Below are 115,343 nucleotides of genomic sequence, written 5' to 3' on the forward strand. Positions count from 1 at the left end.
GGTCTTTGAAAGAAAAAGGCGGCGGTGATCGCCTCACCGCCGCCCCATGGCTCATGCGGCCATCGCGAGTTGCTTGGTGTCCTTTGTGGTGGGCACAAAGGGCAGATAGGAGACGCGCATCCGCACGGCGAAAGTGATGGCATGGTTGCCCGCAGGCAATCCGCCGTTCAGCGCGATGATCCGCGCCTTTTCGCCGAAATTCCAGCGGTTGTCATAGACCGTTTCCATTTTGTCGAGCGTATAGGTCCGGCCGCGCACGCAGAAACGGATCGCCTCACGCGGGATGGCCTCGCCATCGACCGAGACGATGATGTCCTCGATCATGGAAAGGCCGAGGCCGCGATAATAGGGCAGGCGGCCAAGGAAGGAAAAGCCGCCATCTTCGCGCTGAAGGCTGCCTTCGACGATCATTTTGTTGTCCATCATGGGCTTGGGTTCCTTTCAGGCCGCGACAGTGGTGTTGAGGGAAGGCTCGACGCTCTCGCCCAGCAGGCGGGCCAGCATCACCTGCTGGCGGCGCACCTGTTCGACCGAATCCGGCTCCTGCGCATCCTCGATCCAGCGGTTGCCCTCATATTCAGAGCAGATATAGCCCTGATAATTGCCCTGTTTCAGCACACGCACGATCTCGTCATAGGGGATCGAGGGTTCGACATAATCCTCGTCCATCTGATAGAACTTGCCGTGGATATTGTGGATGCGCGGCATGTAATCGAGCATCCGTTTCGGCTCAAACGCGGCATTGTGGCGCAGCGTTTCGGCCATCGCGATGGCAGGGCCGGTACCGCCCATCTGCGCAACGTTCAGGATCACATATTCGGACAGCACGCGGTCCTCATAGGCTTTCTCGATATAGTCCGCGATCGCCTTGGGCACGCCGATCCGCATGAACTTCTCCTTCCACACGGGCGGAAACTTGAAGAGGAACATGCCCATGTCGGGCAGGAAGCCCAGCGCGTCCGAGCCCGATTTTTCAAAGGCTTCGGCGTGGCGGATGATCCAGGGATGGTCGAAATGCAGCGGTGCATGGACCTCGATCAGGATCTTGATGCCCTTTTCCTGCGCATAATCCGCAGCGGCCACCAGCACCGCCGGATCAATCGACACCAGCGCGCGGATGAATTTCATGCCCAGACGCGCGCCAAAGTCGATGTCGTTCTTCACGCTGGCGACCTGCTCGTCAAAGGGCATTTCGCGGCCCTTGTAACGCTTGTAATCCAGCATGAAATCATGGCTGACCGGGGTGCAGTCATATTTGGCGATCAGCCGGTGCCAATTGTCGACATCCTCCTGCGCCACGCCGCATTCGGGCCAGCCCCAGAAGGTCTGCTCGCCGATGATCTCGATGCCCTTTGCGCCCAGCGCCGCGCTGGTGCGGATACAGTCCTCAAGGCTCATTTTGCCCTGAAAGGTCTCGTTCTGATAGGAATAGAGGCTGACGCCCCTTAGAATTGCGCTGCTCACAGCAACCTCCGTCTGTTCCATCGTTTCGTTGGAGCGGGTAGGCTGAAGCGATGCGATCATGGCCGGCGGGCGGTCATGACGGCATTCTCTCTCCCCTGGGGCTTTTGCGCCCTATTTAGAATCATTATTCCTATATTCGCCGGGGGCCGTCAAGCCCATTATCGATGCGCCCGCCAGCGCCATCCCGAGATGGCGTTTCATGCTTCCTTCTCCCTTGCGCCCATCGGCCAGAACAGCGTGACGATGGTTTGCAGGCCCAGCAGCGCCACCGCTCCGCCGTAATAGGCATAGCGGATCGCAGCCTGCGCCTCGGCGCTGACCGCGCCGGGCTGGTAATGCACATGGCCCAGCAAATAGGCGAAGGCCGCCGTGCCGATCGCCATGCCCACCTTGGTCGACAGGCTGATGCCTGAGGCCAGCAGCCCTTCGCGCCGGACCCCGAAATGCGCCTGATGATGGTCCACCGTTTCGGCAATCATCGTGAAGGCCGCCGTGATCGTGATCGAGGTGGCAAGGCAGGCGAGCATATAGAGCGCCAGAAAAGCCCCCACATGCGCCTCGGCCAGAGGCAGCAGGGCAAACAGCACCATCGCGGCGGCCAATACGGCCGCGCTGCCCGCCCGCAGGCCCGTGCGCGCCAGAATGGGCGGCGCGACAAAGGAGGAAAGCAGCAGCATCCCCGACACGGCGGGCAGCATCACCGAAATCATCCATGGGCGGTGCAGCACATCGATGGCAAAATAGGCCGTGGCCGACATCATCATGCCAAAGCGCACGAAATAGAGCAGGCAAAAGCCGAAACAGACCAGCCACGCCCGGTTGCGCAGCATCTGGCCAATCGCGGGCAGGATGGCGAAGGAGGGGCTGGCGTGATCCTCATGCCGTTCGCGGCAATTGCGGAACAGGGCGATGGTGGCGACAAGCCCGATCCCGGCAAACAGCATCGCCACCGCCTGAAACCCGCGCGCCTCGTCGCCCCCGCCGAAAATCCCGACCAGCGGCATGGTCGCCGCCGTGCCCAGCACCACCGAGATCGAGGTCCCCACCGAACGCATCCCGCTCAGCTTGAGCCTTTGGGCGGTGTCGCGCGTCATCATCGGCATCAGCGCGGTATAGGGGATCGCCTGTAGCGACATCAGGATGCCCAGCGCCTTGAAGGTGACGAAGGCATAGATGACCTGCGCGTTTTGCGAGCCGGAGGGCACATGAAACAGCAGCACCGCGACAATCGCATAGGGCAGGGCGGCAAACAGGAACCAGGGCCGCGTGCGCCCCCACCGGCTGCGCGTCCTGTCCACGCCCAGCCCGACGGCCATGTCGATCACCGCATCCAGCATCCGCGCGATCAGAAACACCGTGCCCACCGATGTGGCGGGCAGGTGGACGACATTGGTGTAATAATAGAGCAGAAACCCGCTCGCCATATTATAGACGAGGCTGGTTCCCATATCGCCCATGCCGTAGCTGATCCGCTCGGTCATGGTTGGTTGGTCTGTGATATTGGCCACCGGCACCTCTCCCCTGGTTTCGGTGATGGGGGATCAGACCCCCAGAGCTTCCCGGCTTTTTGCCAGTGAAGCCTCGATGGGCATTGTCGGCCGGTATTCCAGCCCGATATCGCCCTGATAGCCCAGCCGTTTGAGCGTCGCGATCACTTCGGTCCAGTCGATCGTGCCGGTGCCCGGCTCGTTGCGGCCCGGATAATCGGCCACCTGCACATGATGGACCAGATGCATCCGCCCCTTCAGCACTTCTGCCATATCCTCGCCCATCACGCGCGAATGATAGACGTCATAGAGCAGGCGCAGGTTGGGGCTGCCGACCGCCTCGATCAGATCAAGGCCGAGCGTGGTGCTGACCAGATACATGCCGGGGTGGTCGATCCGGTCATTGAGCGGTTCGAGCAGCAGGATGACGCCCGCATCCTGCGCCATGGCGGCGATGGTTTTGAGCGCCGTGACGGCCTGTTCGAAATGCTCCTGCGCGCTGACGCCTTCGCGGATGAAGCCCGAGGCGACAATCATCGGGGGCGAGCCGATGACTTTGCAGCCCTCGATGCTTTCGCGCACGGCGGCGAAGAGTTCCTCATGCTGGGCCGGATCGACGATGCTGCGGCGCGGATCGACGCAGATGCCGGTCAGGCTCACGCCGGTTTCGGCCAGTGCCGCGCCGATCTCGGTCATTGGCTTGTCGCGCCAGAGATGGAATTCGGCTCTGGCGAATCCGGCCTTGGCGGCGGCGCGAAGGCGGTCGGCCAGATCCTCGGAATCGGAAAAATGCCATTCGATACATGGGGATAGGTTCATGGTTCTCTCCACTGTGCGGGGCCGCTTGAATGCGGTTTATAATTAGAATGATGATTATTGTTATAGAGGTTGCGCTACCATTGCAACCGGCTTTGACGTCCGGCCCTGGCCATTCACGGCATTTATGAAAATGCATCCAGAGAAATTAGAATTATTATTCTTGACAGCCCGCCGGGATGGATCATAACCATAATTCTAATTTAGTGATTCATCGGACAGGCCGCCCATCCGGCCTCCGGCATCAAGAAATCACAGATTACAAAAGAGGGAGGATTGCCAATGACCTACAGGAATATTGTGCCCATTCTGCTGGCGGGCGGGGCTTTGATGAGCGTGACCCCGGCCCTTGCACAAAACCAAAACGCCCAGGCCCGGAAATCCGCCGAACCCGACGCCCGCGAAATCATCGTCACCGCGCAAAACCGCAAGGAAAACGTCCAGAACGTTCCCATCGCCATCTCGGTCGTCACCGGCGCCGCGTTGGCCGCGCAGGGCGTGACCGATTTCACCTCGGTCCAGAAGGTCTCGCCCGCGCTCAACATCACCAATGACACCAACAACACCCGCGTCACCGTGCGCGGCGTCGGCTCGCTGACCAACAATGAGGCGCAGGATCAGTCGATTGCCGTCAATATCGACGGCGAATATCTGAACCGCCCGACCATTCTGAACGCCGCCATTTTCGACATTGACCGTGTCGAAGTGCTGCGCGGCCCGCAGGGGACGCTCTATGGCCGCAATTCCACCGGCGGCGCGGTCAATTTCATCACCCGCAAGCCGGGTGACCACACCGGTTTCAACGGCTCGGTCTCCTATGGCAATTTCAATTCGGTGCTGGTCGACGGCGGCGCGGATCTCGTGCTGGGCGAAGGCGCGGCGGTGCGCGTGGCGGGCTTCTATCGCAGCCATGACGGGTATAATTATCACCCCAACACGCCCTTCAGCCCGACCTCGGCCTTCACCCCTTCGACAGCCAATCGTTCGGACACTGACAATACCGGCGGCGGCCGCATCAGCCTGCGTCTGAAGCCGGTCAACGGCCTGACGATGGACGGCGCGGTCGAGCATGTCGAACAGAACGTCATCCCGGCCGCCCAGATGTGGACCGACATGACCGCGGCGGGCAACAATCCGGGTACCAGCACCACCTCCTGCGGCAATGGCTGGACCGTGGCGGCGGCGCGTACGGGCGGGGTCTCGTGCGTTCCGGCCAATATCAACGTTCTGGCCGGCAAGGACCGCTCGACCTACAATTCGCCGCTGATCGGCGTGGGCAGCCTGCACCAGATTTCGACCGCCGTGCGCGGGCGGCTGGCCTATGACATGGGCTTTGCCACGCTGACCTATACAGGCGGCTATCGCACCACCAAGAACACCGGGGGCAATTCGCTCTCGCCCGCTTTCTATTTCACCAATTTCGGCGGGACGGTGAAAACGAACAGCCACGAACTGCGCCTCAACGGCCTGACCCATGGCGTGCAATGGCAGGGCGGCGTGTTCTATTTCTATGAACAGTTGGGCACCAATGGCGGGCTCTATTCCCCCTTCATCGGCGCGACCGGTTCCTATGTGAACTATTTCCGCCACCCCACCAACACCAAGAGCGTTTCGGCCTTTGGCCAGGCCGAAGTGCCCTTGACCGATACGCTGACCGCCGTGGTGGGGGGGCGCTATACGCAGGATGACCGCGACGCGGCTTTCACCAATTACGCCTTCGCCTTTGGCAGCGGGCCCATCGAACTGACCAACCAGCCCTCGAGCACCACGCCGCTCAAATATTCGGGCAGCAAGTTCACCTGGCTGGCGGGGCTGAATTACAAGCCCAATGCCGCCACGCTGATCTATGGCAAGGTTTCGACCGGCTATAAGGCGGGCGGCTTTGACGGCGCGGGCACGGCCTTCCGCCCGGAAACCAACACGGCCTACGAAGGCGGCGCCAAGCTGAGGCTGGGCCGCCATATCCTGAATTTTGCCGGATTCTATTATGATTACAAGGATCTGCAAAATGACGTGCTGATCAATCCGGCCATCGGCGCCCAGACGTTCAACGCGGGCAAGGCGCAGATCTATGGGTTGGAAGTGGAAACCACGCTGCGCCTGAGCGATGATGACACGATCACCGGCTCGGCCAATCTGATGCATGCCAAATACACCGATTTCACCGCCAGTGTGGCCTCCTATGATATTGGTGCAAGTTCTGCCACGCCGCTGACCACCAATCTCAAGGGCAATCGCCTGCCGCAATCGCCCAATGTGGTGATTACGCTGGGCTATGACCACATCTTCCGTCTGGGGGCGGCGGGCACGCTGACCTTCTCGGCCTTCAGCCGGTACAAGGGCGACTATTACCTCGATTTCTACAACTATGCCTCCTCGCGTCAGGATGCGCGCACCCAGACCGACCTGAGCCTGGAATATAAACCGCAAAGCAAGCGGTTCAGCGTTCAGGCCTTCGTCCGCAATCTCGAGGATTACCGTTCGCTGGCCTATGCCGGCAACACGGTGGTGCCGGGCGTGGCCAATATCTACAATTTCCAATTCACCCCGCCGCGCACCTATGGCGTCCGGTTTGGCGTGGATTTCTGATCTGAAACATAGGCTTATGGCCTGAATTCTTGGGGTGGCTCCATCGCATGGGGCCACCTCTATTGTTCTAATCCGGAGCATCCCCCTTATGCCCAAGATCGAAAGCCCGATGGCGCGCCGGGAATTCATGGCCGGAATGGCGCTGCTGATGGCGGTGGCGCCGGTGGCCGCCGCTGGCGCGAAACTGGTGCCCAATCCCTATCAGCCTTTGCTGCGCGAAGTGGCGCAACTGGTGATCCCGCGCAGCACGACGCCGGGCGCGGGCGAGGTGGGCGTGGGGGCCTTTGTCCTGCTGGCGCTGGACCATGGGCTGGAGGGGACCAAGGGGTTGGACCATGCGGCATGGCTGAAATCGACGCTGGGCGCGGGTTTTCTGGCGCAACCTTTGGCCAAGCGTCAGGCCGCACTGGCCGCGCTCGATGCGCGCGCCTTTGCCGGGGATGCGGCGGCCAAGCCGTGGCTGGCGATCAAGCGCCTCATTCTGCTGGGCTATTACACGTCCGAAACCGGCGGTTCGAAAGAACTGCAATATGTTCATGTGCCGGGTCGCTGGGACCCGGACCTGCCGCTCAAGCCCGGTGACCGCGCCTTTTCCAGCGACTGGTCGGCGGTGGATTTCGGTTAAGGAGGGCGAGGCGATGGATTTCGATGCAATCGTGGTGGGCTCGGGCATCACCGGGGGCTGGGCGGCCAAGGAATTGACCGAGGCGGGCCTTAAAGTGCTGATGATCGAGCGCGGGCGCGAGATCCGGCATCAGCAGGATTACACCACCGAAATGAAGATGCCATGGGACATGCCGTTCCGGGGGCATGGCGACAGCGACCTGTATGACCGCGACTATGCGGTCCAGCGTCTGAACCGCCATTTCACCGAATTTACCCAACCCCATTTCGTCAATGACGCGCAAAACCCCTATCAGACCGGCGAAGACACGCGCTTCACCTGGTTCCGTTCCTATCAACTGGGCGGGCGGTCGCTGGCCTGGGGGCGGCAATGCTATCGCTGGTCGGACTATGACTTTGGCGCCAATGCGCGCGATGGCCATGGCACCGACTGGCCGATCCGCTATGCCGATGTCGCGCTATGGTATGACAAGGTGGAGAGCTTCATCGGCGTGTCGGGCGCCAAAGAGGGCCTGAAGCAATTGCCCGATGGCCAGTTTCAGCCGCCGATGGGATTGAACGCGGTGGAAACCCATGTCCGCGCGGAAATTGCCAAGCGCTGGCCCGAACGCTGCCTGACCGTGGGGCGCACGGCGAATATGACCGAGGGCAAGCCGGATGAAGGGCGCGCTCCTTGCCAATATCGCTCGCTCTGCGCGCGAGGCTGTTCCTATGGCGCCTATTTCTCGACGCAATCCTCCACCCTGCCCGCAGCGATGAAGACCGGCAATCTGACTGTCATCACCGATGCCGTGGTCGAGGCGCTGGACTATGATCCGGCGACCAAGCGGGTGACCGGCGTGCGATACATCGACGCCCAAAAACAGTGCCAGACCGCCCGCGCACGGATCGTGTTCCTGAACGCGGGCGCGTTCAATTCGGTCCACATCCTGCTTAATTCCGCGCCCGGCGGGCTGGCCAATTCCAGCGGCACCTTGGGCACCCATATTATGGACCATGCCAACACGCTCTCGGCCGCCGCGCTGATGCCCGGCTTTGAAACCCACACCAGTTTCGGCAACCGTCCCACCGGGGTCGTTATCCCGCGCTATCGCAACATGGATCAGATGGACGGCATCGGCCACACGCGCGGCTTTTCCTTTCAGGGCGGCGCGCTGCAAAGCACATGGACCCAGGGCAACCGCATGGCGGGCATCGGCGCGGACTATAAGGAAAAGCTGCGCCACCCCGGCCCGTGGCGGATGGTGCTGGTGGGCTTTGCCGATTGCGTGCCGCGCGCGACCAATCGCCTGACGCTGGATCGGAACAAAACCGACGCCAACGGCCTGCCGCAACTCAAGGTCGACTTCGCCTTTGGCAAAGAAGAACATGCCGCTCTGGCGCAGGCCAAGGCCGAGGCGGCCGAAATGCTGACGGCGGCGGGCGGCAAGGTCATCATGGGCTTTGACCAGCCGGGGCCGGGGGGCACCGCGATCCACGAAATGGGCGGCGCACGCATGGGGTATGATCCCAAGACCAGCGTGCTGAACCAATGGAGCCAGTCGCATGACATCGCCAATCTCTTCGTCACCGACGGCGCGCAGATGTCGTCGAGCGCGTGTCAAAATCCCTCGCTCACCTATATGGCGCTGACCGCGCGGGCGGCCCATGCGGCGGTGGGCATGCTGCGCGAGGGGCGGATTTGAGATGCGCAATCCGGCCGACCTTTCGCCCCGGCAAAAAACGCTGGCGCTGATTACGCTGGTTATCGCGCTGGTGCTGGAGATCGTCGATATGACGATTGTCAACACCGCGCTGCCCTCGATCAAGGCCAGCCTTGGCGCCGATGCGCGGGCCTCGCAATGGATCGTGGCGGGCTATTCGCTGGCCTTTGCGCTCCTGCTGATGGCAGGGGGGAGGCTGGGCGATTCCTATGGCTATCGGCGGATGTTCGTGGTGGGAGTGATCGGCTTCACGCTTTCCTCGGCGGCCTGCGGCATGGCGACGACCGGCACGGGTCTTGTCGCCGCCCGGCTGATGCAGGGGGCGACCGGCGCGATCATGGCGCCGCAATCCATGGCGATGGTGCAGGTGCTGTTCAGCCCGCTCGAACGCGTGTCGCGCATGGCGATGTTTGGCATCATCGGCGGGCTGGCGGCAATTGCGGGGCCGATTTTGGGCGGGATGCTGATCGAGGCCAATCTGTTTGACCTTGGCTGGCGGGCGGTGTTTCTTATCAATCTGCCGGTGGGGATCGGGGCGGTCATCGCCGGGCTGATGCTGTTGCCGGAAGCGCGTTCGGGGCGGCCTGCGGGTTATGATTTTGTCGGCATGGGCCTGTTCGCTCTGGCGATGGCGGCTTTGTTCTGGCCGCTGATCGGCGCGGGAGAGGCGGGGCGCGGGGCGCTGCATTTCCTGACCCTGCTGGCGGCTGCTCCGCTGGGCTGGGCGGCGTGGCGCCATGTCGCGCGGCGCGTCCGGGCGGGGGATTCGGCCCTGTTCGATCCTGCGCTTTTCACCATTCCAACCTTTCGCAAAGGGCTGGCCTTGTCGGTGGTTTTTGCCGCGGCGGGGGCGGGTTTTCTGCTGGTCTTTGCCTTCGCGCTTCAGGCCGAGCGGGGGCAGAGCCCGCTCTTCACCGGGCTTTTGCATATGCCCTATGGCTTTGGCGCGATGTTCGGCATCGGGGTGATGAGCCGCAATTTCCTGCCCCGGCTTGGCCGCTGGGTGCTGGTGATCGGGGCGGGGCTGATGCTGCCGGCCTGCACGGCGGTGCTTTATGGCGCGACCTTGGCGCAGTGGCCGTGGGCGGTGATCGGCGCGCTGCTGGTGCTGTCGGGCGCGGGCATGGGCATGACCAGCGGCTGCATCGGCCCCATCGTCGTCTCGCGGGTTGAGCGCGACCATGCGGGGGCGGCCAGCGCCTTGCTGAAAACCAGCCAGCAATTGGGCAGCGCGCTGGGCGTGGCGCTGGTGGGCAGCCTTTATTTCGCATGGGGTCATGCGTTTCCCGCGCTCGCGGCGGCGGGGGTCATTGATGGGATGCTGGCGATCTGTGTGGTTCTGGCGCTGCGGCTTCCTGCGCGCCTGTTCTGATATTGGAAAGGTTTTTCTATGGCTTACGAAATCTCCGTCAATCTTGAATATATGTTCCACGAAGCGGGCGACCGGCTGGAGGATCGCATTGCCGCCGCCTCCGCCGCCGGTTTTGCCAAGGCCGAGATGTTCACCACCGCCGGGCGCGATCTGGCCTCGCTGGGGCGGGCGCTGAGCGATCATGGGGTGGCGCTGATCTCGGTGCTGGCCGATCCGCGCACACGGTTGATCGAGCGCGATACCCATGCCGCTTTCCGCGACCTGTTCCGCCGCGCCGCAGAGGACGCGCTGGCGCTGGGCTGCAACCGCGTGGTGGTGGGTTCCGGGCCGGGCGTGCCCTATATGAAGCGGGCGATGCAATTGGACATCGTGGCCGAGGCGGTCGCGGGCATCGTGCCCATCGCGCAGGAACTGGGCGTGACCGCGATGCTGGAGCCGGTCAACACCCGCGTCGATCATCCCGGCGTGCTGTTCAGCCAGACGATTGACGCGGTGAACGTCATCAAGGCGGTCAATTCGCCCCATGTGCGTCTGCTCTATGATCTCTATCACTCGGTGGTCGAGGGCGAGAATCCCGCCGAACAAGTGGCGCAGCACATCGGCCTGATTGAACACGTCCAGATTGCCGACGCGCCGGGGCGCGGCGAGCCGGGGTCGGGCGCGATTGACTGGACCGCGATGCTGGGCCTGCTGCGCGCGGCCGGTTATGCGGGCGCGATCGGCGTGGAATGCCATCCCACCATGCCCTCCACGGCGGGGGCGCTGGAATATATCCGGGAACTAGCGGCCGCGATCTGATTTGTAGATCAAGGACGGGGAGAGGCGCTCATCGGGCGGGCATTCGTCCGCGATGGGCGCCTCTTTTCATGTCCGGGCGGTTTGCAGCGATATACGTAAAATACACTTTGTCTTTTTCATGTATACGCTTTGGCAAATTGCGATACATTGCGCACACCCAATGCGACTCTTGCCAAAGGTCCGTCCATGACAGTCCCTATCTCGTCTGCCCATGATCGCGCCCGCCCCGCGAAAGACCTGCTCGAAACGCTGTTTCGCCGCCTGCGCAAACTGGCGCGGACCACGGGGCAACCCTCGGCCGCGCCATCCGACCCCGATGCGCTGATCGCCCAATGCCAGGCGCTGCTTGACGAGCGGAGCCAATCCTCGGGCGTCCATCTGGCGGGCGAGATCCTCGCCGCCTATGCCGCGCTGGAGGAGGCGGACAAGCACCGTTTCCTGAGCGCTCTGGCGCAGGGTTTCGCGCCCGATGCCGATGCCATTCGGGGCGCAATGGCCGCCTATGACGCGGACCCTTCGCCGCTGCATATGGCGGCCATCTCCCGCGCGGCCGAGGCCCCGCGTCAGGAAGTGCTGCGCCGCCTCAATCAGGCGCCGATGGCCACAGGCGCGCTGGTCAACATGCGCGCCGATCTGTTGCGCTTTCTGAAGACTGATCCCGCCTTGCGCGTGCTGGATCAGGATCTGGCCCATCTGCTGCGCTCATGGTTCAACCGGGGCTTTCTGGTGATGCGGCGGATCGACTGGTCGAGTCCCGCCGATCTGCTCGAACGGATCATCCGCTATGAGGCGGTGCATTCCATCGCCACATGGGACGAATTGCGCGCGCGGCTGCTGCCTTCGGACCGGCGCTGTTATGGCTTTTTCCATCCGGCGTTGGGCGATGAACCGCTGATATTTGTCGAAGTGGCGCTGTGTGAGGAAGTGCCGTCCTCGATCCAGTCGCTGCTGGCGCAGGGGCGCGACGAGCTTGACCCGGTGCGGGCCAAGGTGGCGGTCTTCTATTCGATCTCCAATTGTCAGGCGGGCCTTGCGGGCATTTCCTTCGGCCAGTTCCTGATCAAGCAGGTGGTCGAGGATCTGGGCGCGGAATATCCGGGGCTGGAAACCTATGTCACGCTCTCGCCCATTCCCGGCTTTGCCCGCTGGCTGAAAAAGGCGGCCGAGCAGGGCGACGAGGCCGCACAGGCGGCGCTGGAGGTTGCGCCGATGCGCGAATGGCATGTGCATGATACGCGCCGCGCGGATCTGATGCGGCTGGGCGCGCGCTATCTGGTGGGCGAACGCGATGGGGAAGGGCGCCTGCTCGACCCGGTGGCGCGGTTTCATGTCGGCAATGGCGCGCGGGTGGAACGCCTGTGTTGGATGGCAGACACCAGCGCGCGCGGCATGGCGCAATCGCACGCGCTGATGGTCAATTATCTGTATGATCTCAAAACGGTGGAGAGCAACCACAACGCCTATGCCCGCCATCGCGTGGTCAATGCGGGCGCGGCGATCAACGGGCTGTTGGCCCCGCCGCGCAAATTATGGCGCGCGGCCGGGCCAAAGGTCATGGCCGGATAAGGCCTACTTGGCGAACAGGTCGGCGTAGGTTTCGCGCAGGGCCTTCTTCTGGATCTTGCCCATCGTGTTGCGCGGCAGTTCGGGCAGGAAGATCACCCGGCGCGGTTGCTTGAACCGCGCCAGATCGCCCGCGATGGCACCCAGCACGGCGGCCTCGTCCAGCGCGCCGTCGCGCGCCTGCACCACGGCCACCACGCCTTCGCCCATATCCTTGTGCGGGATGCCGATGACGGCGCTTTCGGCGATGCCGGGGATCGCGTCTATCAGCGCTTCGACCTCGGCCGGATAGACGTTGAAACCGCCGCAGATGATGAGATCCTTGGCCCGGCCCACGATCGAGACATAGCCGCGATCATCAATCACGCCCAGATCGCCGGTGATGAAAAAGCCGTTTTCGCGCAGTTCCTCGGCGGTCTTTTCCGGCAATTGCCAATAGCCCTTGAACACGTTGGGCCCGCGCACCTCGATCACGCCCACTTCGCCCTGGGGCAGGCTCTCGCCGGTTTCGGGATCGGCGATGCGCAGTTCGACGCCCGGCAGGGGGAAGCCCACGCTGCCCGGCACCCGGTCGCCCTCATAGGGGTTCGAGGTGTTCATATTGGTCTCGGTCATGCCATAGCGTTCGAGGATGGCATGGCCGGTGCGGGCGGAAAATTCCTTGTGCGTTTCGGCCGAAAGCGGGGCCGAACCCGACACGAACAGGCGCATATGGGCCACCAGTTCGCGGGTGAAATCCGCCTCGTTCAGCAGGCGCGAATAGAAGGTGGGCACGCCCATCAGCACGGTGGCCTGTGGCATCAGGCGGATCAGTTCGCGCACATCGAATTTGGGGCAAAGGATGATCGCACTGCCCGCCGTGATCGTGATATTGGTGGCGACAAACAGGCCATGCGTGTGGAAAATCGGCAAGGCGTGAAGCAGCACATCGCTTTCGGTAAAGCGCCAGTAATCCTTGAGCGTGGCCGAATTGGAGGCCAGATTGCCCTGTGTCAGCATCGCGCCCTTGGATCGGCCCGTGGTGCCGGATGTGTAAAGGATCGCGGCCAGGTCATCCATCGCCACCGGGTGGATCTCGGCCTGCGCGCTCTGAGCATCGGCGCCGGCGGGCAGGCTGCCTTCGCCCGATTGGTCCAGCGTGAGGCGCGCGCCAATGCCAAGGTCGGCGCAGAGGGCGGCCATCGCAGCCTCATCCTCGGGGCGATGGATGAACAGGGCGGGCGTGGCGTCCGAGAGGAAGAAGCGGACCTCGGCAGCGGTATAGGCGGTGTTGAGCGGCAGATAGACGGCCCCGATCCGCAAGGATGCCAGATAGGTCAGCAGCGCATCGGCGCTTTTTTCCACCTGAACCGCGATACGGTCGCCCGGTTTGACGCCGGAGGCGCGGAACAGGTTGGCCATCTGGCCGCTGCGCGCAACGGCTTGGGCATAGGAGATCGTGCCGCCATCGGGCAGGATCAGAAAGGGCGCATCGGGCGCGGCGATGCTGCGGTTGAGGAAGATCGAGAAGAGGTCTTGCGCCATGATGTGTCCCTTGAACCGATTTTGGGAATCCGTGAACGCACGCCCATACAACATGGTTGATTGCGGTTCTAGTGTATGCAAGAAGCGGATATGAGAAAAATATCGCATACACGCGACGCGAGTGGGATTGGGATGGATCATGTCTGAGGAAACGCCCAATCTGCTGCTTTCCGAACGCATCCGCATCGCGCTGGCCGATGAGATCACCACCGGGCAACTGGCGCCGGGCAGCGCGCTGGACGAACAGCAGATCGGGGACCGCTTCGGCGCATCCCGCACGCCGGTGCGTGAGGCCATCCGGCAATTGTCCGCCGTGGGCCTGGTCGAAATGCGGCCCCGGCGCGGCGCGGTCGTCTCGGGCGTCAGCACCCAGCGCATCATCGACATGTTCGAAATGAGCGCCGAGATCGAGGCCATGTGCGTGCGTCTGGCCACCTATCGCATGAACCCGGTGGAGCGCAGCCATCTGGCCCAGCTCCACGAGGATTCCGAGGCGATGGTCGCGGCGGGCGATATTGACGCCTATGACCGGATGAACTGGGATTTCCACCAGACGATCTATGAAGGCACCCATAATGCCTTCATCGCCGAACAGGCGCTGGGCCTGCGCGATCGTATGGCGGCCTTTCGGCGCACGCAATTGCGCGGGGGCGGCCGCCCGGCCAAATCGCGGACCGAGCACGGCGAATTGCTGGCCGCGATCATGCGCGGCGATGGCGAGGAGGCGGCGCGCTGCATGCGCTCGCATATGTTCAACGCCTCGCTGGCTCTGGAACGATTTACCGCCGGACGCTGAAAACAGCCGGGGAGAGGGACGCAAATGGCAATCTATGGAACTGCGCTGCTCGCGCTCTGCACGTTGATCGGCGTGGCGCTGGGCGAGGCTTTGGGCATGGCGCTGCATGTAAAGGCCAATGTCGGCGGGGTGGGCATTGCGATGATGCTGTTGATCGCGGCGAGGCTTTGGCTGGCGCGGACGGGGCGGCTGACGCCGGGGCTGAAGCTGGGGGTCGAGTTCTGGGCGCTGATGTATATTCCCATCGTTGTCGCCATGGCCGCGCAGCAAAATGTGCTGGCCGCGCTGGAAGGCGGACCGATGGCGGTGCTGACGGGCGTGGTCGTGGTGGCGATCTGCTTTGGTCTTGTGGCCGTCCTCAGCCGCGCCACCGGAGCCCATCATGATTGAGATCGCCCACAAGGTCATTGCCGATCAGTCGCTGGTGCTCGCCTTTGCGGCGGTGGGCGCGCTGATGTGGATCAGCGCGATGCTCTCGCGCCTGCTGTTTGCCGGTCGCATCCATGCCAGCGCGATTGCCATCATGGCGGCGCTGGCGCTGGCCTGGTATGGCGGGATCATCACCGGGGGCAAGAAGGGGCTGGCCGATGTGCCCGCCTTTGCCGGACTGCTGCTGATGGGCGGGGCGATGCTGCGCGACTTTGCCATTGTCGCCACCGCCTTTGAGGTCGACCCCATCGAGGCGCGCAAGGCGGGCCTGCTGGGGGCCTTTGCGCTGCTGCTCGGCACGGTGGTGCCTTTTGCCGTGGGGGCGGGCATCGCGTGGAGCTTTGGCTATCGCGACGCCGTTTCGCTGGCCACGCTGGGGGCGGGGGCCGTCACCTATATCGTCGGCCCGGTGACGGGGGCGGCGCTGGGCGCGTCCTCGCCGGTGATGGCACTCTCCATCGCCACGGGCGTGCTCAAAGCGGTGCTGGTGATGGCCACGACGCCCATGGCCGCGCGCTTCATGGGCCTTAACAATCCGCGCAGCGCGATGATCTTCGGCGGCCTTGCCGGAACTGTCAGCGGCGTGGCGGGCGGGCTTGCCGCCACTGACGAGAAGCTGGTGCCCTATGGCGCGCTGACGGCCACATTCCACACCGGGCTCGGCTGCCTGCTCGCGCCCTCGGTGCTGTTCCTGATCCTTAAAGCGATCGTTTAGGCCGCAGCATCAACAGGCCGACCATCCCCAGCGCCAGCCCCGCACCGATCGCCGCGCCGCCAAAGGGCGCGGCATAGGTCGCGTGCTGGGCCAATGCGCCCGCCAGCGGCCCGGTCAGGCACAGCGCCACGTCGATGAACAGCGCGAAGGTGCTGAGCGCGGTGCCCCGGCTCTGTTCGGGCACGCGCTCGATCACCAGCACGCCCAGCGCCGGAAACACCATCGCAAAGCCAAAGCCCGTCACCGCCGCCCCGGCAACCGCCAGATGCGCGCTGGACGCGGAGGCCATAATCGCAAGGCCTGCGAGTTCGATCGCGATGAACACCGCCGAGACCGGCAGGCCCCCATGGCGCGCCACGCTGCGCACGAACAGCAGGCGCGAGACGATGAAGGCGCAGCCAAAAGCGGTCAGCGCCATCCACGCATCACCCCAGCCAAAGGCGTTGAAATAGAGCGTGACGAAAGAGGTGATCACCCCAAAGCCCACCGTCGCCATGGCCAACGCCGCGCCAAAGGGCAGCACCGCGCCAAACACCGTGCGCATCGGCCAGCGCTGGGCCGCGGGAACGCGCGCGGCCGGTTGCGGCCAGACGAAAGCGAGTCCTCCCGCGCCCAGCAGCAACAGCGCCAAGCCCAGCGCGGTCACTCCGCCCAGCCCGAAAATCCACACGCCCGCCGGGGCGCCGCCCGCAATCGCGGCATAGGTGGCGATCCCGTTCCACGAGATCATCCGCGCCGATTGCCGCGCGCCCAGCCGCATGATGCCCCACGCCATCGCGCTGGTGCTGACCAGACTTTCGCTGAAACCCAGCAGGATGCGCGAGGCCATCATCACCGCCATCGCCGCCATGGGCGCGGTGATCCACAGCGCGGCAATGGTCGTCGCGCCCGCGCTAAGGCAGCAGACAAAGCCCAGCACGATGGCCCTGCGCGGCCCCGAACGGTCGATCATCGGCCCCACAACGATGCGGCTGAGCACCGTGGCGACATATTGTGCGGAAATCAGAAATCCGGCCATCACCGGACCAAAGCCCAGCTTCAGCGCCCATCCCGGCAGCACCGCCAGCGGCAGGCCGACTGCAAAATAGGCAAGCGCGGTGCATCCCGCGCAGAGGAAGATACTGCGCGCTGGGGAATCCTGGGTCATCATCTCCGTTCCGGTCGGGCCTCTCCAATTTAACCGGACGGTACACGAAACCGGACGATAATCATCGCCCAAATGACACCGCTAGCCATAGGCGCGCAGGAAAGCATCCACCGCGTCCGCCACCATGGTCTTGGTGTCCAGTTCGGGCTCTACGCCAAACAGCATCGGCACAAGGATGCCGCCCTCCAGCAAGCCCTTGAGATGCATGGCAACCTTATGGGGGTCACCTTTGGACAGGTTGCCCCGCTCCATCGCGGCGGCAATATAGTTGGCAATATCGCACCAGCCCTGTTTGGGACCGAGGCGGTAAAGCGTGGCTCCCAATTTGCTGCCATTGGCGCTTTCGGCGATGGCTGTACGCACGATGGACATCGCCTGATTGCTGGTGATCAGGCGCACATAGGCCTCACCAAAGCGCATGAGGACCTTGCGGACATCGGTTTCCTCCGGGTCCAACCGATCGATCATGGCGTTGCCCTGCTCCTGCATGGCGTCGATCATCGCCGAGGCAAACAGTTCCTCCTTTGATGAGAAGTAACTGTAAAGAGTAGCTTTTGAACCGCCAACACGCGCGGAGATCTGTGCCATGCTGGCCCGACCGAAACCGACTTCGCGAAACAGGCTTTTGGCCGCTTCCAGAATGCATTGGCGGCGAGAATCAGTCTTCTGCCGCATGTGTCCCTCTCTTTTCTAGACTGACCTGTACAGTTTTCTCTTGACGAAGCAAGTAAAATCGATAACTAAACCGTTCAGTATGGTTTTAAAGGTGAGCAAATGAGTCGCTTCCTCCCCCCGGCGTGGCACCCCACAGCAGCCCTGACCCTTTTGGCGGGCAGCCTGCTGGCCACGCCCGCCTTGGGCGCCACCCCCCTCCCATCCCCGGCGCCCAAGGCACCCACAATGCTCGCCTCCAGCCAGAGCCTGTCCGATACCCAGGGACAATGGCCCGTCGATGGCTGGTGGCGAGCCTATGGGGACGAGCAGCTCTCGACGCTGATTGCCGAAGGATTGCAGGGCGCGACAGATCTGCGCGTGGCGCAGGCGCGCTATGCCGCCGCGGCCGCCACGGTGGGCGATGCGCGCGGCGCGCTGTTGCCGCGCCTGTCGGGCAATGCCGATGGCGGCTTGGCCAAGCAGAGCTACAATTACCTCTTCCCCGCCGCCTTTGCCCCCAAGGGCTGGCGCGAGACGGGTCAGGCTTCGCTCAACCTCAATTGGGAAATCGACTTCTGGGGCAAGAACCGCGCCGCGCTGCGCGCTGCCAAGGCGGATCGTTCGGCGGCTGAGGCCGAGGCGGCGGCCTCACGTCTGGCGGTTTCGACCGGGATTGCCACGGCCTATGCCGATCTGGCCGCTTCCTATGCCGAACAGGATGCGGCGCAGGAAGCCGCCAAGATCCGCGCCCAGACGCTGGCGTTGATCGAGCAGCGCCGCGATCAGGGGTTGGAAAACGAGGGCGCCGTGGCCCGCGCCCGCGCCAATCTGGCCAGCGCGCAGGGCGATTTGGCCGCGATTGACGAACAGATCGCGCTGGGCCGTCACCGCCTTGCCGCACTGATCGGGGCAGGGCCGGATCGCGGCCTGTCGATTGCGCGCCCCGCCGTGGCCCATCTGGCCAGCCCCGGTCTGCCCGAGAATATCCCGGCGCAATTGCTGGGCCGCCGCCCCGATATGGTCGCCGCGCGCGCCCATGCCGAGGCCGCCGGGGAACGCATCAAGGTGGCCCGCGCCGCCTTCTATCCCAATATCAACCTCTCGGCGCTGATCGGCCTGCAATCTTTGGGCCTGTCCAATCTGGTCAAATCGGGTTCGGAATATGGCTCGGTCGGCCCGGCGGTCACCCTGCCGATTTTTGACGGCGGACGTCTGACGGCGCGCAAGCATGGCGCCGAGGCCGATTATGCGTTGGCCGTTGCCCAATATGACGGCACGCTGGTCCATGCGCTTCAGGAAATTGCCGATGCGGCCACCAGCCGTCAGGAACTGACCCGCCGCCTGTCGAGCGCGCAGGCTGCGCAGGCCGCCGCCCAGTCGGCCTGGGATGTTGCCAACAACCGCTATCGCGGCGGTCTGGCCACGGTGCTTGATGTGCTGGTGGCCGAGGATTCATTGATTGCCGCCCGCCGTGCCACGGCTGCCCTCCAAACACGTGCTTTCGCCCTCGATGTCGCGCTGGTGCGCGCGCTGGGCGGCGGCTTTCAGGCCTGAAGGAGTTTCACGCCATGACCTCCAAGACATCGACCATTGCCCGTATCCGTGACCATGACGTGGAGCCCGAGATGGAAACGCAAGACGCGCAGGATGCCGCCAACAAGGCAAAGCGCAAGCAGATGTTCATCCGTCTGGGCGTGGGCATTGCCGCCGTGGCGCTGGCCTATGGCGCGTATGATGTGCTGTTCGCGTCGAACCATGTCGAAACCGACAATGCCTATGTCGGCGCCGATGTGGCGCAGATCACCACGCAGGTGACGGCCCCGGTGCGCGAAGTGCTGGTGTCCGACACGCAGGCGGTGAAAAAGGGCGATGTGCTGGTGCGTCTTGACGATACCGATGCACGGATCGCTCTGGCCAAGGCCGAGGCCAATCTGGCGCTGACCGAGCGGCGGGTGAAGGGTCTGTCGGCCACCGACCTTGGCCTTGGCGCCCAGATTGCCGCGCGCGCCGCCGATGAAACCCGCGCCGCCGCCAGCCTGACCGCTGCCCGCGCCGATCTGGAAAAGGCCAGCGTGGATATGAAGCGCCGCGAGGCTCTGGCCGCCTCCGGCTCGGTTTCGGGCGAGGAACTGACCGTGGCGCGCAGCGCTTTGGCCACCGCGACCGCCAATCTGCGCGCCGCCGAGGCCGCCGTGGCGCTGGCCGGGGCCAACCGCGAGGCCGCCAATGGCACGCGTGAGGCCAACCGGGTGCTGATCGAAAACACCACGCCCGAAACCAACCCCGAAGTCCTTGCCGCCCGCGCGACGCGCGATCAGGCCAGGGTCGATCTGGAACGCACGATTATCCGCGCGCCCTTCGACGGCATTGTCGCGCGTCGCTCGGTCCAGGTGGGCCAGCGCGCCGAGCCGGGCAAGAGCCTGATGTCGGTGGTGCCGGTGAATGCGGCCTATGTCGATGCCAATTACAAGGAAGTCCAGCTCTCCAAGGTGCGCCCCGGCCAGAATGTGACGCTGACCAGCGATCTCTACGGCTCTTCGGTCACTTATCATGGCAAGGTCGTGGGCTTTTCGGGCGGCACGGGCGCGGCCTTTGCCGTGGTTCCGGCGCAGAACGCCACGGGCAACTGGATCAAGGTGGTTCAGCGCCTGCCTGTGCGCGTGGCGCTTGATCCCAAAGAGCTGGCCGCGCATCCCTTGCGCGTGGGCCTGTCGATGACGGCCGATATTGACGTGTCGAAATGATCGCGGCCACCTCTCCTGACCGGCCCCTGGAGGGGGCGCAATTATGGCTGGTGGTGCTGGCCATTGCGCTGGGCAATTTTCTGGTGGTGCTCGACACCACCATCGCCAATGTTTCGGTGCCTACCATCGCCGGGTCGCTGGGCGTTTCGGCCTCGCAGGGCAGCTGGGTGATCACCTCCTATGCCGTGGCCGAGGCTATCACGGTGCCGCTGACCGGCTGGCTTTCCGCGCGGTTCGGGGCGCAACGGGTTTTCATCTTCTGTTATCTGGCGTTTGCGGGCCTTTCGGCGCTTTGCGGCATGTCCACCTCGCTGGGGATGCTGGTGGCCTGCCGGGTGGCGCTGGGCCTGTGCGGGGGGCCGATCATGCCTCTGGCGCAGACCTTGATGATGCGTCTCCTGCCGCCGGAAAAGCAGGTGCTGGGCACGGTGATCTGGGCGATGACCACGCTGATCGGGCCGATTGTCGGGCCGGTGCTGGGCGGGACTTTGTGCGACAATGTGGGCTGGCCCTCGATCTTCTTCATCGGCGTGCCGGTGGCCACGGCGGGCGGTCTGCTGCTGATCGCGCTGCTGCGCGGGCGCAAGGACGAGATCGTCAAGGCCCCCATCGACATGGTGGGCCTTGGCCTGCTGATCGTGTGGGTCGGCGCGCTTCAGATCCTGCTCGATGAAGGGCGCAACCATGACTGGTTCGCCTCGGTCGAAATTCAGGCGCTGGCGGTGATTGCGGCGATCGGCTTTGCCTGTTTCCTGATCTGGGAACTGACCGAAAAGAACCCGATCGTCGATCTGCGCATCTTTCGCCATCGCGGCTTTACGGCCTCGGCGCTGACCTATTCGGTGGGCTTTGGCGCCTTCTTTGCCACGGTCGTGATCCTGCCTTTGTGGTTGCAGCAGAACCTTGGCTATACCGCCACCTGGGCGGGCTATGCCACCGGGGTGATGGGGGTGTTCGCCGTCTTGTCCGCGCCCATCGTCGGCCAATTGGCGGCCAAGATGGACCCGCGCAAGATCATCTTCACTGGGATCATGGGCCTTGCTGGCCTTGCCGCATGGCGCACCAGTTTCAACAGCGACGTCACCTTTTGGCAGGCGGCTCTGCCCACCTTGATGACCGGGCCTTTCATGGTGATGTTCTTCATCCCCACCATCGGCCTTGCCATGGCCAGCGTCGATCCGGGCGAGGAAGCCAATGCGGCGGGCGTGTCCAATTTCATGCGGACCGTGGCGGGGGCCTTTGCCACCTCGCTGGTCCAGACGGGATGGGAAAACGAGGCCACCCGCGCGCAAAGCGCGATTGCCGGGGCCATGCCGCAGGGGCAGGCCACCATCGACGGCATGGTCGATGGCGGACAGAGCAACGAAGGCGCCATCGCCTCGCTGACCCAATTGGTTCAGGGGCAGAGCGTGATGGTGGCAACGGTCCATATTTTCGCGATCATTGCGGTCTGTTTTGTGGCCGCCGCCATGATCGTCTGGCTCGTGCCAAAGCCCAAGGGGCCGATCGACACCGCCGCCGCGCATTGATGCAAACAGGGGTCGGAGATGACAAAGGGGTCGGAGATTTCCGGCCCCTTTTCAATTTTGACCCTGGCTTGACCTTTGCCCCCGCGCCCGATACCCACGGCCCCAAGCGACAGGTTCCCCGCGAGGGGATCAAAAGGGAACACGGGTTCAAGACTCGGGCTGCCCCTGCAACTGTGAGCGGATAGCCATCGACCCGATGCCATTGAGGGGGGAACCCTTTGAGAAGGCGGCCGAACCGGCATGGACCCGCGAGCCAGGAGACCTGCCTGACGCCGTCGTTTTTCGCTCCGACAGGGTGTGCGGCGCGGACGGGGTTTTCCTCGATAGCGACATTGTGGCTCTGCCGGATGGGCTTCCGGGCGGGATGCGTTTGCATGTCGCTTATGGCGCATCGGGCGGGGCGTGAACGTCTGGCCGAGGGAAGAGTCATGCCCGAATATATTGCGGATTTCCGGTAATGCTGCGCGCGGTGGATCATAAGCCCTGTGTGGTGGTCTGTTCGACATGCCGGGTTTCGGCCGATGTGCGCGAGGATGAGCAGGGGCGGCGCGGCGGCGCCTTGCTGGCCGACGCATTGCGTAGCGCGCAAGAGGATGATCCGGCCCTGGCCGGGGTCGGGGTGGAGGAAATGCCTTGCCTGTTCGCGTGTCAGCGGCACTGCGTGGTGCAGATCCGCGCGCCGGGGCGCATCGGCTATGTGCTGGGCGATTTCGCGCCCGATGGCGAGGCCGCCCGCGCGATCCTCGATTATGCCGCGCTCCATGCCGCCAGCGAGCATGGGCAGGTGCCCTATCGCCAGTGGCCCGCAGGCGTGAAGGGCCATTTTATCACCCGCACCCCGCCCGAAGGATTTGTCGTCGCATGACCCTGTTTGCCAGCCCGACGGATTTCCTCGCCACGCTTTCGTCTTTGCCGGAGGTCGATGCCGAAGCGATAGCCGCCGCCGCCGCGCGTCAGGCGCAATTGACCAAGCCCGCCGGATCGCTCGGCCGTCTGGAGGAAATCGCCCTTTTCATGGCCGGGTGGAGCGGGCGCGAAATCCCCGCGCTCGACCACCTGCAAGGCATTGTCTTTGCCGGCAATCACGGCGTCGCGGCGCGTGGCGTCAGCGCCTATCCGCCCGAGGTGACCGCCCAGATGGTGGCCAATTTCCATCAGGGCGGCGCGGCGATCAATGCTCTGGCGCGGGCTTGCGGGGCGCATCTGACGATTGTGCCGCTTGATCTCCACCGCCCGACGCAGGACATCACGCAGGCCCCGGCGATGAGCGAGGAGGAATGCCTGGCCGCGCTGAATGCTGGGGCAGGCGCGGTCGATCCGCGGGCCGACCTGCTGTTTGTGGGCGAGATGGGGATCGGCAACACCACCCCCGCCGCCGCGCTTTGCGCACGGGCTTTTGGCGGGAGCGGGGCCGAATGGGCCGGGCGCGGCACGGGGCTGGATGCGCCGGGCGTCGCGCGCAAGGTGGCGGTGGTGGATGAGGCTTTGGCGCTGCATGGCGCGGATGCCCGCGATCCGTTTGAGGCCCTGCGCCGCTTGGGCGGGCGCGAGATCGCGGCGATGGCAGGCGCGATTGTGGCCGCGCGGGGAATGCGGATTCCGGTGCTGCTCGATGGCTTTATCGCCTGCGCCTCCATCGCCCCTATCGCCGCGGCGGAGCCCGACATCACCACCCATTGCATGGCGGCCCATTGCTCGGCCGAAGGCGGCCATGCCCGCCTGCTGGCCCATCTCGGCCTCGATCCGCTGCTGCATCTGGCCATGCGTCTGGGCGAGGGCAGCGGAGCGGCGGTGGCCGCGCAACTGGTGCGCAGCGCTCTGGCGGCCCATGCCGAAATGGCGACCTTTGCGCAGGCCCAAGTAGCCGGACCCCAATTGGCCGGGGCGCTGTGAAGGCGCGGGCGCTCCACTTGATCCGCCACGGCGCGGTCGGAGGGGCGGGGCGCCTCCATGGCCATCGCGATGTGCGGCCTCTGCCCGAGGGGATTGCCGCCTGCCGCGCCCGAGCGCGGGGATTGGCGGTGGCTCGCCTCATTGCCTCGGACCTGTCCCGAGCGCGGATGGCGGGCGAAGAGATCGCGCAGGATAGCGGGCTGGCGCTCACCATAGACCCCCGCTGGCGCGAGCTGAATTTCGGGGCGTGGGAGGGCTGCGATCCGCACGAACTGGGCGGGGCCATTGCGCCGTTCTGGGATGATCCTCAGGCCAATCCGCCCCCCGGCGGCGAAAGCTGGGGCAATATGCAGGGCCGCATCGCGCAGGCCCTGCTGGCGATCGAGGAGGACGCGCTGGTCATCACCCATGCCGGGCCGATGCGCGCGGCGCTGGGCCTGCTGCTGGGCCTGAACTATCGCCAGACCTGGGCCTTTCACTTGCCCTATGCTGCGCGGATCAGCCTGCGCCTGTGGGGCGACGGGGCGCAGGTGACGGAATTGATCGCGTGAAACATCTGATCCTCGCGCTGCAATTCATGACGCGCCTGCCGCTGCCCGCGATGGAGGCGGACCGGGCGGATTACGCCAAAGCGATGCGCTGGTTTCCCGCCGCCGGGCTGGTGGTGGGGGGCTGCGTGGCGGGTGCGGTCTGGGCGCTGGGCCGGGTTGATCTATGGCTTGGCGCGCTGGGCGGGCTGGCGGCTTGGGTGGGGATGACGGGAGCGCTCCATCTCGACGGGTTGGGCGATATGGCCGATGCGGCGGGCGCGGCGCATAAGGATCCTGCGCGACTGAAGGCCGTTCTGTCCGACCCCAATATCGGCAGTTTTGGCGTGGTGGCCATCGTCATGCAATTGCTGGCCAAGCTGGTGCTGCTCCATGATGTTGGCGATGTGCTCTGGCTGGTGCCGGTCGCTGGGGCCGCGCGGGTCGGGCCTTTGGTCTGGACGCTGATCCTGCCCCCGCTGCATGAAGGGTTGGGCACGCTGTTTCGCGATGGCGTGGGCTGGCGGCACGTGGCGGTCTGGGGCGGTTTGCTGGCTCTTGCTTTGCCCTTTGCGCCTTGGCTGGTGATGGCTGTTCCGGCCATCGCTCTATGGGCGCTGTGGATCAGGCGGCGGATCGGCGGCATTTCGGGCGATGGCCATGGCGCGGGGATCGAGCTGGTCGAAACCGCGCTGCTGCTTACCATGGTCTGCGTGCGATGATCGGCGGTTTTACCCATCACGGCGGCGCATTGGCGGCGGCGGCGCGGCATTTCGGCGGTGAGGATTGGCTCGACCTGTCTACCGGGATCAACCCCGCGCCATGGCCCGGCACTATTGAGGCCGACTGGCAACGTCTGCCCGAACGTGAGGCGTTGACCGCGCTGGAGGAGGCGGCGGCGGCGCATTTTGGCGTCTCGCCCGCATATTGCTGCGCCGTGCCGGGCAGCGAGATGGCGCTGCGCCTGATCGGGCAATGGATTAGAGCGGGTTCTTATCGCTGGCCCGCCTATCGCACCCATGCAGCGGCCTTTCCCGATGGCGAGGCGAGCGATGGGCCGGGCGGCGCGCGGGCGTTCTTGCTTGCCAATCCAAACAATCCCGATGGGCGGATCACCCCGACGCGGGATCTGCAGGCATGGCACGAGGACCTGGCCGCGCGCGACGGCTGGCTGGTGGTGGACGAGGCCTTTGCCGATGCCACGCCCGAGGTTTCGGTGGCGGGGCGGGTGGGCGAGTGGCAACGGCTGATCGTGCTGCGCTCCTTTGGCAAGTTCTTTGGCCTTGCCGGTCTGCGCCTCGGCTTTGTGCTGGGGCCGGGGCCGGTGGTGGCGATGCTGCGCGGCATTTTGGGCGACTGGCCGCTGGGGGCGGGGGCCTTGGCGGTGGGCGTGGCGGCCTATCGCGATGGGCCGTGGATCGCGCGGGCGCGGCGCGATCTGGCGGCGCGGGCGAGGCGGATGGATGATCTGCTGGCGGCTCATGGGTTCAAGGTTCTGGGCGATTGCCCGCATTTCCGCCTGATTGATGACACGCAGGATCTCTTTGACCGACTGGCTCGGCATCGCATTCTGACCCGCCCGTTTGATTACAACCCGCACTGGCTGCGTCTGGGCATCCCGGCGGCGCAGGAGGATTGGGCGAGATTGGCCGGGGCGCTGGGCGATGGCTGATCGGGTGGCTTTGACGGCCATGGCGCTGGAGGCTGCGCTGGGCTGGCCGGGGTGGCTTTATCGTCGGGTGGGCCATCCGGTGGGCCTGTTTGCGCGGATCATCAGCGCGGCGGAGCGCATCGGCAATCGCGGCGGCGCGGCGGCGCGGCGCGGGGCGGGTTTGGCCACGGTGGTGCTGTTGCTGATCGTGGCGGCCGGCGGGGGCTGGGTGCTGCAATATGCCGCCGTGTCGTTGGGGTCTATGGGATGGGTGCTGGTGGCGGCGATGGCATGGCCCGCGCTGGCGATGCGCAGTCTGGACGATCATGTCCGCGCGGTCTGGCGGGCTTTGCGGATGGGTGATCTGGCGGCGGCGCGGAGCGCGGTGGCGATGATCGTCGGGCGCGATACCGATGAGTTGGACGAAGATGGCGTGGCGCGCGCCGCCATCGAAAGTCTGGCCGAGAGCTTTTGCGATGGCGTGCTGGCCCCGCTGTTCTGGTTGCTGGTGCTGGGCCTGCCGGGGGCGTGGGCCTATAAGGCTTTGAATACGGCCGACAGTATGATCGGTCACCCGGAGCCGGACTTGCGCGATTTCGGCTGGGCGGCGGCGCGTGCCGATGATCTGGCCAATTGGATCCCGGCGCGATTGTCCGGCGCGGCGCTGTGTCTGATGGGCGGCGGATGGCGGATCATGTGGCGCGATTGCCGCCGCCATGCCTCGCCCAATGCGGGGTGGCCGGAGGCAGCGATGGCGGGGGCGCTGGGCGTGCGTCTGGCCGGGCCTATACGCTATGACGGCGTCTTGCGCGACAAGGCGTGGATCGGCGATGGGCCGCCTGCGCGCTGGGAGGATCTGGGGCGGGCGTTGGCGATCTATCGGCGGGCCTGCGTGATGGTGTTTGTGGTCTTGGGGGTTTTATGGCTGCGATAATGTTGCAGGGCACGGGTTCGGATGTCGGCAAATCGGTGCTGGTGGCCGGGATCTGCCGCGCGCTGAGCAATCGGGGGTTGAGGGTCATGCCCTTCAAGCCGCAGAATATGTCGAACAATGCCGCCGTCACTGTCGATGGCGGCGAGATCGGGCGGGCGCAGGCGCTGCAGGCGCTGGCCGCGCGGGCGGCGTTGCATACCGATATGAACCCGGTGCTGCTCAAACCTCAGGCCGACCGTACATCGCAACTGGTGGTGCATGGACGAGTGCGCGGTACGCTGGGCTCGGGCAATTTCCGCGAGGGGCGGCGGGGGCTGCTGCCCGAAGTGCTGGAGAGTTTTGCCCGGTTAAAGGGCCAATGCGACATCGTGGTGGTCGAGGGCGCGGGATCGCCGGCGGAAATCAACCTGCGCGAGGGCGACATTGCCAATATGGGTTTTGCCCGCGCGGCGGGCGTGCCGGTGGTGCTGGTGGGTGATATTGACCGGGGCGGGGTGATCGCCTCGGTGGTGGGCACGCGGGCGGTGATTGATCCGCAGGATGCCGCGATGATCCATGGCTTTATCATCAACAAGTTTCGCGGCGATCCCGCTTTGTTTGCCGATGGTTATACCGCCATTGAGCAGCGCTCCGGTTGGCGCGGCTTCGGGCTGGTGCCTTGGCTGGCCGATGTGGTGCGCCTGCCCAGTGAGGATGCGGTGGTGCTGGAAAAGGGGCGGCGGACGGCGGGCGACCGGCTGATCGTGGCCTGTCCTATCCTGCCGCGCATTGCCAATTTCGACGATCTCGATCCGCTGAAGATAGAGAGCGGGGTCGAGGTGGTGATGATCCCGCCCGGCACGCCGATCCCGGCAGAGGCGGGGCTGATCGTGCTGCCCGGATCGAAGGCGACTTTGGCCGATCTGGCCGCGATCCGGGCGCAGGGCTGGGACATTGATATTCTGGCCCACCATCGGCGCGGCGGCGCGGTGCTGGGTATTTGCGGTGGCTATCAGATGCTTGGGCGCAGCATTGCCGATCCTTTGGGCATTGAGGGTGCGCCCGGCGAGGCGGCAGGGCTGGGCCTGCTCGATGTGGCCACGGTGCTGGGCGATAGCAAAATGCTGCGCGAGGTGCGGGGCGAGGCGCTGGGCGCGGGTTTTGCCGGATATGAGATGCATATGGGGCAAACCAGCGGCGCGGCGCGGAGTTTTGCCCGATTTGACGATGGGCAGAAGGATGGCGCGGTCAGCGCCGATGGGCTGGTGATGGGCACCTATTGCCACGGGCTGCTTGGCTCGACGGCGCTGCGCGGGGCTTTGCTGGCGCGGTTGGGGGCGGCATCGGATGGGGGCGATTATGCCGCCGGGGTCGATGCGGCGCTTGATGCCGTGGCCGCGGCGCTGGAGGAGCATCTGGATATGGACGGGCTGATCGCTTTAGCGCGGCGGGCGGCGTGAATTCGCTGTTGATTCTGGGCGGCGCGCGCTCGGGCAAGAGCCGCTATGGGCAGGCGCGGATCGAAAGCCTTGCGGGGCCTTTGACCTATATCGCCACGGCGCAGGCCTTTGATGCGGAAATGGCCGACAGGATCGCGCAGCATCAGGCCGACCGGGGGCCGCGCTGGCGCACGGTCGAAGCCCCGCTGGACCTGCCCGAGGCAATTGCTGCGGCGCAGCATGGGGCGGTGTTGGTCGATTGCCTGACGCTCTGGATGTCGAACCTGATCCTGGCGGAGTGGGATTACGATGCGGCGGGCGAGGCCTTGTGCGCGGCTGTGGCCGATTGCCGCGTGCCGATTGCGCTGATCGCCAATGAGGTGGGCTTGGGCATCGTGCCCGACAATGCGCTGGCGCGGCGCTTTCGCGATGCGGCCGGATGGCTCAACCAGCGCCTTGCGAAAACGGTGGATGAAGTCGTATTTGTAGCCGCCGGATTGCCGTTATTCCTCAAGTCCGGCGCATGATTGTGGCATAAGGATTCCCGCATTGTCTTCGGGAGTTTTTGTGAGAAAATTGAATATCATGCTGGGCGCGATGCTGCTGGCTTCCACCGCTCATGCACAGGGTGTTTCGGCGCCGGTTGAACCGGGCGTTTGGATGAAGGGCGACCTTCATCTCCATTCGCGCCACAGCAAGGATACGACCAACAATTCCGTCGGCAAGATCATCCATTTTGCCGAGGACGAGGGTTTCGACTTTCTGGGCATCACCGATCATGACAACCATGTCGATGGCGACACCGCGCATCACACATGGGCCGATCCGGAATGGCGCTCGGATCGGATCGTGCTGCTCTATGCCGCCGAATGGACGACCGAGCGCGGGCATGTGAATGTCTTTTCCTCGCATCCCTATGACCAGAAACTTTTGCGCAGCATGAGCGATGCGCGCGATGTGAAACTGATCCCCCTGCGCAAGGGGCTGGGCGTGCATATGTCGGCCAACCATCCGACGAACAAGGACCACTATGGCTTTTCCTTCGACATGGTGGATTCGATCGAGGTCTGGAACAGTTCGAACTGGGCCAAGAACCCGCCCGCCTTGCTGGTGTGGGACGACATGCTCAAATCCGGGCGGATGATTGCGGGGCGCGGGGGCAGCGATTCTCACCATGGTTGGCCCGACAAGCCGGAGGATCGCGGGCCGCTCAGCGGCGAGCGCATGGCCAATTATGTCGGCACGCCCACCACATGGGTCTATGCGGCCAAGCGGGACCGGCAGGGCGTGGTCGATGCGCTGACCCATGGCCATGGCTCGATCAGCGCCAATCCGCGCGATCCGCGTGTCGAATTCTATGCCGATCTGGATGGCGATGGAAAGATCGACGCGATGATGGGCGACAATCTGCGCGCCGACGGCAAGCCGGTGACATTCCGCATCCGCCTGTCCAATGCGACGATTCCATGGGCGCAATATCAGGTTCGCGTTGTGCGCAATGGCGAGACTTTCACCACTTTGCCGGTCAATGCCAGCGATCCGGAAGCCACTTTCACCGACACGCCGCCCTTGGGCAAACGCAGCTATTACCGATTGGAAGTGACCGGGCCGCAGGCCGATTATCCGGCTGTGCCGATGGTGGCGGGCCGGAGCGACACGATGGTGGCGCTCTCGAACCCGGTGTATTTCAATTACGATCCGTCGTTCTGATGGCGGTTTTGCGGGCCGGATACGCCATCCGGCCCGCCGACCAATCACGGCGCGGCGGTAAAAATCAGCCGGTCGAGCGCGATGCCGCCGCTGCGCGCGGTAACGGCAATGCGATGCGCGCCGGGGGTAAGCGCGGCAGGCACCGCCACTTTCAACTGATTGCTCAAAACGCCCTCGACCCAGCCCGCGCTGCCCACCTGACGCGGGACGGTGATGGCGATGGGGGCGCCGCCGTCGATGCTGACCTCCAGCTTCAATTCGCGCACGTCTCCGTCCGGAAACATAGGCAGAATGCCCAGCGCGACGCCGGTTTGCCCCTGCGCCAGCGTGAAGCCGGCCGACCACGGGGCGCCTTGCGCATCGGCGATCATCACGCCGCGCCCGCGCCCCATGCCTTCCACCTTGCGCCAGCCCTTGGCGGGCACATCCTCGGCCTCCAGCACCGGCGATGACGGCGCCGTTGTCGCGTCTACGCGGGCAAAGAAGCGGTCGGGCGCGCTGCGCAGCGAGGCGGCGGGCGTGACCAATGGGCGCGGGCGATAGATGCGCCATTGCGGATCGGCCGGTTCGGCGGGCATGATGTTGCGCCATTTGCCGCCCGCGATACCATTGTTATAGCGCTCGGTGATCGCGGTGATTTCCTCATCCGCCCATGCCATTGCGCCGCCTGCGGAATAGGCTTCGGCGGGCGTCACCTCGATCATTTCGTCATAATATTCCGCGGCGAAATAGCGGATATTGGCGGCCGAGGCCGCCCGGATCGGAAATTCGACCAGTTCGAACCACGCATCCTGCCGGTCGGCAGGAACCTGCGCGGCCATGGCCTTTGCCTGCGCCGCCAGAGTGCGCCAGCGGCGCAGGCGGTCATGCGCCTCGGGCACGGAGAAGTCGGAAAGGTGGCGGTCCTCGGCCTTGGCGGGCCATTCGAGATGTTCGGGGCGGCGCGCGAAATTGAGCAGGAAATAGTCATCCATCAGCGCGGCGGCCCCGGCCCCCAGTTCCGGCCCGAAAGCTTCGCCCAGCCAGCTTTTCAGATAGTCCCGCTGGCTTTCGTCCCGGTGCTTCTCCACGTCCCATGCCATGTCGAGGAAATGGGTCGTGCCGATCTCAGCGGGTTTGATGTCGCCCACATTGACGATCCAGATGTTGCGCGCGCCCTTGTCATAGGCGCGCGTCATTTCCTCGCGGACCAGCGCGGGCGGGGTGGTGGAAAGCCAGAGATAGGAGAGCGGATAGCCCAGATAGGACAGATGGTAATAGACGCCCGCGCCGCCCGAACGATGGGCCTCGGCCTTGCTGGGGAATTGGCGGATATAGCCGAAATTGTCGTCGGGCCAGACGATGGACACATTCTCCGGCACCTTCAGGCCCGAGCGGTAGATGTCGAGCACCTCCTTGTAGGGCACGAAAATCTGCCCCGCCTTTTCCGCGCCGCCCGCCACATGTTTGTCGAGCAAGGCGCGCTGGTCCTTGATGACACGGTCGAGCAGCGCGACCTTTTCCGCCATCGTGCTGGTGCCGACCATGCCGGTGTCGTGCAGACCGCGCATGCCGATGGTCCAGAGGTTCTCATAGGCCCCGTTTTTCTGCACCCGCTCTTCCCAATAGAGGCGGATCTTTTCGGGATTGGCGGCATAGTTGAAGGCTTCGGGCGCATCCTTCCATTCGCCCACATTGTTGCGCAGCATCACCTCGGAATGAGACGAGCCCATGATGATGCCGTAATCATCGGCCAGTTTGGCGTTGGCGGGGTCGGAATTGAAAGCCGCCGTGGTCTTGTGCATCGCGGGCCAGAGCGTGTTGGCTTTCAGCCGCAGCATCAGTTCAAAGATGCGGGCATAGGTCTTGGGGCCGATATTCTTGTATTCCGGGTCGAAAGACTGCGCCGCCCAAGGGAACAGGCCCCAATCCTCGTCATTCACGAAGATGCCGCGATAGCGCACCGAGGGCGGGCCGAAATGATGCAGGCCTGGTGCGGCATAGAGCGCATCGTGATGGCGCGGGGCCAGATCGGCCCACCAGCTCCACGGATTGACGCCCATCGCGCGCGAGACTTCATAGGCGCCAAAGGCCGTGCCGCGCCGGTAGCTGCCCACCACCACCAGCGCGTGGGCGACGCCGGGCAGGGGGTTTTTGACCGAGAGGATGAGGAAACTCTCCCATTTGCCTGCCAGCGCCGCAGGGTTGATCGTGCCCTTTTTGACCATGGCGTCGATGATCGGGCTTTGCCCCAGCGTGCCGATGATGATGGCGGCGGGGGCAGGCGCGGCTTCGGAGAGCAGGCGCGGGGTCTGCCCCGTCACCTGCGCCATGTCGCGGGCGAGATCCTGCGCGGCATGGCGCACGGCCATGGCCTCGCCCGGCGCGACGATGATGGGGGCGATGCGGCCATGATCGGCCAGCGCGAAGGCGTCCTTCGTCGGGGCAAAGCGGATGATCCCGTCATCCCCGGCATAGGCATGGCCCGAAAGGCTGGTCGCGCACAGGGCGGCGGCCAGCAGGGCAGTCTTGGCAAATTTCATGATACTCTCTCGGCCTTATGCTTTCAGGATCAAGCCTTTGCGGTCCATCCACCAGCCCACGGCCCAGCACACCATCGTATAGGCCAGCGCGCAGAGCAGCGAGCCCAAGGCGCCCGGCGCCACGGCCTGAAACAGGCGGATGCCGACCCAGTCGTAAACCCCGTCCTCGCCCAGCGGCACCATGTTGAGCACGGTCACGAACATTTCGGAAAACAGATAGATCGCCAGCGGATTGCGCCCCAGAATGGTGAAGAAGCGGACGCCCCCCTGCTTGCCGCGCAATTCGATGATCCAGATCGTCCAGCCCAGCAGCAGCAGATCAAGCCCCGTGGTCAGCAGGACAAATGGGCTGGTCCACAGCTTCTTGGCGATGGGGAACCAGGGCTCCCACGCATGGGCGGCGGCCATACAGGCAAGGCCCGCCGCCAGCATCACGCGCAAGGCATTGCGCAGATCGCCGCCCCGCTGCACCAGCAATCCGGCCAGATAGCCCGCGAGCACATTGACCACAGCGGGGAAAGTGCCAAGGAAACCTTCGGGATCAAACCCGCCATCCTTTTTATACAGATGCCCCGGCGAGAGCAGCCACATGTCAAACCGGGTCCCCGCATTGCCCATCTTTCCATAGACATCGCCCGGCACGCCGAAATGCAGCAATATGGCCCAATAGCCCAGCAAGAGCGCCACGCAGGCCCCCAGCACCACCCGCCAGTCCGCCCAGCGCACGATGACGCCCGCCAAGACATAGCACAAAGCCAGCCTTTGCAGCACGCCCGGCACGCGGGTCTGCGCAAAGGGGATCAGTTCCCAGCCTGCATCGCCATGCCTCATAAAGGGAAACCAGTACATCAGGAAGCCCAGCGCAAAGATGATCGCCCCGCGCCGTAGCAGGCGCGTCAGATAGGGCCCGGCGGGCAGGGGCCTGCGCATGGCAAAGCTCATCGCATTGCCCATGGCGAAGAGGAAGGTGGGAAAGATCAGATCGGCCAGCGTGAAGCCGATCCATTTGGCATGGATCAGCTGCTCATAGGCCCGCGCGCCCGGCCCCGCCGTGTTGACCAGGATCATCAGAAAGATCGTGCCCCCGCGAAACACATCGAGCGAGACGAAGCGCTGGGCCTTAACGGGTTCACTCACGGCAATTCTTTCAGCATTTGCGCGGCGGCGCGGACGGGATCGGTGGGCGCGGCATGGGCGTAATCCTTGCCATTGGCCACCCATTGCTCTTCCCAGGCGCGGATGCGGGCGATGGCGGCGGCTTCATCCAGAGGCCGATGCGCCAGAGCGGCGGCGCGCGCATCCTCCAGCATCATTTGCCAGCGCGGCAGATAATAGTCGGCATAAAGCCCCGACCATGCGCGCGAGGCATAATCGGACAGATGGCCCGTCCCGCCCCAGATGGTGACGATGGCCTTGGCCTGCGTCGCGTAATCGGCTTTTTCCTGCGGCGTGTCGCCATAGGCGCGGGCGTCTTTCACCCAGGAGGCCAGCGTTTCCTGCTGATTGGCGGCCAGCGTGTCGATCTTGCGGGCCAGATCGGAGATTTGCGCGCGCGCTTTGTCGCCGCCCGCCACATCGCCCGCCTTATAGGCGGCCAGCGCGGCCTTGAGCTGGTCGTCCAGCCTCATGCTGGCATAATGGCGGGTGAGATCGACAATATCCTTGGCGAACAGGGCCGAAGGATGCGCGGGCGCGGCGGCCAGCATCGCCTCGATCCCCCGGCGCAGCGCCGCAGGATCACCCGGCGCGGCGGGATAATCCGCGCCGCTCAGGCTGGGCCGTTTGAAGAAGAGATAGGCGCCCGCCATCTGGTTCCACCAGCGCGGGGTCCAGTAGCGGGTCTGATAAGCGCCCGCAATCGCCCCCTGCCACGCGGCAACCAGCGCGGGCGAGGTGCTGCCATAGCGCGCGGCGGTATAGGTTTTGAGCCATTCCCCCAGATCACGCTTTGGCCCCCATGCCAGATCATAGGCATAGGCATAGACAATGCTGTTCGAATGCAGCCCTTCGGGAAACAGGCCAAAGCCCGCCATATGGCCCTTGCCCGGATGGATCAGCGCGGCGGCCATGTCGGTTTTATAGAAGCCAAGATCGCCATAGGCCGGGTTGCTGCCGCCATAATTATGGACATAGCCGTAAACCCATTGCTTGCCGTAAAAGGCCTGCGTCTGCTGCCAGATGCCGGGATAGCGGTCATTGCCGATATCGAGCACCAGCATCTTTTCATCGGGCACTTTGGAGAGGAAAGCGCGCACCGCGTCGGGCGTCCAGAACGCCTTGTCCGCGCCGAACAGCCAGCCCTGCATCACCCATGTTGCCTTGGGCGCGGCGGCGGTGATCGAGTGATAGAGCTTCTCGCCATAAGCGGCCAGACGCGCATCGCGCACCGCAGGCGGCAGGGCGGCGACCTTTTCGGCCTGCGTGTTGGCGGCGGCGGTGTTGGCGATGGCATCGCCATATTGCGCGTTGGCCGCATCCGATCCGTCCTCGGCAATCGGGGGGACCATTTCGTTGAACGCATCGGCAAGGTAATAATCGCCCGCGCCATAGGTGGCGTTGTAAATCTCGATGAAACGCTTGGCCAGACGGGCGAAAAGCGGATCGGACGGGTCGAGCCAATAGGTCGGCGGGAAGCCTTCCCAACTGCGCATCGTGTAGATTCGCGCCTTGGGATGGGCCTTGGCGAAAGCTTCGGGCACATAGCCGGCAAAGGCGGGCAGCACCGGCTTCATGCCAAGGCTGCGCATCCGGCCAAGGATCCGGATCTGAAGCTGATGCTTCTTTTCGATCCAGCCAGGCGAGAGCGGGGCGCGATAGCCCGCGATATTGCCCATCCGTTGCCACGGCAAAAAGGGCGCCGCGGACAGGCTTTGGCCGATGGCGGCCTCATCCATGCCTTCCTCGCGCCAGAGTGCGCGCCAGACATATTCCTGCCCCTCCATGGCCAGCGGCGTATCGACGCCATGGGCGGCCATCCAGTCGATCTCGCTGCTCCACCGGGCCCAGTCCCACCATGGCGTGGTGTAGCCATAGGTGCAGGTGTTGAGATAGGCGCGCAGGTCGAAGGGGGAGGAAACCTCGCCGCTGTCGAAATTGTCGGCGCGCGACAGGGGCGCGGCGCGGCGGCCTTCCCAGCTCAGATGCAGCTTGCCCTTGGCCTCCAGCGCCTGCGCCACGCCATGGACGAGCGCGATGGGCGAGGAGCCGCTGGCCGCAATCGCGCCATGGCGGATGCGCACGCGATAGGTGGGGTGGGCGGCGGGGCGGATGGACAGATCAACCCGCTGCGCGGGAACCCCCATGCGCGCGATGGCGGCCCGCGCGGCGGCCACTTCGGGGCTGTCGGCAGCCTGAGCCGCGCCGCCTAACGCCAGCGCCACGGCAAGGCTGGACATCAGCAAAGGGTACAGGCGCAAAGGTTGCAGGATCGACATACGGGGGTTTTCTTCCGTGCAGGCGGGCAGGACAAGCGGGCAAACACAAAAAATCCGGCGAGGGGGCGAGCGACGGATCGCCCTCCCCCCGCCGGACAGTCAGGGTAGGTTCTTAGAACTTGTAGGAAGCCGAGGCATAGAAACTGCGGCCGTTGAAGCTGCTTTCCTGCCACACCGAGGTGCCGGTGTAGGTCGCCTTTTCGCGGCTGTTGTTCAGGTTGATGACGCCTGCGGTAAAGCTGAGATGCGCGTCGGGCGTATAACCGGCGCTCAGGTCAACCTGGGTGCGGGCCAGAACGGTGTGGCCTTCGCGGGCAAAGAAGCTGTCCGCGCTGTTCTGGTCATAGGCGCTGCGATAGTTGAGCGAGGCGCGCAAGCTGAAGTAGCGGTTTTCCCAATAGGGTGTCACGTTCCACGTCACCTTCGACAGGTTGCGGACCGTATAGCCCGTGCCCACCGCCAGCTTTTGCGGGATCACGCGGGTATAGTTGGCGATCAGGCCAAAACCCTTGACCGGCAGCATCTTGTCGAATGAGTGATTCAGGCTGATTTCATAGCCCTTGATCTTGATCGTGCTGGGATCGTTGAGCGATTGGGTGATGTCATAGGCATTGCCCGCAGCATCGGCGCAATCGCCCGCCGTATTCTTGGCCAGCGCCGTGCCGTTGAACGAGGAGGGGCAGATCAGCGACGTATAAGTGCCGTTCTTGATCCATTTGTAGAAGCCGTTGATGGCAATCGCGCTGGAGCGCTCATAATACCATTCCACGCCCAGATCGACCTGATTGGCGGTCAGTGCCTTCAGGTCCGCCTGACCCAGATCGACAGTGTAGACCTTTTGGCCGCCCACGTTCGAAACCGAGGATGTCTGCGCCATCGAGGTGTTGCTGTCCATGATCGGACGCACCAGCACCTTGGCGGCGGCGAAACGCACCTGCACCGACTTGGCCGGTTCCAGGACGAGGTTCATGCTGGGCAGCAGATTGCCGTATTTCTGGTTCAGGTTGTAATCGCCGATCTTGGCCTGAACTTCCTGATAGCTGTCGCTGCGCGGGCCGGTCACGTTGCCCTGCACCTTTTGCGTGGTGTATTCATAGCGCAGGCCGATATTGCCGCGCAGCGGCATCCCGGCGATTTCCGTCTCGATCGAGGCCTGACCATAGACCGAGGGCATATAGCGGTCGACGTGATACGAGGCTTCGGGCGCATAGATTTCCGGCACTACGATGCCGGCGGCGGCCAGCGCCTTGTCATAGGCGCCAAGATCGGGCGCGACCCATGCCGTGGGGATGCCCGACATGCCGTTCAGGAAGCCGCTCACCTGATAATTATAGGTCGCCATCGCCGGGAAGATGCTGCTCGACGGGGCGGGCTGGGCCGAACCCAGCGCGATCAGGTCGTGGCGCGAAACGAAGCGGTTGAACGTTTCGTGGCGGAACTTGACGCCCGCGGCCAGCTCGCTGATCGGGCCGAAGGAGACGTCCTTGTAGAGATCGGCCTGACCCGACCATTCGGTCGTGCGCATGTTGCGCGTGGCGCCATTGGGATATTCGTTGCGGTTGAGCAGCGAAGGCGCATAGGTCGCGGTCGAATTCAGCGCCGAGGAAGTGTTGAAGCTGATCGCCTCGGGGTTCGAAATATCCAGCGTGGCGCTGGCGATATTGATGCCCAGAATGGCGGCCGCTTCGCGCTGATACGATGTGCCCTTGGAATAATTGGCAATCGCGCGCCCGCTCCAGCCATTGTCGCCCTTCCACTTGGCCGACAGCGTGTAAAGCTGGGTCGTCAGGTTGCGGTCTTCGTGCTGACGGTTGTTTTCCATGGTGAAATTGGTGGCCGTCACATTGGTGGCCGCACCATTGGATGCCGAATTGACGGTGATGCGCGAGGTGTCGAACAGGAACACCTGCTGGTTCAGGTCATAGGTGGTCTTGTCCTTGGCATAGATCGCGTTGAAGCCCACCTCGATGCGGTCGGACGGGCGCCATTGCAGACCGCCGCTGGCCATCAGGCGTTCGGTTTCGCGGTCGATGCGGCGATAGCGCGGGCGGCGCGGGGTCAGGATGCTGTTGCCGCCGATGGTCTGGTTGGTCCAGCGGTCCATCCACATATAGTCGGCGCGGTCATTCAGCTTCTGATAGCCAAGGTTGACATAGACGCCCAGCGTGCCGTCAAGGAACTGGTCGATATAGCTGACGCCGACCTTGGGCGTAATCTTGCCGCCCGCATATTGCGAATTCTGCGCCTTGGCCGACACGACCAGCTGACGCTTGTGGTAATCGAGCGGCTTGGTGGTTTCGATGTTCACCGTGCCCGACAGGCCGCCCGCATCCATATCGGCGGTGGGCGATTTGATGACCTGAATGGCGCTGGCCAGTTCGGTCTGGATGATGTCGAAGCGGAAACCGTCGGTGAAGTCGGCGCTCTTGATGGTCTGGCCGTTGATCGTGGTCATCGCATATTGGGGGCCAAGGCCGCGAATGCTGATCGTGGCGCCGCGACCGTTGATGTTCGACATCTGGACGCCGGAAATGCGCTGGATCGATTCGGTGATGTTTTCGGCCGGGAACTTGCCGATGTCTTCGGAGGAAATGCCGTCCGAAACGCGCGTGTCCTTGCGCTTGGTGTCCAGAGCCGACTTGAGGCTGGCGCGGAAACCGGTGACGACAATGCCGTCCGAGGCGTCAGCAGCGGGCGCTGCGGTTTGCGCATGGGCCGCGCCCGCCACGATCAGCGCCGATGCGCCGCAGGTGGAAAGCATTGTCAGTCTGGCAGCACGTGAAAGCGGCGAAACAAGCGAAGCACGCAAGATCGTCATAAAACCCCCTCAAGAAATTGAGCTGAACCCTGTATCCTCCCGGAGGTGGCGCATCCTGTGCGCCATCTGCCCCGTTCGCCGACCAGAAATCCGCCGGAAGGACGAGTCTGTCAAGTCATTTCAATGACACCTTTGTTCAAATTGGTATTGCAAATATGTGACGATTGGCGCGGAAGTGACATGATTGGCCTGTCCAAAAAGGATCGCATTTCCGGGTAAAGTGATGATTAGTCGTCTGTTTTATTGGAAGGCTCCATGGGTTCCCCAGGTTTGCGCAGCTCGGTCAAAACTGCGGATGATACGTCAAATTGCGAATGCGGATGAAAGCTGTTGCAATGATGACCGCCTTAAAATAATACCAATTAAATATCACTTGCCGACATATTGGCATGACAGACACGCCTCCATCGCGAGGCGGCGCAAGGCAGGACCCCATTCGTGACACCTTCACTTGATGACCGACCACTTGACGGCAAACGCCCCCCTCTCGCCTCGACCCTGATGTATGCCGAAGCCGCCGAGGCGGGCGCGGCTGTGGCGCGCTTTGTCGCGGGCAATCGCGCCGAGCTGGCCCGGCTGGCCGCGCATCTGGCGCAATGCCCGCCCGCCTTTGTCATCACCTGCGCGCGCGGATCGTCCGATCATGCCGCCACCTATGCCAAATATCTGATCGAGACGCGCCTTGGCCTGCCCACGGCCTCGGCGGCTTTCTCGACCGTTTCGGTCTATGACGCCCCGGTGGTCCACCCGGCGGGCGGCGCGGCCCTTTGCCTTGCCATCTCGCAATCGGGGCGCAGTCCGGACATGCTGGCCACGGTCGAGCGCCAGCAGGCATCGGGCGCGACTGTGGTCGCGCTGGTCAATGACGAGACTTCTCCTTTGGCCCAGATGGCCGATTTCACCCTGCCGCTCTATGCCGGGGCCGAACGCTCGGTGGCGGCCACGAAATCCTATATCACCTCGCTGGCGGGCATTGCCGCGCTGGTGGCGGCATGGACGGGCGATGCGGCGCTGGCCCGCGATGTCGAGGGGCTGCCCGCGCTGCTCGATGCGTCTTTTGCGCTCGACTGGACCCCGCTGATCAGCGGCCTGCTCGATGCCTCGAACCTGTTCATTCTGGGGCGCGGCTATGGCCTTGCCATTGCCCAAGAGGCCGCGCTCAAGCTCAAGGAAACCTCGGCCCTGCATGGCGAGGCCTTTTCCGCCGCCGAGGTGCGCCATGGCCCGATGGCGGTGGTGCGCGAAGGTTTCCCGGTGCTTGCCTTTGCGGGCGGCGATGCGACGGGCGATGATGTGCGCCAGATCGCGGGCGAATTTGCCGCGCGCGGGGCGCATGTCTGGCTGGCCGATGCGCAGGCGCAGGCGCCAGAGGGCGTGACCCACCTGCCCGCCTTGGCCGCGCGCGATGAACTGGCGCCGATCTTGATGATTGCCAGCTTCTATCGCATGGCTAACGCTTTGTCGCAGGCGCGGGGTCATAATCCCGATCAGCCCCCCTATCTTGCCAAGGTGACGCGCACGCGATGAACACGGTTGATGTCCTTAACGGCCAGGCCCTGATTGCGGGGCAGTGGCGTTCATCAGTCCGCCTGACGATGGATGGCGGGCAAATCGTGTCCGTCGATGATGCGGGCGATGCCGATCAGGTGCTCGACCTGCACGGCGGCTATCTGCTGCCCGGCTTTGTCGATACGCAGGTTAATGGCGGCGGCGGGGTATTGTTCAACGATTGCCCGACGGTTGATGGCGTGGCCGCGATTGCGGCGGCCCATGCCTGCTTTGGCACGACCGCGCTGCTGCCCACGCTGATCAGCGATTCGGTCGAGGCGGTGGCCGCCGCGCTCAATGCGGTGGACGATGCCATCGCACAGGGCGTGCCCGGCATCGTCGGCGTCCATATCGAAGGCCCCTTCATCAACCCTGCGCGCAAGGGCATCCACAGCGAGGCCCGCCTGCGCCGCCTTGACGATGCCGCCATGGCGCTGCTCACCCGCCCGCGCAAAGGCGTGGTGATGCTGACCATCGCGCCCGAACTGGCCGCGCCCGAACAGATCGTCACGCTGGCCCGCGCGGGGGTGATTATCAGCGCGGGCCATACCGACGCCACCTATGAAGAAGCCATCGCCGGTTTCGACCATGGCGTGCGCGGCGTCACGCATCTCTATAATGCGATGACGCCTTTGCAGCATCGCGCGCCCGGCATGGTCGGCGCGGCCTTTGATCGCGACGATGTCTATTGCGGGCTGATCGTCGATGGCGTCCATGTGGCCACGCCTGCGGTGCGTCTGGCCTGCCGGGTCAAGGGGCCGGAGCGGCTGATGCTGGTGACCGATGCGATGCCGGGCGTGGGCAATGGGGGGCAGCCCTTCATGCTCGATGGTCGCCCGATCTATGTGCGCGACGGCATGTGTACCGATGCGGCCGGAACGCTGGCAGGATCGGGGCTGGATATGGCCACGGCCTTGCGCAACACGCTGACCATGACGGGATTGCCGATGGAGCAGGTCTCGCAAATGGCCTCGGCCACGCCTGCGGCTTTCCTCGGGCTGGAAAGCCGGATCGGCCGGATTGCGCCGGGCATGGCGGCGGATTTCGTGGCGCTCGATGCCCGTCTGGGCGTGGCGCAGACGTGGATTGGCGGCATTTGCCGCTTTGCAGGATAAAGCGATGGTTCTGGATCTGCGCGCGCCGATGGACGGCTGGATCAGCCCCTTGGCCGAAGTGCCCGATGATGCCTTTGCCGGCGGGTTGCTGGGGCCGGGGCTGGCGATCGATCCGCTGGCCGATACGGTCTGCGCGCCTGCTGCGGGCGAGGTGCTGGCGGTTCATGCGGCGGGTCATGCGGTGACGCTGCGTCTGGCGCCGGGGCTGGATGTGCTGCTGCATTTCGGGCTGGAAACGGTGCGGTTGGGGGGCGAAGGTTTCACGCCCTTGGTGCGTGTGGGCCAGCGCGTTGCGGCGGGCGATCCGTTGCTGCGGGTTGATCCGGGCGCGGTGGTGGGCCGGGCCAAAAGCCTTGTCATGCCGATCATCCTGATCGAGGCCGAGGGCTGGCAATGGCAACCGGCGATCTCGCAAGGGCTGGTGGCCAAGGGCGATGTGCTGGGCAGGATTACCGGCGCTGGCGTGGCGGAATCGGGCGCCGAAGCGAGTGGCGAGGCTTTGTCCCGCACCCTGCGCGTGCCTCTGGCCCATGGGCTTCATGCCCGACCCAGCGCACGTCTGGCCGCCCGCGCGCGCGAATTTGCGGCCAAGGTGCGGGTGGAAAAGGGCGAGGCGTCCGCCGCGATCACCAGCCCCAGCGCGATGCTGCGGCTGGGCGTGGGCCATGGCGATACGATCCGCCTGCTGGCGCATGGAAGCGAAGCGCGCGAGGCGCTCGATACCCTGAGCGAAATGATCGCGGGCGGGATGGGTGAATTTCTGGCGGTTTCCGAAACGCTTGCTGCGCCGGTCATCGCGCCTCCGGCCGTCGCTGTATCGGCGCCGCAACCGGGCGACCGGCTGAGCGGCGTGACGGCCGCGACCGGCATGGCGGTGGGCCATGTCTGGCGCCCGCGCCGCGCCGAACCCGAATTGGCCGCGATCAGCAAGGGTGAGGCCGCCGAACGGGCCTTGCTCGACGAGGCCCTGGCCGGTCTGCGCGCGGCCCTGACTGCCCAGAGCGAGACGGGCACGCCCCAGCAAAAGGCGATTTTGAGCGCGCATCTCGCGCTGCTCGATGATGAGGAACTGGTGGGCGAGGCGAAAGCCGCCATCGCCGCCGGGGCCAGCGCCGCGATGGGCTGGCGCAAGGTGCTGTGGGCGCAGGCCGAGGCTTTGCGGCAATTGCCCGATCCGCGCTTTGCCGAAAGGGCGGGCGATCTGCTCGATCTGGAACTGCGCCTGCAATGGCAATTGTGCGGCGAAGAGCCTGAGGCGCCCTTGCCCCCGCATGGCGCGATTCTCGTGGCCGAGGATCTGATGCCCAGCGAGGTGGCTGCGCTTGATCTTTCCCGCGTGGTCGGTCTGGCCACGGCGCGCGGCGGGCCGACGTCGCATGTCGCCATCATTGCGGCGAGCCGGGGCCTGCCCGCGCTGGTGGCGCTGGGCGAGGGGCTGATGCTGGTGAGCGAAGGCACGCCTCTGGTGCTTGACGCCGATGGCTGCGCGCTGGAAATCGCGCCTGAGGCGCATCGGTTGGTGAGCGTTCGTGCGATGATCGAGGCGCGCGCTGCTCGGCGCGCCGCCGCCTTGGCCAGCGCGCATGAGGAAGGCCGCACCCGTGACGGCACCCGCATCGAGGTTTTCGCCAATCTGGGCAAACTGTCCGAGACCGCCCCCGCGGTGGCGGGCGGGGCCGAGGGCTGCGGATTGCTGCGCACCGAATTCCTGTTTCTCGACCGGCAAAGCGCGCCAGATGAGGATGAGCAGACCGCGCAATATGCCGCCATCGCCGATGCGCTGGAGGGGCGGCCGCTCATTATCCGCCTGCTCGACATTGGCGGCGACAAGCCCGCGCCTTATCTGCCGATTGCCCCCGAGGAGAACCCGGCCATGGGCCTGCGCGGCCTGCGCGTGGGTCTGGCACGGCCCGATGTCTTGGCCACGCAATTGCGCGCGATCCTGCGCGCGGCACAAGGGCGGCGGGTGAAGATCATGGCCCCGATGGTGGCCCGCGTTTGCGAACTGCGCGAATTGCAGGGCGTGGCGGCGGCGCAGGCGGCCTTGCTGGGCGTGGATTTGCCCGAGATCGGCGTGATGGTGGAAACGCCCGCCGCCGCCGTGATGGCCGATGCGCTGGCGGCGCAATGCGCTTTCCTGTCGATCGGGACCAATGACCTGACGCAATATGCGCTGGCCATGGATCGCGGCAATCCGGCGGTGGCGGCGGGGTTGGATGGGCTGGACCCCTCGGTCCTGCGCCTGATCGCCCAGACCTGCGCCGGGGGCGCGCGGCATGGCAAATGGGTGGGCGTGTGCGGGGGGCTGGCCTCAGACCCTCTGGCGGTGCCGATCCTGATCGGGCTGGGCGTGGGCGAATTGTCCGCCGCGCCCGCAATGGTGGCGGAAATCAAGGCGTTGGTGCGCAGCGTCGATGTGGCCGATTGCCGCAGCTTGGCCGCCCGCGTGCTGGAGGCCGACGGCGCGGCGCAGGTGCGCGCGCTGGCTGCGGAATTTATCGGAGGGCTGGCGTGATGACATCTGCGTTCCATGGCGCCGCGCAGGGGCTGCAACGCCTTGGCCGCGCGCTGATGCTGCCGATTGCGGTGCTGCCGGTGGCGGCTTTGCTGCTGCGTATGGGCCAGCCCGATCTGCTGAACCTGCCCTTTGTCAGCGCGGCGGGCGATGCGATGTTCGCCAATCTGGGCCTGCTCTTCGCCATTGGCGTGGCGACCGGCTTTGCCCGCGACGGCAATGGCGCAGCGCCTCTGGCCGGGGTCGTATGCTTTCTGGTGGCGACTGAGGGCGCCAAGGCCTTGCTCAAAGTTCCCGCCGATGTGGTCGCAGGCGTGGCCGAGGCGGCGCGCGGGGCGGTAACGGGCGCATGGCGTCAGGGCCAGATCGGCCGCGTGGCGGTGCCTTTGGGCATTGTTTCGGGTATGATCGGCGGCCTTGGCTATAATCGCTTTTCCGGCTTCCGCCCGCCCGATTTCCTCGCGTTCTTTGGCGGCAAGCGCTTTGTGCCGATCATCGCGGGCGCTTGCGGCGTGCTGCTGGCCGCGCTGGTGGGGTTCAGCCATGATGCGATCAATGCGGGCGTCGATGGCGCCTCGCGCGCGGCGCTGGGTAGTGGGGCGTTCGGCCTGTTCGCCTATGGCTTGCTCAACCGCCTGCTGCTGGTGACGGGGCTGCACCATATTCTGAACAATATCGCATGGTTCGTGCTGGGCGATTATCACGGGGTGACGGGCGATCTGCGGCGGTTTTTCGCGGGCGATCCGGGGGCTGGCGCTTTCATGAGCGGCTTTTTCCCGGTGATGATGTTCGGCCTGCCCGCCGCCTGCCTTGCCATGTATCGCAGCGCGCGGCCCGAAAAGCGGCGCGAGACGGGCGGTATGCTGGCCAGCCTTGCGGCGACCTCCTTCCTGACCGGCGTGACCGAGCCGATCGAGTTCAGCTTCATGTTCCTCGCGCCTGCGCTTTTCGCGCTCCATGCGGTGCTGACCGGGGCGGCGATGGCGCTGATGTCCTTGCTCCATGTCCATCTGGGCTTTGGCTTTTCGGCAGGCCTGTTCGACTATGTGCTGAACTTCTCCAAGGCGACGCGGCCGCTGGTGCTGATCCCGGTCGGGCTGGCCTATTTCGCGATCTATTATGCGGTGTTTCGCTTTGCGATTGTCCGGCTCGACCTGAAAACGCCGGGGCGCGAAGAGGACAGCGGCGAGGCGGCCGAGGTTTCGACCGAGCAGGGCCGGGGCGCGGCTTTTGTCGCGGCGCTGGGCGGGGCGGACAATCTGGTCGAGGTGGGCGCCTGCACCACGCGGCTGCGGCTGGTTGTCGCGCGGCAGGAGGCGGTGGATGAGGCCGCGCTCAAGGCGCTGGGCGCGCGCGGGCTGATCCGGCCTTCGGCGCAGGGGCTTCAGGTGGTGCTTGGCCCGCAGGCGGACAGTGTGGCCAGCGAGATGCAGGCGGCGATGCGGGTCGGGTCGGTGGTTCGCGCGGCCGCTCCGGTTGGGGAAGCTCTGGCGGCCTTGTCGCCGCAATCCTTGCCCGCGCCGGTGCGCGCCGCCTTGGGGCCGGTCGCATCCCTCCATGTCGGGCCGAGCCGTCTGGTCGTTGAAACCGAGACTCCCCCCGATCTGGAGGCGCTGGCGGCCCATGGTCTGCGTGGGGGCGTGCAACTGGGCGGGCAATGGCATCTGCTCTTTGCGCCCGATACAATTTCCGCCTGGCACAGATAAACAACCGACAGGCGTTTGCAGGAGGGGGCTCGGCAAGACATATTAAAGTCTTGCCGAGCCCCATTCCTTTTTGGATAAGACAGATAGCAGACCGCGCAGGCCCGAACATCCGGGCAAGGGAGTATTATGGCCTTTATCGATCAGGTCGGTGTTCTGGATGAAGATGAGTCCGGGCCGCGCTATCTGCGGCTGCAAAAGCTGCTCCGCAATGCCATCGACAGCCGCCGCCTGCCGGTGGGCAGCGCTTTGCCCAGCGAGCGCGAATTGGGCGAGGTCTATGCTCTTTCCCGCGTGACGATCCGCAAGGCGATCGACAAGCTGGTGGATGAAGGTCTGCTGGAGCGGCGCAAGGGCGCGGGGACCTTTGTCGGCGGCGCGGCCCCGGCGCAATCGGGCCGCGTGGAAAAGAGCATTTCCAAACTCTCCTCCTTTTCCGAAGACATGCTCTCGCGCGGGCGCAAACCGTCGAGCCGCTGGCTGGACCGCAGCGAAGGGGCGGTGACGCCCGATGAGGCGCTCTCGCTGGGCCTCTCGCCCGGATCGCCGGTCTATCGGTTTCAGCGCATCCGCTATGCCGATGGCGAGACGATGGCGCTTGAACATGTCGCGGTTCCCGCATGGGGCCTGCCCTCGGCCGAGGCGGTGGAGGAATCGCTCTATGACGCGCTCGATCTGCGGGGCTTGCGCCCGGTGCGGGTGTTGCAGAGGGTGCGCGCCATCGGCTTTTCCGCCGAACATGCGGCGTTGCTGGGGGTGGAGGAGGGCGACCCTTGCCTGTTCATCGACCGCCGCGCCTTTTTGCCCGATGGGCGGGTGATCGAGGTGGCGCAATGCTATTATCGCGGCGATGCCTATGATCTGGTTGCGGAATTGAGCCAGAACTGAGCTTCGGGCGTTTTGTCCATAAATTGAGAATAATTCGCAAAAACTTGCGGCGGGCTGCTCTCGCCGCTTGACCTTATGCGTCCGCGCTCCTTAAAAGCTACTGCGAATCAATCGCATTTAAAGGGGCCGTGTCATTTCCTTCCTTCCCTCCCGCTTTTGCCTGTCCGGGCGCCACCCCGCCCGCGCCATGCTGCTGGCTTCGGCCTGCCTTGCCGCACCGGCCCCCGCCATGGCGCAGGACGGCGACCCGCTGGTCACGCTCAATCCGATGAATGCCATCACCGTCACCGCCACCCGCCGCCCCACCACCATCGGCGAAGTTCCCGCCACTGTCTCGGTCATCAGCGCGCGGCAGATTGCCGACCAGATGGCCGCCGACATCAAGGACCTGATCCGTTTCGAACCGGGCGTTTCGGTGCATCGCGCCCCGGCCCGCTTTGGTGCGGCCAGCGGCACCACCGGGCGCGACGGCAATGCCGGTTTCAACATCCGCGGGCTTGAGGGCAACCGTGTGCTGATGCAGGTGGACGGCGTGCGCGTGCCCGATGGGTTCGAATTCGGCGCGCACGCCGCCGGGCGCGGCGATTATGTCGATCTGGGCCTGGTCAAATCGGTCGAGATCCTGCGCGGTCCGGCCTCGGCGCTTTACGGCAGCGATGGCCTGGCGGGCGCCGTCAGCTTCATCACCAGCGATCCGGAGGATTTCCTCAAAGGGGGCCGCAAAATCGCCGGTCTGGCCCGCCTCGCCTATGATTCCGCCGACAACAAGGCCACAGAAACCGGCATTCTGGCGGGGCAATCGGGCGCATGGTCGGCGCTGGTCGCCTATACCCGCCGGGATGGGCATGAGCAGAAGAACAAGGGCAGCAATTACGCCGCCAATTCCACCCGCACCGCCGCCAATCCGCAGGACACCCAATCAAACGCCGTGCTGGCCAAGCTGGTCTTTGCGCCCTCGGCGGGCCACCGCCTGCGCTTGACGCTCGATCATCTCGACAATCACACGTTCACTAACGGCCTTTCGGGCATTGCGCCCACGGCCTCGTCTTCGACCAGCGTGATCGGCCTGATCGGGCGCGACACGGTGCGGCGCGACCGGGTCAGCCTTGATTGGCGCTGGCAGGGGGCGGGCGCGATCGAGATGGCGCAGATCACTGGCTGGTATCAGAAATCGGACAACCGCGAATATTCGGCCGAGGATCGCTATACCGCCGCCGACCGCACGCGCCTGAATACTTTTGCCAATCGCGTGCTGGGCCTCTCGGCGGAATTGCATTCCAGCCTGAACACCGGGCCGCTTTCGCACGCGCTGGTCTATGGCGCGGATGCCAGTTTCACCCGGCAGGAAGGGGTGCGCGACGGCACTGTACCTCCCACCAACGAGACCTTCCCCACCCGCGCCTTTCCGCCCACCGATTTCACGCTGGCGGGCTTCTATCTGGGCGATGAGATCGCCGTGGGCGGCAAGGTGCTGACGCTTTATCCGGTGCTGCGTTTCGACCATTACCGGCTCAGCCCCAAGAGCGACGGGTTACCCTCGAATTTCACCGGGCAGGGGCAGAGCGGATCGCGCGTTTCGCCCAAGATCGGCGCGCGGGTAAAGCTGGGTCTGGTCAGCCTTTTCGGCAATTACGCGCAAGGCTTTAAGGCTCCCGCCCCCACGCAGGTCAACCAGTTCTTCGAGAATCTTGCCTTTGGCTATACCTCGGTGCCCAACCCCAATCTGAAGCCGGAAACCAGCGAGACTTTCGAGGGCGGCATCCGCATCGCCCAAGGCGGCATCAGCGCCGGGATCACCGGCTTTACCGGCCGATACCGCGATTTCATCAGCCAGCAGGTGGTGAGCGGGGCCTTCACCCCGACCAACCCGGCGGTCTATCAATTCATCAACCTCAACCGCGTGCGTATCTCGGGCGCCGAGGGGCAGGTCATGCTGCGCGCCAAAAGCGGGCTCTCCGGGCGCATGGCCGTTTCCTATGCCAAGGGCACCGTCACCGGCACCGATGGCGCAAGGACTCCGCTATCCACCATCGACCCGCTCAAGCTCATCATGGGGCTGGGCTATGATGCGCCGGGGGGCCGCTTTGGCGGGCAGATCATCATGACCCATTCGGCGCAAAAGGAGATGTCGGCCACCAATGCCGCCGATTGCGGCAACAGCCTGTGCTATCGCCCCGGTGCTTTCACCATCCTCGACGCCACCGCCTATGTCCGCCTCGGACAGGCGCTGATGCTGCGCGCGGGCGTGTTCAACCTGACCAACGCCAAATACGCATGGTGGAGCGATGTGCGCGGCCTCTCGGCCAGCTCGACCGTTACCGATGCCTATACCCAGCCGGGGCGCAATGCCTCCGTTTCGCTGACCGCGCGTTTCTGATCTCCACGCTTAAGGACAATTCCCATGAAGAAAGCCCTTCTTGCTTCCCTCCTGCTGGGTCTGGCCATGACCCCGGCAGCGCCCGCCATGGCCGACGGCCCCGTCGCCCCGCGTTCAGCACAGGCCGATGCCCAGGCCTTTGCCGCTGATCGTGCCGCGATTTTGGCCATGGCGGGCGATTACAAAGTGACCTTCGACCTGCGCGAGACGACAAGCTGGCGCGCTGATTACACGCCGATCCCGTCCAAACTGTCGGGTGGGCATGAGGTGGTGCGCGTGATCGAGGACACCGGCCCCCATATCGCCCTGCAACACCTGCTGGTGGTCAAGGATGAGGGTGGCAAGACGATGGTCATCAAGCATTGGCGGCAGGACTGGAATTACCAGCCGGAAAATGTCCTGACCTATGCGGGCAAGGGGGAATGGAAGCTGGAAGCCATCCCGGCCGCGATGCGCGCGGGCCGATGGTCGCAGACCGTGTGGCAGACCGACGATTCCCCGCGCTATGGCGGATGGGGGCAATGGAGCGAAGAGGGCGGGGTGCGCCGCTGGCGTTCAAGCTGGACGCTGCGCCCGCTGGCCCGGCGTGATGCGGTGCGCCATCCGGCCTATGACCGTTATCTGGCCATCAACCGCCATTCGCCCACGCCCACCGGCTGGATCCACTGGCAGGACAATATGAAGGAAGGCCCCGACCCGGCAGGCTCGGGCAAGATCGTGCCCTTTGTGCAGGAATCGGGCCTCAACACCTATGTCCGCGATGGGAAATTCGATGTGGCGGCGGCGGAAAGCTATTGGGCCGCGACCAAGGATTACTGGGCCGCGGTGCGCGGGGTGTGGGATGAGACCATCGCCCGCCACCAGGGCGTGAAAGTGGCCGAAGTGGCCGAGACCGGATCGGCGGGCGCCGAAAGGCTGATGGGGCTGGCGGACGAGGTGAGGGCCGGAAAAATCAGCACCGACAAGGCGATCGCCGCCGCCCGCGCGGTGATTGCCGAGGTCGCCGGTTGAGGCGAAAGGGCGGGGGAGAGGCGATACCCCCGCCCGTTTTGCTCAGGTCGTCTGCCAGCCCCCGGCCAGAGCGCGGAACACATCCACCTCGGCAAAGGCGCTGGCGCGGCGGGCCGCCACCAGATCGGCCTCGGCCCCGGCCAATGTGCGCTGCGCATCCAGCACGGTCAGGAAATCGACCTGACCTTCGCGCTGGCGGGCGAGGCTGATGCGCGACGCGCGCAGGGCTTCATCCCTTGCGCGCTGCAGTGTATCGGCCCGTTGCCGCGCCGAGGAGAGATTGGACAGCGCCCGCTCGGTTTCCTCCAGCGCCACCAGCACCGCGCCATCGAATTGCGCCAGCGAGGCCTTGGATTCGGCCTTGGCCGCCGCGATTCGCGCCCGTGCCGCCACGATATTGGGGATGCTCCAGCTGACCAGCGGCCCCAGCGACCAGCGCGAGGCCGAGGAACTGGTCACATCCATCCCGCCCAGCGCGCTGGCCCCGGCCGAGGCGCCAAGAGTGATGCGCGGGAAGAGATCGGCCGTGGCCACGCCGATCCGCGCCGTATCGGCGGCAAGCCGCCTTTCGGCCGCGCGCACATCGGGCCGCCGCGCCAAGAGCGCCGCGCCATCGCCCACAGGGATCGGCTGCTTCAGCACCGGCGTGGCGATCACCCCGCGCAGCGCGGCGGGCAGATCGCCCGGATTGCGCCCGGTTAACGTGGCAAGGCGCAGCAAGGCGGCCTGCCGATCGGCCTGCAATTGCGGGATGGTGGCGGCCTGCTGGTCGCGCAGGGCCGTGACGCGGATGAGGTCCAGCCGGTCCGAGCGCCCCACATCGACCCGCGCCCCGGTGATCCGGATCGAGCGGTCGAGCAGATCCACCGTTTCCTGCGCCACCTTTTCACGCTCGGCGCTGGTGGCGGCATCCAGATAGGCGCGCACCGTGTCGGACACCACCGCAAGGCGCACGGCATCCTCATCGGCTTGCGCTGCGGCGGCATCGCCCTTGGCCGCCTCTATCCCCCGACGCAAACGGCCAAAGGCATCCACCTCATAGGACAGCGCAAGGCCCCCATCATAGGCCCAACGCTCGCGCGACTGGCCCGGAATGGTCTGGATCGAGGAAATCCGCTGGCGATTGGCCGAGGCGGTCAGTGTGGTTTCGGGCAGCAGGATCGGCGCGCGTGCGCCGGTCAGGCTGGCGCGGGCCGCCTCCACTCGCGCGGCGGCCACGCGGATGTCGGTGTTGGCGGCCAGAGCATCGCGGACCAGAGCGTCGAGCACCGGATCGCCATACATGGTCCACCACTGATCGGCGGCGGGGGCGGCGGCAAAACCTGCGGCCTGCGCGCCCATAAAGGGCGCCTTGGCCGAGGCATTGGCCACCGGGGCATGATAATTCGGCCCTACGGCGCAACCGGCCAGCAGGCTGGTGGCCAAGAGGAGGGGAATGATGCGTGTCATCGCAAGTTTCCTCATTCGGCCGGTTGCAGCGCGCCGCCATGGCCCCGGCGACGCCGGGCCAGACGCAGCGCCAGTTTCCGGCACAGCACATAGAAGGTGGGGGTGAAGAGCAGGCCAAAGCCGGTGACGCCCGCCATGCCGAAGAACACCGCCGTGCCCAAGGCCTGACGCAGTTCCGCCCCTGCGCCGGTGGCGATTACCAGAGGCACCGCGCCAAGGATGAAGGCAAGACTGGTCATCAGGATCGGGCGCAGGCGGGTTTGCGAGGCATAGACTGCGGCATCGACCGGATCCATCCCACGCTCATCCTCGGCCTGCTTGGCAAATTCCACCACAAGGATGGCGTTCTTCGCCGCCAGAGCTATCAGCACCACGAGGCCGATTTGCGTCAGGATATTATTATCCATCCCCCGCAGATTGACCCCCAGCATGGCCGCAAGCAGGCACATGGGCACGATCAGGATGATCGAGAGCGGCAGCGTCAGGCTTTCATACTGGGCCGCCAGCACGAGGAAGACGAAAAGCACGGCCATGCCAAAGACCATCGCGGCGGTGTTGCCCGCATGGGCCTGTTGATAGGCAATGTCGGTCCATTCGCCGCCATAGCCGGGCGCCAGCGTCGTGTCGGCCAGCTTTTCCATCGTGGCCAGCGACTGGCCGGTGGAGAAGCCGGGCGCGGTGTCGCCGTCGATTTCCACCGCCGGTTGCAGGTTATAGCGCACCACGCGATAGGGGCCGGTCTTGTCCTCGAAATTGGCGACCGCGCCGATCGGCACCATTTCGCCGGTGTTCGAGCGGGTTTTCAGGTTGGCAATATCGGCCACGGTCGAGCGGTGGTCCGGGTCGGCCTGCGCAGTCACGCGATAGGTGCGGCCCAAAAGGTTGAAGTCATTGACGAAGGCCGAGCCGAGATAGACCTCGAGCGCCTCGAAGATCCGTTCCGGCGGCACGCCCAGCAGATCGGCCTTGCGGCGGTCAATATCGGCATAGACGCGCGGCGTGTTGACATCGAACAGGGTATAGACCTGCTTGAGACCAGCCTCCGCATTGGCCTTGGCGATCAGCGCCCAGGCCTGCGCATTGAGCGCATCATAGCCGCGCCCTTCGCGGTCCTGCAGCATGAAGCGATAGCCGCCCGCCGCGCCAAGGCCCTGAATGACCGGGGGCGGCACAAGGATGATGCGCGCCTTGTCATAACCGGCCATGGCTTTGTTGGCCTGATCCATGATGCCCTGATAGGTCGCGCCCAGTGCCTTGCGCTCGGCAAAGCTCTTGAAGGGGAAATAGATCGCGCCCGAATTGGGAGCAGAGGTGCGCGAGGGACCGTGGAAGCCCGCAAACATCACCGCCCCGCGAATGCCCTGAATGGGCAGGATGCGGGCGGCCACATCGCGCACCACGCCGTCCGTGCGCTCCAGCGAGGCGCCCGAGGGCAATTGCACGATGGCCAGGAAATAGCCCTGATCCTGCGCCGGGATAAAGCCCGAGGGCGTGATCAGGAACAGGCCCGCCGTGGCCGCGATCAGGGCGGCATAGGCCCCCATCATCCGCTTGGGCATGCCCAGCAGGCGGCGCGTCAGGCGGGCATAGGCCGCGCTCATCCGGTCGAAACCGGCGTTGAAGCGGTCGGCCCCGGTTTGCAGCATCCGCCGCCAGCGGGGCAGATGGGCATGGGCGGCATCCACATGACCGCGCAGCAAAAGCGCCGCCATGGCAGGCGAAAGCGTCAGGCTGAGCAGCAGCGAGATGACCGTGGCGGTCGAGATGGTGACGGCGAACTGCTTGTAGAACTGGCCCGACAGGCCGGTGATGAAGAGCGTGGGCACGAACACCGCGCACAGCACCAGCACGATGGCGACCAGCGCGGTGGCTACCTCGTCCATCGACGTGCGCGCCGCCTCCAGCGGGCTCATGCCCAGCGCCATGTTGCGTTCGACATTTTCGACCACGACGATGGCGTCATCGACCACAATGCCGATGGCCAGCACCAGCCCGAAAAGCGAGAGGTTGTTGAGCGAATAGCCCACCGCCGAAAGCATCACCGCCGTGCCGATCAGCGAGACAGGGATGGCCAGCACCGGAATGATCGCCGCGCGCCAGCTTTGCAGGAAGATGAGGATCACCAGCACCACCAGCACCACCGCTTCGAACAGCGTGTGATAGACGGCATCAATCGACTGGCTGATGAATTCGGTGGGGTTGTAGATGGTGGAATATTCCAGCCCCTTGGGGAAGGTTTTGGAAATCGTGTCCATCTCGGACTTGATGCGCGCGGCCGCGGCCAGAGCGTTCGAGCCGGGGCGCTGCATCACCGCGATCACCACGGTGGGCTTGTTCGAAAGATAGGTGTTGATGCCGTAATCCTGCGCGCCCAGTTCGACACGCGCCACATCGCGCACGCGGACCTGATGGCCGGCGGCGTCGGTGCGGATGACCACATCGTAGAATTGCTGCGGATCGGTCAGGCGGCCTTGCGTTTCCACGCCAAGCTGAAATGCCTCGCCCTTGGAATAGGGGGGCTGGCCCAGAGCGCCGGAGGAGACCTGCACGTTTTGAGCGCGCAGGGCCGCGACGATCTCGCCCGCCGTCAGATTGAGCGCGGCCGCGCGGGCCGGGTCGATCCAGACGCGCATCGCATAATCGCGCCCGCCAAACAGCTGCACATCGCCCACGCCGTCCAGCCGGGCCAGACGGTCGCGCACCTGCGTCAGCGCATAATTCGAGATATAGTCGCGCGGCAGGCTGCCGTCGGGCGATTGCAGATTGACCACCATCAGGAAGTCCGGGCTGGTCTTGCGCGTGACGACGCCCAGCCGCTGAACCTCTTGGGGCAGCCGCGGCACGGCAATCGCCACGCGGTTCTGCACCAGCACCTGCGCGGCATCGAGATCCGTGCCGATCTTGAAGGTGGCCGTGATCGTCACCTTGCCGTCGCCGGTCGACTGGCTGCTCATATAGAGCATATTGTCGACGCCGTTGATTTCCTGCTCGATGGGCGTGGCGACGGTGGCCGCCACGGTTTCGGCCGAGGCGCCGGGATATTGGGCCGAAACGGTGACCGTGGGCGGCACTACTTCGGGATATTGCGAGACGGGCAGGCCGACAAAGGCCAGCGCGCCCACCACGGTGATAAGCACCGCCAGCACCGCCGCGAAGATCGGGCGGTCTATGAAGAAACGGGAAAAGCGCATGGGGGGATGCCCTTTGGGTTTAACGCGCCAGCGTCGCTTGCGCGGCGGCGGGGGTGTTGATCGCGGTGGGTGCGGCGGCGGGCGCCTGCGCGGAGATGGCGGCGGGGCGGGTGTTTACCTTGGCGCCGGGCATCGCGGCCTGAAGATTGGTGACGACCACGCGGTCATTGGGGGCAAGGCCCGAACGGATCACGCGCAGCCCGCGCACCACCGGACCCAGCGTGACGGGCTTGGCCGCCAGCGTGCCGTCGGGGCCGACCACCAGCACGGTCTTGCGCGCCTGATCGGACTGGATCGCCTCATCGGGAACCAGGAGCGCCTGCACCGTGCCGCCATGGCTCAGCCGCATCGCGCCGAACATGCCGGGGGTCAGGAACAGGCCGGGGTTGGACAGCAAAGCGCGGCCCCGGATCGTGCCTGAATGCGGATCAAGCCCATTGTCGGTGAAGTCCAATTGGCCCTGATGGCGATAGTCGGCCTCGTCCTGAAGCTTGATTTCGACTTTGGTGCTGGTGTTGCCGTTCGCCCGGTCGCGCTGGGCTTTCAGGTAAAGCGCTTCGGAGGAATCGAAGGTGAAATAGATGGGGTCGAGCGCGTTGATGGTAGTCAGCAGCGTGGCATTGGCCCCTTCGCCCGCGGCCACCAGATTGCCGACATCGACGCGGCGGTCGGAAATGCGGCCTGCGATGGGCGCGCGGACCTGGGTGAATTCCATGTCCAGCGCGCGGGCCTGCTGGCGCGCCTCGGCGGCGGCAAGGGCGGCCTGCGCGGCCTGAAGCCGGGCCTTCAGCCCATCGAGTTCGCCCGCCGAAATCGCCTCATCGCCCGACAGACGCGAGGCGCGGGCCAGATCGTTGCGGGCCAGCGCCAGCGTGCTGCGCGCCGAGGCGACATTGGCCGCCGCCTCGGCCAGAGCGGCGCGATAGGGGCGCTGGTCGATGGTGAAAAGGAGCTGACCCTTTTGCACGATATCGCCATCGCGGAAATGGCGCGCGGTGATCTGGCCGCCCACGCGCGGGCGCAGTTCGACGCTCTGGCTGGGGGCGAAGCGGCCGACGTAATCATCCCATTGGGTTACCGGGGCGACCATCGGCGTGGCCACGCCAAGGGTGGGGATGGGCATCACGGCGGCGGTGGCGCTGTCGTGATGCAGCGCTCTCCAGCCAAAGCCGCCCGCCAGCGCCAGCGCCAGCGTGGCCCAGGTGATGCGGCGAAAGAGGGGGGATCGGCCCGTGTCGCGCGCGGCGTCGCGCTGAATGTCGCGCTCATAGGCATTGTCGAGGTGAGAGGTCAGCATGTCCATTGGATCGGCTCCGGGCAGGCAGGAAAAACGCGCAAGGGACGGCTGCGCCGCGCGCCATCAGGGCACGGCAACGGACCTTCCCCGGCGCGCCGGGTAGAAACGGATGGCGGGCGTGATGCCCGCGCAGGGATGGGATAAAACCGGCCCCGTCCGCGACGCGCGGGGGGGGGTGGGGGGATTGCGCCCCGGACGGGAACCGGTCTGGGCAAACGGCGTTGGGGTAAACGCCGCGCCTGAGGTCGGACGCGCTGTTCAGGCGCCCGTTGAAAGAGACGAACCGGGCAGGGACGGACGGTCCTGCACTTGGTGGACGGGGGGGTAGTCGGCCCGTGCTCTTTCAATACCAAACGGTATAAAATAGGACGGCGCGGCCGTCAACCGTATTTTTATACCGACCGGTATTTTTTATTTATATTGTTGAAAAGAAGGAAATTTATCTTAACGCCCCGGCCAGATTGCCAGAGTCGTCGTCACCAGCCGTTCCAGCTCGGCCGGGGTGGCGCCCGAGCGGGCCTGCACCGTCATGCCCTGAAGGATCGCGGTCAGATAGTGGGCCATGGCGGCCGGATCGACGCCCTCGGGGAAATCGCCCTCGTCACGGGCGCGTTCGAAACGCTCGATGATCGCGTGGTCGGTAGCCAGACGCAGCGAGGTAATCTCGTCGCGAATCGAGTCGGCGTAATTGGTGCAGGCCACCGCGCTCACCACGCTCAGGCATCCGCGCGGATCATTGCCGGTCTGCATCGCCAGCGCGCCGCGCAGGAAAGCCTCGGCCACGCCCTTGGCCGTGGGTGCGGTCAGCCCGGCGCGCACATAGGCCAGCTTTTCCTTTTCATACAGGTCAAGCGCCTTGCGAAACAGGGCTTCCTTATTGCCGAAACAGGCGTAAAGGCTGGGCTTGGTGATGCCCATCGCCTCGGTCAATTCCGTCATCGAGGCGCCTTCATAGCCCCGCGCCCAAAACACCTTGAGCGCGGCGGTCAGCGCGGCATCGGGACAGAACTGTCGCGGGCGGCCCCGATGGGTGGAATGGGGCGCCACGATGGTGTCAGGATCGAATTTCATACCAGGCAGTATATAAGAGTTTTGTGACATGGTCCATAGCACTTGCCGCGATCTGTCGCAGGAATCCTGACAATCGCCCATTTTGCTGCGGTGCAGCATGGGGCTTGCGCCGATGCCATCTTTCTGGGAAACTTCACGAATCGCGTGAGGAGAACCGGTTATGACGGTGATCATCGAACCAACGCCCGGCCCGGCCGCGCCCGGCGGCAAGAGCGCCATTCTGCCCGCGCGGCCCGAGGCGATGCGCCTTGATCCGGCCCGCACGGCGGTGGTCGTCATCGACATGCAGAACGCCTATGCCTCGCCGGGCGGCTATGTCGATCTGGCCGGGTTTGACATTGCCGGGGCGGCGGGCGTCATCGGCCGCATCGCGCAGGTGCTGGACACCGCGCGCGGGGCCGGGGTTCAGGTGGTCTTTCTGCAAAACGGCTGGGATGGCGATTATGTCGAGGCGGGCGGGCCGGGGTCGCCCAACTGGCATAAATCCAATGCGCTCAAGACGATGCGCGCAAGGCCCGAATTGCAGGGCAAGCTGTTGGCGCGCGGGGGCTGGGATTATGAGCTGGTCGATGCGTTGGCGCCGCAGCCGGGCGACATTCGCGTTCACAAGACCCGCTACAGCGCCTTTTTCAACTCGCAGCTCGATAGCGTGCTGCGTTCGCGCGGGATCAAAACCATCGTCTTTGTCGGCATCGCCAGCAATGTCTGCGTCGAGTCGACTCTGCGCGATGCGTTCCATCTGGAATATTTCAGCGTGATGCTGGAGGATGCCACCCATCATCTGGGCCCCGATTTCGTCCATCAGGCCACGATCTACAATGTCGAGAAATTCTTCGGCTGGGTCAGCACGGTGGGCGATTTCTGCGGCAGCTTGGGGCAATTGCCCAAGGGAGGGGAATGATGCCTTTCGAACCGATCAACCCGCCGCAATTTCCCGCCCCCATCGCGCCCTATTCCGCAGGCGCGAAGGCGGGCAACACGGTCTATGTCTCGGGCGTGCTGGCGCTGGGCGAGGGGGGCATGGTGCTGCATGTTGGCGATGCGGCGGCGCAGACGCGCCATATTCTGGACGTGATCGCCATCACGCTGGAGGCGGCGGGCGCGACCTTGGCGGATGTGGCGATGAACCATATCTTTCTGAAAAACCTTGATGATTATGCCGCCTTCAATCAGGTTTACGTCCAATATTTCCCCGGTGACAAGCCTGCTCGCTATTGCATCCGCGCCGATCTGGTCAAGCCGGATTGTCTGGTCGAAATTGCCAGCGTGGCGCATATCGGCTGATGCCGGGCGGGGCGGACCTCTATTATGAAGAACACGGGCGCGCCGACGCGCCGCCTCTGATCCTGTCGAGCGGGCTGGGCGGATCGGCGGCCTATTGGCGGCCGAATCTGGCCACGCTCTCCCGCCATTTCCGCGTGATTGCCTATGACCATCGCGGCACGGGGCGCAGCGACAGGGCCTTGCCCGAGCGCGTGACCTTGGCCGACCTTGGCGCGGATATGCTGGCGCTGATGGACCGGCTGGGGATCACGCGGGCCGCGATCATGGGCCATGCGATAGGCGGGATGGCCGCGCTGGAGGCCGCCCGCGCCGCGCCGGACAGGGTGGATCGCATCGTCATCATCAACGGCTGGGCGCGGCTCGATCCGCAGACGGCGCGCTGTTTCGATGTGCGTCTCACACTTTTGCGTAAGGCCGGCGCGCGGGCCTATCTGGAGGCGCAGCCTTTGTTCCTCTTCCCGCCCGACTGGCTGAGCGAGCATGACGCGGCCTTGCGCGAGGAGAGCGAGCATCATCTGGCCCATTGGCCAGGCAATGCGACGATGGAAAAGCGCATCGCGGCGGCGCGCGCTTTTGACGCCGCGCCATGGCTGGCCGGGATCGCGGCGCCGGTCTTTGCGATCAGCGCGGCCGATGATCTGCTGGTGCCATGGCGCAATTCACAGGTTCTGGCGCAGGTGCTGCCCCACGCCGTCCACCGTCATTTCGACTGGGGCGGCCATGCGCTCAATGTCACTGCATCCGATCGGTTCAACCGCGACATCCTCGACTGGCTGACCAGCGGGGCCACGCCATTTAGGAGCTAGCCCCATGCAAGTCGGTGTCTTTGTTCCCATCAACAACAACGGCTGGCTGATCAGCGAGAACGCGCCGCAATACCACCCCAGCTTTGACCTCAACAAACAGATCGCGCAAAGCGCCGAGAAATACGGGCTGGATTTCCTGCTCTCGATGATCAAGCTGCGCGGGTTCGGCGGCAAGACGCAGTTCTGGGAATATGGGCTGGAGAGCTTCACGCTGATGGCCGGGCTGGCGGCGGTCACGGAAAAGATCAAGATCTACGCCACCTGCCCCACGCTGATCATCCCGCCCGCCTTTGCCGCGCGCATGTGCAGCACCATCGACAGCATCAGCCATGGGCGCTTTGGCCTCAACCTGATCACCGGCTGGCAGCCGCCCGAATATACCCAGATGGGCGTGTGGCCGGGCGATGAGCATTTCCGCAACCGCTATCAGATGCTGGATGAATATGCCCATATCCTGCGCGAATTGTGGGCGACCGGCGTGTCCGATTTCAAGGGCGACTATTACCGGATGGAGGATTGCCGCGTTCGGCCTCAGCCCGAAGGCGATATGAAGATCATCTGCGCCGGGTCATCGGATGCTGGCCTCGCCTTTTCGGCCAAATGGGCCGATTACGCTTTCTGCCTTGGCAAGGGCGTCAACACGCCCACGGCCTTTTCCTTCAACAATGACCGTCTGGCCAAGGCGCTGGAGGCAACCGGCCGCGATGTTCAGGTCTTTGTGCTGGTGATGATCATCGCCGCCGAGACGGATGAAGAAGCGATGGCCAAGTGGAAGAGTTATAATGACGGCGTTGATCTGGACGCCATCGCCTGGCTGGCCGAACAGGGGGCCAAGGACAAGGTCAACACCGACACCAATGTCCGCCAACTGGCCGCCCCCGAAGGCGCGGTCAATATCAATATGGGTACGCTGGTCGGTTCCTATGCCAGCGTAGCGGGGATGCTGGATGAAATGGCGCTGGTGCCCAATACGGGTGGGGTGCTGCTGACGTTCGATGATTTCGTCGAAGGGGTGGAGGCTTTTGGCACCCGTATCCAGCCGCTGATGAAAAGCCGGGGGCAGGTTCAGGTCTGATCCTCGCCGCGCGATTTGCGGATCAGCATGACCGAGCCGTCGCTGCCGGTGATCGCGTCAATGCCCAGCGATTCGCGGATCGTGGCGATGAAATCATCCGAATTGCGGGCCGAAAACATGCCGCCCACGCGGATATTGGCGATGCGCGGGTCGCTGATCACCATGGGCGCGCGGCGATAGCGGTTGAACTCCTCGACCGCCTGGGCCAGCGTTTCGCCCTGCAGATAGATTTCGCCCTGCTGCCATGCGGTTTTCTGCGCCAGCTCGCCCTTGGGCAGGGGCACCACCGAAATCGCCGCCGCGCGCATCATCGCGCTCGATCCCGATGACACTTCGGTCAAGGTCCGGCCATGGTCCAGCACCGCCACCTTGCCGTCCAGCACCGTCAGCTCGGTCAGATCGGGGCGGACGCGCAGGTTCATATCGGTGCCCGTGGTTTCGACATCGCCATCGCGCGCGGAAATCAGGAAAGGGCGCGAGGCATCGCGGGCGATCCTGAAATGGGCCTCGCCCCGCACGAAGTGGACCTGACGGATCTCGCGTTCAAAGGCCACGTCGATGGCGCTGTCGGTGTTGAGGCGCACTTTGCTGCCATCGGGCAACTGGATCAACCGGGTCTCGCCCACGGCGGTGCTGTATCGCGCAGGCCCGGCATAGCGCCAGATCGCCCCGCCCGCCGCCGCCACCAGCCCGACACCCGCAGCCATGGCGGCAAAGCGGCGGCGGCCCGGATTGGCGGGCGCCTCATCCCCGTCGGCGGCCATATCATCGTTGGCCCCGACGCCATGGACTACGGCGTCATTGTCGGCGCGCGTGGGCGCGCGCAGGGTGCCGGCCATCTCCCAGCTTGCCTCGGCCTTGGCAAAGGCCACGCCATGCGCCGGGTCCTGTTCGACCCAGCGATAGGCTTCGTTCCAGGCCTGCGGCGTATCGCTCTCGCGCGCCATGTGAAAAAGACGCGCCGCTTCCTGCTCAATCGCCTGTCTTTGCCGACCTTGTGGGGGCCGACCTTGCGGGGTCTGGCCCTGCGTGGATTGACCGGGCGGGGGCGGGATTGTCAAAACGCGCATCCTCAAAATGGCCGATGGCCTGCATGACTTTCAATGTGGCTTTGGCGATATGTTTGTCGACGGTAAAGACGGACAGGCCCATCTGTTCTGCTATCTCCCTGACCGGCATATCATGGACCCGGCGCAGCAAGAATGCCTGACGGCATTGCGGAGGCAGCGTGTCGACAATCGCGGCCAGTTTGCGCAGGTGATCGCGCGCCTGAAGCATGCGTTCGGCCGAAAGCGTGTCGGCCACCAGATCGAGATCGGCGATCTCTTCGAGCGTGACGATCTTTTGCCGCCGCGCCTGATCGATCAGCAGGTTGCGCGCGATCTGAAACAGATAGGAGCGCCCGTTGACCACCCGCGCGAAATCGGCCGTGGCATAGGCGCGGGCCAGCACTTCGGCCACGACATCCTCGACATCCTGCCGTTGATGCATCACCCGGCGCATCCGGCTGCGCAGGGCGGCCTCATGCACGAGTATAGTGCTTTTGAACCAGTCAAGGCGAAGGCGAACCGGATCCGTCACGAAGATTATGCCCCTGCATGGCGACCCGAATATCGCGCGGGCCCCAACTTCATCGAAGAGTTCGCCGCATTGCCATACGCAAAAAACGCAGCCTAAGCACAAATCGTCATAAGTAAATTATCAGTGGCAGAAATTTCCGCGCCGCTCGTTCCCACCTCTTGCAACATATTTGAAACACGGGGAATGTGAGTGGGCCTTTCAAGACATCAGCTAAATTGCGCGAGCGTTCTGGCGCTGGGCATCGTGATTTCCGCGCCGGCCGCAGCGCAGGCCGCCGCCCAGACCACCGCCGTCGATTTTCATATCGCGCGCCAGTCGCTGCCCGCCGCCATGGCCGAATTCTCGCGCCAGTCGGGGGTCCAGATCCTCTTTCCCTATGACCAGTTCAAAGGCATCATCACCAACCCGGTCGAAGGCCGGATGACGCCCGAACGCGCGGTGGCCGCGCTGATCAGCGGCACTGGCGTCACGGCCAGCCCGGTCGGCGCGCGTTCGATCGCGCTGCGGCTCGCCGTGCGCGCCCATGCGCCCGAATTCAGGCCCATCGCCCTGACCACCCAGAGCGCGGGTTTTGACGCCGGAGCGCCCGGCGCCGCCCCCGAACCGGCCCCGGCCGCTGATCCCGCCTCGGCCATCACCGTCGTGGGCAGCCAGATCAAGGGGGCCAAGATCAACGAGGCCGTGCCCGTCACGGTGATGGATCTGGACCAGATCAAGGCGACGGGTGCCGTTTCTGGCGATGATCTGCTGCGCTCGATCCCCCAGATGGGCGACGTTTCGTTCAACAGCACCTCGGGCCAGACCAGCAGCAATTTCGCACGCGGCGACGTTGGCTCGATCAATCTGCGCAATCTCGGCGTGGGCAGCACGCTGGTGCTGCTCAACGGCCGCCGCATGGTGGCGCATCCCGGCAGCCAGGCCGACGAAAACCTGGCCCCGGTCATCACCTATAACTCGAACACGATCCCCGTGGCCGGGCTGCAGCGGGTCGAGGTGCTGCGCGACGGCGCCGCCGCGCTTTACGGCGCGGATGCGGTGGCGGGCGTGGTCAACACCGTGACGCGCGGCAATGTCGAAGGCGGCTATGTCGATCTGCAATATGGCGGGGCGCAGGGCACCCATCTGCGCGATCTTCAGGTCAGCGGCCTGCTGGGCCATAATTTCGCCGAGGGGCGGGGCAATTTCTCGCTCAACTTCTCCTATGTCGACCGCACCGCTCTGGAGGCGCGCGATCAGGATTTCACCGCTTCGGCCGACAAGCGCGCGCTGTTTGCGGGCACCGGTTTTGCCGGGCTGAACTCGCTCGATCTGCGCAGCACGCTGAGCAATTACGGCGATTTTGCCGCCATCGGCCGCACCAGCGCGATCACCAGCAATGGTTCGGCCGTCACCAGCGCCTCGGGCACATTCCATATCCAGCCCACCACCAATTCGGGCTGCAAGGTGACGCTGGCCAACGGCGTCTGCGTGGACACGGGCACGCGCGCCACCTCGGGCGCGGATCGCAATCTGCGCTGGGACGGCAATGCCAACAACAATATCTCGGTCTCGCCCGCCGTGCGCCGCCTGAACCTGTTCGGCACATGGCATTATGACCTCAACGACGACATCACCGCCTTTGGCGAGTTGGGCTATTACATGGCCCGTTCGAGCAGCGTGCAGGACAGCGTTTTTTCGATCAGCTCGATCCCGATGGCGGTGCCCGCCTCCAATTACTGGAACCCGTTTGGCGCGACTACGCTGCCGGGCGGCGGCGCCAATCCCAACCGCATCGCCGGGCTGAACATCGGCGCGGCGGGCCTGCCGGTGACGATTTCCTCGATCCGCCTGACCGATCTGGGGCCGACCTATGATCTGGTGGACAACAGCCAGTTTCGCGCTCTGGCGGGGCTGCGCGGCCAATGGCATGGGTTCGACTGGGAATCGGCGCTGCTCTATTCCGAAGCCACCGTTATCGACAAGCAGAACGGGGTGAGCGCCACCGCGCTCCAGAACCAGCTCGCGCTCTCCACCCCCGATGCCTATAATCCCTTTGGCACATCGGCGAACACGCAGGCCGCCGTGGACGCGATCAAGGTGGTATCGGTCCGCCGCGACCGCACCACGCTGGCCTCGGCCGATTTCAAGGCCTCGCGCAAGGATCTGTTCCATCTGCCGGGCGGCGATGTGGGCGTGGCCTTTGGCGGCGAAGTGCGCCGCGACACCCAGCTCGACGACCGCGACGCGCGCGTCGACGGCACGGTCACCTGGACCAACACTGTCACCGGCGTGATCCAGCCCAGCGACCTTTACGGCGTCAGCCCCACGCCCGACACGCGCGGCAGCCGCGTCGTGGCGGCGACCTATGCCGAATTCGCCATCCCGCTGATCTCGCCCGACATGCATGTGCCGCTGGTGCGCAGCCTCGATCTTCAGGCGGCGGGGCGCTATGAACATTACAGCGATTTCGGCAGCGTGGCCAAGCCCAAGTTCGCCGCCTCGTGGGATGTGGTGGACGGGCTGCGCCTGCGCGGTTCGTGGGCGCAGGGGTTCAAGGCGCCCAACCTTGAAGTGATGAACGCTTCCATCGTCACGCGCGGCAACACGCGGGTCGATTATGTCCGCTGCGAGGCGGATCTGCGCGCCGGGCGCATCACCTCCTTTGCCAATTGCGCGCAATCCTATGTCGCCACGGCCCAGCGTTCGGGCAATCCCAACCTGAGGCCCGAGGAATCGACGAGCTGGTCGCTGGGCGCGGTGCTGGAGCCCAAATTCCTGCCGCCGAGCTGGGGCCGGTTGACGCTGACGGTCGATTACTGGGCGGTCAAGCAGAAGGGAATCGTGGGTGTGTTCGGCGAGGGCAATGCGCTGATCCTCGATTATCTGCTGCGCCAGCAGGGATCGAGCAATCCCAATGTCATCCGTCTGGCGCCCACGGCCGATGACGTCGCGCTCTATGCCAACACCGGTCTGGCCGCGGCCGGACAGGTGCAATATGTGAAGGACCAGTATGTCAACCTTCAGCCGCAGGATGTGCGCGGGCTGGACATCAGCCTGACATGGCGCCTGCGCGGCACCCGCTTTGGCGATTTCACGCTGACGGGCAATGGTGCACATCTGATCCGCTTTTATCGCGCCCCTTCGCCCCAGATCCAGCAATTGCTGGACGCGCGAGCCACGGGCTTGATTAACGCGGGCACGATCATCACCGGCGGCGGCTCGCTGCTGGGTCAGGACGGGCGCCCGGCGTGGAAGGCGCAAGGCTCGCTGACATGGAAGCTCAAGGGCATCACCGTGGGCGGTTCGGTGCAATATACCGGCGCGGTATGGGATACGAGCGCGGTGGATGCCTCGGGCAATTACTGGCGCGTCAAGGCCCAGACCACCGGCAATCTCTATGCCCAGTATGAATTCGACAAGGGCGCGCTGAAAGGCACCAGCATCCGCTTTGGCGCGCGCAACATCACCGATGAAAAGCCGCCTCTGGCCATCAGCGCCTTTGGCTATATGGGCGCGCTTTATCAGGGCTATGGCCGCTATCTCTATGGCGGCATCCGGCGCGAATTCTGATGCCCCACGGGCGGCGCGGGCGACACCCCATCCCACCCCGCGCCGCCCACCCTCTGCCTCCAACCGGAGATATTCCGTGACGATCAGACAATCCCGCATCCCGCATGGCGGCTGGGCGCTGGCGCTAGGCGTCGGCCTGCTCGGCCTGGCGGCTTCCGCCACCGGCGCCGCGCCCGTAAAGCCCGCGCCCCCCGCTGCCCCGGCCGCCGCGCCGCCCATCGCTCCAGTGGCGGCCCCGGCCCCGCCGCCCCCCGCCTATCCCAGCACCTATCGCCCGGCCCGATCCGCGCCCTTTGCCATTGTGGGCGCCAATGTGTTCGACGGGGCGGGCCATCTCTTCGAGGGCGGCACAGTTCTGGTCGAGGATGGCAAGATCCGCGCGGCGGGCCGGGATATTGCCGTTCCCGCCGGATGGCAGGTGATCGACGGGCGCGGCAAATGGGTGACGCCGGGCGTAATTGATTCCCATTCGCATATGGGCGTCTTTGCCGCGCCGGGAGTTCAGGGCCATGCCGACGGCAATGAGAATGTCGACCCCAACACCGCGCAGGTCTGGGCCGAACATTCGCTCTGGCCGCAGGACCCCTCGTTCGACCGCGCGCGCGAAGGGGGCGTGACCTCGCTGCTGATCCTGCCGGGTTCGGCCAATCTGTTTGGCGGGCGCAGCGTCTCGGTCAAGAATGTGCCTTCGGCCACGATGCAGGGGATGAAGATCCCCGATGCGCCCTATGGGCTGAAAATCGCCTGCGGTGAAAATCCCAAGGGCCGCTATGGCAGCCGGGGCCGCTCGCCCGCGACACGGATGGGCAATATGGCCGGTTTCCGCAAGGCATGGATCGAGGCCACCGACTATCGCAACCGATGGCGCGCCTATCGCGCGAAACAGGCCAATGGGCAGGGAAGCGAGGCGCCCAAACGCGATCTGGCGCTGGAATCGCAGGCAGGCGTGCTCGATGGCCAGATCATGCTGGAAAACCACTGCTATCGCGCCGATGAAATGGCGTTGATGGTCGATATGGGCAAGGAGTTCGGATACCGGACAACCGCCTTTCACCATGCGGTCGAGGCCTACAAGATCCGCGACATCCTGGCCCGCGAAGGCATTTGCGTGGCCACATGGGCGCAGCGCTGGGGCTTCAAGATGGAGGCCTATGACGCGGTGGAGGAAAATGCCGCGCTGCTGCATCAGGCGGGCGTCTGTGTGGCGATCCATTCGGACGAGGCCGAACTGGCCCAGCGGCTGAATGTCGAAACCGCCGTGGCGCTGGCCGCCGGGCGGCGCCACGGCATTCAGATCAGCCAGGCCGAGGCGGTGAGCTGGTTCACTTCGAATGCCGCCCGCGTGATGGGCATTGCCGGGCGCACCGGTTCGCTGGCGCCGGGCAAGGATGGCGATGTGGTGATCTGGAGCGCCAACCCTTTCAGCATTTATGCTCTGGCCGAAAAGGTCTTTATCGATGGCGTCCTGCAATATGACCGGCACGATCCGCGCTATCAGCATCAATCCGATTTCGAGAGAGGGCAGGTGGTCCATGCGCAATAAGATGCTTTGGCTGACGGTCCTGCTGGCCTCTCCGGCCTGCGCCCAGAGCGTGCCGGTGGCCTTTGTCCATGCCCGCGTGCTGGCGGGCGAGGGGCGCGTGGTGGAGGATGCCACGTTGGTGCTGCGCGATGGATTGATTGCCGAACTGGCCCCAGCCGCAGCGCCGCCCGCCGGGGCGCGGGTAGTGGACGCCGCCGGCAAGACCATTACTGCGGGCCTTGTCGCCGCCGACACCACGCTGGGGCTGGTCGAGGTTTCCTCGGTTTCGGGCACCAATGATGCCCATCCCTCCTCGGCGGATCTGAGCATCGGAGCCGATGTGCAATTCGCGCTCAACCCGGATTCAACCGCGCTGGGCGTGGCGCGGGCGGGGGGCGTGACCTCGGCCATCACCCTGCCCGATGGGGCGCGGGGTGAGGCTGGCGGGCATCATCTGATGTCGGGTCTGGCCGCCGCGATCACGCTGGGCGACGGGGGCGCCATTTTGCGGCGCGGGCGAATTGCCGCCGTGCTCGAACTGGGCGAGGCGGGGGCCAAGGTCGGGGGCGGATCGCGCGCCTCGGATCTGGTGCTGCTGCGCGAGGCGCTTGATGATGCGCGCCTCTATGCCCGCAACCGCCGCGCCTATGAAAGCGGCAATCTGCGCGCTCTCTCGCTCTCCCATGCCGATCTGGAGGCGATCCAGCCGGTCCTGACAGATCAGGTGCCGCTGGTGGTGGGCGCGCACAGCCGGGCCGATATCCTTCAGGCGCTTGATCTGGCGGGCGAATTCAAATTGCGCATCATCATTCGCGGGGGCGAGGAGGCATGGCGCGTGGCCGACCGTCTGGCGCGGGCGCGGGTGGGCGTGATCCTCAATCCCACCGACAATCTGCCCAAGAGTTTCGAGGTGCTGGGCGCAAGGTCGGACAGTGCGGCGATCCTGCGCAAGGCGGGGGTGGCCGTGGCCATCATCGGCAATGACAGCACGCACCGCGTGGGCGAAATGCGGTTTAACGCCGGAATGGCGGTGGCGCGGGGGCTGAATTATGCCGATGCCCTTGATGCGATCACGCTGACGCCCGCCCGCCTGTTCGGCCTTGATGCCCAGATCGGCAGCATCGCGCGCGGCAAGCAGGCCGATATCGTGGTGTGGGACGGCGATCCTTTCGAACCGCTCACGCAGGCCACGCAGGTCTTCATCCGGGGCGCAGCGATCACCGCCGAGTCGCGTCCGGAGGCTTTGGCGCGGCAATACGCCAAATACCATCAGTGAGCGCGCGCCGCGCCGCTTGGCAAGGCGAAAACAGGCACTATCCCCTTGGGGATATTCGAGGAATGATGTGATGCAAAAGATGTTTCTGGCCCTGCTGGGCGGCGCGGCCCTGATCCCGGCCCCTGTGATGGCCAATTCCGGGGCCAATTCTGGGGTTGTTCCGGCCATTGCCTTCATTGACGCCACCGTTTTTGACGGCACGGGCGCGGCCCCTGTGCGGGAAACCGTGCTGGTGCAGAACGGGCGGATCGTCGCGGTGGGGGCAAAGCTCAAGCTGCCCGCAGGCACGCGCAAGGTGGCCGCGCAGGGCAAGGCGCTGCTTCCTGGCTTCTTTGATGTTCACACCCATTGGACCCCGGGCGGATCGCCCGACACCACGCCCCAGATCGCCACCGCCTATGTCCAGTCGGGCATCACCACGGTCAATGATTTCCACCAGCAGCCCGAATCCTATGCCCCGCGCCGCGCGTGGCTGGCGCAACTGGCGGCCCCCCATGTCAATTTCGCCGCCCGCATCAGCACGCCGGGCGGCCACGGCGCCGATTGGGCCGATCAGGCCACCACGATCTGGATCAATACGCCCGAGGCCGCCCGCGCGGCAATCAAGAGCCTCGAAGCCTATAAGCCCGACCTTATCAAGGCCTTCACCGACGGCTGGCGCTATGGCGCCGCGCCCGACAACACCAGCATGGACCGCTGGACGCTCAAAGCGCTGAGCGAGGAGGCGCATAAGCATAACTGGTCGGTGCTGACCCATACGGTGACGGTGGAGCGCGGGGTGGCGGCCTCGATGGCGGGCGTGGATTCGCTGGGCCATGTGATCCAGGACCGTCTGGCCACGCCCGAAGAGGTGGCCCAGATCGCCAAAAGCGGGATGGGCATGGCCCCCACGCTGGCCGTCTATGACCCGGACAAGCCTGGACAGCCCAAAGCCGACGAGATGCGCCAGCGCAAATTCTCCTATGCGCTGAAAAATGTGAAGGCGCTGTTTGATGCGGGTGTGCCGATTTCGGTGGGGACGGATGCGGGTATGCCCGGCACGCCTCATGGCGTGTCCACGCTGCATGAACTCGAACTGCTGGTGCGTGCCGGGCTGACGCCCGCGCAGGCGCTGGTGGCCGCGACGCAGACCAGCGCAAAAGTGATGCGCCTCGATGGCGATCGCGGCACGATTGCGCCGGGCAAGCGCGCCGACATTCTCCTTGTCGACGGCAAGCCCTGGGAGAATATCGAGGACATTCACAAGATCACGCAGGTCTATATCGACGGCCGTCTGGTCAGCGGGGTGGGGGCGCCGCCTCTGCCCGCCGCCAATCTGGCCAACCGCCTGCCCTCGGTCAAAGTCGCGGCGCTGGTCGATGATTTTGAGCGCAAGGATCGCCGCTCCTCGCTCGACACTTTGCGGCTGGAAACCGGCGATGGCGGCATGGACCGCACCGTCGAGATCACTCAAACCGTGCCGCGCGATGGCGGGGGGCAGGCTTTGCTGCTCTCGGCGAAAATGGCGGTGAAGGGCGATGCCTATGCCGGTTTTGCCGTGCCGCTGACGCGCGGTTCGGTGGTGCCGGTCAATCTGGCCGGTTATAAGGGCATCCGCTTCGATATAAGGGGCGATGGGGCCTATGTCCTGCGCCTCAACGGGCTGGACGGCGTGTGGAGCGCGCCGGTTTCAGGCGGCGCGCAATGGACCAGCGTGGAGGTGCCGTTCACGGCGCTGACCGCCGCCGCGCAGCGGGGCAAGCCGGGGCCGGCCTTTACCGGCGATGGCCTTGTCCAGCTTGAACTGGGCGGATCGCGCGAGGGCGGTCAGCGGCTCTGGGTCGAGGTGGACAACATCACTTTCTATTGATCGCCCTATTGATTGCGGGCACCCGGCGCTTAACTGCGGCAATCAGCTCGGGCAGGCTGGACACCTGCTCGACACCGTATCGCGCGCCGGTGATGTCCACATTGCCCTTGCGCCAATATCCGGGCGGACACAGCACGATCAGTTTGCCGCCCCGCGCATGGAGGCCCATTTCCAGCAGGCTGATCGGGCTTTGCGATCCGGGCGAGAAATAGAGGACGATGACATCGGCGCTTTCCAGCGCGCCAAGCTCCCATTCGACCTGACGGCGGAATTCCGGCTCGTCGGCCTCGGGCCGCCATTTGGGGTTCCAGTCGGGGCGGCGGGGGTTGAGGATCACAACATTGTCCACCGCCAGCGCCTCGATCATACCTTTCTGCCAGTCGGGCGCGTTGCCCATGTCGATGCTGCCGCCCAGAAAGACGCGGGGGCGATCATGCGCTTTGGGCAGCGCCTCGGGCGAGGTGATGACGCTGGAGGTTTGCGCATGGGCGAGTGGAGCGGCCAGAAGCAAAGCGCCAGAAAGCAAAGTGAGGGGAAAGAGCATTCTCATACCCCCGCGATAGGGCCGAAGCGCATCGCGATCAACGGCGGCTCGCCGCATCCTCATCCCAAGCCGCCTGCGCCCCCAGATCGCCAAACTCCCCCGGCCAATCCGCCGCCCATGCCGCCTTTTGCACCTCATCGGCCCAACTGGCGTTTATGCCCGCCATCATCATGGCGCGCAGGTCATCGCGGCTGGCGCCCATATGGCTGTACATCAATTCCCACGCGCCCGCCGGGCTGACGCGGTGCAATTGGGGGTCGTCGCTGTTGGGGTGGATCGACAGGCCCATGGCGATCATCGCGCGGATCGGGTGATGCCGCGCCCAATCCTCGGGCGTCATGGTGCGCAGATAATAGGAATTGGTCGGCACCACGGTGAACACCATGCCGCGCGCGCGCAGGCTCTCGGCGAAATCGGGATTGTCGATCACGGTATAGCCATGGTCGATCCGTTCGACGCCCAGATCATCCACCGCGATGGCGACATTGGTCCATGGCATCCCGAATTCCCCGGCATGGGCGGTGGCGCGCAGGCCCTCTTTCCGCGCCAACGCATAGGCGGGGGCGAACCATTCGGGCGGCCCGTCATTCTCGCGGTAATCAATGCCGATGCCCGGAACGCGCGGATGGCGATGGGCCAGCATCGCCTCGACCATGGCCACGGCCTGCGCGGGTGGGGCCTCGCGGTCGATGGCAGGGATGAGGAGCGAGGAGATCGGGGCGGCTTCCATCGCCTCCACCATCGCCTGCTGGATCTCGCCATAGGGGATGGCATGGGCGGCCAGAGTGGCGGTGGGGTTCCAGAAGAATTCGGCGTGGCGGACGTTATCGGCCGCCGCATCCTCCAGATATTCGCGCACCAGCCGGGCGATATCCTCCGGGCGGCGCAGCAAATGCTGCTCCATCGCGCGCAGGGCATGGAGCACGCCCACCGGCTTGCGCCCGCGCGTGTAAAGCCCTGCGGCCATATCCGTGGGGATCGGCGCATCATAACGCCGCGCCAGATCGCGAAACGTTTCCTCGCGCATCGCGCCCAGCAGATGGCAATGCAGTTCCACCTTGGGCAGGCGGGTGAAGAAGGCGCGCTGATCGGCGCTGACCACTCGCCCTGTGGCCGAGGGGGGCAGCACCGAAAGCGTTTCTTCCATGGCAATCGGCATCGCGGCGGCTCTCAACGGTGGACGGTGGTATAGAGGTAATAGGCCAGGGGCAGCGAGAGCAGCAACAGGCCGGGTGACACCCGCCGCGCTCGCCCGCCGATCAGGCAGACCGCCACATAGGACACCAGCCCCACCGCGATGCCCGTACCGAAACTGTTGGCGATCAGCGTGGCCAGCAGCATCAGCACCGGGGGCAGGGTCTCCTCCAGCCTTTCGCCGCCCAATTGCCGCAGCGAACCCATCATCCCCGCGCCCACAAGGATCAGCGCCGGTGCGGTCGCCTGCTTGGGTATCGCCATGGCCAGCGGGATCGCCAGCAGCGAGGCCAGATAGCACAGCGAGGCGGTGATCGGCACCAAGCCGGTGCGCCCGCCAGCGCTTGCCCCCGCCGCCGATTCCACCAGCGCCGTGCCGCCCGGAATGCCCAGCATCGGCCCGAAGGTGGCCGCCAGCGCATCGACCAGAAAGGGGCGGTCGATATGGGGCAGATTGCCGTCATCATCGGTCAGCCCCGCCTTGGCCCCCACGGCCAGCGTGGTGCCCATGGTCGAGAAGAATTCGGCGACGAAATAGGCGAAGAGATAGGGCAGGGCCTTGATGGTGAACACCGCCGCCCAATCGAAATGGCCCAGCACCGGCCCCATGGCGGGGGGTAGACCCAGCGGAGTAGCGGGCGCATGGGTGACGCCCAGCATCGCGCCCAGACCCGCCGCCGCGATGATCCCGGCAAGGATCGCGCCCGGCACGCGCCGCGCCTGAAGCGCTACCGCGACGCCCAGCCCGACCAGCGCCATTTGCGGCCCGGCTTGCGAAAAATCGCCAAGGGACAGTGCATTGGTCTTGGCATTGACCGAAACCATGCCCGCATCGCGGCATCCCAGCAGCGCGATGAATAGGCCGATCGAGGCCCCAAGCCCTAGCTTGATCTCACGCGGGACCAGACGCATCACCCAGCCGCGCGCGCCGGTGATCGTCAGCAGCGTGAACAGCACGCCTGAGGCCATCGCTATGCCCAGCGCCGAGGGCCATGGCAGATGCTCAACCTGCGTCAGCGTGATGCCCAGCAACGCCGCTCCGCCGATGCCCGGCCCGACGATAAAGGGCAGGTTGGCATAAAGCCCCATCGCCAGGCTCCCCAGCGCCATGACGATCAGTGTGGCCGTGGTGGCCGCGCCCTGATCCATGCCGCCGCCCGAGAGCAGGCGCGGGATCACCACCACCAGATAGGCCGAGGCCATGAAGGTGGTCAGCCCCGCGACGGCTTCGCGCGGCAGGGTGGTGCCGCGTTCCGCCATGCGGTTGCGCCACAGGTTGGCGATCATTGGCGGGCCTGTGCGGTAAAGCGGGCGAGGAAGCGGGGCACGTCGATGCTCTCGACCACCTCGACCATCTGCTCTCCGCGATGGGGGGCGAGATCCTCCTTCCACATCTGCGCCGTGCCATAGCCCGCGCCGGGCATCAGATCGACATCCATGCGGGCGGTGAACTTCTTGGTCACCAATGTGGGATCGAGCGCCACGGCTACGGTCATTTCATCCCACAAAGGCTGGTCGATGCGGGCATATTGGGCGATGTAGCGCGCGGTGGGGGTGCCTGCCGAACCGATCTGATCGGCCAGCGCCCGCGTCATCCGCGCCGAGGTGGTGACATTGCCCACCACGGTGATTTTCCGCCATGGCGCGGTCAGCACGATATGGGCGGCCTCGGGGTCAAAGACGAAATTGAAATCGGTGGCATAGTCGGCATTGTCCAGCACGCGGGCGGCCTGCATGTCATAGCCCCCGCCCTGCATGGCGATGCCCTTGGCCTTGGCGGCGATATCGGGGGCGATGCGCAGGGCCAGCGCGATATTGGTCAGCGGCCCGGCGCAGATGATCGTCACCTGCCCCGGATGGGCGCGCACGGCCTCGATCAGGCGGTGGACGGCATCCTGCGCCACCGGCCTGATGGTGGGCGCGCCCTCGGCCATCGGGGGGACCAGATCGGGGTCTTCGGGGTGATACTGGCGGCCCGGTTTGGGGGCGTTCCATGCGCCCTTCCAAGGGATCGGGCCAAAGCGGGCCTCCCACGCCTTCATTTCGGGCAGGGAGCGGATGAGCGGCGTCTGCGCGCCCCGCGCCACCGGAACATCGCCGCGCCCGGCGATTTCGAGGAAGCGCAGGGCGTGCTGCGTTTCCTCCTCCAGCCATTGGTCGCCGGTGACGACGCCAACGCCCAGAAGGTTCACATTCGGATCGCGGATCAAAGGGATCAGGGCCTGAAGATTGCTCTGTCCGGGGCCGAGAAAGTCATTGTCGAACCATACCATGGCGCGACTGTCCACTTCGACCGGACGGCTGACAGGGCGGGGCGCGGCCATGGTGAGGGACGCCATGGAGAGAGCTGCGCTGCCCAGCACTGCCTGCCACAATTTCATGCCCTGATCCCCCTCCTGCTTACTTCGCTTCGGCCAGAACCAGCACGGTGGCCAGTTCATTGTTGAAGTTGCGCAGGTTAACCGATTTCTCGAGCTTCAGCCCTTCGTCCAGCGAGTGGTTGCGGAAGGTTTCAAAGCCCGAGCCCAGCGTGAGCGCGGAAATGCCCTTGCTCATCGGGATGTTGCTGTCGGTCGATCCGGCGCTGTACTTAGGGGCGAAACCATTGGCCTTGGCCACGGCATCGGCCACCTTCACGATGCGCGACTCCATCGGCGTGGTGCCGCCGGGGCGGTCGCCCACCAGCTTGGCGTCATAGGTGATCTTGCCCTTGGCGGTCGAGCGCGCGGCATTTTCGGCCGCCACCGCTTCGGGCAGGATCGCGAGGAAGGTCTTTTCCTCCGCGTCCAGCTGCGCCTTGCCGTTCGAGCGCATGTCGATGGTCATGGCCGTGGCAAAGGGGATCGAATTGACCGAGGTGCCGCCCTCGACGATGCCGACGTTATAGACCGTCTTGGGGTCGCTGGGCACCTGCATCCTGGCAAAGGCGGTCATGGCATTGGCCATCGCATAGGCCGGATTGACCAGGCCGAAATCGCCCATCGAATGACCGCCCGGACCATTGAACGTCACCTTGTAGCGGCGCGAACCGGTGCCGGCATTGGTGATGCGTTCGGGCTGGCCGGGTTCAAAGCTGATGAAATGGGTGATGCGGTCCTTGTACTTGCCCTGCGAGAACAGGTAGCGCACGCCGCGCAGGTCGCCCGGGCCTTCCTCGCCCACATTGCCCATGAACAGGATGTCCGCCTTGGTCGAGAAGGCCCCCGCCTTCATCGCGCGGATAAAGGCCAGCAGGACCGGCAGGCTGCACGTATCGTCGCCAATGCCGGGGGCATAGAGCGTGTCGCCCTCGCGGCGCACCTTCACATTGGTGCCCTCGGGGAAAACGGTGTCGAGATGGGCGGTGATGACGATGAGCGGCGTGGCCTCGCCCTTGGCTGCGCCGGTGCCGCGGCGCAGGCCCATGACATTGCCCACGCCGTCCATTTCAACGTCTTCCAGACCCTCGGCCTTGAGCATCGCCATATAGGCCTTGGCGCGCGCCTCTTCCTTGAAAGGCGGGGCGGCGATTTCGGTCAGGGTGATGATGTCCTGCACAATGCGGTCATAATCGCCCGCCAGCGAGGCGGTCGCCTTGGCGAATTTCGGGCTTTTCAGCAGCGCCTTGGCGGCGGTTTCCTCGGGCGTGGCGGCATGGGCCTGGGGCGCGATCATCGCGACGGCGGCCAGCGAGGCAAAAGCAAGCAAAGTGTTACGCATGGAAAGACATCCTCTTTTTAGAAATTGCCGCGCAGGTTGATGCCGACGGTACGGGGCGTGGTGGTGGCGATGTAATCGGGCGTGCCGCTGACGGCCGAGTAATAGCTCAGACCCTTGGCATCGATCAGGTTACGCACATAGACATAGACGCCGTAGCGCTCATTCTCGATTCCCGCGCGCAGGTTGACCTGCGAATATTTGCCATAAGTGCGATAAAGCGCGTTGGTCGGGTTGAGCTGGGTCGTCATCTTGCCGGTATAGTTGAAGTCGGCACGCATCATGCCCTTCCACTTGCTGTTGATATCCCAGCCATATTCGGCGCCCGCGCTGGCCGTGGTGCGCGGAATGCCGGTCAGGATATTGCCCACGCGGCCCGCCGCCGTCACTTCCGAATTGACCTGATCGGCCGTCAGGCGCGGATAGACCACCGAGAGCGAACCGTTGAGGAACAGGCCCTTGGTCGGCGTGCCGCTCAATTCGGCCTCGAAGCCTTCGATACGCGCCGCGCCGACATTGCTGATATAGCTGAAATTGCCATAGGTGGCCTGAACCGAGGTCTGCATGTTGGTCCAGTCGATGCGATAGGCGTCGATATTGAAGGTCAGCTTGCGGTCGAACCACTGGGTCTTGAGGCCCAGTTCATAATTCCACAGCGAGTCGGCCTTATACTGCGTGGCCGAGGCCGGGATGCCGGGCGTCAGGTTCGCGCCGCCGGGGCGGAAGCCCTGCGACGCGGTGGCATAGACCATCAGATTGCGGGTGGGTTTCAGCTCGACATTGTATTTCTGGATAAAGCCGTCCGCATTGGCGTTGACCTCGGTATAGGCCATCGGCGTCTGGCCGTTGAAGTAATTGTAGCCGAGATAGGCGCCGCCCACGATCTTCTTGTAGTGATAGTGGCGCAGGCCCGCCGTCACCGTCAGGATGTCGATCGGGCGATAGGAGAGTTCGCCAAACTGCGCGGTCTGGTTGATGACATCGCGCACAAAGCGCGAGCCGAGATCGACCAGCGGGCTGCGCATTTCGCCGGTGCCCGGAACACCCGCGAACACGGTGGTGTCCACCCGGTCCTTGCGGTTTTCAAAGAAGGCGCCCAGCGTATAGTTCAAACGGCCCTTGCCATCGGAATTGAGGCGCAGTTCGTTGGTGACATTTTCCACCCAGCGCGGCTGATAATTGCCGATGGGCATCTGGCTGTTGGCCCAGCCCAGATAATTGGCGCGCAATTGGGCCGAGGTATAACCGCCCGCGCTCGATGCGCAATTGCTGGACGATGTGGTGGTGCCCGATGCGCCCGTCTGCAGCAGCGAGCCCGAATAGGTGTTCTGATAGAGGCCGCAATAGCGATAGGAATTGGCCACCGACTGATAATTGTCGCTGTTGTCGTTGGTCTGGCGCACATCCCAGCGATAATAGCCGTTGGCCAGCGAGATCGTGCCGATCGGCGTCGTCCACTTGGTGTCGAGCGAGAAGATCTTCTGCTTGTCGATGGCGGGCGTATAGATGCGCAGGCCCGAGGTATAGGTGCCCACCGAAGGCGCCCAGAGCGAGGTGCCGCCCGTGTGCTGGTCCTGGATGATGCCCATGAAATTGATGCGCAGATTGTTGGTCGGGCGGAAGCCCAGCATCAGGCGGCCGCCCGTGGTCATCACGCTGTTCATATTATAACGGCCGATCGAGGGATCATCGACAAAGCCGCCCGTGCGCTGGCGATAGAGCACGAGGCGGGCGGCCAGCATGTCCTCGATGATCGGCACGTTGACTGCGCCCTTGATGCTGTAGCCAAAGCCGCCATCCTTGGTGCTTTCCGCGCCCGCATCGACGGCGGCTTCATACTTCTTCAGATTGGCCTGCTTGAACAGCACGCGCAGGGTGCCGCCCATCGAGCCCGAGCCATAAAGCGTGCCCTGCGGCCCGCGCAGCACTTCGAGGCGCTCGGTGTCGAACAGGTTGAGGTTGGGGGTCGAGCCCGAAGGGTCCGAGGTGGTGCCTGCAGGCCCGGTCAGCGGCACTTCGCCGAAATACACGCCCACGGTGGCTTCGCCCGCGGTCTGGATGCCGCGGATCGAGACGCGGGTGCGGCCCGATTCACTGGAGAGCAGATTGAGACTGGGGACCGAGCGCGCCACATCGGCAATGCCCGTCGCGCCCATGTTGTTGAGCATGTTGCCGCTCATCGCGGTGATCGCCAGCGGGGTGTCCTGCACGCGGGTTTCGCGCTTCAGGGCGGTGACGACAATGTCGTCGCCCTGGCCTGCCGTTTGCGCCATCGCGGGCGCCGCCCCCAGCGTCGATACAGCCAATGTTGAAACCGAAAGCAGCCATGCTGCACAAAGCTTAGTTTTCATAGTCCATCCCTCATTGGCGAGTCCCAAACCGACGCGGGGTCCACGATGGTTCGCGCCCGCCTTCTGCCGGGCGGCGCGGTTCATCGCGGGGGCCATGCGGGTTTGTGCTGCTTACCCTGTCCGTCCTCTCGCAGAATCGGAGGCTAAGGCCGCCCGCCTGTCATCAAGCTGTCATGCCGGGGGTAGGCATGGGGCGCGTTTTGCGTATTTTGGGGCCGCAGCCTGTAATGCCATGGGCAGGTCATGCCATGGGCCTGTGCCGGTGTCGGGGAATGGAGGGAACATTGCGCATTCTGATCGTGGAGGATGATCCGCGTCTGGCGCGCGGCATGGCCGCTTCGCTCGAGGCCGCCAGTTTTGTCGTCGATGTCGCGCATAATGGCGAGGATGCCGCCGCCTTTGCCGCCGCCGATCCGTTCAATGCGATCATTCTGGATCTGGGCCTGCCCGATGGCGATGGGCTGGAATTGCTGAAAATGCTGCGCCGCCGGGGCGACACCACGCCGATCATGATCGTGACCGCGCGCGATGCGGTGGACGACCGGGTGGCCGGGCTGGATTACGGCGCGGATGACTATATGGCCAAGCCGTTCCACCCGCGCGAACTGGAATCGCGGGTGCGCGCGCTGGTCCGGCGCAGCATCGGCAGCCCCGATCCGGTGCTGCGCGTGGGCGCGCTGACGCTGGACCGTTCGACGCGGCGGGTCGCGCTGGCCGATGCGCCGGTCGATCTGCGCCGCCGCGAGATGGCCGTGCTGGAAACCTTGATGGGGCGGCCGGGCAAGGTGGTGCCCAAGGACCGCATGGCCGCCGAGGTCTTTGCCCTGTCCGAGGCGGTCGCGCCCAATGCGCTGGAGGTCTATGTGGGCCGCCTGCGCCGCAAGCTCAGCCCCGGCGGGCCGACGATCCACACGGTGCGCGGGCTGGGCTATATGATTGATGCCCATTAAGCTGCGGCTGCTGCCGCGATCCTTGCCCAAATCGTTGCGGGGCCATCTCACGGTTGTTGTGATGGTGCCGCTGGTGGTGCTGGTGACGATTTTCGCCACGATCACCTGCTGGATGATCGATTCCTCGATGAACGATACGTCGGACCGGATTCTGGTCGGTTCGACCCGGTTGATCAGCCGGGCGGTCAATTATGATCCGGTGCTTCAGGACCGTCTCCTGCCGCTGGCTGTTGGCCTGTTGCAGCGCCGCTCTGCCCCGGTCACGCATTACAGCATCTATGATGGCGACCGGTTGATTGCCGGCCGCGCCGATCTGCGCCCGCCATCCGATTATTCGGCCGACGGGCGCCTGACCGGGCCGCTCCATCCCGGCGCAAGGTTCACGCTCACCTCGCGCGATCCGGTGCTGGTGCGCGGCTATGTCGATCCGCGCGATGCGCAAGGCGTGGTCCAGCCAGCCTATCTGCGCAATGGCATGCTGAACGGGCGCCCGGTGCGCATCGCCACGGAAATGCGCCGCCTGACGGGCAATGGCCATCTGGTGGCGGTGCAGGTGGCCGATTTCCTTGAAAACCGGGAAATTTCCACCCGCGTCTATTTTCAGCGCGTGGTCAGCGCCAGCGTGCTGGTAACGCTGATCGCGCTGCTCCTGTTCTATTCGGCGCTGGCATGGGGGCTGATCCCCTTTGCCACCCTGACCGAGCGGATTGCCGCCAGTGTGCGCGATCCGCTGCATTTTCAGCGCCTGCCCGATGGCGATGGCCCGCGTGAGGCGCAGATGATTGCGCGGGCCTATAATGCGCTGATGGTGCGGGCTGAGCGGGCGGTCGGTTCGCTGCGTCAGTTCACCTCGAACGCTTCGCATCAGTTGCGCACGCCGCTGGCGGTGCTGCGGGTGCATCTCGACGTGCTGGAAACCTATGGCGCGCAAAGCCCGCAGGGGCAGATGGCGCTGGATGACATCGCCCATTCGGTCGATACGCTCGAACGCCTGCTGCAGCAATTGCTGGCGCTGGCCCGGCTGGATGAACAGGTTGAATGCAGCACCGGCCAGTTCGATCCCGCGCTGGTGGCCACCGATGTGATCGCCGCACGCCTGCCCGCGCTGCAGCGCGCCGATGTTGATATCAGCTTTGAGGAAAGCGGCCATGGGCTGGCCTCTGGCGAGGCGGCGCTGGCGGCCGAGATGGTGGGCAATCTGCTCGACAATGCGGTGGCCTATAACCGGCCGGGCGGCAAGGTGGTGGTGCGGGTTTTGTGTCGCGGCGGGGCGGTCCGGGTGGAAATCGAGGATGACGGCCCCGGCATCCCCCCTGCCGAGCGCGAGAAGGTGTGGGAGCGGTTCTATCGCATGGCCGCCAATGCCAACAGCACCGGCAGCGGGCTGGGCCTGCCCATCGTGCGCGCGCTGGCCGACCGGATGGGGGCCAAGGTTGCGCTGGATGAAGGGGCCGAGGGGCGCGGCACGCGGGCGGTCATCCATTTCCGCCCGGCCGATCGCGAGGAAATGTTGATCCCCCCATCCCCGACCGCGCATCAGGCGACCCTGTGACAGGGTGCTGACAGGCAGGCTGTTTCACACAGGTCCTTCCCATGGCAACGCTCAATCCCTCTTCGCCCTCTTCTCCTTTGCGCTGGTCGCGGCCTTTGCCGCATTGGCCGCTGCTGGCCGGGCTGGTGATCGGGACGATGGCAGGGGCGCTGGTGCATGTTGTGCCGGTGGACCGGGCGGTGCTGGATGTCGTGCTGGTCAATCTGGTGCGTCCGGTTGAACAATTGTTTCTTCAGGTGCTGTTCCTGCTGATCCTGCCCATGGTGTTTTCCGCGATTGTCACGGGTCTGGCGCGGTTGCGCGGGCGGGCCATGGTGCGCGATCTCCTGCTGCGCCTGTTTGCGGCGATGGTGGGCATGACGGTGGTTTCGGCGGTGATCGGCATGGCGATGGCCAATCTGTTCCGCCCCGGCGAGGGCATGGCCATCGACCTGCACCAGAACCCCGGCGCGGCCGCGCGGGCGGGCGATGACAGCAGCCTGCTAGACCTGTTGCTGGCCCGGCCGATGATGGCGATCGTGGTGATGTCGGTGCTGGTAGGCTTTGCCATCAGCCGCAACCACAGCCGCAATCGCAACATCCGCCATCTGGTGCTGACCACAGAGGGCTTGTTCGAGGTGGGCATGTCGATTGTCACGCTGGTGGCGCGTTTTGCGCCCGTGGCGGTGCTTTGCGTGATGTTTGATATGACGGCGGTGTTCGGCTGGACGCTGCTGGTGCATCTGTCGGGCTATTTCAGTGTGGTGGTGGCCGCGCTTTGCCTGCATCTGCTGGTGGTTTCGGTGGGGCTGGCGTGGATGATGGGCGATGTCAGCCCGGCCCGGTTCCTGCGTTCGCTGCGCTCGGTGATGGTGATTGCCTTTACCACCTCCTCGTCCTTCTCCACCCTTCCGGCCGCGCTCCATGCCGCCGAGCAGGATCTGGGCCTGCCCGCGCGGGTGGCGCGGCCCACGCTGGGGCTGGGATGTGTGGCCAATCAGGGCGGCACGATCATCTACACCACGGTGACGGTGATCTTTCTGGCCCAGTGTTTCGGGATGGAATTGACCGCGTGGCAGCAGTTCACGGTGTTTGGCCTGTCGATTCTGGCCGGGTTGGGCACGATGGGGGTGCCCGCAGGCAGCCTGCCGCTGACCACGATGCTGCTGGCGCTGCTGCATGTGCCCAATGAGGGGATCGGCCTGATCATCGGCATCGACCGGTTGATGGATATGTGCCGCACGGTGCCCAATGTGGTGGGCGATCTGGCCGTGGCGGCGGCGCTGCGCCGCAGCGGCGAGGATGAAGTCTAAGTTCTGCCTTGTGAAATGCCCGCGCCTGTGGAAACGCACGAGGCAGGTTTTGCATAAGGCGCGGAAATTATGGCGATGAACAACCGGCGCCGACTGGCCATGCTGGGCGGCGGGCCGGGGTCCTTTATCGGTGGCATCCATCATCTGGGCGCGCGGATCGCCGGGATCGACCTTGTGGCGGGCGTGTTCAGCTCCGACCCCGAAAAATCGGCCCGCGCGGCGCAGGATTATGGCGTGGCGCCCGACCGCTGCTATGCCGATGCGCAGGCGATGTTCGCCGCCGAGGCAGAGCGCGAGGATGGCATCACCATGGTGGCCATAGCCACGCCCAACCACCTGCATCTGCCCGCCGCGCTGATGGCGGTCGAGGCGGGGGTGCATATCTTTTCGGACAAGCCCGCGACCGCCACGCTGGCCCAGGCGCTGACTCTGCGCGATGCATTGGCGCGCGGGCGCAGCGCCTATGCCCTGAGCTTTACCTACAGCGCCTATCCGATGGTGCGCGAGGCGCGGGCACGGATCGCGGCGGGCGAGATCGGCGCGGTCCGCAAGGTGCTGGTGCATTACGCGCAGGCCGGGCTTGCCGATGCGCGCGGCGGGTGGCGCACCGATCCGGCACAAAGCGGGGTGGGTGGATGCATTGCCGATCTGGGCACCCATGCCTTCCATCTGGCCGAATTTGTCACCGGGCAGGCGGTGGCCGAGCTGCTGGCCGATCTGAACAGTCATGACGGGCGCGCTCTGGATGATGACGGCGCGGTGCTGCTGCGTCTGGCCGGGGGCGAGCGGGGGGCGATCCATGCCTCGCAGATTGCCTTTGGCCAGCGCAATGGTCTGAGTTTTCAGGTCTATGGTGATCGGGGTGCGCTGTTCTGGGATTTTGACACGGCCGATCAGTTGCGGCTGGTGCGCGGGGGCGAGGTGCTGCTGCTGGGGCCGGGTTCGCCCGATCTGATGGAGCGCGTGCCGGGGATGCGGGGCATCGGCAATGGGCTTATCGCGCCCTTTGCCACGCTTTACCGCGAATTCGCAGCGGCCTGCGACGGACAGGCCCCCGCCGCCCTGCCCGGCATCGAGGCGGGGTTGCGCAGCATGGCATTTGTGGAGCGCGCGGTGGCAAGCAGCGCGCAGGGCGGGCGCTGGCTGCCCATAAATTGACCGAGGGAGGCACGATGTTTCACCACGTCTTTTTCTGGCTGAAGAATGCCGAGGATCGCGATGCGCTGATCACCGGGCTGGAGAGCCTGCGCGCCATTCCGCAGATCCGTGCGCTGCATATCGGCATTCCCGCCGCCACCGAGCAGCGCGATGTGGTCGAGAGCGGCTTTGCCGTGTCCGAACTGATGGAATTTGATAGTCCGGCCGATCAGAAAGCCTATCAGGACCACCCGCTCCACCTGCGCTTTGTCGAGCAATGCGGGCATTTGTGGTCGCGCGTGGTGGTCTATGATGTCGAGCCCATCTGTTCCAGCCGGTAATAGAGCTGGGCGCGGGTGATGCCCAGCAGGCGGGCGGCGCGGGCCTTGTTGCCTCCGCTGCGCGCCAGCGCCTGTTCGATCATCCGCCTCTCGCTGCGGGCCAGATCGAGGTCGTCTCCCTCCTGCGCCGCCTGTCCGTTTTCCACTCGCCCCCCGGCGCGGACGCGGAAGGGCAGGGGACCCAGCGCCTCGCCTCCGCCAAAGATATGGTGCAGGCGCAAAGGTTCGCCGTCGCGCGCCATGATGACGCCGCGTTCAATCACGTTTTCCAGCTCGCGGATATTGCCCGGCCAGCCATAGCCCAGCATCGCGGCCACCGCATCGCCCTCAAACCCGGTGACGGCCTTGCCATAGCGGGTGCTGTAGCGTTCGAGGAAATATTCCATCAGCAAGGGCAGATCGGCCCGCCTTTCGCGCAGGGGCGGGATGCGGATGGGAAAGACGTTGAGGCGGTAGAACAGGTCGGCGCGAAAACTGCCCGCCTCGACCGCGGCGCGCAGATCGACATTGGTGGCCGCCACCAGCCGCACATTGGCCCGGTGCATCCGCACCCCGCCTACGCGCTCGAACTCGCCCTCCTGGATCGCGCGCAGCAGCTTGCCCTGCGCAGCAAGCGAGAGAGTGGCGATTTCGTCGAGGAACAGCGTGCCGCCCTCGGCCCGTTCAAAGCGGCCCGCGCGGGCGGCATGGGCGCCGGTAAAGGCCCCCTTTTCCACCCCGAACAATTCGGCCTCCAGCAGGCTTTCCGGAATAGCCGCGCAATTGACCGCGACAAAGGGCTTGTCCGCGCGCCGCCCCATCGCGTGCAGGTTGCGCGCGAAAATCTCCTTGCCCACCCCGCTTTCGCCAAGGAACAGCACCACCGCATCGGTGTCGGCCACATGGTGCAGCATGTCGAAGGCCACGTTGAACCCGGCCGAGGCGCCCACGATCCGCTGCTCGCTGCCGCCCCGCGCTGATGATCGTGCCCGTTCGATCTGGTTGATCGCCTCGCCGCGCATAAAGCGCAGGTCTTCCTCGCCTTCTTCCCATTCCTCGGCGGGGCGGCCCTGAACGCGGCAATGGGGGTGGCCCATGGCGATGCATTCCACCTCGCGGAACAGGATCGGGCGGCCAAGGAACACGCTGGCATAGCCGCTGGCATAACCGGCCAGCGACCAGCCCGCAGGATAGGCCCCGCGCCCGGCGGTTTCCAGATGCGCCCCGCATTCGGATGATCCATGCCAGAGATATTCGGCCGAAAACGCGCCTCGCGCGACATCGAATTCGACATGCAGCGCTTCGGATCGGACCATGCCTTCGAGCATGTGGAGTTCGGGGCCGACGGCGAACATATCATCGATCGTGGCATGGGGGCGCAGACGGGCGGCGCTCTCCGCGTCCAGCGCGCCCGAGTGATAGCCCTGCCGGGTAAAGATCGCGCGGGCCTGTTCCAGCCCCAGAGCGTCGATCGCTTCGCGCCGCAGCAGCGCAAAGGCGCGGGCGTGGAGCAGCATCATCCGCTTGCCCGCCAGCCAGATATGGCCCTGCGCGGGGTCGAAATGGAGATGGGAGAAGAGATCCTGCGGCATGGGGCGGCCTTTGATGGGAGAGGTCTGCAGAATATTCGACATATCTGGAAAAGGGAATGTCTGAAATTCTGCATATTTTTAGTGGGCGTTCCAATGCGGTGTGACGCTGCTTGAAAAGACAATCGACGTAAAAACAAACGATTATCAAAATTTCGCCCGCCCTTTCCGCGATTGGCACAGGCTTTGCGATGATCCGGTCAGGCCGCGCGACAGCGGCCGCGACAAGGGAGAGAGCCATCATGCCGGACCATTACACGCACCCTTGTTGCAACCGGCCCCCGAGGCTGCATCGAGGAGACATCACACCTATGGACCCTGCCTTTTCCCATCTGACGCGGCGGACCTTTCTGTCCGCCAGCGCGCTGGCGACGCTGGCCGCCGCCGTTCCGGCCGCCGCCGCCGAATGGACGCGCATCGCCCCGGTCGCGCTGGCCAGCCATGCCGGGGCGCTGCCCGCGGGCTGGAGCGGGCAGGCCATCCTGCTCAAGGGCTCCTATCTGGCCCGCCTGTCCCAGATTCGCGCGGCCATCGCCCGCCATGGCGCCGCCCATCTGACGCCCTTTCTCGATGCCGACGATGCGGTGCTGCTCGACATTGCCCGCCACGATGCCGTCGGCGCCCCTCTTTCCGGACAGGAGTGACCGGCCATGAAATTTCGTCCTATTGCCCTTGCCGCCCTGCTGACGCTGGGCATGGCGCCCGCCGTGCATGCCTCGCCCACGGGCGTCTGGCGCGGTTCGAATGAAGCCTGGGAAAAGGTCTGCGCGCGCTGCCATCTCTCGGGCGTCGGCCCGGAGCTGCGCGGGCGTCAATTGCCGCCCGAATATATCAAGCAGGTCGTGCGCCACGGCTTTCTGGCCATGCCCGCCTTTCCCCATGGCGCGATTGATGATGCCACGCTCGACGGTGTGGCGCTCTACGTCTCCAAATCGCGTCTGAATGCGCCCGCCAAGCCCGCTGCCCCGGCCAAAAAGCTCTGAAAATTCTGGGAGAACCCGCCATGACCGCTCAAAAAACCGCTCCCGCCGCTGCCTCTGGCCCGGCGGCCCCCGCCATCCTGCCCCCCGGCGTCAGCGCCGGTGATTTCGCCGGGGCGATCCGCGAATTCATCACGATTCTGGGCGCTGAAAACGTGCTGACCGATGCCGACCATCTGGCCCCCTATACCAAGGTGATGGTGGCCGAGAGCGAGGATCTGCACCGCCCCGCCGCCGTCATCATGGCCCGCACCGTCGAACAGGTGCAAAAGATCATGGCCGTGTGCAACCGCGTGCGCGTGCCGATCTGGCCGATCTCGACCGGGCGCAACTTCGGCTATGGTTCGGCCGCGCCCCAAAGCGCGGGTCAGGTCATTCTCGACTTGCGCCATATGAACCGCATCCTTGAGGTCGATCCGGTGATGTGCACCGCGCTGGTCGAACCGGGCGTGACCTATCAGCAGCTCAAGGACTATCTGGTCGAAAACAACATTCCGCTCTGGCTGTCCTGCCCGGCGCCTTCGGCCATTGCCGGGCCTTTGGGCAATACGGTGGACCGCGGCGTGGGCTACACCCCCTATGGCGAGCATTTCATGATGCAATGCGGGATGGAGGTCGTGCTGGCCGATGGGCAGGTGCTGCGCACCGGCATGGGCGGGGTGCAAAACACCAATGCCTGGCAAGTCTTCAAATGGGGCTACGGGCCTTATCTCGACGGCATTTTTACCCAGTCGAACTATGGCGTCGTCACCAAGATGGGCATGTGGCTGATGCCTCAGCCGCCGGTCTACAAGCCTTTCTCGATCCGTTATGAGAAGGATGAGGACATCCACGACATCGTGGAAACCTTGCGCCCGCTGCGCATCGCGGGCGTCATTCCCAATGCGATGGTTTTCGCCAATGTGATGTGGGAAGCGGCCGCCATCATGCCGCGCAGCAAATATTATCAGGGCACCGGCACCACGCCCGACCATGTGCTGGAGGAAATCAAGGCCAAGGAAGGCATCGGCGCGTGGAACGTCTATGCCGCGCTTTACGGCACCAAGGAGCAGGTCGAGGTCAACTGGAACATCATCACCGGCGCGATCAAGGCCAGCGGCAAGGGCCGGATCATCACCGAGGAGGAAGCGGGCGAGACCGAACCTTTCAAGTATCGCGCCAAGCTGATGCGCGGCGACATGACGCTTCAGGAATTCGGCCTCTATCGCTGGCGCGGCGGCGGCGGTTCGATGTGGTTTGCCCCCGTGACCGTGGCCAAGGGTTCGGAAACCCGGGACCAGACCGAGCTGGCCAAGAAGATCCTTGGCGAATTCGGGCTGGATTATGTGGCCGAATATATCGTCGGCATGCGCGACATGCATCACATCATCGACGTGCTGTTCGACCGCTCCAACCCTGAGGAAATGGAGCGCGCCCATGCCTGCTTCGCCAAGCTGCTGAGCGAATTCGGCAAGCGCGGCTATGCGGTCTATCGCGTCAACACCGCCTTTATGGACCAGACCGCCGATCTCTATGGCCCGGTCAAGCGCCATGTCGATCAGGCTCTGAAGCGCGCTCTGGACCCCAATGGCATCATCGCGCCGGGCAAATCGGGCATCCGCATCTGAGGCGTGCGGCCTCCAAAAGGATAATTGCATGACGAAACAGATTTTCCGGGCCGCCTTCGCGGCGGCCCTGCTTTTTGGCGCGCCTGTGCTGGGCGCCAATTCGGCGCAGGCGGTGGGCGATCCGGCGCGCGGAAAGGCCGCGTTTCAGGCCCAATGCGCGATCTGTCACGCCACGGTTCCGGGCAAGACTCTGGTCGGCCCCAGCCTTGCGGGCGTGGCCGGGCGCGCGGCGGGCAAAGGGGCGGGTTTTGCCTATTCCCCCGCGCTGGCCAAGGCCGGGGTCAAATGGGATGCGGCTCATCTCGACCTCTGGCTGACCGGGCCTGCCAAATTGGTGCCGGGCAATCGGATGCCTTATGCGGGCATGGCCAATGCGGCCCAGCGCGCCGATGTCGTGGCCTATCTGGGCACGCTGAAATGAGCGCCCCGCTTGATGTCGTCCTGCTGATCAGGGGCGAGGACAGGGCGGCAAGCGACGGCGCCACGTTTGATCGCCATGGCCCGCTGGGCGATGGCGTGGCCAGTCGCGCGGCGGCGGCCACGGTGGCGGACGCGGATGCCGCCGCCACCGCTGCGGGCGCGGCTTTGCCCGCATGGGCCGCGCTGGGGCCGAATGCCCGCCGCCGCCTGCTGCTGGACGCCGCCGATGCGATGGAGGCGCGCGCCGCTGACTTCATCGCCTGCATGGCGGCGGAAACCGGGGCTTCGGCGGGCTGGGCGGGGTTTAACGTCCATCTGGGCGCGGGGCTGCTGCGAGAGGCCGCCGCGCTGACCACACAGGTCAAGGGCGAGACGATCCCCTCGGATCGGCCCGGTTGCCATGCGATGACGGTGCGCCGCCCGGCCGGTGTGGTGCTGGGCATTGCGCCGTGGAATGCGCCGGTGATCCTGGGTGTGCGCGCCATCGCAACGCCGCTGGCCTGCGGCAATACGGTGGTGCTCAAAGCCTCCGAGCAATGCCCGGCCACCCATCGTCTGATCGGGGCGGTGCTGCGCGATGCGGGGTTTCCGGCGGGCGTGGTCAATGTCATCACCAATGCGCCCAAGGATGCAGGCGCGGTGGTGGCCGCGCTGGTGCGGCATCCGGCAGTGCGGCGGATCAACTTTACCGGATCGACCCATGTGGGCCGGATCATCGCCACGCTGGCGGCGCAGGAGTTGAAGCCCTGCCTGCTCGAACTGGGCGGCAAGGCGCCGATGGTGGTGCTGGACGATGCCGATCTGGATGCGGCGGTCGCGGCGGCGGGTTTCGGCGCCTATATGAACAGCGGCCAGATCTGCATGTCGACCGAGCGGATTATCCTTGAACAGCCGATTGCGGACGCTTTCGTCGCGCGTTTCCGTGAACGTGTCGCGGGCCTTGTCGCGGGCGATCCGCGGCGGGAAAATGCCCCCCTTGGCTCGGTGGTGGATGAGGCCACCGCCGATCGCATCCGCCATCTGGTGGCCGATGCGGTGGACAAGGGCGCGGCGGTCTATGGCGACTGGCTGCGCCCCGGCACGCTGATGCCCGCGATCCTGCTCGACGGCGTGACGCCCGAAATGCGGATCTATGCCGAGGAGAGCTTTGGCCCGGTCACCACGATCCTGCGCGCGGGTGATGAGGAGGAGGCGGTGCGGATCGCCAATGACACTGAATATGGCCTGACCTCGGCGGTGTTCAGCCAGAATATCGCGCGGGCGCTGCGCGTGGCCGACAGGATCGAGGCGGGCATGGTGCATATCAACGGCGCCACCGTCCATGACGAGGCCCAGATGCCTTTCGGCGGCACCAAATCCTCGGGCTACGGCCGCTTTGGCGGCGAGGCGGGGATTGCCGAATTCACCGAGCTGAAGTGGATCACCATCGACACGCAAACGCCGCATTGGCCGATCTGAACTACGGGCCGGGCGCGGCAAAACACGCCCGGCCATTTTCATAAAAACAGGGAGATATGAGGATGTTGCGCAAGTTTGCTCTGTTGTGCTGCGCGCTGTTCGCAGCCGCTCCGGCCTATGCAACCGAAAGCGGCGGCGGGGTCTATCCGCTGGGCGCCGAGGGGGCGCTGGGCGGGGCCTTGCCGCCGCCGGGGGTCTATTATCTGGGCTATCTTCAGAATTACGAGGCCAACCGGTTTAATGACGGCAAGGGCGACAAGGGTCTGCTGCCCGATTTCCACGTAGATACGCAGGCCGCCGTCACGCGCCTCGTCTGGGTGACGGATCGCAAGGTGCTGGGCGGCGATTTCGCCATGCATATGGTCGCCCCGCTGGTGGCCGCGCAGGTCCGCGTGGCCGGCGCTCAGGGCCAGCAGACCGGCTTTACCGATGTCACCATCGACCCCTTCATTCTGGGCTGGCACTGGAAGAACGGGCTGCATGTCATCACCGGGATCGACGTGAATGTGCCCATCGGCCGCTATGACCGCACCAATCCGGCCACGGTCAGCCGCCATTACTGGAATGTCGAACCGATCATCGCGCTGGCCTATACCGGGCGCAAGGGGCTGCAGGTCGATGTCAAAACCATGTTCGACATCAATTTCACCAATCCCGATGCCCAGATCAACGGGCTGAACCCCACCGGGGCGCGTTATCGTTCGGGCAATGAGTTTCATCTCGAATATGCCGTGACGCAGGCGATCACGCCGCGCGCCAGTCTTGGCGTTTCGGGCTATTACTATGTTCAGACTTCATCGGACCGGGTGAACGATGCCTCGGCCCAGCGGGTGCTCGACGCTCTCGATGGCTTTAAGGGCGAGGCGGTGGCCGCCGGGCCGACGCTGCGCGTGGGGTTGGGCAAGGCGCAGTTGATCGGCACATGGCAGCATGAATTCACCGCCCGCTATCGCCCGCAGGGCGACAAGCTCTGGCTCAAGCTGATCCTGCCTGTGGGGCATTAAAGGTCCGTCGGTTCCTGGCCCCTTGCCAGCGGGCCGGGGGCAAGGCACTTGTCGGCCATGGCAAGCTTGTCCCCATCGCAGCAATTATCGGCCCTGGCGCGCAGAGAGTGGGCCGAACTCTCGCGCGTCAATTCCAGCCCGCGCCCGTGGCAGATGCCCTTTATGGCGGGCGTCACCTCGGCGGCGCCCGTGGCGCTGGGCCTTTGGCTGGGGGCCTTTTCGCAAGGGCTGATGGCGGCGCTGGGGACGATGGTGTTCGTCTATCTCACCAATGCCGGGATGGAGCGCCGCCTGCTGACGTTGATGGCGATGAGCTTTGCCATCACCGCCTGTTTTGCCCTCGGCCTGATCGCGGCGCTGGTGCATTTCGCGCCGGTGCCGGTGGTTATGGTGACGGCTACGCTGGTTTCGATGGGCTGTCGCTATCTGCGTCAGGGGCCGCCCGCCGCGATGTTTCCGGTGATGGCCTGCGCCATCGCACTTTTCGCCCATGCGCCGTGGGACCAGATCCCCGCGCGGGTGGGCATACTGTTCCTTGGCGCGATGTTTGCCGCCGCGATGGGCTTTTTCTACAGCCTTTATATCCTGCGCCAGCGTCCGCCTGAACCCGACCGGCCCGCGCCGCCTTTGTGTTTCGAGATTCTGGTGTTCGAGCCGGTGATGATCGGCATAGCGGCGGGTCTGGCGCTGGGGGTTGCCCAGGCGCTGGGGCTGGACAAGCCCTTCTGGGCCCCGGTCAGCGCGATTGCCGTGATCCAGTCGGCCAGCATGCGGATGATGTGGACCAAACAGATGCACCGCATCATCGGCACCGGCCTTGGCGTGGCGCTGGCATGGGGCATTCTCAGCCTTGAGCTTTCGCATGGCTGGCTGGCGGTGATGATCGGCGTGCTGACCTTTGTGATCGAGGTGGCGGTGGTGCGTCATTACGGCTTCGCCACGATCTTTATCACCCCGCTGGCCATCCTGCTGGGTCAGGCGCAGGCCGATATGGCCGCCTCGCCCGGCGCGATCACGCTGGCGCGGCTGGAGGATACGGTGGTGGGCTGTTTTGTGGCCGTGGCGGTGGGCATGGTGATGCATGCGCCGCGCGCGCGGGCGTGGGCGGCCGGGATATGGGCGCGATCCCTGCGGCCACCCAAGCCCGCAGGCTGATCCGCCTAACGGCTCAGGATTGCCTCCAGCGCCCCCAGCAGCGCGTCGACCTGATCGGCATTGCCCACGGTGATGCGCAGGAATGGATCGATCCGGGGCGCGTTGAAATGACGCACCAGGATCTTTTCCGTCCGCAGCGCCTGCGCCAGTTCCGCCCCGCCGCGCGACCTGTGGCGGGCAAAGACGAAATTGGCCTGCGAAGGCAGGACCGAAAAGCCCAGTCGCTCAAGCCCCGCCACCAGCCGCGCCCGGTTGGCGATGATGGTGGCCAGGCTCTGCTGAAAATAGGCCTCGTCGCCCAGCGAGGCCAGCGCCCCGGCCTGCGCCAGTCGATCGAGCGGATAGGAATTGAAACTGTCCTTCACCCGCACCAGCGCCTCGATCAGATGAGGTTGGCCCAGCGCATAGCCGACCCGCAACCCCGCCAGCCCGCGCGATTTCGATAGGGTGCGCACGATCAGCAGATTGGGATGGCGCGCGATAAGGGGCAGAGCGCTTTGCGCGCCGAAATCGACATAGGCCTCGTCAATCACCACCGGCGCATCGGGATGCATGGCCAGCAGCCGCTCGACCGCCTCCAGCCCCAGCCCGACCCCGGTGGGCGCATTGGGATTGGGCAGGATTATGGCTCCGGCCGCGCGGCGATAGTCCTCGACATTGACTCGCATCGCGCCATCCAGCGGCACGGTTTCATAGGCAATGTCGAACAACCGGCAATAGGTGGGATAGAAACTGTAGGTGATGTCGGGAAACAGCAGCGGGCCGTCATGCCTGAGCAAACCGGCAAAGGCATGGGCCAGCACCTCGTCCGAACCATTGCCGACGAACACATGATCGCGCGGCACCCCATGATAGGCCGCCAAGGCATCGCAGAGCGCGCCCGATTGCGGATCGGGATAAAGCTGCAACCCGGCGCGCGCGGCCGCCTCGATGGCCGGGCCGACGGCGGGCGAGGGGCCAAAGGGCAATTCATTGGTGTTGAGTTTGATCAGACCCTCAACACGGGGTTGCTCGCCCGGAACATAGGGCGACAGGCGGTGGACCAAAGGACTCCAGAACTGGCTCATGCGATTTCAACACTCCGACAAGGCGGCGGTCCTTGTATGGGGTGGGCGGGGCGGGGGCAACATCGGGGATCTGGGATATGGCATTAGGCGCCACAGGCCTTGTGCCCTGCCGATTTGCGGGCGGAGATAAAAGGTTGATTGCATCAATCAATCCGCCCCCGCGCGCGGAATGCGCCGCCGCTTTCCCCAATGCCAATATCCGGCGCAGCTTTCGCAAACACAGGCCCGGCGCGGGCGGCCGGTCCGGCGCCTTGCGGTTTCAGGCAATACGCCAATCTGCGCTGCCCCCCTGTTTGACACCCTGCGGCCAGTGTGAAACTTTTTGGACAAGTGTGAAGGATTGAGCGGTCGCCGTGCCGTCCACGCCCTTTGCGCGGCCGGGAGGATGCCCCTGCAAGGCAGGCAAAGCCAAAAGCACAGCACAAACAGGGGGAAATATGGAGCAAGCAACGACCGGCCGCGATCCGCCGCCAAGCGCCCTATCGCCGCATTCGGCCTTTTGCGTCGGGCTATGAATACTTCCAATAAAACCGCGCCGATTAAGCATTAGAGGCGGTCGCGTCCGCGCGTTTACTTCGCCCATCGGATCGCCGGTTTCCATCCGCCAGTTAAAATCGCCGCGCCTGCACGCGGCAACAGGGGACATATCCATGAACATTCGCGCCATGAAAACCCGCCACGGGCGCAAACTTGCCCTTACCGCATCCTGCGCGCTTGCCGCTCTGGCCAGCCCGGCGCTGGCCGCCGATGGAGAGCCGGACGCGGGCACAATCATCGTCACCGGCACGCGTCAGGTCGCCCGCAGCGCGACGCAGAGCCTTGCTCCCATCGATGTCCTTTCCACCAAGGATCTGCAGGCCAGCGGCAAGCAGTCGGTGCGCGATCTGCTGGGCACGCTGGTCCCCTCGATCAACGTGTCGAACAGCGGCGCGGGTGCCAGTTTTGCGGTGAAAACCCTGTCGCTGCGGGGCCTTGCGGGCGATCATGTGCTGATCCTCGTCAACGGCAAGCGCCGCCACAACACCGCCACGATGTTCATCAACGGCACCACCCAGAACGGTCAGTCGCCCGCCGACCTTGACCTGATCCCGTCCAATTCCATCGCCCGCGTCGAGGTGCTGCGCGATGGCGCATCGGCGCAATATGGCTCGGACGCGATCGCGGGCGTGGTCAATGTCATCCTGAAGGAAGACACCTCCGGCACGGCCACGATGCTGGGCGGCACCACCAAGGACGGTGGGGGCGAGAGCGGGCGAATCTCGGTGGACAAGGGCTTCAAGCTGGGCGAGGCCTCGCTGCACCTGTCGGCCGAAAGCTGGCTTCAGGCGCGCACGATCCGCTCGGCCCCCAATCCGGGGCAGTTCTATGCCCGCGTGGGCCAGCTCTACAGCGCCACCACCGGCGCTCTCGACCCGCGCGAGGCGACCGTCGACCGCAACGTCAACAAGGCGGGCCAACCGGCCAGCGAAGGCTTCAACCTTGGCTATGACCTCAATATCCCGGTCGGTGCGGTCAAATTCTACAGTTTCGGCACGTTCAGCCATCGCAACAATGACGCATGGCTGACCTATCGCTTCCCCGACGCCTCGAACAACATTCCCGAGATTTACCCCAACGGCTATTCGCCGCATCTGCATATCAGCGACCATGACTATCAGGTGACGGCGGGCATCAAGAGCCAGCCCGGCGGCGTGATCAATTTCGACTTCTCCTCCTCCTACGGGGTCAGCCTCGTCTCGCTGGTCGAAACCACCGCGCTCAACGCCTCGATGGGGCCAAACAGCCCGACCACCTTCTATATCGGGCGCACCAAGAGCACCGAATGGACCAACAATCTCGACCTGCAAAAGGACGTCAATCTGGGCCTGTACCAGCCGCTCTCGGTGGCGATTGGCGCGGAATACCGGCAAAGCACCTATGGCATCGAGGCGGGCGAACCGGCGTCCTATATTGACGGCGGCTATAAATCGACCAGCGGCCCCAATGCGGGCGTTTTGCGCACCAGCGGCTCGCAGGGCGTGACCGGCTTTGCCCCCAGCATGGCGGGCAGTTGGAAGCGCAGGGCGTGGAGCGCCTATGTCAACCTTGAGCAGAAAATCCTGCCCGGCGTCGAGGTCGCGCTGGCCGGTCGGCACGAGGATTATTCCGACTTTGGCAAGACCGACACCGGCAAGGTTTCGGCCCGCATCGAGCCGACCAAGGGCTTTGCCCTGCGCGGCACGGTCAGCACCGGTTTCCGCGCCCCCACGCTTCAGCAGCAGCATTATTCCTCGGCCAGCACGATCAATGTCAGCGGCGTGCTGCTGCCCGTCTCGGCGCTGCCGGTGGATTCGCCCGCAGGCATCGCGCTGGGGGCCAAACCGCTCAAGCCTGAACGGTCCACCAACTATTCGCTGGGTTTTGTGTTTAACGCGATTCCCCGCTTCAACCTGACGGTGGACGCCTATCAGATCAAGCTGAAGGACCGCATCCTGCTTTCCAGCACGCTGCAGGGCGCGGTGGTGCGTTCGGTGCTGGCCTCGGCGGGGATCACCTCTTCGGCGGGCGGCTTCTATTTCTCGAACTCCACCGACACGCGCACCCGCGGCATCGACATTGTCGGCACCTATCGCGCCGATCTTGGCGATCTGGGCAATGCCAATCTCAGTCTCTCGGCCAATTTCTCCGAGACGGTGTTCACCCGCGTGGATTCGGTCCCGGCGGTGCTGTCCTCGGCAGGGCTGGTGCTAATCGGGCGCGACCGTCAGGGCGACTTTACCGTGGGCACGCCGCGCAACAAGTTCATCGCCAATGTGGCATGGGAAAAAGGCCCCGCCGCGATCAACCTGCGCGCCACCCGTTATGGCCGGGTGACGCAGATGAACGCCAGCGCCGCCGGGCCGGACGCCAGCATCGACCCCAAGGTGATCTTCGACATTGACGCCAGCTATAAATTCACCAGCGGCATCAAGCTGGGCGTGGGGGCGAACAATATGTTCAACATCTATCCCAATACCTTGCCCACCTCGCTGCAGGGCAATGGTTTCACGCTCTACAATGCCTATTCGCCCTATGGGGTCAGCGGGGGCTTCTATTACGCTCGCCTCAGCTTTGCATTCTGATGATGTTTCCGGGGTCGCCGATGGCGGCCCCGCGCTTTCTGCGTGGAGTATGACATGAGTTTTGCCAAGCGCCCTCTCTTTCTGGCCTCGCCTGTCGCGCTGGCCCTTGCGCTGTTCGGGGCGCCCGCCATGGCTGCGCCCGCTAACCTGCCGCCCCCCGGCGGCGAGGCGCCGCAGGCCTTCGATGTCCACGCGGGCACATCCTATGCGGTCGCCGCCTCGCCCGATGGGCAATGGTTGGCCTTTGACCTTCAGGGCAGCCTCTGGGTGATCCCGACCAAGGGCGGCGAGGCCAGACGCATCACCGATTATTTCAACGATGCGCATCTGCCCACATGGTCGCCCGATGGGTCGCGCATCGCCTATTACGCCTATCGCGATGGCGATTATGACCTATGGACCGCGCGCGCCGACGGCAGCGATGCCAAGCAACTGACCCATGGCGAATTTGACGACCGCGAACCAAGCTGGTCGCCCGATGGCAAGAGTATCGCTTTCGCCAGTGAGCGGGGCGGCGGCTATGACATCTGGACCATCGACATCGCCACCGGCGCGCTGACCCAGCTTACCAAAGGCCCGCGTGAGGATCGCGCCCCTGCATGGTCGGCCGACAGCGCCACCATCGTTTTCTCCGGGGCAGGCAGCCTCTATTCCGTTCCCGCGCATGGCGGAGAAGTGACCACCCTGCGCACGGCTCCCACCGGCGCCCGCTATGACAGCCCCTCGCTGTCGGCCAAGGGCGAGCTGGCCTATGTCGTGGCCGATGGCGCGGGCAGCCATCTGGAGATTGACGGTAAACTGGTTTCGGGCAAGGAAAACGTCTTTCCCTTCCGCCCGTCATGGGTGGGGGGTGATGCCTATTACATTTCCGACGGGCTGATCCGCCGCCGCAATGGGGCGAAACTGGCCACGGTGCCTTTCACCGCGCGACTGGAGGTGGTGAAGCCGGTTTACGCCCGCGCCAAACGCGATTTCACCAGCACTGCCCCGCGCCGCGTGCTGGGCATCCAGCATCCCGCGCTTTCGCCCGACGGCAAGAGCATCGCCTTTGTCGCGCTGGGCGATCTCTATGTCGTCTCTTCGGCGGGCGGCAAGCCGCAAGCCTTGACCCACGACGAGGCGCTGGAGGCCGATGCCGCATGGTCGCCCGATGGTAAGAGCTTGGCTTATACCTCGGACAAGGGCGGCGGGTTGCCCCAGATCTGGGTGCGCGATCTGGCCAGTGGCAAGGACCGACAGGTAACCAGCAGCCCCAACCAGCCTTTGGGCGCGGCATGGTCGCCCGATGGGCGGCGGATCGCTTTTCTCGACACCGATGGCCGCTGGGGCGTCGCGGGGCTACAGGTGGTCGATGTGGAGAGCGGGGTGATGACCCGCCTGCAACCCAGCCTGCCGCAGCCGGGCAAGCCGACATGGAGCCCTGATGGCCGTTATGTCGCGGTTGCCTTGTCCAAGCCCTATTCCACCAGTTTCCGCGAGGGCAACAACCAGATATGGATGGTACCTTCCGATGGCAAAGGCATGCCTTTCTGGCGCGATGCGGACAAGGCCTCGCTCGATTCGCGCGGCGGGGGCGGGCCGGTTTGGTCGCCAGATGGGCAGAAGATGGCGGGTATTCAGGATGGCGTGCTGAAAATCTGGCCGGTGTCGCCCGACGGCACGGCGTTGGGAAGCCCGCGCGCCTATACGTCCGAAATCTCGCATTATCCGACGTGGAGCGGCGATGCGAAATCCGTGCTGTTTCAGGCGGCGGACAAGCTGAAGATCGTGAGCGTCGAGACCGGCGCTATCCGCGAGGTGCCGCTGGATTTCACCTATACGCTGGCCATTCCCAAGACGAAGATCGTCATCCATGCAGGCGGTCTGGTCGATGCGGTGAAGGACGCAACGCAGGCCAACAAGGATATCGTGATCGAGGGCAACCGCATTGCGGCCGTGCTGGACCATGACCCGAAGAATTACGCGGGCGCCGACAAGGTGATCGAAGCGCCGACCCTGACCGCCATCCCCGGCCTGATCGACCATCACGCCCATGCGCAGAAGGATTTCGGGGCCAACCTGCATCTGGCCTGGCTGTCTTATGGCATCACGACAGTGCGCGATCCGGGCAACCAGCCCTATGACGGGATCGAGGATCGCGAGGCCAGTGAGGCGGGCGTGCGGATCGGGCCGCGCATTTACACCACCGGGCCGCTGCTGGAATGGCGGCGGGTGTTTTACCGGATGGGCGTGGCCGTGTCCGGCCCGGCGCATCTGGAGCGCGAGATCGTCCGGGCGCGGGCGCTCAAATATGACCTCATCAAGAGCTATGTCCGCATGCCCGATTTCGGCCAGCGGCGTCTGGTCGAGGCGGCCCATGAGATGGGCGTGCCGGTGGCCACGCATGAGATCTTCCCCGCCGCCTATACGGGCGTCGACAATACCGAGCATCTGGGGGCGACCAGCCGGCGTGGTTTTTCGCCCAAGCAGGGGCCGCAGGGGCGGGTCTATGAGGATGTGATTCAACTGTTCGGTCGCTCTGGCCGGACGCTGACGCCCACCAATTTCGGATCGATCAACACTTTCCTTGCCAAGCATCCCGAATTCCGTCGCGATCCGCGCCTGTCGCTCTATCCCGAATGGGCGCGCAAGACGGTGAGCGAGGGTGAGGCACTGCCGCCTGCCTTGCTGTCGATGCAGGCGGGACAGTTGGAGGGGTTGAAGGCCATGAAGGCGGCGGGCACATTGATTACCGCAGGCACCGACACAATGATCGCGCCCAATCTTCAGGCGGAAATCTCCTCCTATGTCGATGGCGGCTTTACGCCCTTTGAGGCGCTGCAGACCGCCACGGTCAATTCGGCCCGCGCGCTCAATCTGGACGCGGGCACGATCGAGCCGGGCAAGCTGGCCGACATTGCGCTGGTCGAGGGCGATCCGCGCAAGGATATTGCCGCGACCTTCCGGGTTAAGCAGGTCATTACCAATGGCCGCCCCTTCACCGTGGAGGAGCTGATCGCCAAGGCGCAGCGCAAGCCGTGAGAGGTTACAGCACGCTGTTGCGCAGGAAATGCGTCACGACCTCGCCCGCATTGGCATAGGCATAGTGCTGATCGCTGGCAAAAACGCGGAACTCGCCGGGGTTCAGCAGGACCGTCTCGCTCTCCAGTTCCAGAGCGAGGCGGCCCTGCGTGACATAGATGATTTCGTGCCAACCGGACGGGTCGGGCTCGGCCTGATAGCGATGGCCCGGCGCCAGCGACCAGACCCAGAGCTGGGCCTCCTGCTGGGCGGGGGCGCTGCCCAGCAACAGGGCGTAATTGGCCGGATCACCGCCGCGCCACATGGTTTCGTTGACATTGCGCGGTTCGGCGCCGGGCGCCTTGACCATGGCCGTGAAATCGACCCCCAGCGCGATGGCCAGCCTGTCGAGACTGGCGAGGCTGACATTGGCCTCGCCGTTTTCGACGCTGATGATCATCCGGCGGCTGATGCCCGAGGCGTCGGCCAACGCCTGCTGGCTCATCCCTGCGGCTTGGCGGAAACGGCGCAGATTCTGGCTGACGTGGACGAGGACGTCGGATTTAGGCCCGTGCGATTTAGGGCCATCGGGCGTAGGCCCGTGCGATTTAGGGCCATCGGGCGTAGGCCCGTGCGATTTAGGGTTGTGCAGTATATTGCTCATTGCTAGTTGTGCATTATGTTGCACATCGCCGCCGCACGCAAGCCCGCATCATGGTCAATCAGCCGCGAGGAAATGGTCCTCATCGGCATCACCATGCTGTGGGGCACAACCTTTCTGATCGTCCACACCGCGATGCAATACAGCGGGGCGCTGTTTTTCGTGGGCCTGCGCTTCATGGTGGCGGGGGCAGGGGGCTGGCTGCTGTTTCGCCGGACAATGCGCGATCTTAATCGCCGCGAACTGGGCGCGGGCGCGCTGATCGGCTTTGCGATCTTTCTTGGCTATGGCCTGCAAACCTATGGCCTGCGCACGATCACCAGCAGCCAGTCGGCCTTTATCACCGCGCTCTATGTGCCGATGGTGCCGCTGCTGCAACTGGTGGTGCTGCGCCGGATGCCGCATATCATGAGCTGGATCGGCATTGCGCTGGCCTTTGCCGGGCTGATCCTGCTGGCCGGGCCAAAGGCGGGGCATATTGGCCTCAGCACCGGCGAGATGGCCACTTTGCTCAGCGCTGTGGCGATTGCCGCCGAAATTATCCTGATCAGCCGCTTTGCCCATGGCGTGGACAGCCGCCGCGTCACGGTGGTGCAATTGCTGGCCGCCGGGCTGTTTTCCCTGGCCGCCATGCCGCTGGCGGGGGAGACGCTGCCCGCCTTCTCGCCGGTCTGGCTGGTGGCCGGGGTGGGCCTTGGTCTGGCCAGCACGCTGATCCAATTGGCCATGAACTGGGCGCAAAAGACGGTGTCGCCCACGCGCGCCACGGTGATCTATGCGGGCGAGCCGGTGTGGGGCGGGATCGTCGGGCGCATCGCGGGCGACAGGCTGCCCGCGATGGCCATGCTGGGCGGGGTGCTGATCCTTGTTGGCGTGCTGGTCAGCGAGTTGCGCGGTTCTGCTCAAGACGCTCCATAAAGCGCTGCGTGTCGATGATCGCGCGGCGGTGCCTGCCTTCGCCGATCAGGCCGAAGTCATCATGGCAGGCTACGCGAAACTCCAGCCTGCGCCCCTCCACCGCGATCAGTTCGACCCGCGCGGTGATGGTCGCGCCCGCCAGCGTTGCGGCAACATGGCTGATATCGACATGGGTGCCGACACTGCACTGGCCGGGGGCCAGATGGGGGCGCAGCGCCAGAATGCAGGTGTTTTCGATAAAGCCCACCATCATCGCCGTGGCCAGCACCGGGGGCATATCGGCAAAACCGGCCCAGTCGGGCGTGACATGGGGCACGGTGTGGCGCTCGGCCACGACCATGCTTTCCTGATGGATCAGGCCCGGTGTCATGCCCTGTGTCATGGATGCGCCAACGTCCAGACATAGGCCGCCACCGCCTTGACATCCGCCGGTGAGAGCGCCGCGCCGCCCATGGCGGGCATGGCGCCGCTGGCCTTCTTGGGCTTGTCGACGCCCTTGGCGATCGTCGCGGCCAGCCCCTCGGGCGAGCCGTCGCTCCACAGGAAGTCCGGCCCGACCAGCGAGCCGCCCGCCATCGACCCGCGCCCGTCGCTGCCATGGCATCCCACACAGGTGCCGCCCTTGGCCTGACCCAGATAGATCGCGCGGCCCAGCGCGACCTGCTGTGCGGTCATTCCGGCGGGCAGGCTGCGCCCGGTGGCGGTGGCCTGCGTCGCCTTGGCCTCGACCTTGCGCGCAGGCGTCAGCGGCGCATTGGCCGCCCCGCGATAGGTGATGCGCCAGATCCGCCCGCGCACATCATCGGCCACATAGAGCGCGCCATCCGGCCCCACGGCCAGCCCGGCAGGGCGATGCTGCGCGCGGCCCGGCTCTTTGAATCCTCCGACAAAACCATCGGCAAAGCGGATCCATTTCCCGCTCGCCTTGCCCTCGCGCAGGGGCTGGAAAGCCACGAGATAGCCATCCTGCGGCGCGGGGGCGCGGTTCCATGAACCGTGAAAGGCGATGAAGGCGCCCTGCTGATAGGCGGCCGGGAAAGCCTTGCCGGTGTAGATCGCCACATCATTGGGCGCCCAATGCGCGGGGAAGGCCGCCACAGGCATATCTTTGCCCGCGCAGGCGCCCTGCAGCTTGCCGTCACCGCCATATTCAGGGGCCAGCTTGTGCCGGTTTTCAAACCCGTCGAAATAGCAGGTCGGCCATCCGAAATCAGCGCCCTTGTGGGGCGAGAACAGGATTTCGGCGGGCAGTTCGACGCCCTGCTGCTCGGTGTAATATTGGCTCCAGTTCTGGCCCAATTGGTCGCGGCCATGCTGGGTGGCGAAAATGCGGCCCGCGCTGTCAAAGGCGATGCCGCCGGTGTTGCGGATGCCGGTGGCCCAGCGCGCCTCGGGGCTGAAGGTCTGTCCTTCCTTGTCCGCGCGATAGGCCCAGATGCCCGCCCGCGTCAGCGCCTCGGTGCAGGGGACAAGGCCCTTGGCGCCGGGCTGTCGATTGGGGCTTTCGCAGGCATTGCTGGCCGAACCGGAATTGACCAGCAGCGTGCCGTCACCCTGAATGGCGAAGGGATGCATCGGGTGATCGCCCGAGAGCGGCAGGCCCGACAGCACCGTCGAACCCGCGCCCGCCGGGGTCAGGGCGCCCGGTTTCATCGGATAGCGCACAATCGTGTCATGCTCTTCGACAAACAGCGCGCCATGCCACAGCGCGATGCCGGTGCCGCCATGGCCGCCCTTGGCCTCCACGCCGCCAAAGCGCGCGGTCCTGTCGGCCACGCCGTCGCCATTGCTGTCGCGCAGGGCGATGACAAAGCCCCCATCGGGCGCGGGCGGCGCATTGCGGAAATAGCGGCCCGACCATGAATTGACATAGACCGTGCCATCCCCCGCCACGGTCAGGTGGCGCGTATGCCCCAGATTGTCGGCAAAGACCGTGGCGCAGAAACCGGGCGGCAGCGACAGGCCGCCATTGTTCCTGGCGCAGCCCGCCGCAGGCGCCTTTCCGGCGGCGGTCAGGGCATGGGTGCCGCACAACAACAGCGGGGCAGCCAGCAGGGCGGCGCGCAAAGCAAGACGCATGGACCTATCCTCCGGAAATCAGGGTGTGCTTCGCATATCAGTCTGCGGCGCGGCGGGAAAGGTCCCGCAGGGGGCATCTGGCGCAAGAAGCAAGCATGGGTTAGCCTGTTGCCATGCATGACGAACCGCACGCCGCCCCGCCCGGAACCTGGATTTCGCCCAAGCCCCACGCATGGCGGCGGGAACAGAAGATCGCGGCGCTGGTGGCCATCGCGCTGCTGGGAATCGCCGGGTGGTGGACCTTGCGCCCCTTTTGGCATGCGCTGGGCTGGGCGGCGATTTTTGCCGTCTCGCTCTGGCCGCTCTATCAGCGCTGCGTGCGCCGCTGGCCCAGAGGGCAAGCGGTGGCGCTGCCCGCCGCCTTCACGCTGTTCATCCTGCTGATCTTTGTCATCCCGCTGGTGATGGTGGCCAATGCGGTGTTTCATGACACGATCTCGCTGGCGCAATGGCTGGCCGTGGCGCGGGTGCAGGGGGTGCCGGTGCCCGAAGTACTGCACCATCTGCCCTATGGCGAGCAGGCGGCGGTGTGGTGGCAATCGGCGCTGGGCACGCCTGAAGGGATCAGCCGCCTGTCGCAACATGCCGGGCCTTCCTCGGGTCTGTCGCTGGGCACGGGGGAAAAGATCCTTGGCGGCTTGGCGCATCGGCTGTTGCTGGTGGGCTTTATGCTGATGACGCTGTTTTTCCTGCTGCGCGATGGGCAAAGCGTGGCGCAGGCGATGCGCGTGGCCACCCGCCGCGCCTTTGGCCTGCCGGGCGAGAATGTGGCCGATCAGGCGGTGCTGGCCATTCGCGGCACAGTCAACGGGCTGGTCATCGTCGGCTTTGGCGAAGGGCTGATTCTGGGCGTGATCTATGGCCTTGCCGGGGCCAGCCATGCCGCGCTGCTGGGGCTGCTGACGGGTCTGCTCTCGGCGATCCCGTTTGGGGCGACGGTGGCGGTGGTGGTGGCCGCGGCCATTCTGGTGGCGGGGGGCAAGCTGCTGGCGGCGGCGGTTGTCGCGGTGATCGGGCTGGCGCTGGTCTTTATCGCCGACCATTTCGTGCGCCCGGTGTTCATCGGCGGATCGACCCGGTTGCCCTTCATCTGGGTGCTGCTGGGCATTCTGGGCGGGGTCGAGGGCTGGGGCTTGATCGGCCTCGTCATGGGGCCTGCGGTGATGGCGGTGCTGATGCTGCTGTGGCGCGAATGGATCGGCGCGGTGAAAGGCCCGCTCAACCCCGTGCGCGGCGAAAGCGCGGCGGCGGAGCGGGCCGAGAGCTGAGACGGATCAGTTGTTCAGCACGGCATATCCGTCATTGGCATAGGTGATCTGCACCAGGGTTGCCGCCTCGGCCACCTCGATGCCGGGCAGCAGTTGATCGCGGGCAATGTTGCGCCCCGCCGCCCATTGGCCGCAGACCATCATCCGCACGCCCGCCTGACGCAGCGCGTTGAAGATCACCTTGTTCGGATTGTCGATATTGTATTTCTTGCGATATTCCGCATCACTCAGCACCGCATCGGCCGCCGCTCCATAAAGGATCATTGCAAAGGAAATATGCGAGGCTGGCACTTTGGCCGCAATCAGCCCATTGAGCTGTGAGGCCACGCGCCCAAAGGCGGGCAGGGTCTGCGCCGGATCGGACGCGCCGGTCGCCGCGCTGAACAACGCCTTATAGCTGCGCTTGGGATCGCGGGCGACAGCGGCGCCGGGAATTTCGACATAGCCGTTGCTGCCCGCGATGGCGGGCGGGGTGGGGGCGGGCCACACTCGGGCTTCTGCCGCATGGGCCGCCAGCGGAGCGCCCAGCGCCCCCAGAATAGCGATAAAACGCAATGTGATATCCATCATGGTCTTGATCTCCCAAGACCATGATGGGGCATGGGCGGCCTATACTCAAGCCGCCATTTTTTATGCCTTGGCGGCGGTGACGATGATCTCGACCTTGTAATCGGGCGTCGCCAGTTTCGATTCGCCGGTCGCGCGGGCCGGGGGCGCAATATCGGCCACCCATGCATCCCACACCTCATTCATCTCGGCAAAATCGCCCATATCGGCCAGCCAGATCTGCGCCATCAGCATATGCGCCTTCGAACTGCCCGCCTCGGCCAGCAGCCGCTCGATTTCGGCCAGCACGGCCCGAGTTTGCTCAGTAACGGTCTCACCTTCCTCGCATTGGCCCGAAAGATAGATCGTGTCGCCATGGATCACGGCCTGGCTCATGCGCTGGCCGGGTTCGATACGGGTAATGGTCATGGGATGGGGTCCTTTTAGTAACGCGAGAGCGCGAGGTCGGCGGTTTCGATGGCCGGGCGGCGTGCGCTGATGATGTCGGCAATGACATGGGCCGAACCGCAGGCCATCGTCCAGCCCAGCGTGCCGTGGCCGGTGTTGAGGAAGAGATTGCCGATGCGGGTGGCGCCGATGACGGGCGTGCTGTCGGGCGTCATCGGGCGCAACCCGCACCAAAAGGAGGCGGCGGAAAAATCGCCCGCGCCGGGGAAGAGCGTTCCGGCGGAATGTTCGAGTGTGGCGCGCCGGGCTTCGGGCAGATCCATGTTGAAGCCGGAGATTTCCGCCATGCCGCCGATGCGGATGCGGTCGCCAAGCCGGGTGATCGCCACCTTGTAGCTTTCATCCAGCAGTGTCGAGACGGGGGCCAAAGGTTCATTGACGATGGGCACGGTCAGCGAATAGCCCTTGACCGGATAGACCGGGACCTTGAGGCCCAGGGGCTTGACCAGATGGGGCGAGAAGCTGCCCATCGCCACCAGATAGGCGTCGGCCGTGACGGGGCCGCGATCGGTGTCGACGCGGGTGATGCGTCCGCCTTCCTCGACGATGCGGGCAATGCGCGTGCCGTTCATAAATTCTACGCCCGCCGCGCGCGCCATCTCGGCCAGCGCATTGGTGAATTTGAAGCAATCGCCCGTCTCGTCATTGGGCAGGCGCAGGCCCCCCGCAATCGGCGCGGCGCTGCCCGCAAGGCCCGGTTCGGCGGCGATGCAGCCTGCCTTGTCCAGCACCTCGAAAGGCACGCCGTCGGCTCTGAGTACGGCGACATCCTTGGCGATGCCCGCCAACTGGCTTTCCTCGCGGAAGAGTTGCAGCGTGCCCTGCATCCGCTCGTCATAGGTGATGCCGGTCTGGGCGCGCAATTCGATCAGGCAATCGCGGCTGAATTCGGCCAAACGCACCATGCGGCTCTTGTTGATGGCATAATCGCGCGCGTTGCAATTGCCCAGCATCGCCACCAGCCATTTGAGCATCGCCATATCCGGGCGCGGGCGCAGGATCAGCGGCGCGTGCTGCATCATCAGCCATTTGATCGCCTTCATCGGAATGCCGGGCGCGGCCCATGGCGAGGCATAGCCGGGTGAAATCTCGCCCGCATTGCCGAAGCTGGTTTCCAGCGCCGGGCCATCCTGCCGGTCGATCACCACGACCTCATGGCCCGCCTGGCGCAGATACCATGCCGAGGTGACACCGATGACGCCGCTGCCGAGAACTGCGATTTTCATGGAACAAGGCTTTCGTTTAGGGCCGCCGCGCCGACATAGGCGCGTTCGTAACGGCGGCTCAATTGGGTCAGGATTTCATAGGAGATGGTGCCCGCGTCGGCCGCCACATCGTCGATGGTTTGATGCGGGCCGATCAGTTCGACCGGGGCGCCGGGATAGAGGTGCTCGTCCGGCACATCGGTGACATCAAGCGTGATGCTGTCCATCGAAACGCGGCCGATGATGGGCGTGCGATGGCCCGCGATCCACGCCGCGCCGCAATTGCTGAGCATCCGGGGCCAGCCATCGGCATAGCCGACCGGGATCGTGGCGATGCGTGTCTCGCGGGGCGCATGAAAGGTCATGCCATAGCCGACGCCCGCGCCCTTGGGGATTTTGCGCAATTGGGCAATCGCGGTTTCCAGTGCCACCACAGGGCGCATCGGGTTGGGGCCTGCCTTGGGCGCGCCGCCATAGAGCGCGATGCCGCCGCGCACGAGGTCGAAATGGCCGCGCTCCAGAAAGGCCCCGCCGCTGTTGTCCAATGCGCGGGGGAGGCCGGGGAAACGCTCGGCTATGGCGCGAAAGCGGGCGGCCTGATCGGCGTTGGCGGGGTGTTCCGGCTCATCGGCGCAGGCCAGATGGCTGATGAGGAAGCGCAGGTCGAGCCATGGCGCCATGGCAGGATCGGCCAGAAATTCGTCCACTTCCTCAGGCGGCATCCCCATGCGCGACATGCCTGTGTCCACCTGAAGGATTGCGGGCAGGGGACGGCCGATGGCGCGCGCCAGATCCGCCCAGCGCCGCGCCTGATCGAGCGAATTGAGCACGGGTATCGCGCCCATCGCCTCGCATTCGGCCTCCTGCCCCGGCAGCAGGCCGTTGAGGACATAGACCGGCACGCCCTTGGCCACTAGCGGCTCTGCCTCGCACAGCAGCGCGACGAAGAGATGACGGCAGCCCTGCGCCAGCAGTACATCGGCCACCCGCGCGGCGCCCAGCCCATAGCCATCGGCCTTGACCACGCCCGCCACTTGCGCGGGGGCCACGGCATCGCGCAGCAGGCGATAATTCGCCGCCAGCGCGCGCCAGTCGATCGTCAACTTTGCCCCTGCGCCCATCTGCGCCTCCACAGAAATTCCGTGGAGCGATGCTATCGCATCCTATGTCGAATTTATGGTCGATTAGCCACCGATTATGCTAATGATGGGCTATTCACGCAAGATTTGACGACGAAAGCGCGCAAATATGTCATTCATCATGGACGGGATCGACCGCGCCATCCTGCGCATCCTGCGCCAGGACGCCCGCAAGCCCAATTCCGAGATCGCCCAGACGGTCGGCCTCTCGCCCTCGGCCTGCCTGCGGCGCATCCGGCTGATGGAAAGCAATGGCGTCATTGCGGGCTATACGATCATCTCGGGCGGGGATGCCGATGGCGAACAGGCGGTCGATGTCGTGGTGCAGGTGACGCTGGACCGCCAGACCGAGGATTACCTGATGCGGTTTGAAACCGCCGTGCGCCAATGCCCGGAGGTGCGCGAATGCTTCCTGATGACCGGCGATGTCGATTACTGGCTGCGTATCCGCACCGAGAGCGTGCGGGCCTATGAGGCGATCCATGGCGAGATCCTCTCGCGCCTGCCGGGGGTGCGGCGGATCAGTTCGAGCATTTCGATGCGCGACGCCATGCGCCCGCGCCGGTCGAAACCGGGCAGGCGGGCATAACTAGCGGGCCTAATGCTCTCCCATCGCGCCCGCCACGGTCTTGATGATCGGTTTTAGCAGATAGCGCAGCACGGTGTTGCTGCCGGTTTTGATTTCGACCGTAGCGGTCATGCCGGGCTGGATGGCGATGGGCTCGCCGGGGCGGCGGACCATGCTGCGCGTGTCGACCCGGACGTGGACGCGGTAGAACACGCGATCCTGCCCCGCCCCCGCGCCATTTTCGGTCAGCGTGTCGGGGCTGATATAGGTCACCTTGCCCTCGGCCGAACCGAAAATGCTGGAATCATAGGCGTCGAATTTGACCGAGGCGCTTTGTCCGGTGCGGACATAGGCGATGTCGGTGGGTGAAACCTTGGCCTCGACGATCAGCTCCTGCCCGGTCGGCACGATCTGTAACACTTCATCGCCCGGACGCAGCACGCCGCCGATGGTGGTGAGATGAACGTTCTTCACAATGCCGTCGGTGGGCGCGACAAATTGCGTTTCGCCCAGCGAGGCGCGCCGCTGCGTCAATATCTCGCGCGCGGTCACCAGTTCCTCGTTGCTCTTGGCGTAATCGGTTTGAAGCTCCTGATAATAGCGGTTGCGCAGATTGGCGATCTGGCTCTGAATATCGCTCTGCTGCCGCTCCAGCCGCAGGATTTCGGACCTGCTGACATCGCCCTGACGCAGCAGGGGGCGGTTCATCTCCAGCTCGCGCGTGGCCAGATCGAGCTGATGCTGGAGCGCGGCGACCTGATCGGTAAAGGCCATCCGCCGCTTGGCGAAAAGCGCGCGTTGGCTGGCGACAAGGTTGGGGAATTTCTCCGCCTCGCCGCCAAAAGCCAGCGGACGGTCGAACAATTCGGCATTGATGCGCGCCTGCTGCGCCTCCAGCCCGCCGACCTTTGCCGCGCCTTCGTCCACCGCCGCGCGCACCTTGACCTGATCCAGCGTGACCAGCTTCTGTCCCTTGCGCACGCTGTCGCCCTCGCGCACGAGAATTTCGCTGATGACGCCGCCGTCGGTGGTCTGCACCACCTGCACGCGCCCTGCCGGGATCACCTGCCCGGTGGCACGGCTGATCTGGTCGAGATGGGCCACGCTCGCCCATCCAATCGCGCCCGCCAGCGTGGCCACCGAAAGCCAGATCACCCGGCTGCCGCGCGGACGCTTGCCCGAACCGGGCATCTTGGCATGGCTGGTGCCGGTCAGGCGCAGATTGCCGCCGCTTGCCATGGCTTTATTCCTTATCCTGTTGGGGAGATTGTCCCGGCACTTCGCGATTGGCGGCGGGGGCCGGTTTGGGGCGCAACTGGTTCAGCACATCGGCCGTCTTGCCATCCAGCGCCAGACGCCCGTCGATCACCACCAGCACCCGGTCGACAAAGGACAGCAATTGCGGTTTGTGCGTGACCATCACCACGGTCTTGCCCGCGAAATGGCCGAAGATCTGCTGCAGCGCGCGCAATTCCGTTTCCGGGTCCAGATTGGCCGTCGGCTCGTCCAGCAGCAGGATCGAGGGATCGGTCAGCAGCAGTCGCGTCAGCCCGACCAGCGCCCTTTGCCCCCCCGATAGGCCAAAGCCTCCTTCCGAAATCGGCAGGTCCAGCCCCATCGGGTGCTGGCGCAGCAATTCGGAGAGGCCAGTGCGTTGCGCCGCGGCCAGCAGGCGCTCGTCATTGGGATTGGCGATGCCCAGCGCCAGATTGTCGCGCAGCGATCCGCTGAGCAGATCAAAGGATTGCGGCAGATAGATCAGTTGCCGCCGCAGATCGTCCTCGGCCACTTGCGAGATTTCCACCCCGTCCAGCGTAACCTGCCCCACGGCGGGGGCATAAAGCCCGGCCATCACCTTGAGCAGCGTAGATTTGCCCGACCCGACCGAGCCGATGATGCCCACTTTTTCGCCCCGGTTGATGAACAGGCCGGGGATGTCCACCCCCGAACGCGCGCCGGGATAGGCGAATTGCACATTGGCCAGACGCATCCCTGCCTGCACCGGTCCCATGCGCAGCATTTGCCGGTCATGGGGATGGTCGCTGGGCAGGCGCAGGATCGAATCGAGCGCCTGAAGCGAGGAGCGCGCATAGCTCCATTGCACAATCAGATTGGGCAGCGCGGCCACCAGCGGCCCGTTGATCCGCCCGCTGATGATGGTGCAGGCGATCAGCCCGCCCATCGTCAGCCGGTGATCGGCCACCTCATAAACGCCCAGCACGATGATCCCGACATAGGCCACCTGTTGCAGCACATTGAACGTGCTGCCCGACAGGGTGGACCAGCGGCGCACCTGATTGTCATGGCGATGCACCGTATCGACCAGCCGGTTCCATCCGGCCAGCATGTGCCAGCCCCCCAGATTGGCCTTGATCGTCTCGGCCGCGCCCAGCGCCTCGACCAGCAACCCGTTCTTGCGATTGCCCGATACTTGCGACTTATGCGCGTCTTCACGGATCATGCGCGAAAACAGCATGGCCGCGCCGATCGCCAGCGGAAATGTCAGCGCCGGGATAATCACCACCGACCCGCCGATGCCATACATCACCACCATGAACAGCAGCGCAAAGGGCAGATCGGCCAGAATGAACAGCGAGGCCGAGGCCATCACCGCGCGCACCTGCTCCAGCCCGCGCAATTGCGCCGCCATTGTGCCGACGCCCGGCGGGCGGGCATCCAGCCGCACCGATTGCATCCGGGCGAAGAAATATTCCGACACTTCGGCGTCGATGCTGGACGCTTCCTCGTCGATCAGAAAGGCGCGCGTGTTGCGGATCAGGAAATCGACCAGCAGCGCAAAAGCCATGCCCGCCGTCAGCACCCAGAGCGTATCAAAACCCGCACGCGGGATCACGCGGTCATAGACCTGCATCGAATAGATCGAGGTGATCAGCGCCAGCACATTGATGACCACCGTGGCCGCCGTGGCGTCGACAATCATCCGCCGCCGCCCCAGAATGGCCGCGCGAAACACCGCAAAGGCCGACTGGTGATTTTCCGCGCCCGCCGCGTCGGGAAAGGAGAGCTGGACCAGCCGCAGCCCCGGCGCCCATTCCACCTCGGCCAGACCGCTGGCGGTGATGGCGCGGATATGGTCGGGCCCCTGCCATTGTTCGGCCATGGCCCAGCCAAGCTGGTTCACATAGACCAGCATCGGGAAATCCTGAGGTCCGGGCCGCGTTTCCACGGCCACGGGCGCATCCCATCCGGCCATTTCGCTCAGCCGCCAGGGCGCCTCGGGATCGTCCAGCGCAAGGTCGATGGTGACGGCCGATTGCCAATCCGGCGCAAGGCGAATGCCCCGCCGGCGGGCCAGCGCAGCGGCCAGATCGAGCAGGGGAAGCGTCACTTGTGTCGTCCTTCTTCGTTGGTATTCGTGTCATTGCTGCGCAGCAAAATCCGCATCGCCGCCGCCGAGGCGCTGTAGCGCACGTCGATCGCGTCCAGATCGGCGGTCATCGCCTCGCGCACGGCGTTCATCACATCGAGCCATGTGCGCCGCCCGCTGACGAACTGGCGGACATAGCTCTCGGTGATCTTGTGGCTGTCTCCGGCCAGCGCCCTTGCCCCTGCATCGCGCGCGCGCGCGCTGGCATATTCGATCAGATCATTGCTGGCCGTGGCCTTGAGATCCTGCGCCACCGAGGGGGCCTGAAGCTCGCTGGCCTGTTCGCGCAGGCGGGCCGCATGGGTGGCAAAGATTTCCGAAAAGCCCCCCGTGGTCTGCATCCGCACCGACAGGCCCACGCGATGTTTGTAAATCTCGTCATACGTATAGGAGGCAAAGAGGCCCGGCAGGCGCGAGGCGGCGGTGATCCGCGCATCATCGCGCGCCACTTGCGCCTCGGCCTGAACCCGGCGGCGCTGGGGGCTGGCCGCGATCATCCGCTCGGTCAGCGCGGGCAGCTCCCAATGCGGCCATGCGGTGGGTTCGGCAAAGCCGGGGGCCAGCACGATATCATCGCGCACCACCAGCCCGGACAGACGCCCCAGGGCGCTGGCCCTTTGCGCGCGGACCAGATCGAGCTGCTGGGCTACCTGCAACCGGCGCGAATTGGCCAGTTTCAGATCGGCCTCGGGGCTGACCTCCTGTGCCACACGGCGGCGCATCGAGGCCACCATGTCATCCATCACCGCCAGAATGCCGACCAGCACCTGTTCATGCTCGCCCAGCCGTTTGGCGTCATGATAGGACTGGTTCACCTCCAGTTCGAGGTCGAGCACGGTTTCGGCCAGACGATAGAATTGCGCCTGCCGACTGGCCTTGGCCCGGTCGATGGTGGCGGGAATCCGCCCGTTGGTCCACAGCGGCAGATCGACATTGGCCGTCACCTGACGGCTGAGCAAAATGGCGCCATATTGGTTGAACTGGATCGACATGGTGGGCAACCGGCTGAGCCGCGCCGCCGTCACATCCACTCCCGCCGCGCGCAGCGATGCCCGCTGGGAAGCGACCGAGGGATGATGGCGAACCGCCTCCTCGATCAGCCCGGTCAATTCGGGATTGAAGGCCAGAGCGGGCGTGGTTTCCTCGGGCAGCGCGATGCGGTTTGACGCCGCCGCGCCGGGGCCGGGTTGTTCGACCAAGGGCATTTCGGGCTCAGCCCCGGTTTCGGGGGCGGGCGGGCCATAGACGGGCGGGCCATGGACAGGCGGGGGCTGATCCGCAGCCGGTTGCGATGCCGAAGCGGCGGCGCTCCCCATGACGCCCGCCGCAATCAGCCAACCGGCCATCCCAAAACGCAGGGCCGCCCTATATCCCTGTCCGGGCCACCGCGTCGTCGCGCATGGCCGCTTTGCCTTTCCCACTTGCCCCATCCCCTCATGTGCGCCCGCGACCGATCCCGAACGGGTCGCAAGATCCGGTAATGTCTGAAATTCGCGCTTTCCCATGGCTTTCAGGCGGTTCCTGAATGTGTGCCCCCGGGCCTTGTTCAAGTGAAGCCGCGAATGGTCGAGAATGGCGCAACCCGTTTGGGCGGATTTGTGGCATTAAGATAATGATTCAACACAATTTCATATGCCTTGACGGGACGCAGGGGGCAGGGCGGGGTCGGGCCATGTCCAACGGTTTTCGTTCCATATTCCGCCCCGATGTCATGCCTGGGACGGACCAAGGGCGGCGACGCGCCCTGCGCCGCCGCCCCTGTTGCATCTGGATCAGCCGATGACGTTGGCGCTGGTCATCGCCGCGATCTGCGTCTGGGTCAGACCGTGCAGCACGCCGATCTCAGTCAATTCGGCGGCGTGGACATAGCCATTGCTGCCATTGGCCGCCTGCCAGTGCCAGACGCCGAAATTGACCGCAGGCGCGCCGCTGCCGCTGTCATTCGGATCGGACAGGGCAACGATGAACACCGCATCGGTGTTGCCAACAGCGGCCAGCGCCTTGTTGAGCAGGTTGCTGCCCGCGCCGAACACCGAGGCCACGCCCGAAGCATCCGCGCCGAAGCTGTCGGTCACCACAACGACTTCCTGAGCCAGCGTGGAGGGCACCGCGCCCAGACTGATCGCCGAGACATCGCCCGCGCCATTGTGCGCGGTGTGCGAGGACAGGGCCGAGAAGTTCAGGATATCGTGGCCCATGCCCGACCCGGTGGTAAAGCCGGAAATCGAGAAATCGACCGTATGCCCATTGCTGCCCGCCAGCGTCGAGAAGGCGATCGTATCAGTGCCGCCCTTGGCGCTGGTGCTGCCGGTCAGGTCGATCGTGTCGCCATAACCGCCGCCCGCGAATGTGTCATTGTTGTTGGTGCCATAAAGCGTTTCGGCCCCGCTGTGATAGGTGGCCGCATCGTCGCGGATGTAGAGGCCGCCCGTGCCGGTGAAGCGCGACCAACTCATGCCGCTGACCTGATCGGCCGAGACCGTCAGCTGCCCGGTGGTGTAATCCAGCCCGACATGGCTGAACACGTTGAGCAGCGTGTGATTGCCCCCGCTGATCGCATCGGCCATGTTGGCCGCGCCATTGACGGTCAGCAGGCTGTTGACGCTGGCGTCGATCCCGCTGAAGTCATGATAGGCGGTCGGCGTGGTGGCCATCACGGTCAAGGCGCCGCCATTGCCGCCGGCGGCAAAGGCATGGCCATCGGCCTGATTGTCATTCATCAACAGCGCGTGATCGGTCAGATCGCTCCACAACCCGCTGAAGCTGGTGCCGCTGTATTGCGTCAGGTCCAGCGTGCCGACGGTGACATGGCTCAGATCCAGCGTGCCGCCCGAGGCGCCCGTCACCACCAGCTTGCCGCCGGTGACGGCATAGGTGCCGGTTTGGGCGTCATAGCTGTACACATGGCCCGCGTCATAGATCGTGCGGCCCGAGACATAGGCATAGCCCGAGGTCAGCGTCTGGCTGTTTTCCACCTTGATCTGCATCGTGGTGGGCATCAGCCCGGCCCCGCCCGCCACCAGCGTGGTGCTGGCCTGAACATCCAGCGTCGAGGAGAGGCCGGTGTTGGCGATGTAGTAGCCGGGCGTCTGGGCGCTGTCGGTCCAGTTGACGGTGGTGACCGCCTGCGTGGCGTTCAGCCAGAGCGCGCCGGTGCCGCTGATCTTCATCGCGCCCGCCGCGTCGAACTGTTCGGCCAGCATGGTCAGCGTGCCCGCCACCGAGATGGCATTGGCGGTGACATCGGCGGTATCAACGAAGGAGACCGTCGACCCCACGATCCCGGTCAGATTGACCGAGAGGCCCGAGGCGATATTGCCGCGCACATCCACGATGCTGCCGCTCTGGCCGTTCAGGATCACGCGGCCCGTGCCATTGGCGCTGAGCGAGGCGAGCTGGGCGGCATTGACCTTGACGGTCTGCTGCGAGCGCAATGTGCCAAGCGCCAGCTTGCCTTGGCCATCCGAAAGCGCGCCATTGCCATCCACGGCCAGACCGGCAAGACCCGTCAGATCGAGATTGGCCGAAATGCCCGACAGATCGACCGTGGCCGAATTGGCGCCCGAAAGGGTCGAGAGCGTGCCGTTGTCATTGTCCGCCAGCACCACGGCCGCGCCGGTAAAGCGGCTGCCCGCGCTGCCCGCGTTATTATAGGCCGCCGCGCTGGTGCCGTCGCCGGTGATGGTCAGGCCGCTGGCCTGACCGCCCTTGATGACAAGCTGGGCGCTGGACCCGGCAATCGACAGATCGGCATTGGCATTATCGGCAAAGGAAACCGCGATGCCATCCTGCACATGGGTCAGATCGACCGTGCCGATGGTGTCGGACATGTTGCCCTGAATGTCGATCGTGCCGCCGCCATTTTGCGCCGCCTTGGTCAGCGCCAGTTGCCCGGTCATTTCGCGCGCCGTCACGCTCAGCGTCTGTCCGGCGATCAGCGCGGGCAGATCGACCAGCTTGGTAGCATCCGTGCCGTCGGCGAACTTGCCGCTGCCGTTGATCGTCAGGCCCGCCAGCACATTGGTGGTGGACAGGGCCGTCAGGTCCAGATTGGCGGTGATGCCGCTCAGGTCGGCCGTGTGGGCGGTGGCCATCTGTTGCAGGGCGCTGGTGTCGGCCGTGCTGATCTGCGGCACAGTGCCGGTGATCCCGGCATAGACCGTGCCCGCGCCATTGATGGTCTGGTGGTCGAGCTGGTCGATGCGCCCGACAAGCTGGCCCGAGGCATTGACCGTGGTCTGGCCAAGGCCGGTTTCGCTGCCGTCCCGGAAGCTGACGGCAACGCTCTTGGCCACATTGGTCAGCACGACATGGGTGTTCACCGTGCCCTGAATGTCAAGGAGCGAGCGGTTCGCGCCATTGACCGTGCCCGACAGGTTGAACCCGTTGTTGCCCGCCAATTGGTCGGCATTGACCGTCAGGCTCTGGGTCGCGCCCAGCGTGGGCAGCAGCAGTTCATAGCCGCCGTTGCCCAGCGTATAGCCCGCCGTATAGTTGATCCAGCTATTGCCTTCGCGATAGTTGATCACTGTGCCGCCGCGTGTGCCGTCCTGCGCGATGCCGCCGGTGCTGCTGTCGCTGCCCAGCGACGTCAGGTCGATATTGGCCGTGACCGAGATCAGATCGACATTGCCGAATTCATTGACATAGGCATCGGTCCCCGCCGCCAGCGCCAGAGTGCCCGCGCCCGAGACGTTGATATTGTTGTAGACCTGATC

Annotated in this window: 89 protein-coding genes and 1 riboswitch (1 of these 90 cut by a window edge); of the genes, 53 read left to right on the forward strand and 36 right to left on the reverse strand. The window is 65.0% G+C overall.

The window, feature by feature from the left end:
• Positions 1-51: 51 nt before the first annotated feature.
• The 4 genes from FHW92_RS00975 to FHW92_RS00990 form a co-directional block, all read right to left on the reverse strand.
• On the reverse strand, positions 52-426 hold the full coding sequence (locus FHW92_RS00975; RefSeq protein WP_168601361.1) for a DUF6379 domain-containing protein: 375 nt from the start codon (positions 424-426) through the stop codon (positions 52-54).
• A gap of 15 nt (positions 427-441) precedes the next feature.
• Entirely contained in the window at positions 442-1,464 is a 1,023-nt protein-coding gene (locus FHW92_RS00980) for a TIM barrel protein (protein ID WP_168601362.1), read from the reverse strand.
• A 197-nt stretch (positions 1,465-1,661) separates the two neighbouring features.
• On the reverse strand, positions 1,662-2,972 hold the full coding sequence (locus FHW92_RS00985) for an MFS transporter (protein ID WP_349237619.1): 1,311 nt from the start codon (positions 2,970-2,972) through the stop codon (positions 1,662-1,664).
• Positions 2,973-3,005: 33 nt separating this feature from the next.
• Positions 3,006-3,770 carry a TIM barrel protein gene (locus FHW92_RS00990; protein WP_168601363.1) on the reverse strand — a complete coding sequence of 255 codons (765 nt, stop codon included), beginning with the start codon at positions 3,768-3,770 and terminating at the stop codon, positions 3,006-3,008.
• 279 nt (positions 3,771-4,049) lie between these two features.
• Here FHW92_RS00990 and FHW92_RS00995 point away from each other — a divergent pair, with 279 nt between their 5' ends.
• From FHW92_RS00995 to FHW92_RS01020, 6 genes are all read left to right on the forward strand, one after another.
• Positions 4,050-6,356, forward strand: coding sequence for a TonB-dependent receptor (locus tag FHW92_RS00995; protein WP_168601364.1), 2,307 nt, complete (start codon positions 4,050-4,052; stop codon positions 6,354-6,356).
• A gap of 88 nt (positions 6,357-6,444) precedes the next feature.
• Positions 6,445-6,981: a gluconate 2-dehydrogenase subunit 3 family protein gene (locus tag FHW92_RS01000; RefSeq protein ID WP_246869849.1), complete on the forward strand. Its 537-nt coding sequence runs from the start codon at positions 6,445-6,447 to the stop codon at positions 6,979-6,981.
• 13 nt (positions 6,982-6,994) lie between these two features.
• Positions 6,995-8,665 (forward strand): GMC family oxidoreductase, encoded by a 1,671-nt coding sequence (locus tag FHW92_RS01005; protein WP_168601365.1) that lies wholly within the window; start codon positions 6,995-6,997, stop codon positions 8,663-8,665.
• A gap of 1 nt (position 8,666) precedes the next feature.
• The gene (locus FHW92_RS01010) at positions 8,667-10,055 is read left to right on the forward strand and encodes an MFS transporter (protein ID WP_168601366.1); all 1,389 of its coding nucleotides are present in this window, start codon (positions 8,667-8,669) and stop codon (positions 10,053-10,055) included.
• Between the two features lie 18 nt (positions 10,056-10,073).
• The gene (locus FHW92_RS01015; RefSeq protein ID WP_168601367.1) at positions 10,074-10,853 is read left to right on the forward strand and encodes a TIM barrel protein; all 780 of its coding nucleotides are present in this window, start codon (positions 10,074-10,076) and stop codon (positions 10,851-10,853) included.
• A 186-nt stretch (positions 10,854-11,039) separates the two neighbouring features.
• The gene (locus FHW92_RS01020; RefSeq protein ID WP_168601368.1) at positions 11,040-12,419 is read left to right on the forward strand and encodes a malonyl-CoA decarboxylase; all 1,380 of its coding nucleotides are present in this window, start codon (positions 11,040-11,042) and stop codon (positions 12,417-12,419) included.
• 3 nt (positions 12,420-12,422) lie between these two features.
• Here FHW92_RS01020 and FHW92_RS01025 read toward each other — a convergent pair whose 3' ends face one another.
• Positions 12,423-13,940, reverse strand: coding sequence for a malonyl-CoA synthase (locus FHW92_RS01025; RefSeq protein WP_168601369.1), 1,518 nt, complete (start codon positions 13,938-13,940; stop codon positions 12,423-12,425).
• 139 nt (positions 13,941-14,079) lie between these two features.
• Here FHW92_RS01025 and FHW92_RS01030 point away from each other — a divergent pair, with 139 nt between their 5' ends.
• From FHW92_RS01030 to madM, 3 genes are read left to right on the forward strand one after another with little or no spacing between them, the layout of a single operon-like run.
• Positions 14,080-14,736: a GntR family transcriptional regulator gene (locus FHW92_RS01030; RefSeq protein ID WP_168601370.1), complete on the forward strand. Its 657-nt coding sequence runs from the start codon at positions 14,080-14,082 to the stop codon at positions 14,734-14,736.
• A gap of 24 nt (positions 14,737-14,760) precedes the next feature.
• A complete protein-coding gene (madL, locus tag FHW92_RS01035) occupies positions 14,761-15,126 on the forward strand; it encodes a malonate transporter subunit MadL (protein WP_168601371.1) in 366 nt (121 codons plus the stop codon).
• On the forward strand, positions 15,119-15,880 hold the full coding sequence (madM, locus tag FHW92_RS01040) for a malonate transporter subunit MadM (RefSeq protein ID WP_168601372.1): 762 nt from the start codon (positions 15,119-15,121) through the stop codon (positions 15,878-15,880). Before madL ends, madM begins: the two co-directional genes overlap by 8 nt.
• Here madM and FHW92_RS01045 read toward each other — a convergent pair.
• Entirely contained in the window at positions 15,864-17,030 is a 1,167-nt protein-coding gene (locus tag FHW92_RS01045; RefSeq protein ID WP_210428322.1) for an MFS transporter, read from the reverse strand. The two genes, madM and FHW92_RS01045, sit on opposite strands and share 17 nt — an antisense overlap.
• 78 nt (positions 17,031-17,108) lie before the next feature.
• Entirely contained in the window at positions 17,109-17,702 is a 594-nt protein-coding gene (locus FHW92_RS01050) for a TetR/AcrR family transcriptional regulator (protein WP_168601374.1), read from the reverse strand.
• Between the two features lie 99 nt (positions 17,703-17,801).
• On the opposite strand from FHW92_RS01050, the gene FHW92_RS01055 reads away from it, so the two are divergent.
• From FHW92_RS01055 to FHW92_RS01110, 12 genes are all read left to right on the forward strand, one after another.
• On the forward strand, positions 17,802-19,235 hold the full coding sequence (locus FHW92_RS01055; protein WP_168601375.1) for an efflux transporter outer membrane subunit: 1,434 nt from the start codon (positions 17,802-17,804) through the stop codon (positions 19,233-19,235).
• Between the two features lie 14 nt (positions 19,236-19,249).
• A complete protein-coding gene (locus FHW92_RS01060; protein WP_246869850.1) occupies positions 19,250-20,425 on the forward strand; it encodes an efflux RND transporter periplasmic adaptor subunit in 1,176 nt (391 codons plus the stop codon).
• The gene (locus FHW92_RS01065) at positions 20,422-21,954 is read left to right on the forward strand and encodes a DHA2 family efflux MFS transporter permease subunit (RefSeq protein WP_168601376.1); all 1,533 of its coding nucleotides are present in this window, start codon (positions 20,422-20,424) and stop codon (positions 21,952-21,954) included. Before FHW92_RS01060 ends, FHW92_RS01065 begins: the two co-directional genes overlap by 4 nt.
• 94 nt (positions 21,955-22,048) lie before the next feature.
• Positions 22,049-22,239, forward strand: a riboswitch (cobalamin riboswitch).
• A 172-nt stretch (positions 22,240-22,411) separates the two neighbouring features.
• The gene (locus FHW92_RS01070; protein ID WP_168601377.1) at positions 22,412-22,819 is read left to right on the forward strand and encodes a DUF1636 domain-containing protein; all 408 of its coding nucleotides are present in this window, start codon (positions 22,412-22,414) and stop codon (positions 22,817-22,819) included.
• Positions 22,816-23,847 carry a nicotinate-nucleotide--dimethylbenzimidazole phosphoribosyltransferase gene (cobT, locus tag FHW92_RS01075; protein ID WP_168601378.1) on the forward strand — a complete coding sequence of 344 codons (1,032 nt, stop codon included), beginning with the start codon at positions 22,816-22,818 and terminating at the stop codon, positions 23,845-23,847. Before FHW92_RS01070 ends, cobT begins: the two co-directional genes overlap by 4 nt.
• Positions 23,844-24,398 carry a histidine phosphatase family protein gene (locus FHW92_RS01080; RefSeq protein ID WP_168601379.1) on the forward strand — a complete coding sequence of 185 codons (555 nt, stop codon included), beginning with the start codon at positions 23,844-23,846 and terminating at the stop codon, positions 24,396-24,398. Before cobT ends, FHW92_RS01080 begins: the two co-directional genes overlap by 4 nt.
• Positions 24,395-25,096, forward strand: a complete 702-nt coding sequence (gene cobS, locus FHW92_RS01085) for an adenosylcobinamide-GDP ribazoletransferase (protein ID WP_168601380.1) — start codon at positions 24,395-24,397, stop codon at positions 25,094-25,096. The genes FHW92_RS01080 and cobS overlap by 4 nt, the downstream gene beginning before the upstream one ends.
• Positions 25,093-26,046 carry an aminotransferase class I/II-fold pyridoxal phosphate-dependent enzyme gene (locus FHW92_RS01090; RefSeq protein WP_172249115.1) on the forward strand — a complete coding sequence of 318 codons (954 nt, stop codon included), beginning with the start codon at positions 25,093-25,095 and terminating at the stop codon, positions 26,044-26,046. Before cobS ends, FHW92_RS01090 begins: the two co-directional genes overlap by 4 nt.
• Positions 26,039-26,959: an adenosylcobinamide-phosphate synthase CbiB gene (cbiB, locus tag FHW92_RS01095; RefSeq protein ID WP_168601381.1), complete on the forward strand. Its 921-nt coding sequence runs from the start codon at positions 26,039-26,041 to the stop codon at positions 26,957-26,959. Before FHW92_RS01090 ends, cbiB begins: the two co-directional genes overlap by 8 nt.
• On the forward strand, positions 26,947-28,398 hold the full coding sequence (locus tag FHW92_RS01100) for a cobyric acid synthase (RefSeq protein WP_168601382.1): 1,452 nt from the start codon (positions 26,947-26,949) through the stop codon (positions 28,396-28,398). Before cbiB ends, FHW92_RS01100 begins: the two co-directional genes overlap by 13 nt.
• Positions 28,395-28,904 (forward strand): bifunctional adenosylcobinamide kinase/adenosylcobinamide-phosphate guanylyltransferase, encoded by a 510-nt coding sequence (cobU, locus tag FHW92_RS01105; RefSeq protein ID WP_168601383.1) that lies wholly within the window; start codon positions 28,395-28,397, stop codon positions 28,902-28,904. Before FHW92_RS01100 ends, cobU begins: the two co-directional genes overlap by 4 nt.
• Positions 28,905-28,944: 40 nt before the next feature.
• The gene (locus FHW92_RS01110; RefSeq protein WP_349237620.1) at positions 28,945-30,087 is read left to right on the forward strand and encodes a CehA/McbA family metallohydrolase; all 1,143 of its coding nucleotides are present in this window, start codon (positions 28,945-28,947) and stop codon (positions 30,085-30,087) included.
• Positions 30,088-30,131: 44 nt separating this feature from the next.
• Here the strand turns inward: FHW92_RS01110 and FHW92_RS01115 are convergent, their stop codons facing one another.
• The 4 genes from FHW92_RS01115 to FHW92_RS01130 form a co-directional block, all read right to left on the reverse strand.
• On the reverse strand, positions 30,132-32,609 hold the full coding sequence (locus FHW92_RS01115) for a glycosyl hydrolase 115 family protein (RefSeq protein ID WP_168601384.1): 2,478 nt from the start codon (positions 32,607-32,609) through the stop codon (positions 30,132-30,134).
• A 15-nt stretch (positions 32,610-32,624) separates the two neighbouring features.
• Entirely contained in the window at positions 32,625-33,746 is a 1,122-nt protein-coding gene (locus FHW92_RS01120) for a heparan-alpha-glucosaminide N-acetyltransferase domain-containing protein (RefSeq protein WP_349237621.1), read from the reverse strand.
• Positions 33,743-36,043, reverse strand: a complete 2,301-nt coding sequence (locus FHW92_RS01125; RefSeq protein WP_168601386.1) for an alpha-N-acetylglucosaminidase — start codon at positions 36,041-36,043, stop codon at positions 33,743-33,745. The genes FHW92_RS01120 and FHW92_RS01125 overlap by 4 nt, the downstream gene beginning before the upstream one ends.
• A gap of 112 nt (positions 36,044-36,155) precedes the next feature.
• Entirely contained in the window at positions 36,156-38,804 is a 2,649-nt protein-coding gene (locus FHW92_RS01130; protein ID WP_246869851.1) for a TonB-dependent receptor, read from the reverse strand.
• A gap of 558 nt (positions 38,805-39,362) precedes the next feature.
• On the opposite strand from FHW92_RS01130, the gene FHW92_RS01135 reads away from it, so the two are divergent.
• The 7 genes from FHW92_RS01135 (at position 39,363) to FHW92_RS01165 (ending at position 50,018) form a co-directional block, all read left to right on the forward strand.
• A complete protein-coding gene (locus FHW92_RS01135; protein ID WP_168602073.1) occupies positions 39,363-40,388 on the forward strand; it encodes an SIS domain-containing protein in 1,026 nt (341 codons plus the stop codon).
• Positions 40,385-41,524 carry an N-acetylglucosamine-6-phosphate deacetylase gene (nagA, locus tag FHW92_RS01140; protein ID WP_168601388.1) on the forward strand — a complete coding sequence of 380 codons (1,140 nt, stop codon included), beginning with the start codon at positions 40,385-40,387 and terminating at the stop codon, positions 41,522-41,524. The genes FHW92_RS01135 and nagA overlap by 4 nt, the downstream gene beginning before the upstream one ends.
• Positions 41,525-41,528: 4 nt before the next feature.
• Positions 41,529-44,039 (forward strand): phosphoenolpyruvate--protein phosphotransferase, encoded by a 2,511-nt coding sequence (ptsP, locus tag FHW92_RS01145; protein ID WP_168601389.1) that lies wholly within the window; start codon positions 41,529-41,531, stop codon positions 44,037-44,039.
• Positions 44,039-45,745: an N-acetylglucosamine-specific PTS transporter subunit IIBC gene (gene nagE / locus FHW92_RS01150; RefSeq protein ID WP_168601390.1), complete on the forward strand. Its 1,707-nt coding sequence runs from the start codon at positions 44,039-44,041 to the stop codon at positions 45,743-45,745. The genes ptsP and nagE overlap by 1 nt, the downstream gene beginning before the upstream one ends.
• Positions 45,746-45,871: 126 nt before the next feature.
• Positions 45,872-46,630: a GntR family transcriptional regulator gene (locus tag FHW92_RS01155; RefSeq protein ID WP_168601391.1), complete on the forward strand. Its 759-nt coding sequence runs from the start codon at positions 45,872-45,874 to the stop codon at positions 46,628-46,630.
• 187 nt (positions 46,631-46,817) lie between these two features.
• Positions 46,818-49,007: a TonB-dependent hemoglobin/transferrin/lactoferrin family receptor gene (locus tag FHW92_RS01160; protein ID WP_168601392.1), complete on the forward strand. Its 2,190-nt coding sequence runs from the start codon at positions 46,818-46,820 to the stop codon at positions 49,005-49,007.
• A 24-nt stretch (positions 49,008-49,031) separates the two neighbouring features.
• Positions 49,032-50,018 carry a DUF6607 family protein gene (locus FHW92_RS01165; RefSeq protein WP_168601393.1) on the forward strand — a complete coding sequence of 329 codons (987 nt, stop codon included), beginning with the start codon at positions 49,032-49,034 and terminating at the stop codon, positions 50,016-50,018.
• Positions 50,019-50,060: 42 nt separating this feature from the next.
• On the opposite strand, the gene FHW92_RS01170 is transcribed toward FHW92_RS01165, so the two are convergent.
• The 4 genes from FHW92_RS01170 to FHW92_RS01185 all read right to left on the reverse strand — a co-directional run bounded on the left by FHW92_RS01170 (position 50,061) and on the right by FHW92_RS01185 (position 57,026).
• Entirely contained in the window at positions 50,061-51,467 is a 1,407-nt protein-coding gene (locus FHW92_RS01170) for an efflux transporter outer membrane subunit (protein WP_168601394.1), read from the reverse strand.
• 11 nt (positions 51,468-51,478) lie between these two features.
• Entirely contained in the window at positions 51,479-54,658 is a 3,180-nt protein-coding gene (locus FHW92_RS01175) for a multidrug efflux RND transporter permease subunit (RefSeq protein ID WP_168601395.1), read from the reverse strand.
• A gap of 19 nt (positions 54,659-54,677) precedes the next feature.
• The gene (locus FHW92_RS01180; protein WP_168601396.1) at positions 54,678-55,961 is read right to left on the reverse strand and encodes an efflux RND transporter periplasmic adaptor subunit; all 1,284 of its coding nucleotides are present in this window, start codon (positions 55,959-55,961) and stop codon (positions 54,678-54,680) included.
• A gap of 438 nt (positions 55,962-56,399) precedes the next feature.
• Positions 56,400-57,026 (reverse strand): TetR/AcrR family transcriptional regulator, encoded by a 627-nt coding sequence (locus FHW92_RS01185; protein WP_168601397.1) that lies wholly within the window; start codon positions 57,024-57,026, stop codon positions 56,400-56,402.
• A 160-nt stretch (positions 57,027-57,186) separates the two neighbouring features.
• Here FHW92_RS01185 and rutB point away from each other — a divergent pair, with 160 nt between their 5' ends.
• Genes rutB through rutA form a run of 4 tightly spaced genes read left to right on the forward strand, consistent with a single transcriptional unit; the run spans position 57,187 to position 60,191 of the window.
• On the forward strand, positions 57,187-57,927 hold the full coding sequence (gene rutB, locus FHW92_RS01190) for a pyrimidine utilization protein B (protein ID WP_168601398.1): 741 nt from the start codon (positions 57,187-57,189) through the stop codon (positions 57,925-57,927).
• Positions 57,927-58,310, forward strand: coding sequence for a Rid family hydrolase (locus FHW92_RS01195; RefSeq protein ID WP_168602074.1), 384 nt, complete (start codon positions 57,927-57,929; stop codon positions 58,308-58,310). Before rutB ends, FHW92_RS01195 begins: the two co-directional genes overlap by 1 nt.
• The gene (gene rutD / locus FHW92_RS01200) at positions 58,310-59,116 is read left to right on the forward strand and encodes a pyrimidine utilization protein D (RefSeq protein ID WP_168601399.1); all 807 of its coding nucleotides are present in this window, start codon (positions 58,310-58,312) and stop codon (positions 59,114-59,116) included. The genes FHW92_RS01195 and rutD overlap by 1 nt, the downstream gene beginning before the upstream one ends.
• Before the next feature lie 4 nt (positions 59,117-59,120).
• Positions 59,121-60,191 carry a pyrimidine utilization protein A gene (gene rutA / locus FHW92_RS01205; RefSeq protein ID WP_168601400.1) on the forward strand — a complete coding sequence of 357 codons (1,071 nt, stop codon included), beginning with the start codon at positions 59,121-59,123 and terminating at the stop codon, positions 60,189-60,191.
• On the opposite strand, the gene FHW92_RS01210 is transcribed toward rutA, so the two are convergent.
• Complete coding sequence (locus FHW92_RS01210) at positions 60,182-61,138, reverse strand: FecR domain-containing protein (protein ID WP_168601401.1); 957 nt, start codon at positions 61,136-61,138, stop codon at positions 60,182-60,184. The genes rutA and FHW92_RS01210 overlap by 10 nt on opposite strands.
• A 25-nt stretch (positions 61,139-61,163) precedes the next feature.
• The gene (locus FHW92_RS01215; RefSeq protein WP_292921963.1) at positions 61,164-61,772 is read right to left on the reverse strand and encodes a sigma-70 family RNA polymerase sigma factor; all 609 of its coding nucleotides are present in this window, start codon (positions 61,770-61,772) and stop codon (positions 61,164-61,166) included.
• A 189-nt stretch (positions 61,773-61,961) separates the two neighbouring features.
• Between FHW92_RS01215 and FHW92_RS01220 the strand changes: the two genes are divergently transcribed.
• From FHW92_RS01220 to FHW92_RS01235, 4 genes are all read left to right on the forward strand, one after another.
• On the forward strand, positions 61,962-65,321 hold the full coding sequence (locus FHW92_RS01220; protein WP_210428324.1) for a TonB-dependent receptor: 3,360 nt from the start codon (positions 61,962-61,964) through the stop codon (positions 65,319-65,321).
• A 76-nt stretch (positions 65,322-65,397) separates the two neighbouring features.
• A complete protein-coding gene (locus tag FHW92_RS01225; RefSeq protein WP_349237622.1) occupies positions 65,398-66,864 on the forward strand; it encodes an amidohydrolase in 1,467 nt (488 codons plus the stop codon).
• Positions 66,854-68,119 (forward strand): amidohydrolase family protein, encoded by a 1,266-nt coding sequence (locus tag FHW92_RS01230; RefSeq protein WP_168601402.1) that lies wholly within the window; start codon positions 66,854-66,856, stop codon positions 68,117-68,119. Before FHW92_RS01225 ends, FHW92_RS01230 begins: the two co-directional genes overlap by 11 nt.
• 70 nt (positions 68,120-68,189) lie before the next feature.
• Entirely contained in the window at positions 68,190-69,968 is a 1,779-nt protein-coding gene (locus tag FHW92_RS01235; RefSeq protein ID WP_168601403.1) for an amidohydrolase family protein, read from the forward strand.
• On the opposite strand, the gene FHW92_RS01240 is transcribed toward FHW92_RS01235, so the two are convergent.
• Genes FHW92_RS01240 through FHW92_RS01265 form a run of 6 tightly spaced genes read right to left on the reverse strand, consistent with a single transcriptional unit; the run spans position 69,955 to position 77,753 of the window.
• On the reverse strand, positions 69,955-70,512 hold the full coding sequence (locus FHW92_RS01240) for a nucleoside 2-deoxyribosyltransferase domain-containing protein (RefSeq protein WP_168601404.1): 558 nt from the start codon (positions 70,510-70,512) through the stop codon (positions 69,955-69,957). The genes FHW92_RS01235 and FHW92_RS01240 overlap by 14 nt on opposite strands.
• Before the next feature lie 37 nt (positions 70,513-70,549).
• Positions 70,550-71,671 carry an adenosine deaminase gene (locus FHW92_RS01245; RefSeq protein WP_210428325.1) on the reverse strand — a complete coding sequence of 374 codons (1,122 nt, stop codon included), beginning with the start codon at positions 71,669-71,671 and terminating at the stop codon, positions 70,550-70,552.
• An 11-nt stretch (positions 71,672-71,682) separates the two neighbouring features.
• Complete coding sequence (locus tag FHW92_RS01250; protein ID WP_168601405.1) at positions 71,683-72,993, reverse strand: NCS2 family permease; 1,311 nt, start codon at positions 72,991-72,993, stop codon at positions 71,683-71,685.
• Positions 72,990-74,087: a nucleoside hydrolase gene (locus FHW92_RS01255; protein WP_168601406.1), complete on the reverse strand. Its 1,098-nt coding sequence runs from the start codon at positions 74,085-74,087 to the stop codon at positions 72,990-72,992. Before FHW92_RS01255 ends, FHW92_RS01250 begins: the two co-directional genes overlap by 4 nt.
• 19 nt (positions 74,088-74,106) lie before the next feature.
• Positions 74,107-75,405 (reverse strand): M20/M25/M40 family metallo-hydrolase, encoded by a 1,299-nt coding sequence (locus FHW92_RS01260; RefSeq protein WP_210428326.1) that lies wholly within the window; start codon positions 75,403-75,405, stop codon positions 74,107-74,109.
• A 17-nt stretch (positions 75,406-75,422) separates the two neighbouring features.
• The gene (locus FHW92_RS01265) at positions 75,423-77,753 is read right to left on the reverse strand and encodes a TonB-dependent receptor (RefSeq protein ID WP_168601407.1); all 2,331 of its coding nucleotides are present in this window, start codon (positions 77,751-77,753) and stop codon (positions 75,423-75,425) included.
• Between the two features lie 284 nt (positions 77,754-78,037).
• Here FHW92_RS01265 and FHW92_RS01270 point away from each other — a divergent pair, with 284 nt between their 5' ends.
• The 5 genes from FHW92_RS01270 to FHW92_RS01290 all read left to right on the forward strand — a co-directional run bounded on the left by FHW92_RS01270 (position 78,038) and on the right by FHW92_RS01290 (position 83,025).
• Positions 78,038-78,703, forward strand: coding sequence for a response regulator transcription factor (locus FHW92_RS01270; RefSeq protein ID WP_168601408.1), 666 nt, complete (start codon positions 78,038-78,040; stop codon positions 78,701-78,703).
• A 61-nt stretch (positions 78,704-78,764) separates the two neighbouring features.
• Positions 78,765-80,255: a sensor histidine kinase gene (locus FHW92_RS01275; RefSeq protein WP_246869923.1), complete on the forward strand. Its 1,491-nt coding sequence runs from the start codon at positions 78,765-78,767 to the stop codon at positions 80,253-80,255.
• Between the two features lie 41 nt (positions 80,256-80,296).
• Complete coding sequence (locus FHW92_RS01280; protein ID WP_168601410.1) at positions 80,297-81,547, forward strand: dicarboxylate/amino acid:cation symporter; 1,251 nt, start codon at positions 80,297-80,299, stop codon at positions 81,545-81,547.
• Between the two features lie 69 nt (positions 81,548-81,616).
• Positions 81,617-82,705, forward strand: a complete 1,089-nt coding sequence (locus tag FHW92_RS01285) for a Gfo/Idh/MocA family oxidoreductase (RefSeq protein ID WP_168601411.1) — start codon at positions 81,617-81,619, stop codon at positions 82,703-82,705.
• A 14-nt stretch (positions 82,706-82,719) separates the two neighbouring features.
• Positions 82,720-83,025 carry a Dabb family protein gene (locus FHW92_RS01290; RefSeq protein ID WP_168601412.1) on the forward strand — a complete coding sequence of 102 codons (306 nt, stop codon included), beginning with the start codon at positions 82,720-82,722 and terminating at the stop codon, positions 83,023-83,025.
• On the opposite strand, the gene FHW92_RS01295 is transcribed toward FHW92_RS01290, so the two are convergent.
• A complete protein-coding gene (locus FHW92_RS01295) occupies positions 82,992-84,638 on the reverse strand; it encodes a sigma-54-dependent Fis family transcriptional regulator (protein WP_246869852.1) in 1,647 nt (548 codons plus the stop codon). The genes FHW92_RS01290 and FHW92_RS01295 overlap by 34 nt on opposite strands.
• A 266-nt stretch (positions 84,639-84,904) precedes the next feature.
• Between FHW92_RS01295 and FHW92_RS01300 the strand changes: the two genes are divergently transcribed.
• From FHW92_RS01300 to FHW92_RS01330, 7 genes are all read left to right on the forward strand, one after another.
• Entirely contained in the window at positions 84,905-85,237 is a 333-nt protein-coding gene (locus FHW92_RS01300; protein WP_168601413.1) for a hypothetical protein, read from the forward strand.
• 6 nt (positions 85,238-85,243) lie between these two features.
• Entirely contained in the window at positions 85,244-85,576 is a 333-nt protein-coding gene (locus FHW92_RS01305; RefSeq protein WP_168601414.1) for a cytochrome c, read from the forward strand.
• Between the two features lie 20 nt (positions 85,577-85,596).
• Entirely contained in the window at positions 85,597-87,180 is a 1,584-nt protein-coding gene (locus tag FHW92_RS01310) for an FAD-binding oxidoreductase (RefSeq protein WP_168601415.1), read from the forward strand.
• A gap of 28 nt (positions 87,181-87,208) precedes the next feature.
• Positions 87,209-87,601 (forward strand): c-type cytochrome, encoded by a 393-nt coding sequence (locus FHW92_RS01315; RefSeq protein ID WP_168601416.1) that lies wholly within the window; start codon positions 87,209-87,211, stop codon positions 87,599-87,601.
• Positions 87,598-89,058 (forward strand): aldehyde dehydrogenase, encoded by a 1,461-nt coding sequence (locus FHW92_RS01320; RefSeq protein WP_168601417.1) that lies wholly within the window; start codon positions 87,598-87,600, stop codon positions 89,056-89,058. The genes FHW92_RS01315 and FHW92_RS01320 overlap by 4 nt, the downstream gene beginning before the upstream one ends.
• A 62-nt stretch (positions 89,059-89,120) precedes the next feature.
• The gene (locus FHW92_RS01325; protein WP_172249117.1) at positions 89,121-90,062 is read left to right on the forward strand and encodes a transporter; all 942 of its coding nucleotides are present in this window, start codon (positions 89,121-89,123) and stop codon (positions 90,060-90,062) included.
• 57 nt (positions 90,063-90,119) lie between these two features.
• Positions 90,120-91,217, forward strand: a complete 1,098-nt coding sequence (locus tag FHW92_RS01330; RefSeq protein WP_168601418.1) for an FUSC family protein — start codon at positions 90,120-90,122, stop codon at positions 91,215-91,217.
• Positions 91,218-91,222: 5 nt separating this feature from the next.
• Here the strand turns inward: FHW92_RS01330 and hisC are convergent, their stop codons facing one another.
• Positions 91,223-92,284: a histidinol-phosphate transaminase gene (gene hisC, locus FHW92_RS01335; RefSeq protein ID WP_168601419.1), complete on the reverse strand. Its 1,062-nt coding sequence runs from the start codon at positions 92,282-92,284 to the stop codon at positions 91,223-91,225.
• Positions 92,285-92,934: 650 nt separating this feature from the next.
• Between hisC and FHW92_RS01340 the strand changes: the two genes are divergently transcribed.
• On the forward strand, positions 92,935-95,385 hold the full coding sequence (locus tag FHW92_RS01340) for a TonB-dependent receptor (RefSeq protein ID WP_168601420.1): 2,451 nt from the start codon (positions 92,935-92,937) through the stop codon (positions 95,383-95,385).
• A 54-nt stretch (positions 95,386-95,439) separates the two neighbouring features.
• Positions 95,440-98,406: an amidohydrolase family protein gene (locus FHW92_RS01345; protein WP_168601421.1), complete on the forward strand. Its 2,967-nt coding sequence runs from the start codon at positions 95,440-95,442 to the stop codon at positions 98,404-98,406.
• Positions 98,407-98,410: 4 nt separating this feature from the next.
• On the opposite strand, the gene FHW92_RS01350 is transcribed toward FHW92_RS01345, so the two are convergent.
• Entirely contained in the window at positions 98,411-99,049 is a 639-nt protein-coding gene (locus tag FHW92_RS01350; RefSeq protein WP_168601422.1) for an XRE family transcriptional regulator, read from the reverse strand.
• Between the two features lie 15 nt (positions 99,050-99,064).
• On the opposite strand from FHW92_RS01350, the gene FHW92_RS01355 reads away from it, so the two are divergent.
• Positions 99,065-99,964, forward strand: coding sequence for a DMT family transporter (locus FHW92_RS01355; RefSeq protein ID WP_168601423.1), 900 nt, complete (start codon positions 99,065-99,067; stop codon positions 99,962-99,964).
• On the opposite strand, the gene FHW92_RS01360 is transcribed toward FHW92_RS01355, so the two are convergent.
• Together FHW92_RS01360 and FHW92_RS01365 are read right to left on the reverse strand one after the other, a co-directional pair.
• A complete protein-coding gene (locus FHW92_RS01360; RefSeq protein WP_168601424.1) occupies positions 99,927-100,346 on the reverse strand; it encodes a thioesterase family protein in 420 nt (139 codons plus the stop codon). The genes FHW92_RS01355 and FHW92_RS01360 overlap by 38 nt on opposite strands.
• Positions 100,343-102,043, reverse strand: coding sequence for a c-type cytochrome (locus tag FHW92_RS01365; protein ID WP_168601425.1), 1,701 nt, complete (start codon positions 102,041-102,043; stop codon positions 100,343-100,345). The genes FHW92_RS01360 and FHW92_RS01365 overlap by 4 nt, the downstream gene beginning before the upstream one ends.
• A gap of 113 nt (positions 102,044-102,156) precedes the next feature.
• Between FHW92_RS01365 and FHW92_RS01370 the strand changes: the two genes are divergently transcribed.
• Complete coding sequence (locus tag FHW92_RS01370) at positions 102,157-103,311, forward strand: AI-2E family transporter (protein ID WP_168601426.1); 1,155 nt, start codon at positions 102,157-102,159, stop codon at positions 103,309-103,311.
• Between the two features lie 6 nt (positions 103,312-103,317).
• Here the strand turns inward: FHW92_RS01370 and FHW92_RS01375 are convergent, their stop codons facing one another.
• The 4 genes from FHW92_RS01375 to alr are packed head-to-tail and all read right to left on the reverse strand — an operon-like array spanning position 103,318 to position 106,651.
• Entirely contained in the window at positions 103,318-103,881 is a 564-nt protein-coding gene (locus tag FHW92_RS01375) for a DsrE family protein (protein ID WP_168601427.1), read from the reverse strand.
• Positions 103,882-103,941: 60 nt separating this feature from the next.
• Complete coding sequence (locus tag FHW92_RS01380; RefSeq protein WP_168601428.1) at positions 103,942-104,286, reverse strand: RidA family protein; 345 nt, start codon at positions 104,284-104,286, stop codon at positions 103,942-103,944.
• Positions 104,287-104,300: 14 nt separating this feature from the next.
• Positions 104,301-105,551: a D-amino acid dehydrogenase gene (locus FHW92_RS01385; protein WP_168601429.1), complete on the reverse strand. Its 1,251-nt coding sequence runs from the start codon at positions 105,549-105,551 to the stop codon at positions 104,301-104,303.
• Positions 105,548-106,651, reverse strand: a complete 1,104-nt coding sequence (gene alr, locus FHW92_RS01390) for an alanine racemase (RefSeq protein ID WP_168601430.1) — start codon at positions 106,649-106,651, stop codon at positions 105,548-105,550. Before alr ends, FHW92_RS01385 begins: the two co-directional genes overlap by 4 nt.
• Positions 106,652-106,778: 127 nt before the next feature.
• Between alr and FHW92_RS01395 the strand changes: the two genes are divergently transcribed.
• Positions 106,779-107,258, forward strand: coding sequence for an Lrp/AsnC family transcriptional regulator (locus FHW92_RS01395; protein WP_168601431.1), 480 nt, complete (start codon positions 106,779-106,781; stop codon positions 107,256-107,258).
• A gap of 9 nt (positions 107,259-107,267) precedes the next feature.
• Here the strand turns inward: FHW92_RS01395 and FHW92_RS01400 are convergent, their stop codons facing one another.
• The 4 genes from FHW92_RS01400 to FHW92_RS01415 all read right to left on the reverse strand — a co-directional run.
• Positions 107,268-108,476 (reverse strand): HlyD family efflux transporter periplasmic adaptor subunit, encoded by a 1,209-nt coding sequence (locus tag FHW92_RS01400; protein WP_246869853.1) that lies wholly within the window; start codon positions 108,474-108,476, stop codon positions 107,268-107,270.
• A gap of 4 nt (positions 108,477-108,480) precedes the next feature.
• Positions 108,481-110,586, reverse strand: coding sequence for an ATP-binding cassette domain-containing protein (locus FHW92_RS01405; protein WP_168601432.1), 2,106 nt, complete (start codon positions 110,584-110,586; stop codon positions 108,481-108,483).
• Positions 110,583-111,941, reverse strand: a complete 1,359-nt coding sequence (locus FHW92_RS01410) for a TolC family protein (protein WP_168601433.1) — start codon at positions 111,939-111,941, stop codon at positions 110,583-110,585. The genes FHW92_RS01405 and FHW92_RS01410 overlap by 4 nt, the downstream gene beginning before the upstream one ends.
• 456 nt (positions 111,942-112,397) lie before the next feature.
• Positions 112,398-115,343: the final stretch of a hypothetical protein gene (locus tag FHW92_RS01415; RefSeq protein WP_210428328.1), read on the reverse strand. Its footprint extends 10,677 nt past the window's final position; 2,946 of the gene's 13,623 nt are visible here — the last part of the coding sequence; its start codon lies off the right edge, out of view; the stop codon is at positions 112,398-112,400.

Origin of the sequence: Novosphingobium sp. SG707, assembly GCF_012275515.1 — a bacterium.
Lineage (GTDB): Bacteria > Pseudomonadota > Alphaproteobacteria > Sphingomonadales > Sphingomonadaceae > Novosphingobium.

Coding starts and splice junctions, on each gene's coding strand:
- FHW92_RS01060 (WP_246869850.1), top strand. CDS start 19,250: ATGACCTCCAAGACATCGACCATTGCCCGTATCCGTGACCATGACGTG.
- FHW92_RS01350 (WP_168601422.1), bottom strand. CDS start 99,049: ATGAGCAATATACTGCACAACCCTAAATCGCACGGGCCTACGCCCGAT.
- FHW92_RS00975 (WP_168601361.1), bottom strand. CDS start 426: ATGATGGACAACAAAATGATCGTCGAAGGCAGCCTTCAGCGCGAAGAT.
- FHW92_RS01010 (WP_168601366.1), top strand. CDS start 8,667: ATGCGCAATCCGGCCGACCTTTCGCCCCGGCAAAAAACGCTGGCGCTG.
- FHW92_RS01385 (WP_168601429.1), bottom strand. CDS start 105,551: ATGAAAATCGCAGTTCTCGGCAGCGGCGTCATCGGTGTCACCTCGGCA.
- FHW92_RS01135 (WP_168602073.1), top strand. CDS start 39,363: ATGTATGCCGAAGCCGCCGAGGCGGGCGCGGCTGTGGCGCGCTTTGTC.
- FHW92_RS01345 (WP_168601421.1), top strand. CDS start 95,440: ATGAGTTTTGCCAAGCGCCCTCTCTTTCTGGCCTCGCCTGTCGCGCTG.
- FHW92_RS01180 (WP_168601396.1), bottom strand. CDS start 55,961: ATGGACATGCTGACCTCTCACCTCGACAATGCCTATGAGCGCGACATT.
- FHW92_RS01400 (WP_246869853.1), bottom strand. CDS start 108,476: ATGGCAAGCGGCGGCAATCTGCGCCTGACCGGCACCAGCCATGCCAAG.
- FHW92_RS01235 (WP_168601403.1), top strand. CDS start 68,190: ATGCAAAAGATGTTTCTGGCCCTGCTGGGCGGCGCGGCCCTGATCCCG.
- FHW92_RS01295 (WP_246869852.1), bottom strand. CDS start 84,638: ATGTCGAATATTCTGCAGACCTCTCCCATCAAAGGCCGCCCCATGCCG.
- FHW92_RS01195 (WP_168602074.1), top strand. CDS start 57,927: ATGCCTTTCGAACCGATCAACCCGCCGCAATTTCCCGCCCCCATCGCG.
- FHW92_RS01355 (WP_168601423.1), top strand. CDS start 99,065: ATGTTGCACATCGCCGCCGCACGCAAGCCCGCATCATGGTCAATCAGC.
- FHW92_RS01185 (WP_168601397.1), bottom strand. CDS start 57,026: ATGAAATTCGATCCTGACACCATCGTGGCGCCCCATTCCACCCATCGG.
- FHW92_RS01245 (WP_210428325.1), bottom strand. CDS start 71,671: ATGCCGATTGCCATGGAAGAAACGCTTTCGGTGCTGCCCCCCTCGGCC.
- hisC (WP_168601419.1), bottom strand. CDS start 92,284: ATGAGCCAGTTCTGGAGTCCTTTGGTCCACCGCCTGTCGCCCTATGTT.
- FHW92_RS01005 (WP_168601365.1), top strand. CDS start 6,995: ATGGATTTCGATGCAATCGTGGTGGGCTCGGGCATCACCGGGGGCTGG.
- FHW92_RS01115 (WP_168601384.1), bottom strand. CDS start 32,609: ATGAAATTTGCCAAGACTGCCCTGCTGGCCGCCGCCCTGTGCGCGACC.
- FHW92_RS01300 (WP_168601413.1), top strand. CDS start 84,905: ATGGACCCTGCCTTTTCCCATCTGACGCGGCGGACCTTTCTGTCCGCC.
- FHW92_RS01340 (WP_168601420.1), top strand. CDS start 92,935: ATGAACATTCGCGCCATGAAAACCCGCCACGGGCGCAAACTTGCCCTT.
- FHW92_RS01130 (WP_246869851.1), bottom strand. CDS start 38,804: ATGCTTTCCACCTGCGGCGCATCGGCGCTGATCGTGGCGGGCGCGGCC.
- FHW92_RS01045 (WP_210428322.1), bottom strand. CDS start 17,030: ATGATGACCCAGGATTCCCCAGCGCGCAGTATCTTCCTCTGCGCGGGA.
- FHW92_RS01055 (WP_168601375.1), top strand. CDS start 17,802: ATGAGTCGCTTCCTCCCCCCGGCGTGGCACCCCACAGCAGCCCTGACC.
- FHW92_RS01260 (WP_210428326.1), bottom strand. CDS start 75,405: ATGCGTAACACTTTGCTTGCTTTTGCCTCGCTGGCCGCCGTCGCGATG.
- FHW92_RS01395 (WP_168601431.1), top strand. CDS start 106,779: ATGTCATTCATCATGGACGGGATCGACCGCGCCATCCTGCGCATCCTG.
- alr (WP_168601430.1), bottom strand. CDS start 106,651: ATGGGCGCAGGGGCAAAGTTGACGATCGACTGGCGCGCGCTGGCGGCG.
- madM (WP_168601372.1), top strand. CDS start 15,119: ATGATTGAGATCGCCCACAAGGTCATTGCCGATCAGTCGCTGGTGCTC.
- FHW92_RS01020 (WP_168601368.1), top strand. CDS start 11,040: ATGACAGTCCCTATCTCGTCTGCCCATGATCGCGCCCGCCCCGCGAAA.
- madL (WP_168601371.1), top strand. CDS start 14,761: ATGGCAATCTATGGAACTGCGCTGCTCGCGCTCTGCACGTTGATCGGC.
- FHW92_RS01410 (WP_168601433.1), bottom strand. CDS start 111,941: ATGGGGAGCGCCGCCGCTTCGGCATCGCAACCGGCTGCGGATCAGCCC.
- FHW92_RS01065 (WP_168601376.1), top strand. CDS start 20,422: ATGATCGCGGCCACCTCTCCTGACCGGCCCCTGGAGGGGGCGCAATTA.
- FHW92_RS01070 (WP_168601377.1), top strand. CDS start 22,412: ATGCTGCGCGCGGTGGATCATAAGCCCTGTGTGGTGGTCTGTTCGACA.
- FHW92_RS01175 (WP_168601395.1), bottom strand. CDS start 54,658: ATGCGCTTTTCCCGTTTCTTCATAGACCGCCCGATCTTCGCGGCGGTG.
- FHW92_RS01375 (WP_168601427.1), bottom strand. CDS start 103,881: ATGATGGATATCACATTGCGTTTTATCGCTATTCTGGGGGCGCTGGGC.
- nagE (WP_168601390.1), top strand. CDS start 44,039: ATGACATCTGCGTTCCATGGCGCCGCGCAGGGGCTGCAACGCCTTGGC.
- FHW92_RS01250 (WP_168601405.1), bottom strand. CDS start 72,993: ATGATCGCCAACCTGTGGCGCAACCGCATGGCGGAACGCGGCACCACC.
- FHW92_RS01290 (WP_168601412.1), top strand. CDS start 82,720: ATGTTTCACCACGTCTTTTTCTGGCTGAAGAATGCCGAGGATCGCGAT.
- FHW92_RS01230 (WP_168601402.1), top strand. CDS start 66,854: ATGCGCAATAAGATGCTTTGGCTGACGGTCCTGCTGGCCTCTCCGGCC.
- FHW92_RS01380 (WP_168601428.1), bottom strand. CDS start 104,286: ATGACCATTACCCGTATCGAACCCGGCCAGCGCATGAGCCAGGCCGTG.
- FHW92_RS01030 (WP_168601370.1), top strand. CDS start 14,080: ATGTCTGAGGAAACGCCCAATCTGCTGCTTTCCGAACGCATCCGCATC.
- FHW92_RS01365 (WP_168601425.1), bottom strand. CDS start 102,043: ATGCGTCTTGCTTTGCGCGCCGCCCTGCTGGCTGCCCCGCTGTTGTTG.
- FHW92_RS01320 (WP_168601417.1), top strand. CDS start 87,598: ATGAGCGCCCCGCTTGATGTCGTCCTGCTGATCAGGGGCGAGGACAGG.
- FHW92_RS00995 (WP_168601364.1), top strand. CDS start 4,050: ATGACCTACAGGAATATTGTGCCCATTCTGCTGGCGGGCGGGGCTTTG.
- FHW92_RS01170 (WP_168601394.1), bottom strand. CDS start 51,467: ATGACACGCATCATTCCCCTCCTCTTGGCCACCAGCCTGCTGGCCGGT.
- ptsP (WP_168601389.1), top strand. CDS start 41,529: ATGGTTCTGGATCTGCGCGCGCCGATGGACGGCTGGATCAGCCCCTTG.
- rutA (WP_168601400.1), top strand. CDS start 59,121: ATGCAAGTCGGTGTCTTTGTTCCCATCAACAACAACGGCTGGCTGATC.
- FHW92_RS01165 (WP_168601393.1), top strand. CDS start 49,032: ATGAAGAAAGCCCTTCTTGCTTCCCTCCTGCTGGGTCTGGCCATGACC.
- FHW92_RS01155 (WP_168601391.1), top strand. CDS start 45,872: ATGGCCTTTATCGATCAGGTCGGTGTTCTGGATGAAGATGAGTCCGGG.
- FHW92_RS01305 (WP_168601414.1), top strand. CDS start 85,244: ATGAAATTTCGTCCTATTGCCCTTGCCGCCCTGCTGACGCTGGGCATG.
- FHW92_RS01360 (WP_168601424.1), bottom strand. CDS start 100,346: ATGACACAGGGCATGACACCGGGCCTGATCCATCAGGAAAGCATGGTC.
- FHW92_RS01160 (WP_168601392.1), top strand. CDS start 46,818: ATGCTGCTGGCTTCGGCCTGCCTTGCCGCACCGGCCCCCGCCATGGCG.
- FHW92_RS01210 (WP_168601401.1), bottom strand. CDS start 61,138: ATGGCGCGCGAGAGCGATACGCCGCAGGCCTGGAACGAAGCCTATCGC.
- cobT (WP_168601378.1), top strand. CDS start 22,816: ATGACCCTGTTTGCCAGCCCGACGGATTTCCTCGCCACGCTTTCGTCT.
- FHW92_RS01000 (WP_246869849.1), top strand. CDS start 6,445: ATGCCCAAGATCGAAAGCCCGATGGCGCGCCGGGAATTCATGGCCGGA.
- FHW92_RS01285 (WP_168601411.1), top strand. CDS start 81,617: ATGGCGATGAACAACCGGCGCCGACTGGCCATGCTGGGCGGCGGGCCG.
- FHW92_RS01265 (WP_168601407.1), bottom strand. CDS start 77,753: ATGAAAACTAAGCTTTGTGCAGCATGGCTGCTTTCGGTTTCAACATTG.
- FHW92_RS01310 (WP_168601415.1), top strand. CDS start 85,597: ATGACCGCTCAAAAAACCGCTCCCGCCGCTGCCTCTGGCCCGGCGGCC.
- nagA (WP_168601388.1), top strand. CDS start 40,385: ATGAACACGGTTGATGTCCTTAACGGCCAGGCCCTGATTGCGGGGCAG.
- FHW92_RS01015 (WP_168601367.1), top strand. CDS start 10,074: ATGGCTTACGAAATCTCCGTCAATCTTGAATATATGTTCCACGAAGCG.
- FHW92_RS01280 (WP_168601410.1), top strand. CDS start 80,297: ATGGCAACGCTCAATCCCTCTTCGCCCTCTTCTCCTTTGCGCTGGTCG.
- FHW92_RS01370 (WP_168601426.1), top strand. CDS start 102,157: ATGCATGACGAACCGCACGCCGCCCCGCCCGGAACCTGGATTTCGCCC.
- FHW92_RS01255 (WP_168601406.1), bottom strand. CDS start 74,087: ATGAAATTGTGGCAGGCAGTGCTGGGCAGCGCAGCTCTCTCCATGGCG.
- rutB (WP_168601398.1), top strand. CDS start 57,187: ATGACGGTGATCATCGAACCAACGCCCGGCCCGGCCGCGCCCGGCGGC.
- FHW92_RS00990 (WP_168601363.1), bottom strand. CDS start 3,770: ATGAACCTATCCCCATGTATCGAATGGCATTTTTCCGATTCCGAGGAT.
- FHW92_RS01050 (WP_168601374.1), bottom strand. CDS start 17,702: ATGCGGCAGAAGACTGATTCTCGCCGCCAATGCATTCTGGAAGCGGCC.
- cbiB (WP_168601381.1), top strand. CDS start 26,039: ATGGCTGATCGGGTGGCTTTGACGGCCATGGCGCTGGAGGCTGCGCTG.
- FHW92_RS01025 (WP_168601369.1), bottom strand. CDS start 13,940: ATGGCGCAAGACCTCTTCTCGATCTTCCTCAACCGCAGCATCGCCGCG.
- FHW92_RS01240 (WP_168601404.1), bottom strand. CDS start 70,512: ATGCTCTTTCCCCTCACTTTGCTTTCTGGCGCTTTGCTTCTGGCCGCT.
- rutD (WP_168601399.1), top strand. CDS start 58,310: ATGCCGGGCGGGGCGGACCTCTATTATGAAGAACACGGGCGCGCCGAC.
- FHW92_RS01100 (WP_168601382.1), top strand. CDS start 26,947: ATGGCTGCGATAATGTTGCAGGGCACGGGTTCGGATGTCGGCAAATCG.
- FHW92_RS01325 (WP_172249117.1), top strand. CDS start 89,121: ATGTTGCGCAAGTTTGCTCTGTTGTGCTGCGCGCTGTTCGCAGCCGCT.
- FHW92_RS01090 (WP_172249115.1), top strand. CDS start 25,093: ATGATCGGCGGTTTTACCCATCACGGCGGCGCATTGGCGGCGGCGGCG.
- FHW92_RS01275 (WP_246869923.1), top strand. CDS start 78,765: ATGGTGCCGCTGGTGGTGCTGGTGACGATTTTCGCCACGATCACCTGC.
- FHW92_RS01125 (WP_168601386.1), bottom strand. CDS start 36,043: ATGTCGATCCTGCAACCTTTGCGCCTGTACCCTTTGCTGATGTCCAGC.
- FHW92_RS01315 (WP_168601416.1), top strand. CDS start 87,209: ATGACGAAACAGATTTTCCGGGCCGCCTTCGCGGCGGCCCTGCTTTTT.
- FHW92_RS01330 (WP_168601418.1), top strand. CDS start 90,120: ATGGCAAGCTTGTCCCCATCGCAGCAATTATCGGCCCTGGCGCGCAGA.